We start from the raw sequence: 114594 nt of genomic DNA, 5'->3' as shown, positions 1-114594 counted from the left end.
GGCGCTGCGGTTCTACCTCCCGCCCCAGCCGTGCTTCCACGACGCGCTCAGCAAACTCCGCGCGGAGCACCTCGTGGTCCTGGCCGGTCCGGACAGCACCGGACGTGGAGCAGGGGCGTTCGCGCTGCTGCGGGAGGTGAGGGGCGAGCGCACCGGGCTGCGGAGCCTTTCCCCCGCCAACTCGCTTGCCGAACTTGCCACATCGAGCGCCCTCAAGGCCGGACAGGCCTATGTGATCCTCGACTACGTCGGTGAGATGAACGTCGACGCCGTGCAGGCCTTCGAGATCCGCCGGCTGGGCGAGGAGCTGCGCCGCAAGGGCTCGTATCTGGTGCTCACGGCGCCCGAGGCCACCCGGCGGCGACTGGCACTGCAGGACCACTGTGTGCCGTGGCAGGCGCCGGACCCACTGGAGCTGTTCGACCACGCCAGACAACTGCAACCGCCGGCGGACATCCCCCCGGACGTCCTGGCCGAGCTGCTGGAGCGGGTGGCCGACCTGCGCCGCCCGGCAGACGTCGTCGCCGCGGTCACCGGACTCGCCGACGGCCCCGATGCCGCGCTGAAGACGCTGCGTGACAGCGACAAGGCGCTGGTCCGGAACTGGTTCCGGGAGGAACCGTCCGCCGGCGACCTGCTGCCGCTGGCAGCGCTCGCCTTCCTGGAAGGCATACCCGAGCGCAACTTCGAGATGGCGTCCGTCCTCCTCGGCATCCACGTGCGGGACTGGGAGCAGACCGGGGAGATACCTGCCGCCGAGCCGGACGCCACGGCGACGACGGCGCTGCGCGGAGTGACCTTCGAGCAGACCCGCGCCCGGTGGAAGGAGCGGGCCACCGGGCTCGTGCGCACCGAGCGGCGGCCCGGCCCGGGACAGGACCCCAGCCGCAGCGAACGGCGCCTCGTCTTCGCCTCCCCGCGGATCCGCGCCCTGGTCATCGGCGAACTGCACGACCTGTACGGATACGAACTCTGGTACCCGCTGCGGCAGTGGCTGAGCCAGCTGTCGAGGAGCGTGGACCTGGATATCCGCACCGAGGTGGCCCGTGGAGTGGCGCTGTACGCCCGGCACGCGCTCGCCGAGGTGGACGAGAACCTCCTCCAGGTGTGGGCCGACGGTCTCGCCGCCCAGCGGGTGACCACCGCTCTCACCCTCCAGTTCATGTGCGACGACGAGCATCTGGCTCCCCAGGCCCTGAACCTGTCGCTGAGCTGGGCGGACAACCGGGGCCCTGCCCGTGCCGTCACGACAGCCATGGCGCTGACCGGAACCCTCGGCTCCCTCTACCGCCTCGAAGCTCTCAACTGGCTCTGGTTCCTGACGAACCGCGGTGAGCGCATGGCGTCCGCCGCCCGCCGCTCGCTGGTCCTGCTGCTGCAGACCGCCGAGCAGGAGCCCGAGCGCGCCCTGTTCACCCTTCGGTATGTGCGCACCCGGATCGCCGAGACCGCTCAGCGGTCCAAAGCCCGGTCCCTTGCCCTGCGGACGACCGTCCAACTGCTGGAGGCCGAACGGCTGGAGGGCCCCGGCACGCTCGCGGCGGCACTGCTCCGGGACACCCCGGGGAGCGCACGCCATCTGGGCCTGCTGTGGGTGAGCGTGCTGCTCAGTGTCTGCCGTCGCGGGGCCGTCCGCGCCCTGTGCCAAACCCTGGCGGCGCTGCGTGACGACCCCTCGGCCGCCGAAGCCGTACGGGCCCTCGGCAAGGCGATGCGCGACGGGATGACGCCCCGCCAGTGGCAAGCGTTGGGCAACGACCTGCCCAACGCCCTGCGGCATCCCGATTACGCGATCCCGGGCACCCGCCGGCTGGCGCAGGTGCTCCTCGGGTCGCTGCGGAGCTAGCCGGCGGCCGCCGGCCGTCCCTGCTCCCTCACTTTCCTTTCCGTTCAAGGAGGTTGAAGCAAGTGAACTACCCCGTAGTCGGCGAGCACGTGCTGGGCGCCGTCCAGGGCAACTGGTGGTCGCGGCGACGACGCCGCGATGACGTCCCCTCGCTGCCGCCCGGCGCGACCTACGTCTTCAGGGTCGGCGGCAACTACCGCCAGTTCCCCGAGGGAATGGTGTTCGACCCGTCCCACGCCGATGTGCTCGACGCCTCGTCCGTCAGCCTGGTGGACACCAGGGCACGCATGGTCGAGGTCGAGCGCACCGTCCCGTCGGTGAGCGAGGCCGACCACTTCACGGTCCGAGCCTCCTTCGCCTGCCAGGTCACCGACCCCACGGTCGTCGCCCGGCAGGGCATCATCGATGTGACCGTCCCGCTGCGGGCCTATCTGGCGGGCGACAGCGAGCTGCCCCGGGTGAGCGCCGGTCATCGCGTGGAAGAGGTCAACGCGGTGCGCCGCGAGGTGAGCCACCGCATGACCGCCTACAGCGCGATCGTGACGCCGCGCGTCGCGGGCATGAGCGTCGAGTTCGTCAGCGCCGAGGTGCACGCCTCGGACGATCTGCGGAACTGGGAGCAGAAGCTGCGCGACGAACGCCGTTCGCAGGAACTCCGCCGGGGCCAGCGTGACTTCGAGACACAGGACACCCAGCGGATCGCCGAGCTGCTCTCCCAGGGCTCCGACTACGCGGACGCCTTCGGGATCGCCAGGAACCGCATCGACGTGGCCCAGGCCGCGGCACGGATCCATCGGACCACGGACGAGGAATCGGCCCGGCGCGACCGGGCCGCCGAAGAGGACCGGGCACACACCCGCGCGCGCGAGACCGCGGACGCGCAGATGCGGCGCGACATGGTGCTCACCCTGCTGCGGCAGATGGGCCAGACCGAGGACTACGTCGACTACCACCAAGTGCTCGAACAGGTACTGCGGGACAGCGGTGGACCGGCCGTCCCGGCGGTGGAGTCCGGACCGGGACGCCCCGGGCCCGACGCGCCCAGGCGCCTGAACAGTGGCACCGACCGCCCGCACGACGGCTTCGTCAAGGATGAGGACGATCTTCTTGACTGACTCCCCGACCACCGACCGGGCCCTTTCCGAACGATTCGACCTCGCCCGGCGGCTGCGTGTCCTGACCGGCGTCGACGAGAGCCTCCTCGACAGGGTCGGCTACGAACGGAACCGGTACACGGCTCTCGGCGGTGTGGTGCTCGGCACCTCCGTCATCGCGGCGTTCTCCATGTGGAACTTCGCGACCGAGGCACTGGGCAGGGCATCCTTCCTCGCCGTCATCCCGACGGTGATCTGGATGCTCTTCATCCTCAACCTGGACCGCTGGCTGGTCACCCCCCAGCCGAACACGCGGCGCCGGGTCGGTCCGCTGCTGCTGCGGCTGATGATCGCCTTGGTACTCGGTGCCGTGGTCGCCGAGCCGCTGGTGCTGCGCATCTTTGCGACGGCCGTGGAGGAGCGCATCGCGGACGAGCGGAACGGGGATCTCGACCGGCTGCGCGGGAACCTGCTGCGCTGCAACCCCGTGCCGTCCGCGACCGAGGCCGCGTCGCCCGCGGGCTGCGGCCGGTATGTGCTGTCCTTCGGCGCCACGCCCGGTGGGCAGTCCGATGAACTCTCGTCACTGCGCTCGGAGTCCGCCGTGCTCCAGAAGCGGGTGGACCGGGACAGCGACAAGCTGGAGGGCCTCCGTACGGAGGTGCGCAACGAGTGCCGGCAACTGATCCGTAACGCCTCCACGGGGTGGCTCCAGCGCACATCCGAATGCCTGCGGTTGCGCGAGAGGGAGAGGGACTACCGGGCCACTCACCGCACCGACGAGAACGAGCGACGGCTGGCCGCCATGCACGGTCGCATCGCAAAGATGGAAGGCAAACTGACCACTTCCCGCGGCACCTTCCTCCAGGCTCGTGCGGAAGGCATCGAGCGGCGCCTCGCCAAGGAGCGGGCGAAGCAGAAGGAGATCGGCGTCCTGGAGCGGATGGGGGCGCTGGACGGGCTCGCGAGCGGCAACACGGTGCTGTTCGCCGGTATATGGCTGGTGCGGGCGCTGTTCGTGCTCCTCGACGCGCTTCCGGTGCTGGTGAAGTTCCTGAGCGGGGAGAGCGCCTACGACCGGATGCTCACCAGCGAGAGCAACAGTGCCGTCAAGATCCACGGTGAGCAGGTGCGGCTCACCGAACGCCGGGCCATGGCGGACATCGAAATCGCCCAGGAAGCCATCGAGCAGGAGGTCCGGCGCAGCCGGGCCGAGTCCGAGGCCGCCCACCGCGAGCTCGTGGCGGCGGTGAACATCCGGCTGCGGAAGGCGGTGAACGGACTGGAGGAGGAGCTCCGACGCACCTCGGAAGTCTGACGACGATCCGAGCACGGACGGAGCGACGTACGGCCGCCCCGGATTGCCCGGGGCGGTCCCTGGGCCTCCAGGAGGGAGAGGACATGTCCACCCGCAGACGAGACGCAACGGACGGTCACGGCGGAGAACTCATCCGCACCCTGATATCCGAGACCCGTGAGGAGCTGCAGAAGGCGGACAGCAAGGCGGGAATGATGCTGACCGCCCTGGGAGTGGCGCTGACCGCACTGCTCGGCGCGATCAGCGCCGGCGGCATCGCACCACAGCGCTACGGTCCGGTGCCGCAGGCGCTCTTCTGGACGGGCTGTGCGGCCTGGGTACCCGCTCTCGTCATGCTCGGACTGGCTGTGGCGCCACGCGCCGGAAAGCCACAGCGGCTGCGCGCGCACTACTTCGGGGACGCGACCGTGACGGCCTCCGTCCGGCTGCTGGCAGCCGTCGTACAGCGGACCGATCCGGAGGACCGTGACCTGAACCAGTTCGTGACGCTGTCCCGGACCGTGTGGGTCAAGTACCGCTGCATACGTCACGGCATGGCCTGGGGCGCCGTATTCGTTGTGCTCACGTCGTTGGGACTGCTGACGGGGGCCTCGGCCTGACAGCCGGCGGACGCGAAGAGGGCCGGGGCCGTCGAGCGGGCCGGCCCTCTTCCGACGGAGACCACGACATCCGCGCCGTGGCCGCAAGCCGCGGAACGAGAGAGCATGGAAGGGCATGGAACCGAGGTCACCTGCGGGCACCGGGCCCGCACCCCGCGTCGCGCGGGAGGTGGAGGTCGATGTTGTGCTGGTACGGCCGTCATGGCGGCGGGTGGTCCTGGCTCGCGATGTCGGTCAGCCTGTTCCTTTTCCTGGCGCTGCTCTTCGTCATCGCGCTGCTGATCGTCCGCGCCCTGGGCCGCTCGGGCCCCGGCCACGACGCGCACCAGGGCACCCGCCGCGCACCCGGCCCCGAACAGATTCTCGCGGAGCGGTACGCACGCGGTGAGATCGACGAGGAGGAGTACCGACGACGGCTGGCCACCCTCCGCGGCGCCCCACCGGGCGGCCCCTCGCCCTGAGGGGGCGGACGGCGGGGCCGGTCAGCGAGGAGGCCTGGTCGGTGGGGAGGCCTGGCGGCGGGGTCCACTCCCATCCGGGGCATGGCCCCCGCCGCTGACGCCTGACCGCCGCCCGTCGTCCGCGAAAGACTCGACGGACAACGGTCAGGCGGGGTTACGGCCTACCTCCGGTGGTTACGGCCGACGGCCGACGGCCGTATGGACTCGCCCTGCCTTCGGCGCTCAGCCCTTCCCCAGCAGCTTGTTCATCCGCACGATCTCCGCGTTCTGGGCCTTGATGACGGCGTCCGCCAGAGTCTTCGCGGGGCCGTGAGCACCCTTCTTCTTCTCGGTGCCCGCCATCTCCACCGCGCCCTGGTGGTGCTCGACCATCATCTCCATGAAGGCCGTGTCGAAGTCCTTGCCCGACTTCTTCTTGAGCGCCTCCATCTCCTTCGTGCTCATCATTCCGGCCATGCCGGAGTGGGCGGAGTGGTCCATGCCGGGCATCTCCTCCGGCACCTGCTCACCCCAGGCCGTCAGCCACCCGGACATGGTCTTGATCTCCGGGTCCTGGGCTTGCTCGATCTTGGTGGCGAGCTCCTTCACCTGGCTCGACGAGGCTCGGGTCGCAGCCAGGCCGGCCATCTCCACGGCCTGCCGGTGGTGCGGAATCATCCCCTTCGCGAACGCCACATCGGCCGCATTGTGCGCGCCGGCCGAGGCCGAGGCGCCGGGCGAAGAAGCGGACTTCGACGGGGAGCGGTGAGCGGAGTGGCTGCCGCTGTCATTGCCGCCGCAGGCGGCCAGCAGCACCGCGGAGGCGGCGGTGGCGGCCACGAGTGCGAGGCGGCGCGTGGACGGACGGGTGGGATTCATTCGGTGAACTCCTGGAAAGCAGCGGTATCGGAACATGCCGGACGGCGGCACCGCGCCCTTGAGCGGGGCGCTGTGCCGTCGGGGTGTTCCTAGATCCGCAGGAGTTGCAGTTCGGCCAGAGAGGGCGGTGCTCGCCCGCCGTCCCTCTTCATCGGTTCGCCGACGCCTGCCCCCTCGGCGGGCTGTACGCGGCTGCCGAGGGAGGGAGTCAGGGCCGGGGGCGCGGGTGGCCCGTGGAGTGCGGCGGACGCACAGGTCGGGTCCGCGTGATGGACGTGCCCGGTGCCGCCGCAGTCACCATCCGGGCAGTGCGCATGGGCCTTGGCCACCACGGACATGCGGTGATCGTGCGCGGAAGAGGGCGCGGCAGCGACGGGACCGAGTCCGTGCATGCCCAGCAGCCCTGCCAGCAGCCCGAGCACGCACAGCACACGCCACCGCCGGGCGGCGGGCCGTGGTGGTACGTACGGGCGGCTGGGCATCACGCCTTCATGCTAGGCAGTGGGGGAAGGCCGCCAACGGGCGGCTCCCGCAAGGGGATCGGCCAAGCCCCTCAATCCCACCCGGGCAACGAAATTCGGTCAGATGCGACGAACCCGTGCAGCGATCCCATGTCCCAGCAGCAGGTATAGCCCAGCAGGCAGACCGTAATTGAGGAAAACCCGCACACCTTCGCTGTCCATGGTGAAGATGTCCTGCGACCACCAAGCGAGCGCGTCGGCCACTCCATGGACAAATTCGACGAATACGTTTCCCTGGTTCGCTTCGAGCAGGTACAGCAGGATCCACAGGCCCAGGAAGCCGGCGGCCACATCCCCGATCGTATGAATGAACAGCGCGGCCCGATTTGCGCCGACACCGGACCGGTTGCGGTCATAGGTGCCATAGCCGTCATAGGAGTTATTTGTGGGTATGGGTTCGTGGGCATTGTTCATGCCTTCTTGTTTGCCTGGGACGAGTGCGCGAAACCACACTCATGCCTGCGATTCGATAACCACTCGGCATCATTGGCGACCGCTCATTTTCTCGCGCCCAGTGCGCCGCACATCATCGGCTGCTTTCCTTCTGCGAGTGATCCGGCGTCGCGCTGGTTTCCGTACCGGACAACGGGAGTTGGCGTGGCGCCGGGCGCGATGAACTACCCCGGCGCCACGGTCAGAGGCCCTACTGCACGTCGACGTGGTCGCCCGTCGCCGCGACAGCGGGCGTGGTCGAGGTGCCGGCGAAGTTCCAGCGCCAGTAGCCGTCCACGGACGCGGTGGCCGTGGTCCTCAGGTCACCGGTGCTGGAGGTGTTCACCGTCTTGACGGTGGTGTACGTGCTGGTGCCCGCCTTGCGGAACTGGAGCTTGACCGGCTGGACGGTGTAGCCCGCGTAGACATCGGTGTCCCAGTTCGCCCGGCTGAGCTTGCCGGTGACCGTGAGGGTCTTGCCCTTGACCACCGGTCCGGGCTCGCGTTGACGGTCAGCTTGGAGAACCGCTGGATGCGGGTGCTCGTGTAGGCATCCCGCTGGACCCGGCTGTCGTCGTTGGCCCATACCTGGACGCCGACCTTCCAGGCTCCGGCGTCCGCGTTCGTGAGCCACCCGTCCGGTTCGAAGGTGAACGTCTTCGAGCAGGTGGAGGTGGTCGCGCCGGAGGCGACGCAGTCCGCGGGAGTGGTGTCCTCATTCGGCTTGATGTAGTCGGCAGGGTTGTCGGGGTCGGTGCCGCGCCACAGGTGGAAATCCGCGTCCCAGATGCCCGACGGATCGGTGGCGGTCACCAAAACCGTGATCGTCTTGTCGGCGAGGCCGACAGTGATGTCCTTGCCCCCATTGACGGTGACTCCCGTGATCTGAATGTCGCCGACGGTCTCGTCCGCATACGCGGACGGGACGATGAATCCGCCCGCCGCGGTGATCCCGGCGAGCACAGCGAAGATTGCGCGCTTGCGCATAAATCTCCCCACATATGAAGATGCGCCCGCCGGATGCATGACACGGCGGGCGAATGAGGGGCTAACTGTAAACAGCTGAACATCCCTGCACAACAGCTGGTTGATCACGCTGATTCGTTACGCATGGCCGCCGTTGTCGGACCCTGTGGCCTTTCACGACAGGCATCCGGGGTATAGCGCTCCGTACGGGACGAATAGAGACAGGCAGGGCCACGCCGGCAGGTCCGGCAGGCAGATCCAAGCGGGGCGTCGTTCCCTGCGGGGCCCGGCCGACGGAGCTTCGGTTGTCGCTGGTCAGCGGGGTATCGAGGCGCAGTGGTGACATGGGTCGGGTGACTCGCTCACGCCCTCCGGAGCCCGGGTGGATCAGAGGCGCGGTCTGCATGGTGGCGACGCCGCGTCCACGCCGACCTACTGGCTAGCAGTCTTTGCACTCCTTGAGTCCCGCGATCGCCAGCGCGCGCTCCTCAGGGTGCTCGTCGGCTCCGGGCAGGGCGAGCGCGGTCGGAACTGCTCTCGTGCCTCGGCGACGCGGCCTGCCGCGGAGTAGGTGCGGCCCAGCCGGTAACGGATGTCCATCTCCAGCCGGTCGCAGTTGGGTTCAGTGAGTGGGGACAGCGTCCGGTGCTGGGAGAGAGCCTGGTGGTGGAGGGCCGCCGCGGCGCTCAGGTTTCCCTCTCCATGCTCTGCCGTGCCCAGCCGGGTCAGGACGATCGCGTGCATGAGTACGTCCCCGACTCGCTGAGCCAGGTCCGCCGCTTGGCGGTAAAGGATCTTGGCCTCAGCGTACTGGCCGAGGTCGAGGTGGACGCCGGCGGCGTTGCCCGAGGCCATGCTGATCATGCGAGGTCTGCCGTTCTTCTCGGCGTGGGCGCGGGCGGCGGCGAAGCAGGCCAACGCCTCCTCGCATCGCCTCTGGCTGTGGTGGACGGCGCCGAGTACGCAGAGCCCCATCGCGGCGAGCCAGTGGTCGTCGAGCCGCTGAGCCAGCTCAACTGCCTCGGTGAGACGGGGAATTGCCCGCTCGGCCCGGCCCGAATTCAGGTCGGCGGCCCCCAGCCCGGCCAGGGCCCGCGCCTCTTCGCGCCGGTCCGCGCGGTGGCGGCTGAGGTGAAGCGCCTCGGTGAACCAGGCGTGCCCTTGGAGGATGCGGCCCTGATAGATGTCGGTGATGCCCATGCAGTTCCGCAGTGCGGGGGCCATCCGCCGGTCGGTGGCCTCGTCCGCGTGCGCGAGCGCGATCTCCAGGGCTGTTCGGCACTCGTGGTAACGGCCCCGGCGTACGAAGTAGTCGCTCAGGGCCTCGGCGATCCAGCACGCGTAGTCGGCCTCGCCGAGCGCTGCGGCGTGCCCGACGACGTCGACGAGCTCTCCGCTCGCCGCGTCCAGCCAGCCGCCGGCGTCCTTCCAGTCCGCGAACGGCGCTCCGGCGGGTTGCGGCCCGGTGGGGAAACCGCCTTGGCCCCAGTCGCTGGTGATCCGGCCCGCGTCCAGATAGAGGCGGAGTACGGCTGTACGGGCCGCGCCGGCTTCGGCGGGGGCGGCTTCCGCGAGCCGCCGCGCGTGCACCCGAACCAGGTCGTGCAAGCGGTAGCGGCCCGGACGAGTCTGCTGCAGCAGACTCGCGTCGACCAGGCTTTCCAGGGTCTGCTCGGCGTTGCGGGACGAGCAACCCAGCATGGCCGCTGATGTCAGCGGGTTGAACTCGACCGTCGGCGACAGGCCCAGGGTACGGAATCCGCGCTGCTGCGCCGGCGCGAGCTGGTCGTACGACAGCCGGAAGGCCGCCTCCACGCTGCGATCCCCGGCACTCAGCTCGCCGAGGCGGCGCTCGTCGCCCGCCATCCGGGCCACCAGGTACGCCAGCGTCCAGGCAGGGCGGGTCTGCAGCCGTGCCCCGGCGATGCGCAGCGCCAGCGGCAGCCCGTCGCACAGCCGGACCAGCTCACGCGTCGCCTCCGGCTCCCGGTCCGCGCGCTCCTCCCCGACGATGTGCCTGAGCAGGGAGCGCCCATCGCCTGTCTCCAGGGGCTCCAGCGTGACTCGTCGATCGGTGTCCAGTCCGGCCAGCTGCCGCCGGCCGGCCACCAGCACCATGCTGCCCGGCCCGGCGGGCACCAGCGGCCGTATCTGCTGCGCGCTCAGCACATCGTCGAGCACGAGGAGCAGCCGCAGCGAGCTGGTCGCGGCCCGCCAGGCCGCGGTGAGTTCGTCGAGGTCGTCAGGCACCTCGCTGTCGGCTGCGCCGACCGAGCGCAGCAACCGCCGCAGCACTCGCTGCGGCGGTTGCCTCTGCCGTTCCGTGCTGTGCGCGCGCAGGTCCACGAACAGGCAGCCGTCCGGGTAGTGGACGCGCAGCGCACCGGCCGCGTGGACGACGAGCGCGGTCTTGCCGACGCCGGCCGTGCCGTCCACCGCCACGATCGACACGGATTCGGGCGGCGAGGACGCGGCCAGCAGCGCCAGTTCGCGCTCCCGCCCGATGAGGCGGCCGGTGTCGCCCGGCAGTTCGTTGACCGCGCGGCGGGGCCGGGGCCGGTCCGGCGGAGCGGCAGAGCGCGCCACCGCCGGACCGAGGAGCTGCTCGTCATCCCGGCGCAGCACCGCCTGGTGCACCCGACGGAGTTCCTCGCCGGGATCGACCCCGAGCTGGTCGCGCAGCCGCTCGCGCATGTCCTCATAGGCGCTCAGCGCGGCCACTTGGCGTCCGATGCCGTACAGGGCACGCATCCTCAGCGCTGTCAGCGACTCGTCGTACGGATCGGACTCGGGCAGAGCGGACACAGCGGCGAGGTCGTCCAGGGCATCGGCGGACCGGCCGAGAAGAACCAGACACTCAAGCCTCTCCCGCTGAAGTGTGCGCTGGCGCTGCGACAGCCGCTGCCGCTCGCCCTGCGCGAACGGCCCCGGCAGCCCGGCCAGGGGCTCGCCTCGAAACAGGGTGAGCGCCTCGGTGAACCGGTCCATTGCGGTGGCCAGGTCACCGGATGCCCTCGCGCGCTGTGCCTCACCGACCCGCTCGGCCAGCTCCGCCACATCGAGCCGCACTCCGTCGCCGACGAAGCTGTACCCGCCCCGGCCACTGCGGATCACCGACCCTGTCCGTCCGGCGCCCTCCGCGTCGAGCGCCTTCCGCAGCGGGTAGACGTAGCTCGGCAGTACCCGGCGACCGGACCTCGGCGGCTGTCCACCCCACACGCCGACGAGCAGCTGCTCCTGGCTGACCAGCGGGCCCGGACGCAGCACCAGCGCGGCCAGCACCGCCTGCCGCCGAACCGGCCCCAGGTCCAGCGGCGTCCCGTCACGCCAGGCCCGCACCGGCCCGAGCACCGCGATCCGAAGCCGCTGATGCGATCCCCCGTCCATCCCGAAGCCTCCGCTCCCCCGCATCATCGAGATTTCATCGGCATTTCAGCGCCTCCCGCAAGGGTTGGCAAGTCACCACCGAGAACCGCTGGGAAGCAAGGGAACGGCGAGAGAGGGAAGGCACCGGGCGCGGGCTCGGCCGGCTCCACGGCACCCGCCACGGGGGAACTCACCATGACGTACCCGAGTGTTCCGCAGCAAGCGATCCGTTCGTGCAACTTCCCGACCAGGAGGTCAGATTGAGCGAGCACCTCTCCACCCGCAGGAGTGTTCTGAAGGCCGTCGGCGGAATCTCCGCGGCGATGGCTCTTGGCGGCGCAGGCGTCCTTGCGACGGCGTCGCCGGCCAGTGCGGCCAGTGCGGCCGACGACGGCTTCGGGCTGACCATCAAGGACCGCAACGAGGCCGACCCCCGCATGTGGTACTACCGGTTCGCGACCGACGCGGTCGAATGGGACCCCGCCGTCAACGTCCTGCTCCCTGACGACTACCACACCAGCGGCCGCACCTACCCCGTCCTCTACCTGTTCCACGGCGGCGGTACCGACCAGGACTTCATGACCTGGGACCGGCTGCCGGAGGGAGGCATCCGCGCCTGGACCGCCGGCAAGCCGATCATCGTCGTGATGCCCGACGGCGGACACGCGGGCTGGTACTCCAACCCGGTCAACTCCAATACCGGCCCCCGGAATTGGGAGACCTTCCATATCGACCAGTTGCTCCGGTGGATCGACGCGAACTTCCGGACGTACGCCGAGTACGACGGCCGCGCCGTCGGCGGGTTCTCGATGGGTGGCTTCGGCGCGCTGAAGTACGCAGCCAAGTACTACGGCCACTTCGCCTCGGTGAGCGCCCACTCCGGCCCGCCCAGCCTGCGCCGCGACCTCAGCGTGGTCGCCCATTGGGCCAACGTGTCCTCCGCGGCCCTGGACCTGGGCGGCGGCACGATCTACGGCGAGCCGTTCGACGAGGCCAGGGTCAGCGCCGACAACCCCATGGAGCACATCGAGAGCTACCGCAACAAGCGGGTCTTCATGGTCGCCGGCACCAGTCCCGTCCCGGTCGACCCGTTCGACTTGCTCAACGAGACCGAAGTGCTGGCCGGCCAGCGGGAGTTCCGAGCCCGCCTCGACCAAGCCGGTATCCCGCACGAGTGGCACGAGGAGCCCGGCGGACACTTCGTCCGCCCCGAGATGGCCATCCGCGACATCGACGGCATCATCGCCCGACTCCGTCAGGCGTAGAGCCGGCCACGCACAGACGTATGGCCACGCCCTCCGGGGCGGGCAGACGGACGAGAGCGGGGGCGCCCCCGACAGCGTCGGCAGCAGCCCACTCGGCCTCAACCGAGACGGAACACGACGAAGGCCCCGGCCGGTTTCCCGGTCGGGGCCTTCGTTCAGCCCGGTGAGGCCGGGCGGAGGATACGAGTAGCTGTGGAGTTACGTCGCGGCCGGTACTGAGCAGCCTGCGGGCGACCGCGCAGAGGGGCGGAAGCCGGTCAGCCGGCGAAGCCCGGGACCACCAGGCCGGACTCGTACGCGATCACCACCGCATGGGTCCGGTTCTGCGCGCCGAGCTTGGTCAGCACGTTTCCGACGTGGGTCTTGACCGTCTCCAGGCTCACCGTGAGGGACTCCGCGATCTCCGGATTGGAGAGCCCGGTGGCCATCAGGCGCAGCACCTCCTCCTCCCGGCCGGTCAGGGCGGAGTGCGGCAGGGCCTCGGCGGAGCCCAGCGGGCGGGCGGCGACCATGCGGCCCAGTGCGGCCGGGAAGAGGACCGCTTCGCCCGCCGCCACCACCCGGACCGCCTCAGCGATCTGACGGACCGGGAGGCGCTTGAGGACGAAGCCGCTGGCGCCCGCGCTGAGGGCGGCGGTGACGTAGCCGTCGTTCTCGAAGGTGGTGATCACCACGACCTTCGGCGGGTCGGCCGCTTCGGCCAGCAGTTGGCGGGTGGCCTCGATCCCGTTGCGACGCGGCATCCGCACGTCCATCAGGACCACGTCCGGCCGCAGGCTCTGCGCCCGTTCGACCGCCTCGACGCCGTCGGCGGCCTCGCCGACCACCGTGATGCCCGGCTGTGCGGCGAGCAGCATGCGCAGGCCGCTGCGGGTCACCTCCTCGTCGTCCGCGATCAGGAGGGTGACGGCGGGGCTGGTGACGGGGGGAAGGGGCATGCCTTCGCCCGCGTCGGATCCACTCACGCCGACACCCGTACCGGCAGCCGGAGGGCCATACCTTCGCCCGCGTCGGATCCACTCACGCCGGCAGCCGGACGGCCAGCCGCCAGTGCTGCGTCCCGTCCGGGCCGGCCTGGAACTCACCGTGCAGCAGCCGGACACGCTCGGCCAGTCCGGGCAGACCGTGGCCGGAGGTCGGGAAGGCCCCCGGGCCCGGGCCCGTCCGTACCCCGGTCCGGTTGACCACCGTGAGATCCAGTCCGCCCGGCCCGGCCGCCACCCGGGCCACGATCGGGCCGCCCGCCCCGTGGCGCAGCGCGTTCGTCAGCCCTTCCTGGAGGATCCGGTACGCCGCCCGGGAGAGCGTCCCCTGCACCTGCGCCAGGTCGCCCGACAGCTCCGGTTCCACCACCGCGCCCGCGTGCCGCAGGCGGTCCAGCAGCTCGGGGAGGTCGGCCAGGGTCCGGGTCGGCGCCGTCCCCGACTGGTCCTCGCGCAGCACTCCGAGCACGTAGTCCAGGTCCTCCAGCGCGGCCCGCGTCGACTCCTCGATGCTGCGCATGGCGGCCCGCGCCGTCGCCGGGTCGGCGGAGAGCGCCTCGCCCGCCACCGCCGCCTGGATGGTGGCCGCCGTCAGCGTGTGCCCGATCGAGTCGTGCAACTCGTGGGCAATCCGGTTGCGTTCGGCCAGCAGCTGTTCCCGCTCGGCGGCCAGCGCGAGCCGTTCGGCCGCCGACGGCCCCAGCAGCCGTGGCGCCGCCCACCGCAGGGCCTTCGTCACCAGTACGCAGATGGCTACCGCCAGCAGGATGCATACGGCCGCCACCACCCAGCTCCACCCGCCCGACACCCGGACCGACGTACCGAACAGACTCGCCCGCGCCTCGGCGCCGAGCCAGTTCCCCGGCAGGGAGAGGCCCATGATGAACAGCACCCCGCTCGCCAGCGCCCCCGTCCAACCGACGGCCACGTGCAGCACCAGCCAGAGCGGGGTCCGCCAGCGGTCGAGGCCGAGTGAACCGGAGGGCCGGAGACCGGCCACCGGATTCGGCAGCGGCACCCGCAGCAGCCGGCGGGCCGACACGACCAGCGCCCGTCGTACGGGGCGCGCCAGGCCGACCACGCCGACCAGTACCGCCCAGACCAGCAGGACCAGGACGATCTGCACGCTCTCGGAAGCGGATCGCCACGACAGCGCCGGCAACAGGGCGAAAGGCAGCAGCGGAAGGCTCGCCAGCGCGCCGCAATAGGCGAACAGCACACCCGCATACGTGGAGCCGCGCAGCAGCGGCCGAATTCCCCTGATCATGGGCGCCAGTATCGTCGGGCAGCCCCCCGGCAGCCTCCCCCGATCGGGGGAGCGATTTCTCCCGCCTTCCCGCGATGCGGTCAGCGGGCCCTGGAAACCAGGATCGTGCCTCGACCAAACGATTCCCCAGGAGTTGACTTATGCGTGCTCAGACCCGGCAGGGCCTTCGTTCCTCGACCCGGCAGCAGGGCGGCAGACGGCGACGAGCCGTGTCGGCCGCGGTCGCGGTGGCCATCGGCTTCATGACGCCGGGCGCCCTCGCCCCGCCCGCCGCCTCCGCCTCGGATTCTGCCGCCTCCGCTGCTGCCGCCGCCAGGCCGGACGCCGTCCAGCAGGCCCTGAACACGCTGGTGCGCGACGACGGGGTGCCCGCCGCGCTGGCGAGCGTCCAGGACCGGAACGGCCGCATCCGTACCTACACCGCAGGAGTGGGCGACCTGACCACCGGCTCGAAGGTGCCCAGGGACGGCCAGGTACGGATCGGCAGCAACACCAAGGCGTTCACGGCGGTCGTGGTCCTGCAACTGGTCGGCGAAGGGAAGATCGGCCTCGACGCCACCGTCGACACCTACCTGCCCGGCCTCGTCCGCGGAAAGGGGATCGACGGGCGCCGCATCACCGTCCGCCAGCTCCTCCAGCACACCAGCGGACTCCCCGAGTACGGCATCCACGTCGACGACGACGAGATCAGGAACCGGTACTTCGAGCCCCGCGAGCTGCTCGACATCGCCCTCCGGTACAAGGCCGACGCGGCTCCGGGGACGACGTGGGGGTACAGCAACACCAACTACGTCCTGGCCGGCCTGATCGTCCAGAAGGTCACCGGCCGCCCCCTCGCCGAGGAGATGGACCGGCGCATCATCAAGCGCATCGGGCTGCGCCACACCTACTTCCCCACCCCCGGCGAGATGACCATCCGAGAGCCGCACCCCCACGGTTACCACCGCAACCCGGCGAACACACCGCTGCGCGACTTCACGGAGATGGACCCCTCCGCAGGCTGGGCCGCAGGCCAGTTGATCTCCACCAACTCCGACCTCAACCGCTTCTTCACCGCGCTCCTCGCCGGCCGCCTCCTCCCGGCGGCCCAGCTCGCCGAGATGCGCACGACCGTCCCCGCCGGGACCTCCGGCCTCCGCTACGGGCTGGGGCTCACGAGCAGGCCGCTGTCGTGCGGCGGCGTCTACTGGGGCCACGGCGGCGACATCGCGGGGTACGAGACCCGGGGCGGTGTCACCGACGACGGCCGCGCCGCCAACGTCGCGGTCACCAACATTCCGACGGACGAGGCAGCCACGCAGCACGTGAAGGACGCCGTGGACAGGGCCCTGTGCGGCTGAATCACGCACCCGGCAACCCGGCAAACCCGAACAACGGTCCAACGATGCCTCAGGAGTTGACTCATGCGTGGACAGACACGGCAAGGGCTTCGCTCGCCGGGCCGGCAGCAGGGCACGCGGCGACGGGCCCTGCCCGCCGCGGTCGCGGTGGCCATTGGCGTCGTGACACTGGGCGCCCTCGCCCCGCCCGCCGCCTCCGCCGCCAGGCCGGACGTCGTCCAGCAGAGCCTGAACGCGCTGGTGCGCGACGACGGGGTGCCCGCCGCGCTGGCGAGCGTCAAGGACCGTGACGGCCGCATCCGCACCTACACCGCAGGAGTGGGCGACCTGACCACCGGCTCGAAGGTGCCCAGGGACGGCCAGGTACGGATCGGCAGCAACACCAAGACCTTCGTCGCGGTCGTCGTCCTCCAACTCGTCGCGGAGCGGCGGGTGCACCTGGACGCCTCCGTCGACACCTACCTGCCCGGCCTCGTCCGCGGGGAAGGGATCGACGGACGGCACATCACCGTCCGCCAGCTCCTCCAGCAGACCAGCGGACTCCCCAACTACAGCGACCACCTCGGGGACGACGTCCGGTACTACACCCCCCGCGAACTGCTCGCCACAGCCCTCCAGCACCCGGCCGACTTCGCCCCCGGGACGAGTTGGAAGTACAGCAACACCAACTACGTGCTCGCCGGCCTGATCGTCCAGAAGGTCACTGGCCGCCCCCTCGCCGAGGAGATCGACCGGCACGTCGTCCAACGCGCCGGGCTGCGCCACACCTACTTCCCCGCCCCCGGTGACGCGAGCATTCGGGAGCCCCACCCCCACGGCTACTACCGGGAATCGGCGGACGTGCCGCTGCGCGACATCACGGAGACCGACCCCTCCTGGGGCTGGGCGGCAGGCCAGATGGTCTCCACCGGCTCCGACCTCAACCGCTTCTTCAGCGCACTCCTGGCCGGCCGCTTCCTGCCCTCGGCCCAGCTCGCCCAGATGCGCTCCACCGTCCCCGCCGAAGCGACCTTCGGCCCCGGCGCCCGCTACGGACTTGGACTCGTCAGCAGGCCGCTGCCGTGCGGCGGCCTCTCCTGGGGCCACGGCGGCAGCTTCCCGGGGTACGAGACCCGGGGCGGCGCCACCGACGACGGCCGCGCCACCAACGTCGCGGTCACCCTGCAGCTCACAGACGAGGCGGCCCGGAGGAATCTCGAACGCGCCGTGGACACCGCCCTGTGCCGCTGAACCTCGCCGAGGGCGTTCCGTGAAGCAAAACGACCGATGGGCCCGACATGGGGTCGGGCCCATCGGTCTCATGTGTGCGCACAGCCGCCACATCGTCACCGCCCACGACGTCGGCCCGGCCGATCTGGGGAACCCCGGAAACAGCTCTTGTGGACAAAAACCAGGACAACGAGGTCTTAGGAGAACGTCGAAGGGCCCCACCGCAAGCGGTGGGGCCCTTCGACGTATTGCCCGGTGAGAGCAATGGCGGAGGATACGAGATTCGAACTCGTGAGGGGTTGCCCCCAACACGCTTTCCAAGCGTGCGCCCTAGGCCACTAGGCGAATCCTCCGCCGCAAACAATACAAGACGTTGGGGAGTGCTCGCGACCATGATCGCGGGGAGGGGTCCGGAGGGGAGCGATGTGAGCCGGGGGCGAGGGTCCGGGTCGTTTCTTGGGCGGGGGATCCGCTACTGTGGTGCGCAGCCCCTCACGTGGCGCTATCTGACTGAACTCCCCCAGGGCCGGAAGGCAGCAAGGGTAGGTCGGCTCTGGCGGGTGCGTGGGGGGCGCTTGCGTTTACGGGGCCCGTCGGTTGTCAGTGCGGGCCGATATCGTCGTATGCGTGTCGTCCCTTGCGCTGTACCGCCGCTACCGGCCCGAGACCTTCGCCGAGGTCATCGGGCAAGAGCACGTGACCGATCCGCTGCAGCAGGCTCTGCGGAACAACCGGGTCAACCACGCCTATTTGTTCAGTGGCCCACGCGGCTGCGGCAAGACGACGAGTGCGCGGATCCTGGCGCGCTGCCTCAACTGTGAGGAAGGTCCCACTCCCACACCCTGCGGAAAGTGCCAGTCGTGTGTGGACCTGGCCAGGAACGGCCGGGGCTCGATCGATGTGATCGAGATCGACGCGGCGTCGCACGGTGGCGTGGACGACGCCCGTGAGCTGCGGGAGAAGGCGTTCTTCGGGCCGGCCAGCAGCCGCTACAAGATCTACATCATCGATGAGGCGCACATGGTGACCTCCGCGGGCTTCAACGCCCTGCTGAAGGTCGTCGAGGAGCCGCCGGAGCATCTGAAGTTCATCTTCGCGACGACCGAGCCCGAGAAGGTCATCGGGACGATCCGGTCGCGCACCCATCACTACCCGTTCCGGCTGGTGCCGCCGGGGACGCTGCGGGAGTACCTGGGCGAGGTGTGCGGGCGGGAGGAGATCCCGGTCGAGGACGGGGTGCTGCCGCTGGTGGTGCGGGCCGGAGCCGGTTCGGTGCGTGACTCGATGTCCGTGATGGACCAGCTGCTCGCCGGTGCCGGTGCGGACGGTGTGACCTATGCCATGGCGACGGCGCTGCTCGGGTACACCGACGGGTCGCTGCTGGATTCGATCGTGGAGGCGTTCGCCGCGGGGGACGGCGCGGCGGCCTTCGAGGTCGTGGACCGGGTCATCGAGGGCGGCAACGACCCGCGGCGCTTCGTCGCGGATCTGCTGGAGCGGCTGCGGGACCTGGTGATCCTGGCGGCCGTGCCGGACGCGGGGGAGAAGGGGCTGATCGACGCCCCCGCCGATGTGGTGGAGCGGATGACGGCGCAGGCGTCCGTCTTTGGGGCGGCCGAGTTGAGCCGGGCCGCCGACCTGGTCAATACGGGCCTGACGGAGATGCGCGGGGCGACCTCGCCGCGGCTGCAGCTGGAGCTGATCTGTGCCCGGGTGCTGCTGCCCGCGGCGTACGACGACGAGCGGTCGGTGCAGGCGCGGCTCGACCGTCTGGAGCGTGGCGCGGGCGCGGCGCTGCTGGGCGGGGCCGGTGGTGCGGGCGCCGGGGGAGACCTCGGGCCGGGAGCGCCGCCCGTGGTGGCGTCCGGTGGCGGGCCCGCGGCCGGCTATGTGCCGGGGCCGGAGGCGCATCCGGCGATGCCGGCCGGACCGTCCGGGCCGGCCGCCGCGCGTGCCGCGGTGCGGGGCGCGGTGGGCGGCGGCCCGTCCGGTGGCGCGGGCACTCCGGCCCCTGCCCCGGCGGCGCCGGCGGCCGGTGCGGGCGCGTCCGGGGGCCCCGCGGCCGGGCCCGGTGGTGAGCAGCAGCGGGGTGACGGCGGTGGCGCGGCGGCGCCCCAGGGCGCTCCGGCGGACGCTCCGCAGGGCGTCCAGGGCGGTGGCCGTGAGGCGGCCGCCCCGCGGCCCGGGGCCTGGCCCGGAAGCGCGGGAAAGGGCACCGGCGGCGGAGGCCCTGCGGGCGGCAACGGCAACGGCGGTGGCGCCGGGCGGCAGCCCGGGGGCTGGCCCACGGCCGTGGCGCCGGGGCAGGGCGGCCAGGCACCGCAGGGCGGAGCGCCCGCCGCGCCGCCCGCCGCACCACCCGTCGCGTCCGGGCCTCCGGCCGGTGCGCCCGCGCCCGTGTCCCCGCAGACGCCGCCCGCCGGTGCGGCCCCGGGGGCCGCGCAGGGTGCCGCCCAGGTGCGGCAGATGTGGCCGGACATCCTGGAAGCGGTGAAGGACCGCCGCCGCTTCACCTGGATCCTGCTGAGCCAGAACGCCCAGGTCTCCGGCTTCGACGGCACCACCCTCCAGATCGGCTTCCCCAATGCCGGGGCCCGCGACAGCTTCGCCAACGGCGGCAGCGAGGACGTCCTCAAGGACGTACTGGCCGAGCGGTTCCAGGTGCAGTGGCGGGTCGAGGCGATCGTCGACCCGTCGGGCGGCGCCAATCCGCCGTCCGGTGGTGCCCCCCGCAGCGGCGGAGGGGGCGGCGGCTTCGGCGGCGGTGCGCCCGCCGCACCGCAGCAGGGCGCCCCGCAGCCCCCGCCCCAGCAGAGCGGCCCGGCGGCACCCCCGTCGTCCGGCGGCCAGTACGGGCAGGACGGCGGCGGCGGCGCCGGCGGAAGCCAGGGTGCGCGGAGGGCGCGGGAGGCCGTGTCCTCCCCGTCGTCCACGGGCGGCGGGCAGACCGCACCCGCGGCGGAGCCCTCGTACAGCTCGCCGGAGCCCCCGCCGATGTCGATCGAGTACGACATGCCGGCCGAGGACGACCCCGATCTCGTCGACTCCGCGCTCAGCGGACACGACCTGATCGTGCGCGAACTCGGTGCGACGGTGGTGGAAGAGTTCAACAACGAGTAGGCGCCGCACGGCACCGCGTAGGCGGGCCGGGCGGGGCGAAAACGGGTAACCGGGCGTACGCCGGGCGTACACCCGTGCTCCTCCCTACGGCGTAGGGCGCGGGGCCCGTGAAACACGTAGGCTCGGGCTACCGCACCAATCGTTGTCGTATGGCAGGAGTCACGTCGTGATCCCCGGTGGTCAGCCCAATATGCAGCAGCTGCTTCAGCAGGCTCAGAAGATGCAGCAGGACCTCGCGGCAGCCCAGCAGGAACTGGCGGAGACACCCGTCGAGGGTTCCGCGGGCGGCGGTCTGGTCAAGGCGACGGTGACCGGCTCCGGAGAGCTCCAGGGCCTGGTCATCGACCCCAAGGCGGTCGACACCGACTCCGCGGAGGAGACGGCCGAGACGCTCGCCGACCTCGTGCTGGCGGCGGTCCGGGACGCCAACGCCAGCGCCCAGCAGCTGCAGCAGCAGAAGCTCGGTCCGCTCGCCCAGGGTCTGGGCGGTGGCGGAATCCCAGGTCTCCCCTTCTGAGGAGTAGCCAACTAGCGTACGCAGCACGGCAGAAGAGAAAGAAGACGTTCCGTGTATGAAGGCGTGGTCCAGGACCTGATCGACGAGTTGGGCAGGCTGCCCGGCGTCGGTCCCAAGAGCGCGCAGCGGATCGCCTTCCACATTCTTCAGGCCGAGCCGACCGATGTCCGCCGGCTCGCGAACGCGCTGATGGAGGTCAAGGCGAAGGTCCGGTTCTGCGGCACCTGCGGCAATGTGGCGCAGGAGGAGCAGTGCCGGGTCTGTCTGGACCCGAGGCGCGATCCGGCGGTCATCTGCGTCGTGGAGGAGCCCAAGGACGTCGTGGCGATCGAGCGGACCCGCGAGTTCCGCGGTCGCTACCACGTCCTCGGTGGGGCGATCAGCCCGATCGAGGGCGTGGGCCCCGACGACCTGCGGATCAGGGAACTGCTGGCCAGGCTCGCGGACGGCACCGTCACCGAGCTGATTCTGGCCACCGACCCGAATCTGGAGGGCGAGGCCACGGCCACGTATCTGGCCCGCATGATCAAACCCATGGGCCTGAGAGTGACGCGACTGGCGAGCGGACTGCCGGTCGGCGGCGATCTGGAGTACGCGGACGAGGTCACGCTGGGGCGGGCCTTCGAAGGGAGGAGACTTCTCGATGTCTGATGCCACGCTGCACAACGCGACACAGGACCCGGACGACTTCGCCGTATCGATCTCCGATTCGATCGAGAGCTTCATCGTCGCGGTGACGGAAGTCGCCAAGGGCGACGAGCCGGACAGCGCGGTGCCCTTCCTGCTGCTGGAGGTCTCCCAGCTGCTGCTCACCGGCGGCCGTCTGGGCGCGCACGAGGACTTCGTCCCCGACGAGCGCTACGAGCCGGACATCGGCCCGGAGCCGGACGTCGACGAGCTGCGCGAGCGCTTCGCGACCCTGCTCGACCCGGTGGACGTCTACTCCGAGGTCTTCGACCCGTATGTGCCGCGCAGCGAGCCGGTCGCCAGCCGGATCTCCGACGACCTGGCCGACATCATCACCGATCTGCGGCACGGCCTGGCGCACTACCACGCGGGCCGGATCAGCGAAGCCCTGTGGTGGTGGCAGTTCTCCTACCTCTCCAACTGGGGTCCGACCGCCTCCGCCGCCCTGCGCGCGCTGCAGTCGCTGGTCGCCCACGTACGCCTCGACCAGCCGCTGGTCGAGCTGGACGGCCTGGACACCGACAGCGACGTCACCGCCGGCGACGAGGAGCTGCTCGCCGAGGAGGCCGGGAAGGTCATGGCGGCCGAGATCGCCGGGCCGCTGGGGCTGCGCGAGGTGTGAGTCCGGGCGCTCTCGCCGCGCCCGGACCCTGTGACCTGGGTTACGTTTCCGTGTGTACCGGCCTGGAGCGGGCATGTGCTCGCCGAGCAGGCGCAACGGTGCGCCTTGTGGATCCGCCGCGGGACGTGGAACTCACGAGTCAGGTGATCACGGTGAGGTAGCCGTGATCAATGAGTGAGTCCCATGTCTCACGATGTGGTATTAGCAGGGCGGACTCCGCTTGCTCGTTAGACTGAGCCGACCGCAGTACCCCCATTTCCGGGGGTCCGGGAGGAAACTCCCGAAGAGACAGTTGCGAGGAGCGCACGTGGGCCTTGTCGTGCAGAAGTACGGCGGCTCATCCGTTGCGGATGCCGAGGGCATCAAGCGCGTTGCCAAGCGAGTCGTCGAAGCCAAGAAGAACGGCAACCAGGTTGTCGTAGTGGTTTCGGCGATGGGCGACACGACGGACGAGCTGATCGATCTCGCGCAGGAAGTGTCCCCGATTCCGTCGGGGCGCGAGTTCGACATGCTGCTGACCGCCGGAGAGCGGATCTCCATGGCCCTGCTGGCGATGGCGATCAAAAACCTCGGCCACGAGGCGCAGTCCTTCACGGGCAGCCAGGCCGGTGTGATCACCGATTCCGTGCACAACAAGGCACGGATCATCGACGTCACGCCGGGCCGGATCAAGACCTCCGTCGACGAGGGCAATATCGCCATCGTCGCGGGCTTCCAGGGTGTGTCCCAGGACAAGAAGGACATCACGACGCTGGGGCGTGGTGGGTCGGACACGACCGCCGTCGCGCTGGCGGCCGCCCTGGACGCCGACGTCTGTGAGATCTACACCGATGTGGACGGTGTCTTCACCGCCGACCCGCGGGTCGTGAAGAAGGCCCGGAAGATCGACTGGATCTCCTTCGAGGACATGCTGGAGCTGGCCAGCTCCGGCTCCAAGGTGCTGCTGCACCGTTGCGTCGAGTACGCACGCCGTTACAACATCCCGATCCATGTCCGCTCGTCCTTCTCGGGACTGAAGGGCACGTGGGTCAGCAACGAACCGCAAGGGGACCAGCCGATGGAGCAGGCAATCATCTCGGGCGTCGCACATGACACCTCCGAGGCGAAGGTCACGGTCGTCGGAGTCCCGGACAAGCCGGGCGAGGCCGCGCGCATCTTCCGTGCGATCGCGGACTCCGAGGTCAACATCGACATGGTCGTGCAGAACGTGTCGGCCGCGTCGACCGGTCTGACCGACATCTCCTTCACGCTGCCCAAGGCCGAGGGCCGCAAGGCCGTCGCGGCCCTGGAGAAGACCCGTGCCGCGGTCGGTTTCGACTCGCTGCGCTACGACGACCAGATCGCCAAGATCTCGCTGGTCGGTGCGGGGATGAAGACCAACCCGGGCGTCACCGCGACGTTCTTCGAGGCGCTGTCGAACGCGGGCGTGAACATCGAGCTCATCTCGACCTCCGAGATCCGCATCTCGGTCGTCACCCGTGCCGATGACGTCAACGAGGCCGTGTGCGCCGTGCACACCGCCTTCGGTCTCGACACCGACAGTGACGAGGCCGTGGTCTATGGCGGCACCGGTCGATGATTCCGGCCGAGGCGGGCCGTCCGTCCCTCGCTGACACGCTGAGGGCGGACGCCCGCACGGCCGCCAAGCCGCAGCTCGCCGTCGTCGGTGCCACCGGCGCCGTCGGCTCGGTCCTGCTCGGCATCCTGTCCGAGCGGGCCGACATCTGGGGCGAGATCCGGCTGATCGCCTCTCCCCGCTCGGCCGGCCGCAAGCTGACCGTGCGGGGCGCGGAGGTCGAGGTCGTCGCGCTGAGCGAGGAGGCCTTCGACGGTATCGACGTCGCGATGTTCGACGTCCCCGACGAGGTCTCCGCGCAGTGGGTGCCGGTCGCGGTCTCCAAGGGCGCGGTCGTCATCGACAACGCGGGCACGTTCCGGCTGGACCGGGACGTGCCCCTCGTCGTGCCCGAGGTCAATGCGCACGCCGCTCGGGTACGCCCGCGCGGCATCATCGCCAACCCGAACTGCACGACGCTCTCGATGATCGTCGCGCTGGGCGCGCTGCATGCCGAGTACGGGCTGAGCGAGCTGATCGTCTCCTCGTACCAAGCCGTTTCCGGGGTGGGCAAAGCAGGCGCCGACACCTTGCGGGCGCAGCTGTCCGCGGTGTCCGGTACGGAGCTGGGGACCACGCCCGGTGATGTCCGGCGGGCCGTCGGGGACACCCTGGGGCCGTTTCCGGCGCCGATCGCCCTCAATGTCGTGCCCTGGGCCGGCTCGCTCCAGGAGGACGGCTGGTCCTCCGAGGAGCTCAAGATCCGTGACGAGTCCCGCAAGATCCTGGGGCTGCCGGAGCTGCCGGTCACCGCGACCTGTGTACGGGTTCCGGTGATCACGACCCACTCGCTGACCGTGCACGCCCGGTTCGAGAACGAGGTCACGGTCGGCGGCGCGCACGAGATCCTGGCCGCGGCCCCCGGTGTCGTCCTCAGCGACGACCCGGCCGAGGGCGAGTACCCCACCCCGGCCGATGTCGTCGGGACGGATCCGACCTGGGTCGGACGGGTGCGGCGTTCGCTGGACGATCCGCGGGCGCTGGAGCTGTTCGTGTGCGGGGACAACCTGCGCAAGGGGGCGGCTCTGAACACGGCGCAGATCGGTGAGCTGGTGGCGGCCGAGCTGCAGGGGTAGGTCCGGTCCGGGACCGGTCTCCCCGTGCCTTACTGTCGTGCTGTTCCGGTGCTCTGCCGTTCCCTGTTTTTCCGGCGTCCCCGCGTCCTGGTGCCGCGACGGCCGGGGACGGTATACGACTTGGCGGGATCGGCCGTCGTGCACCGGCCGACTGGGAGATACTTTGTGGAGCGTGTGAAGATTCTGTGAGCGAATTGCCGGTCCAAACCTCTTGATCTGGGCTGACGATCTGTTCGACCATTCGCTCCCCGCCGCACTGCAACCGGCAGTTGGGCGGGGAGCGTCTTTGTCGCCGCCCTCAGGGGTGGCTCCGGGGGTGCCGGGCGGGCCACATGGCGAGCCCTTGGGTATGGGGTCTTCGCGTCGGGGCAATTAGGGCATTCAGGAAGAGCTGGTACGCATGAGGGCATTTGATGCATCGTCAAAAGCGGTGCCTTGCGCGTACAACCCTTATAGGGGGAAGCGTGTCCAACAGGCGTGGCAGAGGTACTCGGATTCACCATCGCCCCAGCGGGCGCAGCCGGCGCGGCAGTGCGCCCACCGCGGCCCCGTGTGTCCGGGGGCATGCCAGTGATCGCTCCCTGGCCCACCACGCGCCCCGCGCAGATTCCACCTCAGCGTGGGGACACTGACGACGCGATGGCAGCGGGCACCACAGTCGACCACCTCACCGAGACCTATCGCGCGCACTACCGCTCGCTGCTCGGTCTCGCCGCGCTGCTCCTCGACGACACCGCCTCCTGTGAGGACGTCGTCCAGGAGGCCTTCATCCGCGTGCACTCCGCGCGCGGACGGGTGCGCGACCCCGAGAAGACCCTCGCCTATCTCCGGCAGACCGTCGTCAACCTCTCGCGCTCCGCGCTGCGTCGCCGCATCCTCGGGCTCAAGCTGCTCTCCAAGCCGATGCCCGACATGGCGAGCGCCGAGGAGGGCGCGTACGACCTGCTGGAGCGGGACCAGCTGATCAAGGCGATGCGGGGGCTGCAGCGCCGGCAGCGCGAAGTGCTGGTGCTGCGCTACTTCGCGGACATGACCGAGGCACAGGTGGCCCAGACCCTGGGCATATCGCTCGGTTCCGTGAAGGCCTACGGCTCGCGGGGCATCGCGGCGCTCCGCGTCGCGATGGAGGCTCCGGCATGAGTGGCACGACGTCTGGCCGGCACCACCCGTACGACGCGTACGGCTCGCTCAGCCCGAGCCGCCCCAGCACCCCGGACTTCCCGAGTCCTCCGAACTACCCGAGTCCTCCGAACTTCCCGAGTCCCCCGGACTTTCCGAGCACGTCGATCCACCCCATGAACCACAGCGGCACCCGCACCAATCCGCCCGGCCCGCTCGACCCGGCGCGTTTGGGCACCCCGTACGGCCGGATCCACGAGGCGCCCGGCGCCCGTGGGGCTCCCGGCGCGGGGGAGCGGCGCGACCTGGGCCGGCTGACCGGTGCGCGCGAAAAGCCCGCCGATGTGGCGCGTGGGCTGTATGCGGCGCGCGAGGCGCAAGGACGTTCCGACGGCGAGCCGGGTGGCGGCCGTCGGCCCGACGCCGGCTGCGGGCAGGGCGTGGAAACCGGCCAAGTATCCGGCCACGGCGATGACATCGGTGTCACGGACGGTGCGCCGGATGGCACGGAGGGTGCGGCGGACGCCGGTGACGAGGCCGACAGCCACGCGTACGGCAACGACGGGCCCACCGGCTCCGGAGGCGGCACCGGCAACGGCGGCGGCGACGGACCCGGCCGAAGCCACCCCACCGGCGGCGACTTCGGCGGCGAGGACGATCTGAGGCGGCTGCTGCACGCCCGCGTCGACGACCTCGAACCCTCGCCGGACGCGCTGGAGCACCTGCGGCGCGCGGTGCCCGCCCGTCGCCAGCGCCGCCGGCATGCCGTCGTGGGCGCGGCGGCCGCACTGCTGCTCGGCGGTACGTCCATCCCCGCCATGGTCCATGTGGCCAACCTCGCCGGCAGTTCCGAGGAGCGGCCCGCCAACGCGGCGAGCAGCCCGCACCCCCAGGGCGGCGCCGAGGGGGCCCACGGCGAAGGCACCGAGCAGGCCGGTCCGCGGCCGGCCGGCAAGGACGGCGAGAAGCGGGGCGAGGACAAGCCCGCGGGCAAGGGCAAGGCCGCGGAGAAGGGCGGCGCGGGCCACGGTGCGGGCGCCGGCTCCCCCGCCCCGGACGAGACCATGGACGTCACCTCGCCGGTCTGCGGGCGGGAACAGCTCGGCCAGGGCACCAGCACCGTCGGTGCGGCGGACTCCGCGGGTCGCGTCTACGGCGCGTTCCGGGTGGTCAACACCTCCGCTGCCGCCTGCTCCGTCGAGGGCGGCGGCACCGTCGGCCTGGTCGCCCAGGGCTCCACGAACCCCGACCGCATCCACGTCGTCGACCACACGTCAGGCGACGAGGCAACCGGACTGCCCGACCCGGCCACCACCCCTGACCAGCTGGTTCTCAAGCCGGGGGAGGCGTACGAAGTCAAGTTCGCCTGGATTCCGGAGTCCGGCGGCGGCGCCACGGGGTGCGTCAATCCCGGCCCGACACCGACGCCCGACGCCTCCAGCGACCCCGGGCAGTCACCGGACGCCGGGGCCACGACCGCCGGCGACAGCGGCGGCCAGGCGGGCGGCAACGAGGGCCCCGGCGACGGCGGTACCGCGTCCGGGAGCATCGTGCTCAGCCACACGCCGGAGGCCGGCGAGCCCGCCGCGGCCGATGCCAAGGTCACGGACGCTTGCGCCGGAACGGTCTACCGCACCGAGGCGCTGGCGGCCCGGTAGCAGCCGACGGCCCAGGTCCCGGCCATCGGGACCGGAGCGTGGAGGGGCCGGTGCGGCCCCGCCGTCCGGGCCCCGTACCGTTGAGGGCGTGTACCGGTTCCTGCTGACCCCGCGGTGGTGGGGGATCAACGTCTTCGCCGTACTGGCGATTCCCTTCTGCATCTTCATGGGCAGCTGGCAGCTGAGCCGCTTCGAGGACCGAGTCGACACCCACCAGCAGCAGGAGGACCGCTCCGCCCGGGCCAAGACCGCGGCCGCCCGCCCCCTGGAGCGGCTGCTGCCCGTCGACAAGGTGACCTCCGGCCGCCAGGCCGCCGCCCGCGGGCGCTACGACGCCGGGCACCAACTGCTCGTACCGGCCCGGCCGTTGAAGGACAAGCACGGCGAGCGGCAGGGCTTCTACGTCCTCAATCTGCTCCGCACGGACGGCGGCAAGGCCCTGCCAGTCGTACGGGGCTGGCTGCCCGGCGACGCCGGTACGAAGGCCGACACGGCGAAGGTGCCCGCGCCGCCCAAGGGCGAGGTGACCGTCACCGGAGCGCTGCAGGCCTCCGAGAACCAGGGCACCGACGGCGTACAGGCCGGCGGCGGGCTGGCACCGGGACAGCTCGGCATGATCAGCGCGGCGTCGCTGGTCAACATCGTGCCGTACGAGGTCTACGACGCCTGGATCACGCTCACCGACACCCAGGCACCGCTGCGCGCCGTTCCCCCGGCCGCCGTCGAGGGCAACGGCCTGGACCTGAAGGCCTTCCAGAACCTCGGCTACACCGGCGAGTGGTTCGTCTTCGCCGGCTTCGTCGTCTTCATGTGGTTCCGCCTCTTCCGCCGCGACACCGAGGCCGCCAAGGACGCGGCGCTGGGGATTGTTGTGGGGGCGGAGGGCGAGGGCCTGGGGCCCGGCCGGGGTCAGGGCCAGGAGCAGGGGAGTGGCGTGGCTGTGGGTCCGGGGGAGGACGGCCTCGGCCGGGACGAGGACAGCGGCGACGGGCAGGGGGAGGCGGCGCGGGCCGGGAAGGTCTGAAGCTGCTGCGGGTTGGGGCTGGCCTGGTCGGGGCTTGTTCTGGTTTGGGGTCCGCTTCGGTTCGGGGGCGGCTTCGGTTTGGGGGCGGTTTCGGTTTGGGGCCGGTTTCGGTTTGGGGCCGGTTTCGGTTCGGGTCTGGCTCCGGTTTGGGGCCGGTTTCCGTTCGGTAGTCGCTCCGGTTTGGCGCTCCCTTCGGTTCGGTACCCGCTGCGGCCGCGGGGCCCGCTCCGTTCCGCGACCCGCACGGGCTCTGCTTCTGCAACGACGTTGCACCTGGTCAGAGGGCGTATCACGGTGGTAGCTGCAATCGGATCGGCGTGCCACGGTAGGCCATATGGCAGACAATGGCACTCACCCGCACGGCCATGATCACGTGCACGGCCATGGTCATCCGCATATCCCTGATCACGTACAGCGTGATCCCCGCGCGCAGGGGCACCAGCCCGAGCAAGCCCCTCGCGATCATCACACGCGGAAGCCCGCCCACGACCACGCAAATGGCCGCGAGCACGGCCACCGGCATGACCACGCGCATGATCCTCACCGCTTCGGCCGCTGGGCGCGGATGCGGCACCAGCTCGCCCATCTGGTGACCCCGCACAGCCATGCGGCCATGGACAAGGTCGACGCCGCGCTGGAGACCTCCCGCGAGGGCCTGCGCACGCTCTGGATCTCGCTCGGCATCCTGGGCCTGACCAGCCTGATCCAGCTGGTGATCGTCGGGCTGTCGGGGTCGGTGGCACTGCTCGGCGACACGATCCACAACGCTGCCGACGCCCTGACCGCCGTACCGCTGGGCATCGCCTTCCTGCTCGGCCGACGGGCCGCGAACCGCCGTTACACCTACGGCTACGGTCGCGCCGAGGACCTCGCAGGCATCGCCATCGTGCTGACGATCGCCGCCTCGTCGGTATGGGCCGCCTACGAGTCCGTGGACCGGTTGCTGCACCCCCGCGATGTCAAGCATCTGTGGGCCGTGGCCGCGGCCGCCGTGATCGGGTTCCTCGGCAACGAATGGGTCGCCCGCTACCGCATCCGCACCGGCCGCAAGATCGGCTCGGCCGCGCTCGTCGCCGACGGCCTGCACGCCCGTACCGACGGCTTCACCTCCCTCGCCGTCCTCCTCGGCGCGGGCGGCGCGGCGCTCGGCTGGCGGCAGGCCGACCCCCTCATCGGCCTGCTGATCACCGCCGCCATCCTCATGGTGCTGCGCGACGCCGCCCGGGAGGTCTACCGGCGGCTGATGGACTCCGTCGATCCCGCACTCATCGACGCCGCCGAGACCGCACTACGCGCCGTGGACGGCGTCCACGGCGTCGGGCAGGTCCGTATGCGCTGGATCGGCCACACCCTGCGGGCCGAGGCGGACATCGTCGTCGACTCCCGCCTGACCGTGGTCCGGGCCCATGCCCTCGCCGTCGCCGCCGAACACGCCCTGATCCACGCGGTCCCCCGCCTCACCGCCGCGACCGTCCACACGGACCACACCCCCGACGACACCCCCGAGGGCCGGAACCCACATGCGGCCCTGGCCCACCACATCGCAGCTTGACCACCCCCGGGGGCCCCTCCCCCCCCGCCCCTCCCCTCCCCCTCGCCGAATCCCTAGCTCCTCTCGATCACATACCGCTGGGCGAAGTCGAGTTCCAGGCGGACCTGCTTGATGCGCTCCTCCACCACGAGGGAGCCGTGCCCGGCGTCGTAGCGGTAGACCTCGTGCGGATGGGCGCGGCCCTCCAGGCGCTGGACATAGTTCTCCACCTGCTGGATCGGGCAGCGTGGGTCGTTGACGCCGGCCGAGATGTAGACCGGGGCCCTCACCGCGTCCACATACGTCAGCGGTGACGACGCCTCGAAGCGCTCCGGGACCTCCTCAGGGGTGCCGCCCAGCAGGGTCCGGTCCAACGCCTTGAGGGCTTCCATCTCGTCGTTGTACGCCGTGATGTAGTCCGCGACCGGAACCGCCGCCAGGCCCACGGCCCAGGCGTCCGGCTGGGTACCGAGCCCCAGCAGCGTCAGATAGCCGCCCCAAGAGCCGCCCGCCAGCACCAGCCGCTCCGGATCGGCCAGCCCGGACGAGACCGCCCACTCGCGCACCGCGGCGATGTCCTCCAGCTCGATCAGCCCGACGCGATGCTTGAGCGCATCCGTCCAGGCGCGGCCGTAGCCGGTCGAGCCGCGGTAGTTGACGCGTACGACCGCGAAGCCGTGGTCCACCCAGGCCGCGGGCGACGAGGCGAACGCGTCGCTGTCGTGCCAGGTCGGACCGCCGTGTATGTCGAACACCGTCGGAAAGGGGCCTTCGCCCGCCGGCTGCTGCACCAGCGCATGGATGCGGCCACCGGGGCCCTCCACCCAGATGTCTTGCACCGGCACCGACCCGGGCGCCTTCATGCCGGGCGGGTCCAGCACGACCTCGCCGCTCGTCGACCGCACCTCCGGGGGCTGGGCCGCCGACGACCACAGGAACTCCACCGTGCCGTCGGGCCGCGCCGTGGCGCCCGAGACCGAGCCGGCCGGGGTCTCGACCCGGGTCAGCTGACCACCGGCCGCGGCGGCCGCAGCACCGGCACCGGCCGGGGCGCCGTTGCCGTCCGGCGTGCCCAGCTCATAGCGCCACAGCTCGCTCCGTGCCTGGTACTCGTGCGCCACCAGCAGCGCCGACCCGTCGGGATACCAGTCGGCACCCACATCTCCGGGAAGGTTGATGTCCAGGGCCGTCTCCACCCCGGTCAGCGGGTCCCAGATCATCGGCTCCCAGCGGCCCCGCCGCTGATGCCCGACCAGCAGCCGGGAATCCCCGTCCACCGGTGCGAAGCCCATCACCGACAGGCCCAGCTCCTCGGTCCCGCCCTTGGTGTCGTCCAGCTCCGCGACCGTGGAGCCGTCGGGCCGTACGACGCGGATCGCGGAGTGCATCGCATCGCCGTGCTCGGTGTGCTCAAGGACGATCAGCGAGCCGTCGTGCGAGAGATCGCCGACGCCCGCGGACTCGCGGTGCCGGTAGATCTCGACCGGCGGCTCCCCCGGCCGGACGACATGGACCGTCGAGCCCTCCTCGTCCGTCGAGCACCCGACGACCGATGTCCCGTCCCGGCCGATCGCCAGCCCTCCCGGATACGAGGGGGTGAGACCAGGGGTCGCCGGCTCATCCGGGCCACCCTCGAACGGCTGCCGCATCCAGACGCCGAACTCATCGCCGTCGGTGTCCGAGAACCACCAGATCCACCGGCCGTCCGGCGACAGCACCCCGTCCGTCGTGCCGTTCGGCCGGTCCGTGGCCTGCCGCTGCTCGCCGGTGGCCCGGTCCCAGGCATAGAGCTCGAAGGTGCCGGTCGCATTCGAGACGAACAGGGAACGGTCCGGGGCGTCCTCGGCCCAGTCCGGCAGCCCGATCCGCGGCGCGCGGAAGCGCTTCTCCCAGTCCGGCATCGCGGCGTCCATGCCACCGGGGGCCGCCGAGCCTGTCGCGCCCGTCGCCGACCTTTCCGCTCCCGCTATCGGGCCGGCCGCGCCCGTCCTCGTTCCGGCCGCGTGCCGGGTGTCGGTCGTCGAAGGGTGCGGAGTGGTGGTGTCGGGGCCTGGGGCTGGGGTCGTCTCGTCAGTCATGGGCCCATTCTGCGCCCGGTGCAAAAAATCCGTTGGCGAGGGCCACAAGGCTGTGGATAACTTCGCCGAATGCGAAAAATTACGGGCCCCGAGGACTGGCGGGAGGCCAATCGTGCGAGGTGGGACGAACGTGTCCCCATCCACATCGCGAGTGATTATTACGACCAGGACCGATTTCGCCGGGCCCGGGACGTGCTCCGTGACTTCGAGATCGCCGAGGTCGGCGACGTCACCGGCCGGTCCCTCCTCCACCTCCAGTGCCACTTCGGCCAGGACACCCTCTGCTGGGCCCACCGCGGTGCGGCCCGCGTCGTCGGCCTGGACTTCTCCGAACCGGCCATCGAAACCGCCCGCGGACTCGCCGCCGAGCTCGGCTACGGCCCCGACCGCGCGTCGTTCGTCGCCGCCGACGTCTATGACGCCGCCGAAGCCGTCCCCGACGCCGCGTACGACATCGTCTACACCGGCATCGGCGCCCTGAACTGGCTCCCGGACGTGGCACGCTGGGCCGAGACCGCCGCCTCCCTCGTCGCCCCCGGCGGCTTCCTCTACCTCGCCGAATTCCATCCGCTCTGCGATGTCTTGGACGACGAGACCGGATCGCGTATCGTCCACGACTACTTCAGCCGTGACGCATGGGTGGACGAACTCCCCGGCTCCTACACGGACTTCGGCGCACCGACGGTCAACAACCGAAGCGTCGAATGGCAGCATCCGCTCGGCGACGTCGTCTCCGCCCTGGCCGCCACCGGTCTGCGCATCGACTTCCTGCACGAACACGACATGACGATGTTCCAGCGGTTCACCGCGCTGCGCCGCGACGACGACGGTTACCACCGCTTCCCCGGCGACCGCCCCCGCATCCCTCTCATGTATTCGCTGAGGGCCGGCCGCCCGCGCTGATGACGGCCGGGCGCCGGGCGCCGGCCACCCGCCCACGCTCCGGTCGTACGCCCCGACGCCGCCCTGACGCCGCCCCGACCCCCGGACCCGACCCCGCCCCGGACGGGCCAGGGACCGCCGCCGACCGCCCACCCCCGGGCGGCTAATCTTCGGACCGGCCCGGCCCGATGGCGCCCCGGCCGGGCCTCGGCTCACCGGCACCGCCCCGGCTCACCGGCAGCGCCCCGGCCCACCGGCCCTGCCGGTCCGCGCGTCGAGTGACGTGACAACGGTCGCGTGGTGCGTGCGGCACCGCGCGGTACACAACAACGGGGGTTCACCGTGCGCATGCCCATACGTATTGCAGGCGCTGTCAGCGTCAGCGCGCTCGTGCTGCTGACCGTGGGGTGCGCCGGTCCGGGCGCCGGCAAGGCGAAGCCGGGGGCGTCGGAAGCCGTCACGCCCGCCAAGCCGCTGCCGGTGAAGGCCACACCCCGCCCGGCCACCTGGACCGACTCCGACAACAAGGAGCACCGCCTGCGGATCACGCCCACCAGGCTGGCCCGGGGTTCGGACTCCGACCTGGCGCACATCCAACTCGACGACGATCTCAAGGGGATGGTGCCGTACTACCTCACCTTCTCCTACACCAACACCGGCAAGAAGACGCTGAGCCAAGTGGACCCGGCGCGGAACTTCTCCGTCAGCGGGGCGGACGGCCAGGCCGCCGAGCAGGTCTCCCTGTTCCGGAGCAATCCGATGGCCACCGGCTCGGGCCTGCCGCCCGAGTGCCGCGAGAGCGGCGCGGCCGAACTGGCGGCCGGTGCCACGGCGGCGACCTGCCGGATCTTCATGCTGCCGAAGGACCAGCGGCCGGCGACCGTCTCGTACAAGGACGACGGCGGTGACACCCTCATCTGGCAGGTCGGTGGCGGCAGGGGCGGTGCGTCCGACGGAGTGCTGCCCGCGGGCAAGCCCGCCGACGGCACCACCGAGGACAGCCGCAGCCGTTCCGTCCCGCTGCTCGTCACACCGAAGGGCGTGCGCGCCGGCTCCCGCGCCGACCTGAGCCGCTTCGACCTGGATGCGGACGAGAAGAAGCTGGTCCCGTACTACGTGACGATGCAGTACCGGAACAGCGGCAAGTACGACCTGCTGCCCAGCATGAGCGACGGGGTGACGCTGCGGACCACGGGTGGTCAGACGGTGCAGAAGCTGACGCTGATCGACATCGGCGGCCCCGGGGTCGGCCAGTGCCCCGACGCCGTCCCGCACAAGATGGTCAAGCCGGGCGGCACGGTCACCGAGTGCTCCATCCACCTGCTGCCGAAGGGCGATGCCCCGGCCGCCGTCGTCTTCACCGGCGAGGGGGAGGGCGCGGAGCAGGTCACCTGGCGGGCGTCGGTGGACGACGGCAAGTAGCGGGGGCAGACGGGCGGCAAGTAGTGGGGGCAGACGGGAGCAGACGGGGGCCCCGTGCGGAGAACCGTTCCACACGGGGCCCTTGTCCGCGGCGGCGCCTGCACGGGCCCTCGTCGGCGTGGGCGCCTGCACGGGCCCTTTGTCCCTGTCGGCGCCTGCACGGCGGAGCGGCGGTGTGCCGTCCGTACGGGGCGGCGGCCGTGCGCTGTCCGTACGGGGCGTTACCCCAACCGCAGCGGCAGGGAGTCGAGCCGCCAGCTGCCGGGCAGGGGTGTCCGCTCCAGTTCTTCCGGTGCGACGGCCAGCGACACCTTCGGGTAGTGCGCGAAGAGCTTCGCGAACGCGACTTCGCCCTCCTGTTTGGCGAGGGTGGCGCCCAGGCAGTAGTGCATCCCGTGGCCGAAGCCCACATGGTTCTCGGCGTGGCCGGCGGGATGACGGGTCAGGTCGAGACGTTCGGGGTCGGTGTAGTGGCGGGGGTCGAAGTTGGCCGATACCAGGATCAGTTGTACGGCGTCGCCCTTGCGGATCCGCGTCCCGGCGATGTCGACATCCTCGGAAGCAAACCGCAGCTGGGTCAGGTGGACCGGTCCGCACCAGCGCAGCAGCTCGTGGACGGCACGGGGAAACAGAGCCGGGTCGTCCTTGAGCAGCCGCAGCTGGTCGGGGTGGGTGAGCAGCGCCGCCGTGCCGTTGCCTATGAGGTGAGCGGTGGTCTCGTGGCCGGCGAGCACCACCGTGAGGATCATGGTGACCATCTCGACGTCGCTCAGCCGGCCGCCGTCGTCGTCATGGGCACGGATCAGCTCGCTGAGCAGATCGTCGGTGAGCGCGCCGCGCCGCTCGCGGATCAGCTCATGGATGTGCTCGATCATCGCCGGGAACGAGGTGCTGAGCCGGTCCGGCTGCAGCGAGACGAGGTCGGCACCCCACTTCCGCCACTGCGGACGATCCGCTTCGGCTATGCCGACCAGCTCGCAGATGACGGTGATCGGCAGGGGGTAGGCGAAGTGCTTGATGAGGTCGACCACGCCGTCCTCGGCGTGCTCGGGGAGCCGGGCCAGCAGCTCGTCGGTGATCTGCTCGACCCGCGGCCGCAGGTCGGTGATCTTACGTGCCGTGAAGGCGCGCGACACCAGACGGCGCAGCCGGGTGTGGTCGGGAGCGTCGTTGTTCAGAATCGAACCGAGCAGATACGGCCGGAAATGCTCGGGCAGCCCCATCATCTCCAGCAGCCTGGCCGTGGGGCTGTCGTCGAACGAGCGCCCCAGGGAGGGGGCGGTCGGATCGTTCAGGAACCGCTGGTCGCGCAGGACTTGGCGGACCTCCTCGAAACGCGTCACGAGCCAGACGGGTGAGTCGTCCATGAACCGGCCCCGTACGACCGGCCCTTGTTCACGCAGTGCGCCATAACCACCGAACGGATCGGCGATCAGCGCCGGGTCCATCACATTCGGCTCGCCCGGGTGTTTCCCGACATGCGCGGCGAACGGGGAGCTGGATAGTGCCGACATCTTTTGATCTCCTCCGGGTTGGGAGTCGGCCCGCGGTCCGGGTGGGACCCGGCCGGGCCAGGGCTTGGACGTGGCTCTTTTCTTTCGCGGAACGCGCAGGAGCAGTCGTGGCCGGATGTCCGTCAGGCGGAGTCAGTTGGGTGGAGTCGGAGGGGAGGGATTCCGCTCCGTGGAGCCGGCGTCATGAAGCCGTTTCCAGGGAGCCCCTTGCGCGGCTCCGAAGCGGTACGCATGCACCGCACGGATCCGCCGCCCAGCAATCCACTGCGCAGCTTCAGTCGCGTATCTGCCGGCGCGTCTCCTGGGCGCAGAATTCGGTGAATTGCTCGTAGACGGCGATGATTTCGGGAGCGGCCGCGGCCGCGGCGACACGGAGACGGGCGGAAGCGGCGTCCGGTCCGGAACCTGAGTCCGGCCGGGTGCCGGAGCCCAGGTCAGGGCCGGTGTCCGAGCCGGCTCCGACCGGCACCTCCAACGCGCTGCGGAGGGTGTGGGCGAGGATTTCGGCGCGTACTTCCAGGCTGTCCGGCGCGCGGTCGGCGAGCAGTGCCTCGGACAGGAAGAAGCCGGTGGCCGTCGCCAGCAAGCTGTATTGCTGGTGTTGTACGTCGGTGTCGTGGCGGACCAGACCGTGCGCACGGAGCACTTCCAGATGGCGACGCAGAGTCCGGTCGCCCTGGACCATCAGCTCCGCGAACTCCTTCTTCGCGGTCTCGGTCAGCCGGCCGAGGATATCGGCGTCATCGGTGTAGAGCGCGCGCAATACCGGTTCGGCATGGAATTCGAGGAAGTGCCGGCGCATCATCCGGCTGGGCAGCAGCTCCAGCGGGTCTTCCCGCAGACGCGTCAACTGCCGCTGGTGCATTCGGAATTGAGCCCTCAGCACGACGGCGAGGAGCAGTGAGTCCTTGGTCTTCCAGTGCAGATAAACCGTGCCCTTGCCGACCTTGGCGCGGCGGGCGATCTCATCGATCGTCACTCGCCCGTAACCCCAGGCGAGCAGCAACTCACCTGCCGCGTCCAGGATGCGGTCAGCGCGTTGCTCTCGTTCCACGCCTTGCCCCCCTCGACTCCATGACCAGATTTCGAATCCGGTCACACAGTCAAAGTTAGGTCGGACGGAGTCAGGGGATAAGGGTGTTTTCAGTCACCGGCCGGGACGGCGATCAAGGCGCCCAGGCGAGGCCAGGTGTTAGAACACTCTCAGGCCGAGCCGGCTGAACGCCGCGTTGCGGAGGCCGCAATACTGGGCAAAGTTCACCAGTGTTAACCGTCTGACCTGGGCAAACGCTCCCGGGGTGCAGGGGGCGGACCGCCGGTCCGAAGCCTTGTCACCCAGACAAGGGATCTTGGGAGCAGGCCGCTACCCGAGATCGGTGATGAGTACACTCGCCGACCATGTGTGAGGCCAGCCGGAACGCAAAACGGCAGAAAATACGTGTTTCCCAGTCATGTGCCGATCCTTCCGTCCGGCACGAAAAGGTGCTGCGGAACTCGGTCGCCGCTGCCGGAGGCGCCCCCTGCCGGGCGTCCGCCGCGGCTGCCGACGGCGTCCCGACGCTCCTCACGCGCGCCGCGGCGGCCTCGGTGGCAGCCGCCGGCGCAGCCCTCCGCAGACACCCCGCCCAGACCGTGACCGAGGTCACCCCGGGCGTCACGTGAGGCGCCGCTCGAACCGTGCCCGGCACGCGCAGTCCCGTGACCCGCGCGGTCACTGGCTGCTGCTGATCCTCATCCTGCCCCTCGCCTTCAGCGCCCTGCTCTTCGAGGGCTGGACCACGCACGAGGTCGACGCCGCGAAGACCCGGCGCGACTGCACCACACCGGTGCCGAGCGCGGTGGACAAGGGCGGCCCGGTGGTGCGCCTCAACGGTGACAAGGTGAAATCCGCCGGGATGCCCGCCCGTAACGTGGCGCTCACCTATGACGGGGGCCCCGACCCCGTATGGACGCCACGTCTGCTCGATCTGCTGCGCAAGCATCATGCGAAGGCCACCTTCTTCCTGCGCGGCGCCCAGGCAGCCCAGCACCCGGACCTGGTGCGGCGGATCCAGGCCGAGGGTCATGACATCGGCTCGAACACCTACACCGGCGCGGTCATGGGCTCGGCATCGGACTTCCGGGCGGGGCTGGAGCTGGAGCTGACACAGAAGGTGCTGGCCGGCACGGCGGGCATTCAGACCAACCTGCTGAGGCTGCCGCAGACCACCGCGGTGGACACGATGTGCGGCGGCGAGTGGAAGGCGGCCCAGCGGGCCGGCGCGGACGGCTACACGCTGGTGGCCGCCGACCGGTGGTTCCGTAAGCCGTCGCAGGGCGTGATCCGGCAGTTCAGCCAGAACGATGTCGCCTACAGCGACACCAAAAAGCTGCTCAAAAACCCCAGAATCGACAAATTCACCACGGTGACCTGGGGGGCCGGGCTGCCCGCGGCCGATGCGCCGGCGCCCGTCCATGAGCGCTGGCTGGGCAAGGCGCTGGTGTGGACCAAGGCCCTCGGGCATGCGTTCGTGAGCGGGATGGCCTGGGTGCTGGGCATCGCCGGCGGTCTGGGAGTGCTCCGGCTGGCCTCGCTCGTCTTCTTCGCCCGCGCCCATGTCCGGCGGCTGGTGCGGTTCCGTCCGGGCTCCCCCCGGCTGCGCGAGGTCGTCGACCCGGTGACGGTCCTGGTCCCCGCCTACAACGAAGCCGCGGGCATCGAGTCCACCGTCCGTTCGCTGCTCGCCTCCACACACCCGTATCTGCAGATCATCGTGATCGACGACGGATCGACGGACGACACGGCGGACATCGCGACCTGGATCAACGACCCCCGCGTGGAGGTGATCCGCCAGCCCAATTCGGGCAAGGCGGCCGCCCTCAACACCGGTCTGGCCCATGCGCGGTACGACATCGTGGTCATGGTCGACGCCGACACCGTCTTCGAGCCGGACGCCATCTACCAACTCGTCCAGCCGCTCGCGCACCCGGCCGTGGGCGCGGTCAGCGGAAACACCAAGGTCGGCAACCGGCGCCGCCTGCTGGGCAGATGGCAGCACCTGGAGTACGTCTTCGGCTTCAACCTCGACCGGCGGATGTTCGAGGTGCTGGAGTGCATGCCGACGGTCCCCGGCGCCATCGGCGCCTTCCGCCGGGACGCGCTGATGGGCGTCGGCGGGGTCAGCGAAGAGACCCTCGCCGAGGACACCGACCTCACCATGGCCCTGTGGCGGGCGGGCTGGCGGGTGGTCTACGAGGAGTCCGCGATCGCCTGGACCGAAGTGCCCACCTCGCTGAGCCAGCTGTGGCGACAGCGGTACCGCTGGTGCTACGGGACGCTCCAGGCCATGTGGAAGCACCGCCGTGCCGTGGTCGAGATGGGCCCGGCCGGCCGCTTCGGACGCCGCGGACTGAGCTACCTCATGCTCTTCCAGGTCGCCCTGCCGCTGCTTGCACCGATCGTCGACGTCTTCGCCCTCTACGGGGCGCTCTTCCAGGGTCCGGTGCTCGCGGCCGGAGTATGGGTCGGCTTCCTCGCCCTCCAGCTGGCCTGCGCCGGATACGCCCTGCGGCTCGACGGCGAGCCGGTGCGAACGCTGTGGGCGATGCCGTTCCAGCTCTTCGTCTACCGGCAGCTGATGTACCTGGTGGTCATCCAGTCCGTGGTGGCCTTCCTGCTCGGCACCAGGCTGAAGTGGCAGCGTATGCACCGCTCCGGCACCGCCGCGCAGCACATCGGCCAGCCGGTCGCGTACGAGAGTTTGCCGTCGAGATGACCGTCGTCGGTACGCCCTCAGGGGGCCCGCCCGGTTCAGAACCGGACGGACCCCCTCAGGGGCGCGGCCGGGCGCTCCCCACCCGCCGCCAGACCGCGCATTCCCCGCATTCACCCCATTCGCTTGTGCAGATCTGCGCACCATTTGGTGAAGAGCGCATGAGCATGCAGACTGCCGCGCATGACTGATTGGCTGGAGGGGCCGCTCGACGGGAACTGGCGCGGCGGCGAAGCGCAGGCGGAGCACATCAGCGGGCAGATATGGCGCCCGGCCGACCATCCGCCTCAGGTACACCAGGCACGGCCACCGCACTTCGACGCGCCTGGCGCCGCCCCACAGGCGCCGGTGCCGGTACCCCCACCCCGTTTAAACGGTCACACCGGCAACGGGCGCCCCGCGGTCCGCACCGGCCCTACCGGCCCCGGCGGCGGCAACCCCGGCCGCGGCAGGCGCGCCGCGGGCCCTCCCAGCCGGCGCCGCCGGATCACGCGGGCGCTGATCGTCCTGGCCACCGTGCTGGGCCTCGGCTCCGCGGGCACCTACGTCTGGGCCGACACCGAGCTCAACCGCGAGGTCGACCTGGGCAAGATCGCGGACCGCCCGTCGTCCGGCGGGGGAACCAACTATCTGATCGTGGGCTCCGACAGCCGGGTGGGCCTCTCCGACCGCGCCAGGAAGAATCTGCACACCGGCGGCTCGGCCGACGCCGGGCGCCGCACCGACTCGATGATCCTGCTGCACACAGGTGAACACGGAACGACGATGGTGAGCCTGCCGCGTGACTCATGGGTGACCATCCCGGCACACATCCGCCCCGAGACCGGCAAGCACTACCGCGCGACGAAGAACAAACTCAACGCGGCGTTCTCGTTCGGCGGCCCCGACCTGCTCGTCCGGACCATCGAGCACAACACCGGCGTGCACATCGACCACTACACGGAGATCGGCTTCGCCGGCTTCGTCGGCATCGTGAACGCGGTCGGCGGTGTGCCGATGTGCCTGGACCGGGACATCAAGGACGAGAAGTCGGGCGCGGACCTGAAGAAGGGCTGCCACACCCTCGACGGCCGTACGGCACTCGCCTTCGTCCGCCAGCGCCACCAGGAGGCCAAGGGCGACCTGGGCCGCGGCGAGAACCAGCAGAAGTTCCTGGCCGCGCTCGCAAAGAAGGCCGCCACCCCCGGCGTCCTGCTCGACCCGTCCACCGTCTACCCGACCATGAGCGCGGGTCTCGGCACCCTCATCGTGGACAAGGACACCGGCCTGCCGAACCTCACCGCGCTCTTCAAGGCGATGAAGGCCGTCACGGCAGGCGACGGCAAGCGCCTCACCGTCCCCGTATCGAACCTCGCCCTCCAAACCCCCAAGGGCAGCGCCGTGAAGTGGAACCCGCGCCTCGCAAACCAACTCTTCACCGAACTGAACAACGACCGTCCGGTGACGGTGGGGGCGAAGAAGTGAGCGCATCCGGCAGGGGGCGGCCGGATGGGGGCGGGCGAGGGAACCCGGCGGCCACACGGGCCAGAAGCCCTCTGTCACCCATGCCCTCGGCCCCGCGGGCGCCACGTTCGCTTCATGCGCTTTGGTCCTCATGCAGCGCCAGCAGACCCTTGGAGAGGGCGACGGCGACGGCGGAGGCGCGGTCGTTCACCTCAAGTTTGTGGAACATGCGGCGCATGTGAGTTTTGACGGTCGCCTCCGAGACATGCAGGGACGCGGCGATCCTGGAGTTGGACTGGCCGCGGGCGACAAGTTCGAGGACCTCACGCTCGCGCTGCGAAAGCGCGGGTGGCGTCGTAGGAGACACGACCTCGGAGACGAGGTGGGGCAGGGTGCGTGGCGAGACGGGGACCGCACCGTGCACCACCTGGCCGACACCGGTCACGATCTCGTCCGTCGAGCAATCCCTGAGCAGGAAGCCGCGGGCACCCGCCTTGAGGGCGGTGACGACCTGCCCCGGGTCCTCGGCGAGGGCGATGACGGCTGCCTTGCCGCCCTGCCGCCGGAGGGCATCGACCAGGTCGGGGATGTGCGAACCGCCGCAGCCGGGCGTCAGTTCGGCGATCACGGCGTCGGGCTCGGCGCGCAGGATGTCCGTCAGGCCCTCCGCCACAGTGGGCGCGGTGGCGACCACCGTCATGTCGGGGCGGATGTCGACGACCGAGGCCAGGCCGGCGACGGTGATGGGGTGCGAGGCGATGATGGCCACCCTGATCCCCGCGGCCTGCGGAACGTTCATCGCTCGCCCCCGCCGTTCCGGCGAAGCACGAGATGGGCAACGGTGTTCATCTGCGCGCCGGAGCCGGGACGGGCGCCGGCGGAGGCGAGCAGGCCGCCGATACGCGGAGCCCGCGCCCATATCCGCCGGGCTTGCGGGGTGCCGGGGCCGTGCCCGCCGAGCCCGCCCTGGTACACCTCGGACCGGACGTCAAGCATCTGGCGTTCGACCTCGGACGCCAGAGCGCGGAGTTCCGGCAGGGACATGGACGCGGCGAGCTGGTCGCGCAGATAGGCCTGTTCGGAGGCGTCTTGAGCACCGAGTGCAGCGGGGACCGTCCGGCAGTCCCAGTCCTCGGGGCGCAGGAGATCGACGACGTAGCAATGGCCTCCCGGTGTCAGCATCCCGGCCAGGGTGTGTACGACGGTGAAGGGATCGCGCATCAGTGCCAGGCTCAGGTGGACCAGGATCAGGTCGAAACGGCCGAAGCGGTGGTCCGCCGGGGCCGCCAGGTCTTCGGCGGCAACAGCGTGGACATGAATTCTTCGGCCGGGACCCAGAAGGCGGCGGGCGGACCGTACCGCGGTCTCGCTGGGGTCAATGCCGACCAGCTCGGCATCGGGTAGGTGCTGACGGATCCTTGCGAGGCTCCCCCCGGTGCCGCAGCCCACATCGAGAACACGGGAGGGCGGGTGTTCTCCCAGGACCAGTCCCACCTCCACACAGAGAGCGCGGGACAGCTCCGTCTCCCGGTCGTCGTAGCACGTGCTCACGGCCGCCATCGAAGGGTGCTCGAACCATTTCCTTGCCTGGTCCCGCTTCCCTTCCCCGGCGCGTAACGTCCGATGGACTAAGTTCCGCTCGTTGATGTCGGACTCCTCGAGATCGAGACAGGGGCACGGGAACCGGAGGGCTCCTTGCCCGAGTTCTGAAGGCGGTGGTCGTCGGTCCAACAGAGGACGGGTGGGCACGGGGAAAGACGGAAGCCACTGTCCGTGCGTTGCATCGTGGTGTGTGCGACGGACGGAACGCCCGGGGCACGGAAGCCGTACGCAGACGGGTGGGACGTCCGACGACACCGCGGCCGGCCTCGTGGGCGGCGGGGGACACCTGCCGGCCCCGTGGCGCCGTCACCGGCACGAAGATCTGTCCCGTTCACGCGTACGACCGCCCTCCCCCGTTACAGCAGTCCTGTCGCAGCGCCGTAGCCGGCGCCGGGCTCACGAAGATTCGTGACCGGGCGCTTGGGCGCAGGACGCAGTCCCTGGGCCCCCACGCAAGCTCGTCGCCCCGTCTGCGCCCCCCGACACCCGAATCACCGTCAGTTCTCCTCGCTGCCAGGCGAATTGACGTCTTCTGCTCTTCACCCGTGTCCTGGACTCCATGGAGTCAGGCATGGAATCGCTCACCCGGGCCACGAGAACGGCGCGGGAACACAGGTGGCCAGGCAGAAACACACCCCGGTCATGACTTGTCCCTATGCTAGATCGGTCCCTTCGCGGTTGCGGGTCCTTCCGGCCAGAGATTCGCTCACCAGCTCGAGGCCGGCGTCCTGTGCCACCGTTCAGTCCCAGCCGCCCGGAGCGGGCAGGCGCGGGACCTCCTCCACGGGCCCGGAGGTTCCCCGCCTCCGGACGTCGCGCCGTACCGGAGCCGCGACGGCCAGGACCGCGTTGTGCGCGATATGCGCGAGGGCCGCCGCCGGCAGACCGCCGGTCGCCGCGGCGACCGTGAAGAGCATCGCGGTGACAGCCACGTACGGCAGGGAGCGCCATCCGGAGTTCGGCGGGTGGAGAAGACAGAAGGCGACCAGGCACAGCGCGATCGCTGACAGGAGCGGGATCCCCAGCGCGGTCAGCGCCACCGGCCCGGCCATGCGCCACAGAAGCTCCTCCCCCAGGGCGCACCCCGCCAGGTGTGCGCCCTCCACCGCGCGCTCACGACGGCCTGCACGGGGCCTGCCGTGACGGCGCCTCAGGGGCCGCCCGGTGCACCGCGCGGCCGCCCACGGGAGCGCGACTCCCGCCGCGACGGCCGCCACCAGGATGGCCGGTTCCCATGATGGCCAGGCCATGAGGGAGACCGGCCACGCCGCGTCCGCGGGGGACTCCGCTGCTCCCCATGGAACGGTGAAGGCCGTCGGGCCGGCACCGATGGCGAGCGCCGCGCAGAGCGCGAGCAGCATCGTTGCCCTGTCGTAGTGACGCAGCCGGTTGCGGGAGCGCAGGTGCCGAAGCAGCCACGGAACGGCGGTGTGCGCGGCGAGAGCAGCGAGGGCCAGGACGCTCCCCGCCGTGGCGGGGAGCAGGGCGGCGGTCATGCCGTCGGCGGCCCGGGACGGTCTGCGGTGCCCTCGCCGGCAGGCGGGCCGAGCAGTACGACGTAGAGCGGGGACTCATTCACCCCGTCGTAGTCCATGTCGGCCGTGAAGTCGTCGTCCAGGAAGCCGCCGATCGGGCGGGAGGCGAGCCCGTAGGCGGTCCCCAGGAGCAGCAGGTTCTGCCCCAGGTGACCGGCCTCCAGCAGGCAGAACCGCAGGGAGCGCTGGCCGTACTTGAACCGGGAGCGCCAGAAGGAGGCACCGATGACGAGCATGGCCGCCGCGTCGCCTGCCATCTCGGGCTGGAGCGTTGCCAGGTGGAGTGCCTCATGGTCGACCTCCCGCAGCCAGGTGAGGCCGTGGCGGAACGGGTCGTAGTGGTGCAGCCCGGGTCGCAGGCCCTCCACACGCTGGGCGATCACGTAGAGGTCGAGGGGGTAGAGAGCACCCCCCGAGGGGACGGGGCGGCGGGGCCACCCCTGGACCAGGCGGACCCGATACGAGCGCTCCAGCATCCCGGAGAGTACGGGCAGCGGCAGTTCGCCGGCGCCGAAGGCCTCGGAGCTGCGCCGGGCGTCGATGGCGTCGGCGAGATCTGCCTGCAGCGGCGCCGGGTCCGGCAGGGGTATGAGCGAGCGGCTGGGGTTGAGGCGGGCGGCGCGCTGCGTCAACAGCCGCAGTTCCTCCGATTTGTCGAGGGCGACGCCACCAGGGACATCCCAGCTCAGTGCTCGGAGGTGAAGCTTGGAGGCTTCGAAGTAGCACTCCATGGGGTCATCGAGCGGGGGAGGCGACTCACCGTAGACGGCGTCGATGAGGTTCGCCCCGTGCAGGTTCTCTGTTTCGGGCATGGTCGCCTCCGGCTCAGGGATAGGGGTGCGGGAAGGGGTTCAGCTCGGTGTCGGTCAACGGTCCGTCCAACAGGCCCAGTTCGACCGGTCGTGAGCGCAGGCGCGGTGGTCCGATGAACCGCGCCCGGAAGGAGGAGTCGAGCGGGACCAGCGCGGGAGCGAAGACCCGAGCCACGATGAGGCCGGCGTCATAGACGTCGGGGCTGGTGGCGTCGGCGAGATACACGTCGATGCCCTGGCGCTGGAGCCGTTCCAGGACGGCGCGAGCCAGGGCGCGCGGACGGTGGTCGGGCAGTACGGGCAGGTCCGCGACGGCCACCCGCTCCGCGCTCGCGTCCAGGAACTCCGTCTCGTGCTCCAGCCCTGGCCCGGCATAGAGGCGCACATGGTCGTCGAAGCGATGCACCTCGGCCGCGAAGTCGGTGTCCGGGGGCAGGAGGTTGCCCTCGCGCTGCTCGGCCCGCATCCACACCCGGGTCTGGAACGCCTCGATGACCGATTTGACGATCGCCCGCTGCGGAGTGCCGGCCGCAGCACCGCCGACCGCGATCGGGCTGATGTCGGTGACACGGTTGCGCACGACGGTCAGCACGGCGGGAACGTCACAGAAGCGACTCAGGTCGACCAGGGAGACATCCAGTCCGGCCGGCCGGACATGGCGGTCGAAGAACGCCTTGACCTCGGGGTCACTGTCGGGGTCGATGAGCGGCATGCTCAGCCGGTTGTGCCACACGGTGCTGAACCCGTCGCGTTCGACGAGTTCCAGCAGTCCCGAGCAGAGAGCTTCGTCCCAGGTACAGCCGGCGGCCAGCCCGTTGCTCGTGCTGTTGGAGATGCGTTCGGCCGTCTCCCGGTGCGGCCCGGACAGGAACACGAGAACGGCCGGGAGCCAGGTGGCGCTCCCGTCCCGCAGATCGGTGCCCCGTACCCAGCTGATGCGGGTGTCCTCGGTGAACCGAGTGAACGGAAACTCCGGGTCGGCGTACTGCGCGTCGGTGAACAGCCTCAGTTGCTCAGGAGAGACGGCCGGTTCGCCCCTGGCGGTCAGCTCCGACCAGGTCGCCTGGACCATGGCCTGCTCCCACCAGTAAACGGCGCTGTACCGCTCTACGGTCTCCGCGATGGCCGAAAGGGTGGCGGAGCGTTCTTCGAGGCCGCCGCCGCCGGCCGCCTGGGCGCAGGGCTCGCCCACGAGGTGCTCGGACTGGCAGGCGCGGGCGCCCACGGCGAAAGCGAAGGCGTCGTCGACGTCGTGCATCTGGCGGTACAACCGGGTTGCCACGCCCACGACTTCGGACAGCAGGGGCTTGAGCAGGCGCTCGGACTCCGCTGCGGGGGTCCACTCCGGCCCTTCTCCCTCAGGGAGCCCGTCCCGTACGCGGGAGGTGGCGAGGTGATCTGCAGTGGTCGTCAACTCCGCCGCCCTCCATCCGTGTCGTCGTGGCGGTGCAGGGGCACGCCGGCGTCGGGATGGAACCAGATCATGGGATAGCCCCGGTCACGGGCCGGTGAGCACTCGGGGCAGCGCGGCACCCGGAACAGGCGGTGGGTGTCCAGCCGGAGCCCGCTGGAGGTCATCTCCAGAGTGTGCAGCCCGCCGGGGGTGGCAAGACCGGCGTTGGTGTCGGTGAGTCCGAACCACTCCACGACCCGCTCGACGACCAGCCCTACCTGCATGGTGGTCAGCCCGGGCCACAGGGCCGCGCGCTCTCCGCCGTCGCGTACGGGACGGGCGGCCAGGATGTCGTCGATCAGGGCCCGGTCGGGGAAGGACGCCGCGCGGCGCAGCCGGTAGCACGCGAAGCATGCCGACTCGGAGGGCAGCGTCCACGGCCCCACCAGGGCACGCCGTCCGTCGAAGGGAATGACCGGAAGCCAGGTGCGTCCGCTCTTGAGCGCCTGGGTGTTCCACTCGCCCAGGACGGGGTCGCTCTCGCTCTCTCCGGCGACGATCACCACGTCGCGGACGTGGTCGGTCGTCTCCGGTACGGCGTCCGGTACGGCAGCGGTCTCGGTCCGCACACCGGCGTCGCGCAGGGATGTCACCAGGCGTTCGGCGAGCAACCCCCGGCCCAGGACGGTGGCCGTTGCCTGTTCGAGGCGGGTCTGCACCGTGCGCAGCGGGACATTGCGCAGTACTCGCAGCCACATGCCGACGGCCGCGGGCGGGACGTCATGAAGGTCGTCGGCGGCCTCGTCGCGGTGGAGCAGGCCGGCTTCGGTCATCTGTGTCAGCACGGATTCGAGTGCCAGCCTGCGGGTGTCGTCGATGTCGGAACCGACATCCAGGGTGCGCCTCCCGTCGGAGAGCACGGTCAGCAGGGCCTCGGTGAAGGCCGGTAGCCGTCCGCCGACGAGGCGGGCGACGTGGTCTCCCTGCCTGATCAGGACCGCGTCCTCGGTCACTTCGACCTTCACGCCGGGGTTGACGGCGACGGCGATGCCGTCCTGGGGACTCATGAGCGTGTTCCTTTCGTCGGGGCGGCGAGCTTGTCGGCGGTGCCGGGGCCTGGCTCCGGCGCGGGTCCGGCGACGGACGCTGCTGCGTGTGCGATGCATGCCTCAAGGAGGCGCGGCGGGCGGCCGAGAGCCCGTTGGACGAGCGGGCTCGTCGGATGCTCGGTACCGATCCACTGCTGGTGGTGGGGCACCCGCAGGGCCACGTCCAGGCTCCATCCGACGCTCACGCACAGGGCGTCGACGAGCTGGGCGGGCTCGAGCACGTGGTAGTCGGCCCGGGACCCCAGGGCCGAGGCCAGCCGATCGACGGCTGTCGCCACCGTCACGGACTCGTGGCCGGTGATCTCGTAGACCCGGCCGGCGCGTCGTGCCGGCTCGGCGGCCACCACCGCGGCGATGTCGAGGAGATCCTCGACGGCCAGCCAGGGCACTCGGCCACCGGAGAAGCAGCCGTAGACGGTGGAAAAGTCCTCGATCTGCCGAGCGACCTGGACGAGGTCCACGTCCATCGGAGCGCAGCGCAGGACGCAGTGGTCCGCGTGGGCCTGGGCCGCCGTGCTCTCGGCGCGGGCAACTTCGGCCAGGTAGGGGTTGCTGTCCGCGGCGGTGTCGGCCCCTAGGGCCGAGGTGATGATCAGCGGAAGGGACGGGGCGAGCGGATAGCGGCACGCCTCGGCGTGTGCGGTCGGGGTCAGGGACGCCACGTCCACCAGTGCACAGTTGGCTTCGGCAGGATCGCTGACCAAGACCGCCCGGGATGTGGCCTCCAAGGCCCTGCGTAACGCGGGTCGGCCACCGATGAACAACAACCGCAAAGGTGCGGGAGTTCCGGATGTTTCTGTACGCATGACAAGAGTTTTGCGCTGTTTTTGTCCGGGCGAGGACATCCGATCAACTGAATTCCCCTGTCCGTCGATCAGATGACGCCGCATTTCATCCCGTGAACCGGCAGTCGGGGCCCAAGGCCAGGCCCTGCGGCCTGCGAAGGCGCCCCGAGCCAGGGTGCGAAGAGAACGGCTATCGCCGGCGGAGAGGGCGGAGGTAAACCGATGGGTGGACGCCCATAATCATCCGGGGGTCCCCCTTGAGCCGGGCCGAGGAAACATCCGATGCTCTTTGCGCGGCAGTCCCAGCCGTACTCTCCGACAACACATCAGGGGGAATTCATGATCAAGGTTCTTGAGATGGCCGGCGATGTGGAAGAGATCGAACTCTCTTTCCACGGTGAGGAGTCGAGCTACTTCGAGCCGACCGCGGCTCGTTGCAGTTCATCCAGCACCTGTACCTGCTGCTGCACCGGCTGACGCAGCCGACGTGCGGGCCCGGACCGGCCGGTCCGGGCCCGCACCTCCTGTGGTCCGGTGCCCGGGGCGACCCCGAGCACCGGACCGTACCGTTCCGACCGCAGGTGAGGATGCGCCAGTGACCGAGACACCAGCATTGCGACCGTACTCCGCCGCCCGCACCGGGCAGCGCTCCGGGCTTCTGGACCTGGAGATCACCCGGACAGATCCGGGCTACCTGGCCCGTCTCCATCCGGACCTGCGGCAGTTCGTGATGCGCCGTTTCCTCGACGATGCCATCGACGACTTCGAGGAACTGCACGCAGTGTCCGAGCGAGGGGTGGCAGGTGACCGGCGGCCGGGCATCGCCGCGAACCTGGCCGGTGCGGTGGCACACCGGGACGAAGAACAGCTGGTGATCGCCGGGCAACAGGTCATGCAGAGCTGGGAGCGCCCCCTCATGGCCGAACTCAGCAGGCTCGCTGCCGGCTCGCACGGCCATGTTCTCGAAGTGGGCTTCGGCATGGGAATCTCGGCATCCCTGCTCCAGGAGGAAGGGGTCGCCTCGCACACCGTCATCGAGGCCAACCCCGAGGTGGCGGAGGCGGCGCGGAAGTGGGCGGGCGAAAGGAGTGCAACGACGCGTGTCGTCCAGGGCCGCTGGCAGGACGTCATCGACTCACTCGGCACCTTCGACGGAATCCTGTTCGACACCTACCCCGCGGATGAGCACGAATACGACCAGTATGTCGTCCGTGACGCCGCCTACATCGAACACTTCCTGCCCGCCGCTGCCGGACATCTGCGGCCGGGTGGCACCCTGAGCTACTACACGATGGAGATCGACTCGCTCAGCCGCCGCCACCAGCGTGCGCTACTGCGCCACTTCAGCAGCTTCCGGGTCGGTGTGGTCTCCGGCCTGGAGCCGCCCGTCGACTGCACGTACTGGTGGGCCGACTCCATGGCCACGGTAGCCGCCATCCGGTAGCTGCGGCGGGGTGCACGAGCCCGCGTCGCCCACGGATCCGCGTTGCCCACGGCCCGGCTCGTCAGCCCGGCAAGCTGATCAGCCCCGCCGACAGCGCCGCCATGACGGCTTCCGTGCGGTCCGATACGCCGAGTTTTCGGAAGGCGCTGAGCAGGTGGGTCTTGACGGTGGCTTCGCCGATGCCCAGTTGTTCGGCGATGCGGGCGTTGGTCCGCCCCTGGGCGACGAGGGCGAGGATCTCGATTTCGCGCGGGGTCGGGGAGGAGGTGGCCGTACCGCTGCGCCGCCGTGCCATCTGCAGGGTGACCGCGGGGGTGATCACGGAGCGTCCCACGGCGGCGGAGCGTACCCCTGCCACGAGTTCGGGTGTGGAGGTCGACTTCAGCAGATAGCCGATGGCGCCCGCCTCGATGGCACCGACGATCGATGCGTCGTTGTCATAGGTCGTCAGCACCAGGACGCGGCAGTCCGGCACCAGCGAGCTGATCTTTCTGGTGGCGGCGATGCCCCCACCGCCGGGCATGCGCAGATCCATCAGCACGACATCGGGACGCAACGCTGTCGTCGCGCTGACCACGGACGTACCGTCCTGGGCCTCGCCCACGATCTCGATGTCGGACTCCAGGGACAGCAGCGCCACGATGCCCTGGCGTACCACGGTGTGGTCGTCCGCCACGATCACGCGGATCGGTCGGGGACGCTCACCGTCACCGTTGTTCCCTTCCCCGGTCCGCTCCACAGCAGTACCTCTCCCCCTGTCCCGGCGATCCGTTCCCGCATGCCCACGATTCCCAGTCCTGTTCCGGGACTTGCCGACTGGTCGAACCCGACCCCGTCATCGGCCACGGTCAGTACCACTCGGTCCGGGCGGTACTCCAGTGTGAGCTCGACCGATGTCGCCCGCGCGTGCTTGTGCACATTGGCGACGGACTCCTGCGCTGCCCGCAGGAGTGTGACCTCCCGTGTGACCGGGACCGCGCGTGGTCTGCCGCGTATCCGGAGCCGGGCCTCGCACCCCCAGGTTCCGTCCAGGAGACGTTCGAGGGCCTTGGGCAGCGTCGACTCCAGGCCTTCCGAGACCCCCTCCATGACCAGGGCCCTGGCCTGGCGATGGTTGTCCTCGGCCGTGCGGCGGGCCAGCCGGATGTGTGCCACGGCCTTCTCGGGGTCGGTGGCGAGTTCGGCCTCGACGGCCTCCAACAGCATCCGGATACTGCCGAAGCCCTGGGTGAGGGTGTCGTGGATCTCCCGGGCAAGCCGCTGCCGCTCGGTCAGCACCCCGTTTCTGTGGCCCGCCTCCACGAGTTCGGACTGTGTTTCCTCCAGCCGGGTCAGCAGGCCCTTGCGGTCGTGCGATTCCGCCACGATACGGGCGATCCACCAGCCAAGGGCATGGCTGTATCCCGCGGCCGTGGCGGCGAGAACCAGCCGTGAGCCGACCGGGAGGCCGGGTGCGGACAGCAGGATGGCCAGGCCGCCGGAGAGCGCGAAAAGCGCCGACCCCACATGGGCGACCGCGGTCCGTGCCGTCGAATACAGCAGCAGCGAGACCGGCGCCGTGCCCAGCCAGACCACCGGCGCCGTGGCGAGCGCCGCACACCACAGAACGATGAGCAGCACGGCGGCGCGCTCCGTTCCCTGCCCACCACCGTCCCGGTGACGCCTCACCAGGCGTCGCGCCAGCAGCGCATGCCATAAGAGCGCCGCGCAGAGCACACCTGCCGCAGCCCAGGTCCGGAGCACACCGCTCGGTGGAAAGGCGGCCAGGGCCCCGGCGGAGAGGGAAGCCGTACACACCCACAGCACGGACCACACGGCGGGGCGGAACTGCCAGACATCGGAAGCGGCCGTGGAGGGCGGGCTGTTGGACTCCGGCACGGCGCGGCTGCCCTCCTCGGATCGCTGGGCGTAGAGCCCCATTATCCGCGCGGAAGGTACGGACACCCCTCCACCGATAGGTGGAGGCGTGCTCAGCCGAACGGTGGTGTCCGCGTCTTCGTGCCGGCGCCAGGCTGAACTGCATGAGACAGGAACGGGCTTCCCGGGAGGCGGTGCTCAGTGCGGAAGGCATCGGCCTGTCCCGTGCGGGCGTTACGGTGCTGGCCGATGCCGGCCTGACGGTGGCCGAGGGCGAGGTGGTGGCGCTGCTGGGCCCGAACGGGGCCGGCAAGACCTCCCTCGTCGAGTGCCTTGAGGGATTCCAACGGCCGCAGAGCGGGCGCATCGAGGTGCTGGGTCGCGATCCGTGGCGGGCCCCCGGTCACTGGCGTGCCCGCATCGGAGCCGTGCTGCAGGACTGCCGGATCGAGAGCGAACTGACCGTGGGTGAGTTCACCGCCATGTCCCGGGGGTACTACCCCGATCCCCTGCCGGTACAGGACGTGCTGGCGGCGGTGGGCCTGGAGGGCCTGCACCGCCGCAGGGTCGCCAAGTTGTCGGGTGGCGAGCGCCGCCGGCTGGACATCGCCATGGCCCTGATCGGCCGGCCCGAACTCGTCTTCCTGGACGAGCCGACGACCGGGCTGGACGCCCAGGCCCGCCGGGACCTGTGGGAGATGCTGCGCTCATTACGCACCGATGGCGTCGCGATGCTGCTCACCACCCACCTGCTCGAAGAGGTGGAGGCCCTGGCCGACCGGGTGGTGATCCTGGTGCAGGGGCGCGTGAGACGGGAGGGGACCGTCGCCGGACTGCGCGAGCGGAGCGGGCTGCCCGCCCGGGTCGGGTTCCTCGCGCCGGAACTCACCGGCGGTGCACGGCCACCCGCGCTGAACGAGGCGGAGTACGACGCTCCGACGGGGCGGTGGACCATCACCACGCACGATCCCGCGGAGACTGTGCAGCGGCTCTCCGCGGCGGCGTCCCGCGAAGGCTTCGGCCTGCTGGACCTCGCAGTGCGGACGCCCACCTTCGAGGACGTCTACCTCGACCTGCTGCGCGGCCTGGAGGTGGCGCCCCGATGAGCCGGCACGTCCCCGCCCGTAACCGGAAGGAGCAGAGCGCCGACGCCGTGCCCGGTGCGGTGCGCACCTTCGGACGCCAGCTCCGCTACGACCTTCTGGCACAGGCGCGCAATCCTGCGGCGGCCTTCTTCTCGCTCGGCCTTCCGCTGATCTTCCTGATCACCTTCACCCTGATCGGGGCGAGGGGAGACGACACGGCGGTCTACTACGCCCCGGCCACCATGGCGATCGCAGTCGTCAGCGGCACCCTCTCCAACATCGCGATCACGCTGGTCTACCTGCGGGAGTACGGCCTGCTCAAACGCCTTCAGCTGCTGCCGGTGCACCGTTCGGCACTGCTCGGCAGCCGGGTCGGCGCCTCGGGACTGCTCTCGTTGGGAGGCGTGCTCCTGCTCGCCGCGTACGCCGCCGCGGTGCACGCAGTGGTGCCCGAGCAGCCGATGACCGTGGTGGCGGCCGTGCTGATGCTCGCCATGGCGGGCAGCGCTCTTGGACTCGCGCTCACCGTCCTGATCCCTGGGGAGAACGCGGCCGGCCCGATCGCCAACGCCCTGGCACTGCCGCTGCTGATGGTCTCCGGCGGCTTCTTCCCGCTGGACGCTTCCCCCGAGTGGGTCCGGCAGCTGGCCGCCTTCCTGCCCTTCGGCTCCGGAATCGACGCGGCGGTCGCCGGCTACGAGGGTGCGGCGACCGTATCCGATCTCGGTGAGACGGCCCTGGCCACCGGCGTCTGGACGGCCGCGGCGCTCACTCTGGTCGCCACCCGCTTTCGCTGGGTGCCGCGGCGCCGCCGATGACCCCGTGGGAGGGCATGGAGGGCCCGTGGCCCGATCACCATCCCCAGGAACGAAAGAGGAGTTCGATCCCCGTGCAGAACATGAAGGACACGAAGAACAGGAAGAAGCAGCCCTCGTCAGCCAAGGATGCCGCGGTCGGGGCAGCGGTCGCCCTCGTCATGAGCCTCCTGGGAGGCTGGGCGGCCTACGGATTCTCGGGCAGCTATTCCGTCGCCGCGGCCGCGACAGGGATGGGCCTGGCCATAGGCCTGGTGATCTACCTGATCGTCGCCCGCTCCGGCCGCTGATGAGGAACTGCCGGAGCCCCCACCAGTCACCCGGCGTCCCAGCGCGTCACCAGTTCGTGCTTCTTGCGCTGCCGTTCCATCGCGTAAGTGGTCAGGTGCGTGGAAATCGAACCCAGCAACACCGCGGCGATTGTTGCCCATTGCTCTCCGGCATCCATGCGCCCCCCAGTCCACGCACTCCTCAAAAGGACCGGGCGATCGTATAAGTGCGGGCCCGCTGCCGGCCCGGCTACAGAAACAGCCCCCAGGCCCCGTCGAGCGACCAGGTCTGCCAGCTCATGGCGAACAGTGCGGCGACGGAGATCAGCGTCATCATCAGGTTCTGACCCTGCTCCGCCCAGTCGTGGATCATCAGCGCGAGGTAGATCAGGTTGAGCACCGCCCCGGCGGCCAGGGCTATCGGCGTCAGGAAGCCCACGATCAGTCCGAGGCCGAGGGCCAGTTCCGCGTAGGCGACGAGGTACGCCATCAGGCGGGGGTGGGGCTTCACGAAGCGGTCGAAGCTCTTGCGGACGGCGGGCCACCGGTGTTCGGCCGCGATGCCGGCTGCCCAGGTGATGCCGCCGCCGGTGAACCAGGTCCTCTTGTCCTTGTGGCGCCAGCTCTCCAGCCACCACAGCCCGAGGCCGATACGGAGGACGGCGCACCATTCGGCACCGCTGAGCCAGATCGTCTGCATGCTGTCCCCTCGACTTCGAAGCTGAACTGACGATGCGTCAGTTCAGCGGACGACGCGCGATACCGCAAGGGGTGGAGTTCCCGGCCCCGCCTTGTCGTCGCAAGGGTGAGCCCATAACCTCCGAACTGATGGGTCGTCAGATATCGGTCCGGCGGCGCGGCCATCCGGCAGGCAGTTGGGGGTACAGCGTGATCAGCAACGAGAGCGGCACGGCGGAGCTTCCCAGGGTCATCAGCGTGGATGATCACGTGATCGAGCCCGCGCACCTCTTCCAGACCTGGCTTCCGAAGAAGTACCAGGACAGGGGGCCGAAGCCCTTCACCGCGGGCATCGGCGAGCTGGAGTACGTCGGCGGGAAGTACCGGTTCACGACGGACCCCGAGGGGCAGATCACGGACTGGTGGGAGTACGAGGGGCTGATCTTCCCGTACAAGCGCATCATCGCCGCCGTGGGCTTCTCCCGCGACGAGATGACGCTGGACGGGATCACCCGGGAGCAGATGCGGCGCGGCTGCTGGGACCCCAAGGCCCGGCTGGCGGACATGGACCTCAACCACGTGGAGGCGTCGCTCTGCTTCCCGACGTTCCCGCGCTTTTGCGGACAGACCTTCGCCGAGGCCGAGGACAAGGAGGTCGGGCTCGCCTGCGTGCGGGCGTACAACGACTGGATGGTGGAGGAGTGGTGCGGGGACAGCGGGGGCCGGCTGATCCCGCTGTGCCTGATCCCGCTGTGGGACATCGACCTGGCGGTCGCCGAGATCCGGCGTAATGCCGCGCGTGGGGTGCGTGCGGTGACCTTCAGCGAGATTCCGACGTATCTGGGGCTGCCGTCCATCCACTCCGGCTACTGGGACCCGTTCTTCGCCGCGTGCGAGGAGACCGGCACGGTCGTGAACATGCACATCGGCTCGTCCTCGCAGATGCCGGCGGCGTCACCGGACGCACCGCCCGCCGTGCAGGCCTCCCTGAGCTTCAACAACGCGATGGCCTCGATGATGGACTTCCTGTTCAGCGGGGTCCTGGTGAAGTTCCCCCGGCTGAAGCTCGCCTACAGCGAGGGCCAGATGGGGTGGATCCCGTACGCCCTGGAGCGCGCCGACGACGTCTGGGAGGAGCACCGGGCGTGGGGCGGGGTGAAGGACCTGATCCCCGAGCCGCCGTCGTCGTACTACTACCGGCAGATCTTCTGCTGCTTCTTCCGCGACAAGCACGGCGTCGCCTCGATCGAGACCGTGGGCGTCGACAACGCCACCTTCGAGACCGACTACCCGCACGTCGACTCGACCTGGCCGCACACGAAACAGGTGGTGGCCGAGCACGTGGCAGGCCTCTCCGACGACGTGACGTACAAGATCCTGCGCGGCAATGCCATCCGGATGCTGGATCTCTCCTTCGACCAGGAGTGACCGGCTGCCCCACGCCCGCCGGCCCTGTCCGGCACCGTCCACGTCGTGGTCATGCGGTGCCGGACAGGTCCCGGGTCGCTCTACACCCAGCCCGCGGCCCTGGCAGCGGCGACGGCGGCCGCCTCGGCCGCCTCCGCCTCGGCGTTCAGCACCTCGTTCCGGCCCAGGCCCTCCCTCCCCGCGGCCGTGCCGGCGGCCTGCGATGCCTTGAGGGCGGCCTGGTACGCGGCATCGGAGAGCGCGTCGGCGCCACGGTCCCGGGCCGTCCGGGCGGCGAGTACGGAGGCAGCGGCGGCGTTCCGGGCCTGACGGGCATCGGCCGCGGGGTCCGGGGCCCCCTCCGCCAGCGCCACCAGCGCGTCGGCGGACAGCCGAAGGGCGTTGGCGGCCTTTGCGGCGGCCTCGGTCGGTACGGCTATGACGGCGCCCGGGTCCGTCTCGACGCCGGCCCGGCGGCACGCGGCCCTGGTGCGGTCGGCGGCGCTTCGCGCGCGTGCGGTGTGCCTCTTCCTGAGGGCTTCCTCGGTGCTCGGCACCCCCGTTTCCTGGATCAGGGTGGCGTGGGCCTGCGGGGCGCTCTCTTGCTCAACTCCGTGGGACTCGCTCATTGCCGTCTCCTTGTCCGTCACAGCGACGTGTCTGTCAGAGCGACAGCGCTGCGTCATGGATATCCCTTGTCGGCCCTGGGCACGGTGACGGTCAGGGCCGAGCGGCGGGTGTCGCGCAGAGTGGCACGCCGGGCCGCAACAGACCAGAGCGGTGCCCGGTCCCCTCGCCCGCACGGCAGACGCCGGGGGCGCGGAGGCAAGGGCCGTACGGGGGTGACCGGGCGCTACGGTTCCGGGAGAACCCGGCGGCGGAGGACGATCGGATGAGCAGCACCATAAGTGAGACGCTGGCCACTCTCGGGCGCGGATATGTGAGGGACGGCCCCGGCTCGCTGGGAAAGGCGGCACTCGCCACGCGGTACCTGAACCCATGGCTACGGGATCACCCACGCCAGAGGGTCGTCCGTACCCGGTTCGGCGCCGCCATGGCCGTGGACACACAGGATCTGATCCAGCGCTTCGTCTACCTGTTCGGCCTGTGGGAGCCGCACATGACGCACTGGCTGCAGCGCCGGCTCCGACCGGGGGACACGTATATCGACGTCGGCGCCAATGTCGGTTATTTCAGCCTGCTCGCCTCACAGCTCGTGGGGGAGGAGGGCCGGGTGGTGGCCATTGAGGCCTCGCCGACGTTTCACGCCAGGGTCCGCCGGCACGCCGAGATCAACGGTTGCAGCAACCTCCGCACCGTCAATTCCGCCGTCGCCGACGAGCCGAAGACGGTGACGCTCATCCTCGCGAGCTCAAGCAACATGGGGGCGGCCAGCATCGTTCCGTACGGCGGTCCGGCGGAGTCCACGCTCGATGTCGAGGCGTACCCGCTACCCCAGGTGCTGGACGCGGACGAAATCGCCGGGGCGCGCGTGATCAAGATTGATGTGGAGGGGGCGGAGGGCGCCGTGATCCGTGGCCTGGCTCCGGTGCTCGACAAGCTCCGGCCGGATGCGGAGATCACTGTGGAGGTGACCCCTGAGCGGATGGAAGCGCTGGGGGAGTCGCCCGGTGAGCTGCTCACGACGATGCGGGAGCACGGGTTTCACGTCTACCGACTCCCCAACAGCTATGCCCCGGGCAGCTATCCGGCGGCGCTGCGCGGCTCACCGGCCGTGCCGGTGCGATGGCGGCATCCGGTGGTCGAGGAGAGCGATCTGGTCTTCTCGCGCGTCGATGCGGAAACGCTGCCTTGAGAGGCGGTACCCGTCGGCGGCTGAGCCGCCCCCAGATCAATCCGTGGCCGGGTAGCGCCACTTGAACTGTGTGAGCTGTCGCGCCCTGGCCTCCACGACCGCCATGCGGGCATCGCGTTCGGCGGTGTCGGTGTGGGATGCCTGGCCGGTCGCCTGGCCGGGCCACTTGCGGTAGTGGAGGCCTACTTCGGAGGAGAACCAGCCGCGGCTCGTGGCATTCAGGGCGAGCAGCAGCCCGGTGTCCTCCGAGGCGGGCAGGGCCATCCACCCGCCGAGGGCGAGGAGCAGGTCGCGCCGGACGCAGAGGGTCGCCGGGTGGACCTGGGCGCGGAAACCGTTCGCCTTCCAGAAGTCGAGCACGGCTCCCCGCTCGACCGGCCCCGGCTCGGGGTCCCCGGGAAAGCCGGCGGTGGAGCCGTCGGGCAGCAGATCGAGGACGCGGGACGTCGTCCAGCTGATACCGCCGTCGCCTTCGAGCGCGGCCAGGTCCCGGGCCAGCGCACCGGGCGTCAACTGGTCGTCGGCGTCCAGGACCTTGATGTACTCGCCCTCCGCGTGCGCGAGGGCGATGGTGCGGGCGACGCCGGGGCCACCGGGCCGCCCCTGCCGGAACGTCACCCGCTCGTCATCGGGGACATGCGGAGCAACGTCGTTGCTCTTTCCGTCCTCCTGGATGACCCAGTGCCATTCCCACCCGTCGGGGAGGTCCTGTTGGCAGAGCGACTTGTAGGCCTCCGGCAGGAAGTGCGCCGAGGGCGCATGCACGGCAGTGACGATGATGAGGCGCCGGCGCACGGCACTCACCACCTTTCCAGGGGAGTGGTGAACAGCATTTCCGTGCGGTCGCCAGGAAGGATGACGTCGGAGACGTCAACTACCCGGTCGTTGATGTCGATCGAGGTCTTCCGGAGGGCGAGTACCGACGTGCCGGGCCACAGCTCCAGCTCCGCTGCCTCCTCCGGCGTCGGCGGGCGGGCGGTGACGCGCTCCTCGACGCGGTCCAGCTCGATGCCGACGGTGTAGAGCTGGCTCTGCGAACCCCCGGGCCACGGCTCGTTCGACTCGTCCAGGAGAGCGGGGTTCCTCGCGACCAGGTGGTGGACGAGGTACGAGGTCACCAGGCTGAAGGGCGCGCTCTCGGCCGCGTACCTGGTGCGGTAGGTGCGTTCGAGGAGGGCGGTGCCTTCGGGGAGACCGAAGGCTTCCGCGAGGCCCTTGTCCGCCTCGACCTTGCGGTACGAGGCATGGAAGACCAGGTCGTCGACCGTCAGGCCGGTGTCGTGCTCGGTGGCGCCGGTCTGGGCCCGCTCCGCCAGCGGCTCGCGTGCCCGGTTCTTCTCCCACTGGTGGCGGCGGTTCGTGCGCAGCGCGGAGGTGCGTTGCCGGCGGACGAAATTACCGCGCCCGTGTTGCTTCTCGATCAGGCCTTCGTCCCGGAGGGCGCGGAGCGCCTCGCGGATGGTCGGCACGCTGCGCCGGAACCGTTCGGCGAGCTTCGACTCCGCCGGCAATTTGTCCCCGGGCTTCAGCTCACCTGCACGGATGGCCTCGCGGAGCTCGTCCGCGATCCGCTCGTACGCCACTGCCATGGGCGCTCACCGTTCCGTTCCTGGCGCCCCGGCCGGCTCACCGGCCGGACAGTGCCAGCTTACGACTCCTAAAGAGATGTTGACGAGTGGAGCGCGTACACCGCGGTGGGGGCCGCTCATGAAGAGGAGTTAAGGGCTGAACGGCGTGCCATTCCTTCGGCGGGGTGGCGGTATTTGAACCCGCGACCATTTCGTCCCGAAAGGGCCCGGACGAGATGCGGGCGAGATCCGGACGAGATGGGGCCGGCCAATTCCGGCCCCGCACCGTAGCGAAAGCGCCGCGCAATATGTGCGGCGCAGGGCGCGAAAACGCCCGATCGCTGGCGACGGGGGATGCACCAGCGATCGGGCTGTGGCCAAGACTAGCAAGGCTGTCCGCGATGTGGGGGCCAACTGCCGAATTGCCATACAGAGTTGTGGTTGGAGTCACGTAAAGCGGTACGTGAGGGGTGGAAACGCAGGACCGAGGGCGCGGCACGGCCGGCCGGGAGCGTCCCGCCTGATGCTTGAGCCGAGGGCGTTCGGCCGGGCGGCTTCGTTACTTGCCGCACGGTGGCGCGTACGAGAGAAGAGGCAGATACTCGCGCCATTTCTCCGGCGTCAGAACGCCCCGCGTGGTGGAGCAAATGTGGCGAATGGCCTTGTCGGGGTCCAGGTCCCACAGCCGGACGGTACCGGCGCCGCTCGACACTCCGAGCATGTGGCTCTTGGGACTGAACGACAGGAAATTGCCTGTCTTGGCGTTGGGGCTCGTCGACTGACCGATGGGAGCGGCCTTGGACGGATGCGTGATGCGCCAGAACCGGACCGTGTTGTCGTTGCCGCCGCTCGCCAGGGTGTGGCCGTCCTCGCTGAACGTCAGCGACACGACCGCTTCGGTGTGGCCGGTGAGAGGGGAGCCCAGCCGGGTCGCCCTGCGGGGGTCGGCCGTGTCCCAGAGCCGGACGGTGTCGTCGTCGCTGCCGCTGGCCAGGGTGTGGCCGTCCGGACTGTAGGCGAGCGCGTTGACGGGTCCCAGGTGCCCCGTGAGGGGCGCACCGAGTCGGTCGGCGTGACGGGGGTCGTCCGTGCTCCAGAGCCGGACGGTGTCGTCCGCGCTGCCGCTGGCGAGGGTGCGTCCGTCGGGGCTGAAGACGAGGGAGTTGACGTAGCCCTTGTGGCCCGTGAGCGGTGTGCCGAGCCGACGCACGTGGGACGGGGCGCTGACGTCCCACAGCTGGATGGTGTGGTCCTCGTAGGCGGTTGCCAAAGTGCGCCCGTCCGGGCTTATGGCCAGCGCATCGGGCCCCACGAACCGGGTCCGCAGCTCGACGGGCTTCCCGTAGGAGACCGGACGGGTCGGGTCGGCGACGTTCCACAGCTCCACCGTCTGGCTTCCCATCAGCACCGCGAGGGTGCGGCCGTCGGGGAAGAACGCCAGCGACCGCACATCGCCCTTACCGGGCGTGAACGGTTTGCCCAGCACTGCGGGCCGGTGGGGATTGTGCACATTCCACAGCCGCACCCTCCGGTCGCGGGCGCCCGTGGCGAGCACCTGTCCGTCCGGGCGGAACGTTCCGATGCGGCCGACCATGTTCGAGGTCGGAATCGACCAGAGACGGACCTTGCTGTCGCCGCTTCCCGTGGCCAGCGTCCGGCCGTCAGGGCTGAACCCCACGGCGTACATCTCCCCACTGCTGCCCGCGAGAGGCTCGCCGACCTGCGACGGGTACGCCGGATCGCTGACGTTCCACAGGCTCGCCGTGCTGTCCGCGCTGCCGGCGGCGAGCATGTTGCCGTCGGGGCTGAAGGCCACGGACCACAGCGGACCGGTGTGGCCGGTGAGGGGCGCGCCGAGCGGTGCCGCGTGACGTGGTGAGGCCACGTTCCAGAGCCGGATGGTGTTGTCCGAGCTGCCGCTGGCGAGGGTGTGGCCGTCGGGGCTGAAGGCCACGGAGTGCACCGTGTCCGTGTGGCCGGTCAGGACCTTGTCGAGCCGCGCCGGACGACGCCGGTCGGCCACGTCCCACAGCCGGATCCTGTTGTCGTCGCCACCGGCTGCCAGGGCCCGGCCGTCGGGGCTGAACGCCACGGAGCGCACGGCGGCGGTGGGGCCGGTCAGAACACCGCGCGTCGTCGGCCGCTGCGGATCGCGGAGGTCCCACAGACGAACGGTGTGCTCTTCGTTGGCAGTGGCCAGCGTGTGCCCGTCGGGGCTGAAGGCGAGCAGGAAGACCGTGCCGTCATGGCCGGTCAGGGGCGCCCCGAGCGGGCGTGGGTGGCGGGGGTCCCGCACGTCCCACAGCCGGACCGTGCCGTCGTCCGAGGCAGTGGCGAGAGTGCGTCCGTCCGGGCTGAAGACAGCGGTGCTCACCCAGCTCGCATGGCCGGTGAGGGGCTTGCCCAGGGGTTCGGGACGCGTCGGGTCCGCCACGTCCCACAGCCGGACGGTCCGGTCATAGCTGGCGGTGGCCAGGATCCGCCCGTTCGGGCTGAACGAGGTGAGGTAGACGGCGCCGGTGTGGCCCAGGAGCGGCGTGGCCAGCGGCGTGTTCACCATCGAGATCAGGCGGTTGTTCGTGCCCTCGTCGTCGGGCCGCAAGCCGTGTGCCACCAGGTCGATTTGCGCCGACAAGGAGGGATCCGTGTACTGGGCGCGGTCGGCCTGGGCGAGCACCTGCGCGAAAACGGTGTCGTCGCGCTGCTGCCATGCGACCACCGCGGAACCGACCGCCAGCATCGCCATGACGATCAGAGCCGCCACCGCACCACGGCTGAGCAGGACGAAGCGCTTGCGCAGCCGGACCGAGGCGGCCAGGAATTCCACCGCGCTGCGGGTCAGAAAGGTGTCACCGGCAGAATCGGCCCAGTTGCGGGCCTGCTCCAGACGGGAACCCCGGTAGAGGAGTGAGGTGTCCCGGTTCGAGCCCTCCCAGGCCCTGCCGTCCTCCTCCAGCCGCTGGCGCAGCAGATTGCCGTTCCGGTCCTCGTCGATCCAGTCGCGCAGCCGCGGCCAGGCGTGCAGCAGCGCTTCATGGGTGATCTCCACCGCGTCCGCGTCGAGCGTCACCAGACGGGCGTGCACCAGCGCTTCGAGCGACTCCTTCGTCTTGGGCGGGTCCGCCGACTCGTCCGCCAGTTGGCGCCGCGTCCCCCGCCGGCGGGTGGCCTGGGTGTCTTCGCCCAGCCGGACCAGCCGGAGGAGGAGCAGTCTCGCGGCCAGGCGTGCGGTCGGGTCGAGGCCGGACCAGGCCCGCTCGGCGGTCGCCGCCACCGCGCCCTGGATCCCGCCCGCCGCGCGGTAGCCGGACAGCGTCAGCCGTCCCGCCTTCCGCCGCTGCCAGGTGGCGAGCAGGGCGTGCGAGAGCAGCGGCAGCACCCCCGCGTCGTGCGCCCCGCTGAAGCCGTCGGCGCTCACTTCCCGGACGATCAGTTCCGCCAGCCCCGGTTCGAGCTCCAGACCCACGGCCTTGGCCGGGCCGGCCACCGCTTCGCGCAGCTCCGTGGTGGTCAGCGGTCCGAGCACCATGTGCCGGTGCTGCAGTGCGTCGGCCAGTTCGGGATACCCGAGGCACTGTTCGTAGAAGTCGGCGCGTATGCCGAGGATGACGAGGACGGGGGCCGGGCCGTCCGGGCATGGGGGTCCCCCCTGTTCGAGCGATGTCGAGAACTCGGGGGAGGGGGTGCACGCGGCGTGCAGGAGCTGGATGAAGGTGCGCCGGGCCGCCTCGTCGGAGCAGAGGGTGAACGCCTCCTCGAACTGGTCCACGATCAGGACCGGGCGGGCGGCGGAGGACGTCCCGCGCCCCGCCCATGCCGTGACGGCCTCCCGCACCGCGCGCGCGAAGTGCGGCGTACCGGGCTCCTGCGCCGCCGACTCCTCCGCGCCGGAGAGGACGTGGGCGAGCTCAGGGACGCGGCGGGTCAGCTCGGCGAGCGGATCGCCGCCCGGCACGAGCTGCAGGACCTCCCGCTCCGGGCTGTCCTCGTCGCCCGGAGCGCCGTTCTGCAGTGCGGGCACCAGGCCGGCGTTCAGCAGGGAGGACTTTCCGGCCCCCGAGGCGCCCACGAGCATGACCAGGCCGCCCGTCTTCTCCGCTGCGCGGAGCTGAGCGACGAGGGCCTCCGTGCTCCGCTCCCGTCCGAAGAACCACCGGGCGTCCTCCTGACGGTACGAAGCCAGCCCCCGGTACGGGCACACACCCTGGACGGTCGCGGCCTCGTCCGGGGGACGTTCCTCCTCCTGCGCGGAGGCCGCGGATGCCGCGGCACGGTCGTCGACCGCCCGCTCCCACAGCCGCTGCCACTGGGCCAGGTCGTACAGGCCCGTGGACACCGGCGCGGGGCGCAGGCGCCGGGCCTGCGGGATCAGGATGTGCAGCACCGCTGCGAGGGCGGCGAACTGCGCGGGCACGTTCTTGGCCCGCCGCCAGTCGCTGATCCTCTGGACGGACACCCGCACGGGCCGCCCGCGTTCGTCGACCCGCTGAAGCCGGACGACCGCCTCGGCCACCTTCTTGAGAGGAGGGTTGCCGGCCTCCTTGTACAGCAGCGCGAGACGTTCCGCGAAGGCTCTGCGTGCCCCTGAGTCGGCACTCAAGGTCTCCACCCCCTACGTCCCCCGCACTTGGACATCCGGACCGGAAAACTCACCTTAGCGGGCTGACCTGTGGTTAAACCGTCGGCCCGATGCCGGAACCTCCTCGGCGGGAGCCTCAGCTGGCAGGATCACGTCGCAGCGGCGCAGCAACCGGGCGTTGCCCGGACAGGCCACCAGTTCAGTGCTCGGAGACAACTCCTGATGCATGCGGTCTCCTTCCGTCGGAGTCACGAGACGGTCGTGACGGACTCGGCGCAATGAGCGCGAGGGAACTGTGGAACCGTCCCATCCGGACTGCCGCCGCGTCGACCACGGGCCCGGCCCTTTCTGGATCCGCGCCGGTACGGGGGGCGCGGATCGACGCCGCCCGCGCCGTTCGGCACCGGTCCCCACGAGGGGAGGGACCGGTGGCGAACGGCGCGGCGTTGGTTCTGCCGTACGACCCGGGCCAGGCGTGCGGACCGTGCGGCTTGCCCGGCCGGACCGTGCGGCCTCGCCGGCCGGACCGAGGGTGAGTTGGGCCCGCGACCTGTCCCGCCGAGCGAACCCGGCCCCGTGCGGCGCCGCCGATTGTGGCCCGGATCACTTCTGGTGCGGTGCCCGGCGACCAAGGGGAAGTCCCTGAAGGGGCGTCAACAGGCGGCGGCCGGGAGGCGGGCGCGAATTCAAGATCCAATCCTCGCTGCTCCCGGGGCGGCCCGGAGTACGCGTCAGGCCCGGCTTCCGTTTCCGGAAGCCGGGCCTGACCTGCTACTTCTCAGTCGGGGTGGCGGGATTTGAACCCACGACCTCTTCGTCCCGAACGAAGCGCGCTGCCAAGCTGCGCTACACCCCGAAGCAACGAGCTCTACTTTAGCGGACCGATCCCCTGAGGCGAAATCCGGTTGTTGTGGAGCCGGGGAGCGGGCCTGACCTGGTCGATCCCGATGGTGATCAAGGGGAGCAGACAGATCGCCAGGGCGAGGGTGAGGGCGGTGGCGACGGTGGGGGGCGGGGCGCCGGCCGCGGCGGGGAAGGCGAGGGCGAACGCGAGGTGCAGGAGGGGGTAGGCCGGCCACTGCCAGGCACAGGACAGGCGGAAGCCGCGGGGGCCGGTGAGCAGCAGCCAGTCGGCGAGGGCGGCGAGCGGGGTGAGGACATAGAGGAGCAGAGGGGCGATGACTCGGGCGGCGGTGGGGGTGCCGGCTTCCGGCAGCGTGAAGGCGGTGGTGGCGGCCGGGAGGGCGTAGTGGGCGAGGGCGGGCAGGGCGAGGAAGAGGAGGAGGGCGCCGGTGATGCGGGGGCTCACGGGGCGGCGGCCGGTCCACGCGCGGTGGGCGGAGCAGGCGGAGACCAGCGCCACGGCGAGGTTGGCCTGCACGGTGAAGCGGGTGAGGAGGTGGGCCGGCGCGGCGGAGCCGAGAGCGGCGAGGAGCAGGCCGGTCAGGGCGGCCGCGGCGAGCAGGGCGCGGAAGGCGGCTGCCCGGGGGCGGCGGATCGTGGGGGCGACGGCGGCGGCCGGGGTGCGGGCGGCGGCAGCGGCAGGGTCGGTGGCGTGGCGCGTGGACTGCGAGGTCCGGGTGGGGTCGGACATTCCTCCACGTTAGGGGGATGATCAGCGGGCGGGGGAGACCCGATCCGGCAAAACCCCGGAACGGGCCCGGGGACCACACCTCTGCGCCCCGGCCTCAGCACATGAGGCCCCGGGCCCGAGCCTCCGATCCGCGGCCCGAGCCCCCACACCTCCGGGGTTTCAGCCCCCGGGCCCCTCTCAGTCCCGCGCCGTCAGCGTCAGCAGCGTCGCCTCCGGGGGGCAGGCGAAGCGGACGGGGGTGTAGCGGTTGGTGCCGCAGCCGGCGGAGACATGGAGGTAGGAGGTGCGGCCGGTCGCGGTGTGGGTGGACAGGCCCTTCACCCGGTCGGTGTCGATGTCGCAGTTGGTGACGAGGGCGCCGTAGAAGGGGATGCAGAGCTGGCCGCCGTGGGTGTGGCCGGCCAGGATCAGCGGATAGCCGTCGGCGGTGAAGGCGTCCAGCGAGCGCAGGTAGGGGGCGTGCACGACGGCCAGGGAGAGATCGGCGCCGGATTCCGGGCCGCCGGCCACCTCGGCGTAGCGGTCCCGCTTGATGTGCGGGTCGTCCAGGCCGGTCAGGGCGATCTCGATGCCCTCCAGCTTCAGCCGGCCGCGGGAATTGGACAGGCCGACCCAGCCGGCCGCGTCGAACGCGTCCCGCAGCTCTTCCCACGGGTTGTGGACGACACCCACGGCGGGAGCGTTGCCGTTGAGGCCGTGCCGGCCCTGGACCCGCTCGATCAGGTAGCGGGCAGGGTTGCGGAGCTTGGGGCCGTAGTAGTCGTTGGAGCCGAAGACGTACGCGCCGGGGATCTCCATCAGCGGGCCGAGCGCGTCCAGCGTCTCGGGGACGCCCTCGGGGTCGGAGAGGTTGTCGCCCGTGTTGATGACGAAGTCGGGGCGCAGCCCGGCGAGCGACTGCAGCCAGCGCTGCTTCTTGCGCTGCCCGCCGACCATGTGGATGTCGGAGACCTGCAGGACGCGCAACGGCCGCATACCGCGGGGCAGTACGGGCACGGTGACGCGCCGGAGGCGGAACGAGCGGACTTCGAAGCCGGCGGCGTAGGCCAGGCCGGCCGCGCCGACTGCGGTCAGGGTCAGGGGTACTCCGTATCGCGCGCGCATGCGTCCCATCGTCGCAGAGTGAGCGGGGTGGATGCGGCGGAGGAGCGGCCCGTGGGGCGGCGGGTGTGGCGGGCCGGGAGGAAAAGGCGCGGCAGGTGTCGGTGGGTGGGGGCATACTCGACGTCATGACCACGCTCAAGTCCAAGCTGCAGGACGACCTCACCGTCGCGATCAAGGCGCGCGACGAGCTGCGCTCCTCCACCCTCCGTCTCACGCTGACCGCGATCCAGAAGGAGGAGGTCGCGGGCACCGAGGCGCGTGAGCTGTCCGACGGCGAGGTCGAGAAGATCATCGCGCGCGAGGCGAAGAAGCGCCGGGAGGCCTCGGACGCCTTCGAGAAGGGCGGCCGGGCCGCGCAGGCCGAGCGGGAGCGCGCCGAGGGCGAGGTTCTCGCGGACTATCTGCCCCAGCCGCTGACCGACGACGAGCTGGAGCAGCTGGTCGCGGCGGCGGTGGCGGAGGCCAAGGGCGCCGGGGCCGAGGGCCCGCGGGCGATGGGCGCCGTCATGAAGATCGTCAATCCGCAGGTGGCGGGCCGCGCCGAGGGCGGCCGGGTGGCCGCGGTGGTCAAGAAGCTGCTGGCCGGCTGAGCGGCCGGACGGAGTCTTTGAAGGACGGCTGAGGGGCGCCCCCGTGGTGGGGGCGCCCCTCAGCCGTTGTCGTACGGGCCAACCGGCCGCCTACCAGCCGCCGTTGCCGCCGCCCAGAATGTCGGGGAAGCCCGGGATGCTCCAGCCGCCGCCCGGCTTGTTGTCGCCGCCGTGGCCGCGGCCCGGCTTGTGCTTGCCGCGGCCCTTGTCGCCTTCGTCGCCGTGGCCCCTGTCCTTGGCCGGATCGGCGATCGGGACGGTGGGCAGCTCGGGCGCGGGCCGGTCGGCGAGCGCACCGGCCATCGCGTCGCGCCAGATGGGGCCGGGGGTGTCGGCGCCGTAGACCTTGGCGTGGGGGACCCCGCCGATGCTGATGTCGTACATCTTGCGCTTGTGCATCGGGTCGCCGACCCAGACCGCGCCGGCCGCGTTCGGGGTGTAGCCGACGAACCAGGCGGCGTAGCGGCTGTCGCTGGTACCGGTCTTGCCGGCGCTGTCCCGTCCCTGGAGACCGGCTTCCTTGCCGGTGCCGTCCTCGACGACGCCCTTGAGGAGGGTGTTGATCGTGTCGGCGGTCCTCTTGGACATCGCGCTGCGGCAGCTGGTCTGCGGGACCTTGAGCGCCCGGCCCCGTGCGTCGGTGATCGACTCGATGGCGACGGGGGAGCAGTACTCACCACCGTTGGCGAAGGCGGCGTAGCCGGCGGCCATGGTCAGCGGCGACATCTCCTGCACACCGAGCGTCATCGACGGGACCTGCTGCAACGGCTTGCCGTCCGCCCGCTCGATACCCATCTTCTGGGCCATCTTCACCGCGGGGCAGATGCCGATATCGCTGATCAGCTGCACGAAGTAGGTGTTGACCGATTTCGCGGTCGCCTCCTTCATGGCGTACGGGCCGACCTCTTCCTTGTTCTCGTTCTGCGTCATGTCGGTGCCCTGCCACTCGCCGTCGCAGGTCTGGACCGGGCTCGGGTACGGCATCCGGTACGGCGAGGGGTACTCCTGCTCCGGATTCGTCCCCTGCTCCAGCGCGGCCGCCGCGATCACCGGCTTGAAGGTCGACCCGGGCTGGTAACCGGCGCCGCCGCCCATGTCGTGATCGACCGAGAGGTTGATCACGGTCTGGTTCTCGCGGAAGCCGTACGGGCGTGACTGGCCCATGCCGAGGATCTTGCCGGTGCCCGGCTCGACGATGGTGGCGGCACCGGCGACCGGGTCGTCCTCGTAGACGTGGTCGCGCAGCGACGCCTGGATCGACTTCTGGGACTGCGGATCGAGGGTGGTGCGGATGGTCATGCCGCCCTCGTTCCAGCGCTGCAGGCGGACCTTCCGGCTCTTGCCGAAGTTCTTGTCGTTGAGGAAGGCCTTGCGGATGTAGTCGCAGAAGAAGCCGGCGCCGTCGGCGGCGGTGATGCAGCCGTTCTTGGGACGGCTGACCGCCAGCTTGATCGGCTTCTTCGCGGCCGCGTCGGCCTGCGCCTGGCTGACGTCCTTCAGATCGGCCATCCGCTGCAGCACGGTGTTGCGCCGCTTGGTGGCCTCCTGCGGGGCGTTGACCGGGTCGTAGCGGGTCGGCGACTGGACGATGCCGGCCAGCAGCGCCGACTCCTCCAGGTTGAGGTCCTTGGCGTGCTTGCTGAAGTAGCGCTGGGCGGCCGCCTCGACGCCGTAGGCCTGCTGCCCGAAGAACGTGATGTTGAGGTAGTTCTGCAGGATCTTCCGCTTGCCGAGTTCCTTCTCGACCTGGATCGCGTACTTGAGTTCCTTGACCTTGCGGCCGAGGGTCTGCTGGGTGGCCTGCGCGACCTTGTCCGCGTTGTCCCCGGCCTCCTCGACGAAGACGTTCTTCACGTACTGCTGGGTCAGCGTCGAGGCGCCCTCGGAGACGCCGCCCGACCGGGCGTTCTTGTTGACCGCCCGCAGGATGCCCTTCAGGTCGATGGCGCCGTGCTCGTAGAAGCGCGCGTCCTCGATCGCGACGATCGCCTGCCGGATGTACGGCGACATGTCCTCGAGGCCGACGACCGTGCGGTCACGGGAGTAGACCTTGGCGATCTCGCCGCCCTTCGCGTCCAGAATCCTGGTCCGCTGGCTGAGCGGCGGCGTCTTGAGGTTCGCCGGGATGTCGTCGAAGCCCTCGACCGACCCCTTGGCGGTCAGGCCGAGCGCCCCGGCCGCCGGGAGCGCAAGACCGGCGAGTACCGCTCCGGCCAGGACGCTGACTCCGAGGAACTTGGCGGCCTGCTGCGTCTTGGACAGACCTCCGCCATCGCGCTTCTTAGGCATGAGGGCAGCCTACGTTCTCAATCCGCCGGACAGGGGCGCACGTGTTCGTTTAGCCTGTCCTCAGCTACCACAGCCGAACGGTTACGCATCGGTTCGTCAACCCCTACTTCCCGCGGGACGCGCCCCCACGTGCCCGCAGGTGCCGAGGAAAACCCCGTGTCAGGACGGTGAACTGTCCTGCCTTGTGCGCAAAGTGACGTATGCCGCACGGTCACTCCGTTGGGTGATCTGCCGCATACGCATAGTCCGTTCGGGCCATCCAAGATTGGGCCCGAAGGGGGTGTTGCGCCCTGCCTGCCTTCCGTAACGTCCTCAACTGGCAACGGTGAATATGCCGCTTGCCGCCGTGGGGGAGCCTCGATTCGGGAGAGGACGGCGCCAGCATGGGCTGGGTAACCGACTGGAGTACGCAGGCAGCGTGCCGCACCACCGATCCGGATGAACTGTTCGTGCAAGGGGCGGCGCAGAACCGCGCCAAGGCGGTGTGCACCGGATGTCCGGTGCGCACGGAGTGCCTGGCCGACGCCCTGGACAACCGGGTGGAGTTCGGCGTGTGGGGCGGGATGACCGAACGCGAGCGGAGGGCGCTGCTGCGTCGCCGCCCGACCGTGACGTCATGGCGCCGGCTGCTGGAGACAGCGCGTACGGAATATGAGCGCAGCACGGGCATTCTGCCGGTGGACTGTGACGACGACGCCTTCGACGAGTTGGCCGCGGTGGGGTAGCGGCGGGCAGGCCGGGAGAAGTCGGCCGAGAAGGTTCGGTTGATGGCGCGGTCTGATCGGTCAGCAGACGCAACGTGCCGTCGGTGACGGTGACTTCCACCGGAGTTGGAGGCATGGATGGGGGGCGGGCGCGCTGATCAGCGCGCCCCGTGAAGACATGGTGAGGCGCCTGGCGGGTGCGTGGTGAACCGCGCCGTGTCGCTGGGCGGATGGCTGAACCGGCCGTGCGTACGGCTCAGTCGTCGGTGTTCGTGAGGTCCTCGGTGTCCGTGGGATTCAGCGCCAGGCGGTCGCCGATGGCACGCAGCCCTGCGAGGTCATGGACATCGCCGGGCAGCGCGGCGACCTCCGTCACCGGAACCTCGGGGTGCAGCGCGGTGAAGCGGTCCCGCGTGCGCCGTTCGCGCGCGAGGACCTGCATACGTTCTGCGTGCAGTCGTAGCAGCCCGGCGGCCAGTTGCGCCGCTGAGGCCGAGGTGGGTGTCACTTGCTCCGCCGCGGCAGCGGGGGAGAGGCCGCCGGCGGTACGTGATCCAGCCTTCCCGCCGTCGAGATCCACAATGCCGGTGGTTTCAAGATTATTTTCTGTGCGGTCGGGGGCGGGACCGGCCGCGGCGTCCGGGGCCGACTCTGCCTCCGCGTCGGTGTCCGCGGGGGCGTCCGCTTGGGTGTCCGCATGGGTGTCCTCCGCCAAGCGGTCCGTGAGGGCCTCGGCGGCGGCCAGTGCGCGCTCGGCGCTCAGTTGGGCGGCGCCGCTGCCGTGCACACGGTTCAGCACCAGGCCGGCCAGCGGCATCTGCTCGGCGGCCAGCCGCTCGACGAAGTACGCCGCCTCGCGCAGGGCGTCCCGCTCCGGCGCGGCCACCACGAGAAATGCCGTACCGGGCGCCTGCAGCAGGCGGTAGGTGGCGTCCGCGCGGGTGCGGAAGCCGCCGAACATGGTGTCCATCGCGGCCACGAACGTCTGCACATCGCGCAGCAGTTGGCCGCCCATGAGCTTGCTGAGGGTGCCGGTCATCATCGACATGCCGACATTGAGGAACTTCATGCCGGCCCGGCCACCGACCTTCGCCGGCGCCATCAGCACCCGGATGAACTTGCCGTCCAGGAAGGAGCCCAGGCGCTTGGGCGCGTCCAGGAAGTCCAGTGCGGAGCGGCTCGGAGGGGTGTCGACGATGATCAGGTCCCACTCGTCGTTCGCGCGGAGCTGGCCCAGCTTCTCCATGGCCATGTACTCCTGTGTGCCCGCGAAGCCGGCCGACAGGGACTGGTAGAAGGGGTTCTCCAGGATCGCGCGGGCCCGGTCGGCGTCCGCATGGCCCTCGACGATCTCGTCGAAGGTGCGCTTCATGTCCAGCATCATCGCGTGCAGTTCGCCGCCCGCGCTCTCGTCGACGTCCTTGACCTGACGCGGGACGTTGTCGAGCTCGGAGATGCCCATGGACTGCGCCAGCCGCCGGGCCGGGTCGATGGTGAGCACGACGACCTTGCGGCCGCGCTCGGCGGCACGCACACCCAGCGCCGCGGCGGTCGTGGTCTTGCCGACGCCGCCCGAACCGCAGCACACCACGATGCGGGTGTGTGGGTCGTCGATCAGCGCATCGACCTCGAGCCGCGGGGCCGAGGCGTCCAGCGTCGTGGTGTCCGAGGTCATATGGGCCCCTGTTTCCGCAGGTCTCTCGCCAGGTGGTAGAGCCCGGCGAGGTCCACTCCCTCGGGGAGCAGCTCCAACTCGTAGGTGGGCAGGCCGATGGCGGTCAGCTCGGCGTACTCGGCGCGCTCCAGCTCGACCCGCTCGGCGTGTTCGCGTGCCTGCTCCAGCAGGGGGTCGATCAGCCGGTCCGCCAGCCCGCCGCGGCGGGCGCCGCCCAGACCGGCCTCGGAGAGCGCCTTGGCGACGCCCGCACGGGCGCCACGGGCGGCGATGTCGAGATCGCCGTTGTCCAGCAGCGCCGGGCGGGTCATGTTGATGACGATGCCGCCCACCGGGATGCCGGCGGCGCGCAGCTCCTCGACCCCGTCGGCGGTCTCCTGGACGGGCATCTCCTCCAGGAGCGTCACCAGATGCACCGCGGTCTCGGGCGACTTGAGGACCCGCATCACGGCCTGCGCCTGGTTGTGGATCGGGCCGATCTTCGCCAGACCGGCCACCTCGTCATTGACGTTCAGGAAGCGGGTGATGCGGCCGGTCGGCGGGGCGTCCATCACGACGGCGTCGTAGACGAACTTGCCGTTCTTGTCCTTGCGGCGCACCGCTTCGCATGCCTTGCCGGTCAGCAGGACGTCCCGCAGGCCCGGCGCGATGGTCGTGGCGAAGTCGATCGCGCCGAGCTTCTTCAGCGCCCGGCCCGCGCTGCCCAGCTTGTAGAACATCTGGAGGTAGTCCAGGAGGGCGCGTTCGGCGTCGATGGCGAGGGCGTGGACCTCGCCGCCCGCCCGTCTCCCACCACTGCCGCGCGCGGAGTCCCCGACGGATTCCGCGCGGGGCGAACCCCACGGTGAGGCCCCTTCCGATGCGGGACCCACCGCGATCTTGCGTTCCTCGTAAGGAAGCGCTTCGGTCTCGAACAACTGGGCAATGCCCTGCCGGCCCTCGACCTCGACCAGGAGGGTACGGCGCCCCTCGGTGGCCAGGGCGAGGGCGAGGGCAGCGGCGACCGTGGTCTTGCCGGTGCCGCCCTTGCCGCTGACGACATGGAGCCTGCTCACGCCAAGGAGCCTAACCAGTCCGCGTCCCGGCTACGCACGGGATACGCCTGGGAAGCCCCGGATATCTACCTCTGATCTCTCCGGGACGGGTCGGGGATGCTCCCCAGGGGCCCGGCGGCCGGTCCGTTGAACGCCGTCCGGGACGGGTGCGGGCGGGCTGTGGCGGACGGCGTCCGCGGCGGTCGTGGACAGGCATTACGCTCGGCCCATGACCAAGTGGGAATACGCGACCGTGCCGCTGCTCGTGCACGCGACGAAGCAGATTCTGGACACCTGGGGCGAGGACGGCTGGGAGCTGGTCCAGGTCGTCCCGGGCCCGAACAACCCCGAGCAGTTGGTGGCCTACCTGAAGCGGGAGAAGCAGGCGTGAGCGCGGCGGAGGAAAAGATCGCGGCGCTCGGCCTCAAGCTGCCGCAGGTCGTGCCGCCGCTGGCCACCTACCAGCCCGCGGTGCGCTCCGGCGCCTATGTGTACACCTCCGGCCAGCTGCCGATGGTGGACGGTGCGCTGCCGGCCACCGGCAAGGTCGGCGCCGACGTCAGCCCGGAGCGGGCCCAGGAACTCGCCGCGACCTGCGCGCTCAACGCGCTGGCCGCCGTGAAGTCCGTCATCGGCGACCTCGACAAGATCCAGCGGGTCGTGAAGGTCGTCGGCTTCGTGGCCTCCGCGCCGCACTTCACCGGCCAGCCGGGTGTCCTCAACGGCGCCAGCGAGCTGCTGGGCGAGATCCTCGGCGACAAGGGCGTGCACGCCCGGTCCGCGGTGGGCGTGGCGGTGCTGCCGCTCGACGCGCCGGTCGAGGTCGAGATCCAGGTCGAGATCGCCGAATAGGCACCCGCAGGGACGTCGGCACCCGTAGTGCGTGCCGTGTGCCGGAGGGCCCCTCGTCAGCAGGGGCCCTCCGGCGCGAAAGAGGGCCTCGAACATCCGCGCGCGAGCGCATAGCATCCGGCCATGTCGTCCACGACCAATGGCCAGTGGTACCCGCCGGAGTGGCCGGACCGTATCCGGGCGCTCGCGAACGGCGAGCTGACCCCTGCCGAGCCCCGGCGGGCCGCGACCGTCCTGCTGCTGCGGGACTCCGACTCCGGCGGCCCCGCCGTCCACATGCTGCGCAGACGCGCCTCCATGGCCTTCGCCGGAGGCGCGTACGCCTATCCGGGCGGGTCCGTCGATCCCCGTGACGAGCGGCCGGTGGCCTGGGCCGGGCCGTCCCGCGCCCAGTGGGCGGTCCGTATGGGCGTCGACCCGGCCACCGCGCAGACCATCGTCTGTGCGGCGGTCCGCGAGACGTTCGAGGAGGCGGGGGTGCTGCTCGCCGGTGCCTCGGCCGCCACGGTCGTCGCGGACACCACGGGTGAGGACTGGGAGGCGGACCGCGCCGCCCTGGTCGCCCATGAGCTGTCCTTCGCCGACTTCCTGGGCCGGCGCGGTCTGGTGCTGCGCTCCGACCTGCTGGGCGCCTGGGCCCGCTGGATCACCCCGGAGTTCGAACCGCGGCGCTACGACACCTGGTTCTTCGTCGCCGCGCTGCCCGAGGGCCAGCGCACCCGGAACGCTTCCACGGAGGCGGACCGTACGGTGTGGATCCGGCCGGAAACCGCCGCGGCCGGCTATGACCGCGGTGAGCTGCTGATGATGCCGCCGACCATCGCGACCCTGCGCGGGCTCCAGCGGTACGCCACCGCCGCCGACGCGCTGGCCGCCGCGGAGGCCCAGGACCTGACGCCGGTGCTGGCCCGGGCCCGCCTTGTGGGCGGCGAGATCGAGCTGAGCTGGCCGGGGCACGACGAGTTCACCAAGCACATCACACAGACGGACGCCGGTACCGGTGCCCCTGGGGGCGGCGAGCCCGACGGGTCCACGGACGGCGCCGGCCCCTCGGGAGGGACCCCCACATGACCGATGCAGCCGCCCTCCCCGGTCAGCCCCGCGGCGGAGTGATTTCGGGGCCCGCGACCGCGCGCGCCCAGTGCGTACTCGCCCCGAACCCCTCGCCGATGACGCTGGACGGCACCAACACCTGGATCGTCGCCGAGCCGGACTCCGACCTCGCCGTCGTCATCGACCCCGGGCCGCTCGACGAGACCCATCTCCGCGCCGTCATCGAGACCGCCGAGCGGGCCGGCAAGCGCATCGCACTGACCCTGCTGACCCACGGTCACCCGGACCACTCCGACGGCGCCGCCCGCTTCGCCGAGCTCACCGGCTCGTCCGTACGGGCGCTGGATCCGGCGCTGCGCCTGGGCGGCGAGGGGCTCGACGCGGGCGATGTCATCACCACCGGAGGCCTGGAACTGCGAGTGGTGCCCACCCCGGGCCACACCGCGGACTCGCTCTCCTTCCACCTCCCGGCCGACCGCGCGGTGCTCACCGGCGACACGATCCTGGGCCGCGGCACCACCGTGGTCGCGCACCCCGACGGGCGGCTGGGCGACTACCTGGACTCGCTGCGCCGGCTGCGCTCCCTCACGGTCGACGACGGGGTGGCGACGGTCCTGCCGGGCCACGGGCCGGTGCTGAACGACGCCCAGGGAGCCGTGGAGTTCTATCTGGCGCACCGGGCGCACCGGCTCGCCCAGGTGGAGACCGCGGTCGAGGCCGGCCATCGCACGCCCGCCGAGGTCGTCGCGAGCGTGTACGCCGATGTCGACCCCTCCCTGTGGCCGGCCGCCGAGCTGTCGGTGCGGGCGCAGCTGGACTATCTGGGCGAGCACGGGCTGATCGAGGACTGACGGCGGCGCGGGCCGGCCGGCGGGCCGCCCCCGGGCCGGTTCCTCGGAGCCGGTCCGCGCAGTTGCCGAGAGGCTCCGTCAGCGCGCCTACGGGCGGGGAGCCTTCGCCCCGTGGACGGCCAGATACTCGTCGGCCAGCCAGGGGGCGAGGCCGCAGAGCAGCTCGTCCAGCAGCTCCGGGTACGCGGCGGGCGTCCGGGCGGCGCGGGCCGCGGCGCGCATCTGCCCGGCGTGCGCCGGGTAATAGCGGCCGAACACCTCGGCGGACCGGGTGAGATCGCTCGTCCAGCCGCCCCAGCGCGGCATGACCAGGGTGAATCCGGTACGGACGAGCCGGCGCGCCACACCCCGCGTCAGCCGGGTGCGCTCGGCTTCCGTGGTGGCCGCCGCGGCCTTCGCGCGCAGACCGGGCAGGCTGCGGAAGAGATCGCCGTTGGTCTCGCGGGCGAGGAGCGAGGTGGGGCGGTAGCGGGGCAGCCGAGCGGCGAGATCGGGTCCGCTGAGCGGGGTGCACAGACAGGCGACGAACCACGCCAGGTCGTACCGCTCCGGCTCGCTCAGCACCCGGTCCACGCCGACCAGCAGGATTCCGACGCCGTTGATCTGGGGGAAGGCCGCATCGAGGCCGTCCTCGACGGCGCGGGCGGCGGCCCGGTCCGCCTCGGTGGGCTCCTCCCGCAGGGCGAGCAGCGCATCGAGGTCGGAGGTGCCGGGGACGGCGGTGCCGCGCGGGATGCTGCCGTAGAGATAGCTGCTGTGCAGCCGGCCGGGCCCGAAGTGGCCGCCGAGCCGGGCGCCCAGCTCCGCCACGACGGGCGCGAACTGCGCGGACACCCGGTCCAGGGATCCCTCCCGCAGGAAGCAGCCGTCCCGGTCCAGTCCGGTGCCGTGGGTCATGGCGTCACTATGGCGAGGCCGTCGGCGGTCCGGCGAGCCAATTACGGGCCCGCGGGGCCATGGGCCGCCGCCGGGCCCGCGCGGCCATGACGAAGGGCCCCGCCGGAGCGGGGCCCTTCCAGGCTGTCTGCGAGCCGGTCAGCGCGAGCGCTTGGCCAGCCGCTCGACGTCCAGCAGGATCACGGCGCGCGCCTCCAGGCGCAGCCAGCCGCGGCCCGCGAAGTCCGCCAGCGCCTTGTTGACCGTCTCGCGGGAGGCGCCGACCAACTGGGCCAGCTCTTCCTGCGTCAGGTCGTGGACGACGTGGATGCCTTCCTCGGACTGCACGCCGAAGCGGCGCGACAGGTCGAGCAGGGCGCGTGCCACGCGGCCCGGTACGTCCGAGAAGACCAGGTCGGACATCTGGTCGTTGGTCTTGCGCAGCCGGCGGGCGACCGCACGCAGCAGGGCCGTGGCCACTTCGGGGCGGGCGTTCAGCCAGGGCTGGAGGTCGCCGTGGCCCAGGCCGAGGAGCTTGACCTCGGTGAGGGCGGAAGCCGTGGCCGTACGGGGGCCGGGGTCGAAGAGCGAGAGCTCACCGATCAGCTCTCCGGGGCCGAGGACGGCGAGCATGTTCTCCCGGCCGTCGGGGGAAGTGCGGTGCAGCTTCACCTTGCCCTCGGTGACCACGTACAGGCGGTCGCCGGGGTCCCCTTCGTGGAACAGGGCGTCGCCGCGGGCGAGCGTGACCTCTCCCATAGAGGCGCGCAGCTCCGCCGCCTGCTCGTCATCGAGCGCCGCGAAGAGCGGTGCGCGCCGCAGAACGTCGTCCACGAGATCTCTCCTTGTCGACATGCTCCGGGGGACTGTGGTCCCCATCATGCCGGAATGCAAAACAGTGCGATCAATCACAAGTTTGCCGGACCGGTGCCCCGAGCCATAAGGCAGGGGGCCGATTGGGGTCAGGAATCACAGCGATCAAGCCGGATGTCAGTGGCTGGCCTTAGTCTGGCCGAGTGTCCAATACGCCGGTGAGAGCAGAGGACTGGGGGGCCGGACGAGTGAGCGCAGGGCGTGATTCCGCTGTGGGCGAACAGTCGTCCGGCCGCACACCGGATTCGGATAAAAGTAACAAATCGCTCTCCGGGGTGATGCCCCGCCGGAAGCCGCCCGTCCGGAAACCCGGCGCGTCGCGACCGTTGGCGCAGGACACGACCGTGCAGACCGCCGCGAGGAAGACTCCGGCAGGCAAGACCTCGGCAGGGAAGAAGGCCGCCCCGTGAACGCAACCCCCGAGAAGCCGGCGGCGGCCAAGAAGGCCGTCACGAAGAAGGCGGCCGCGAAGAAGGCCGTCGCCAAGAAGGCCACCGCGGCCACCGAGCAGGCCCCCGCCAAGAAGACGGCCGTCAGGAAGACCGCCCCGGCCAAGAAGGCGACGGCGACGAAGGCGACGGCGACGAAGGCCACGGCGAAGAAGACCGCAAAGACGGCCGCCGGGCAGGCCCCCGCCAAGAAGGCCGCCGCGCGCAAGCCCGAGTCCCGGGTCGCCATGGTGCGGCGGGCCCGCCGGATCAACCGCGAGCTGGCCGAGCTGTATCCGTACGCCCACCCCGAGCTGGACTTCACCAACCCCTTCGAACTGCTGGTCGCGACGGTCCTGTCCGCGCAGACCACCGACCTGAGGGTCAACCAGACCACCCCGCGTCTCTTCGCGGTCTGCCCGACGCCCGAGGACATGGCCGCGATGCCCCCGGAGAAGCTGGAGGAGCTGATCCGGCCGACCGGTTTCTTCCGGGCCAAGACGAAGTCGCTGCTCGGCCTGTCGGCGGCGCTCCGCGACCGTTTCGGCGGTGAGGTGCCGGGCCGTCTGGAGGACCTCGTCACCCTCCCTGGGGTCGGCCGCAAGACCGCCAATGTGGTGCTGGGCAACGCCTTCGGCGTCCCGGGCATCACCGTCGACACCCACTTCGGCCGTCTGGCGCGCCGCTTCGGCTGGACCACCGCGGAGGATGCCGAGAAGGTCGAGGGGGATGTCGCCGAGATCTTCCCCAAGAGCGAGTGGACGATGCTCTCGCACCGGGTCGTCTTCCACGGCCGCCGCGTCTGCCACTCCCGCAAGCCCGCCTGCGGAGCCTGCGCCATCGCCCCGCTGTGCCCCGCGTATGGCGAGGGCGAGACGGACCCGGAGAAGGCCAAGAAGCTGCTGAAGTACGAGCTGGGCGGCCAGCCGGGGCAGCGGCTGAAGCCTCCGGCCGACTATCCGGGGCAGCCCGCGCCGCCGATGGCGCCCCCGGTGGCCGCTTCCTGACGCCCGCCGCCCAGAGGTGACCGACGATCGACGCCAGGCCTGAGGGGGCGCGTATGAGGAGTGCACGGGAGCAGCAGTACGGCAAGGAGGCGGACGCCGGAGAGCCGGCGTCCGGCCGGGAGGCGGCGGTCACGGCCGAGGGCCTGCCCGAGTGGCTGGACCCGGTGGCCCAGGTGGCCGCCACCATCGAGCCGCCCCAGCTCAGCCGCTTTCTGCCGCCCGAGAGCGGTGGCCGGCAGTCCGCGGTGCTGATCCTCTTCGGCCACGGCCCCAGCGGCCCCGAGCTGCTCCTGATGGAGCGCGCCGGCACCCTGCGCTCACACGCCGGCCAGCCCTCCTTCCCCGGTGGCGCCCTCGACCCGGAGGACGGCGACCCGGAGGGTTCCGGTCCGGTACGGGCGGCGCTGCGCGAGGCCCAGGAGGAGACCGGCCTCGATCCCTCCGGTGTGCAGGTCTTCGCCGTCCTGCCGCGGCTCTACATCCCCGTCAGCGGCTTCGTGGTGACGCCCGTCCTGGGGTGGTGGCGCCGGCCGAGCCCGGTCGGCGCGGTCGACCAGGCGGAGACCGCCCGGGTGTTCACGGTTCCCGTGGCGGATCTCACGAACCCGGCCCATCGCGTGACAACGCGCCATCCCAGCGGCCACATCGGGCCTGCCTTTCTTGTCGAGAACGCCCTGGTCTGGGGGTTTACGGCCGGAGTCATCGACCGGATCCTGCACTACGCGGGATGGGAGATTCCGTGGGACCGTGACAAGGCGGTCCCGCTCGACTGGCGCTCGTGAGACGGTGTCCGGCGTGAACGTCCTGGACATCCTGTTGCTGGTCGCGGCCGTGTGGTTCGCGATCATCGGCTATCGGCAAGGCTTTGTCGTCGGCATCCTGTCCGTGATCGGCTTCCTCGGAGGCGGTCTGATCGCGGTCTATCTGCTGCCCGTGATCTGGAACGAGATCACCGGTGATGCGACCCCCAACACCTTCGCGGCCATCGCGGCGGTCGCCATCGTGATCGTGTGCGCATCCGTGGGCCAGGCGTTCACCACCCACCTGGGCAACAAACTGCGCCGCCACATCACGTGGTCACCGGCGAGAGCGCTGGACGCGACCGGCGGCGCGCTGGTCAACGTCCTGGCGATGCTGCTGGTCGCCTGGCTGATCGGCTCGGCGCTGGCCGGTACCTCCCTGCCGACGCTCGGCAAGGAGGTCCGCAACTCCAAGGTGCTGCTCGGGGTGTCCCGGGTGATGCCCCAGCAGGCCGGCACGTGGTTCGCGGACTTCTCCTCGGTCCTCGCGCAGAACGGCTTCCCGCAGGTCTTCACGCCGTTCTCCAACGAACCGATCACCAATGTGCCGGCGCCCGATCCCCAGCTGGCCACCAGCCCGGTCGCGGCGCAGGCCAAGCGCAGCATCGTCAAGGTCGTCGGCACTGCTCCCAGCTGCGGCAAGGTCCTCGAAGGCAGCGGCTTCGTCTTCGGCCGGCACCGCGTGATGACCAACGCCCATGTCGTCGGCGGGGTGCGCGAGCCGACCGTCCAGGTGGGCGGCGAGGGCCGTACGTACGACGCCAAGGTCGTGCTCTACGACTGGCGGCGCGATATCGCGGTCCTCGACGTGCCCTCGCTGGAGGCCCCGGCGCTGCAGTTCACCGGAGCGGACGCGGACAGCGGCAACGGCGCCATCGTCGCCGGCTTCCCGGAGAACGGCGGCTATGACGTCCGCGCCGCCCGTGTCCGCGGCCGTATCCAGGCGAAGGGCCCGGACATCTACCACCGCGGCACGGTCGGCCGCGATGTCTACTCCCTCTACGCCACGGTCCGGCAGGGCAACTCCGGCGGCCCGCTGCTCACCCCGCAGGGCAAGGTCTACGGTGTCGTCTTCGCGAAGTCGCTGGACGACTCGCGCACCGGCTACGCACTGACCGCCGACGAGGTCCGCGAGGACGTCACCAGGGGGCGTACGGCCCAGCAGCAGGTCGACAGCCAGGGCTGCGCGATCTAGACGCTCCGCGGGTCACTGCCGGGCCCGTCGGCGGGACGCGGGGGAAGGAATCCCGCGCCCCGTCGGCGGGCCGGGGATTCAGGTACGGGGATGGCGTAGCCGCGCGCTCATCCAGCGCGCTCTGCGGCGCAGGATGCGCGGGATCCCCATCGGGTGCGTCGGGTCGGGGGATTCACCGGACCTGAGGTCCGGGGTTCCCCTTTCCTGAGTACCCACTGCAGCGGCACTGCTGCGGCGGTTGCGTGCCACGTCACGGTAGTCGTGCGTCCAGCCCATACCCTCGACTCTGCCCGTGGCCCAAGGTCCGTAACCGCCCAGGGGACCGCCAATTGGCCTATGCGCCGGGCAAGTGGCTGTTCGTCATACGCGCGTTCGAGTGCGGTGCGGAGGGCTCCGCTGAGCGGTTCGGGACGCCCGCTCAGCGGTCCGCGGGCCTACGGGCGAACCAGTCCGCGGGCCTACGGGCGAACCCGTTCGCACGGCGGGTTCAACGGTCCGCTCCGGGGGCGCCGTTGCCCTTGGCCCGTCCCGGGCCGCGGCTTCTCACCGGTCCGGTTCCGGGTCCTTCAGCCAGTTGATCAGCTCGGTGGAGAACGCCACCGGGTCCTCCTCGTGCGGGAAGTGCCCCAGGCCGTCGAACAGCCGCCAGCGGTACGGCGCCTCGACGTACTCGCCGGAGCCGGCCGCACTGCGGGTGCGCATCACCGGGTCGAGCGAGCCGTGCAGATGGAGCGTCGGGACCCGTACGGGCATCTTCATCCGGCGGTTGAACTGGAGACCGTCGGGGCGGGCCATCGACCGCACCATCCAGCGGTACGGCTCGATCGAGCAGTGCGCCGTCGAGGGGATGCTCATCGCCCGCCGGTAGACCGCCAGCGTCTCGTCCTCCGGCGGCCGGGGCCCGGACCAGTCGCGGATCATCCGCCCCACCAGCGCCGCGTCGTCCGCCGTCAGCGCGCGCTCCGGCAGCCAGGGCCGCTGGAAGTTCCAGATGTGCGAACTCCGGGCGCTCTGCCGGACGTCGGCCAGCATCGCCGAGCGCCAGCGGCGGGGGTGCGGCATCGAGGACACGGCCAGCCGGCGCACCAGCTTGGGCCGCATCACCGCCGCCGTCCAGGCGAGATAGCCGCCCAGATCGTGCCCGACGAGCGCGGCGTCCGGCTCTCCCAGGGACCGTATGACGCCGGTGATGTCCAGGGCGAGGTTCGCCGGGTCGTAGCCGCGCGGGGTGCGGTCGCTGCCGCCGACGCCGCGCAGATCCATCGCGACCGCGCGGAAGCCCGCGTCGGCGAGCGCCGGCATCTGGTGCCGCCAGGTCCACCAGAACTGCGGAAAGCCGTGCAGCAGCAGCACCAGGGGGCCGTCGCCCATCTCCGCGATGTGGAAGCGGGCGCCGTTGGCCGCGACGTCGCGGTGCGACACCTCTCTCCCGCCGGGGACGTCGATCCGTACGACCGAAGCGGTGCTGTCAGGGGCTGTCATACCGATGAGCGTGTCACAGACTCCAGCACCGGGTGCTCCACGGCCGCCACGCGCGGGTGCGGCTTGGCCTTCTGGAGTACGGCCGCGGTCTCCTTGGCGGAGTTGATGGACTTCTCCGGCTTCTTGATCTTCTTCATCTTGGCCATCGCGATGAGGGCCAGCAGTCCGGCGAGGACCAGGAAGGCACCCCCCACGATCAGGAAGGACCAGGCGAGCCCGAGGCCGAGGTTGTGGATGCCGTACGCCGCCGCGAAGCTCAGCACCGGCAGCGCGAACAGTGCCAGCGCGCCGGCCACCATGAACGCGGCGCTGCCGATGCCGGCGCGCTTGGCGTCCTGCCGGAACTCCGCCTTGGCCAGCGCGATCTCGTCGTGCACCAGCGCGGACATTTCGGCCGTGGCCGTGGCCACCAGCTGTCCGAGGCTGCGGTCCGTGCCGTCGTGCACTGCGCTCATCGCCGTCTCCCTCATCTCTTCACCCGGATGCAAAGCCTCTCAGATCATGCCGGACCATCGTCTCCGGCATGCGTGCCGGAGGCCACTTCGGCAAGCCGCCGGTGCTCGGCGGCCTTGGCTTCGTGGATTGCCGCCATCCGCAGGTGGTACTCCGGCTTGTCGCGTTCGTAGATGTCGGGGATGCCGTCCTGGTCCTCGTCCCGCTCCTCCTCCTCGCACAGCTTCTTGTACTTGGTGTTGCGGACCTTGAGGAGGATGCCGGCGAAGACGGCCGCCAGCAGCGAGCCGATCAGCACCGATGCCTTGATCTCGTCGGTCAGCACCAGGTCCCCGGAGAAGGCGAGTTCGCCGATGAGCAGGGAGACCGTGAAGCCGATGCCGGCCAGCGCGGCGACGGCGAAGACATCCGGCCACTTGAGGTCGGGGTTGAGCTCGGCCCTGGTGAAGCGGGCGGCGCACCATGTGCCGCCGAAGATGCCGAGGGCCTTGCCCACCACCAGGCCGAGCACGACCCCGAGCGTCTCCGGCCGGGTGAAGACCTCATGGACCGCGCCGCCGGATATGGACACACCCGCGGAGAAGAGGGCGAACAGCGGCACGGCGAGGCCGGCCGAGAGCGGGCGGACCAGATGCTCGATGTGTTCACCCGGGGACTGTGTCTCGCCGTCGCGCCGGGTGCAGCGCAGCATCAGGCCCATGGCGACGCCGGCGATGGTGGCGTGCACCCCGCTGTTCTCCATCAGACCCCAGATGACCAGGGCGAGCGGGACGTAGACGTACCAGCCGCGGACGCCCTTGCGGAGCAGCAGATAGAAGATCACCAGGCCGGCTACGGCGAGGCCGAGCGCCAGAAAGTTGATCTCCGAGGTGAAGAAGATCGCGATGATCAGGATCGCGAAGAGATCGTCGACGACGGCGAGGGTGAGCAGGAAGGCACGCAGTGCGGAGGGCAGGGACGTACCGATGACCGCGAGGACGGCGAGTGCGAAGGCGATATCGGTGGCGGTGGGGACCGCCCAGCCCTGCAGCGAGCCGCCACCGATGATGTTGACGGTGAAGTAGACGAGCGCCGGCATCGCCATCCCGCAGAGCGCGGCGATCACGGGGAGCGCGGCGGCTTTGGGGTCCCGGAGCTCACCGGCGACCAGTTCGCGCTTGAGCTCGATACCGGCGACGAAGAAGAAGACCGCGAGCAGCCCGTTGGCGGCCCAGTGCTGGATGGACAGGTCCAGGCCCAGCGTGGCCGGTCCGAGATGGAAGCCGCGGACCGCCTCGTAGCTTCCGCCGAGGGTGTTGGCCCAGATCAGAGCGGCTACGGCGGCGACGAGGAGGAGGATGCCGCCGACGGTTTCGGCGCGGAGCGCCTCCGCGATGAAGTTCCGCTCGGGCAGGGACATCCGCCCGAGGAACGGGGCGCGACGGTTTCCGGGGCCGCTCATGCGCCGGCCTCACTGCGCTCGGCGGGGCGGTATGCGCGCAGCACACGCCTCTTGATCGTTTGCTTGCTGGCCCCGCTCACTGGGTGACCTCCGGCTTTCGGCAGCTGTGTACGGCTGTTGCAGTTGCCGACCAGACTTCCCGGCGCACCCAGAGTTTTAGCGTGTCATTGACGCGTGTCCCACTGTACCGGGCGGGCGCAAACGGCTATCCGGTGACCTCACTTTACGGTCGATCCGGGCGCCCGGCCGCTGGAGGGACGGGCCACGGCCGGGGCGCTCCCGCCGCGCGCGGCCGACGGGCAGGCGGGCCGCCGGGCCACGACAGGCAGGCGGGCCGCCGGGCCGCGACGGGCCACGGCAAGCCGGGCCTGCGACAAGCCGGGGCCATGACAAGGGAGGCCGCGACAAGGGAGGCCGCGACAAGGGAGGCCGCGACAAGGGAGGCCGCGACAAGGGAGGCCGCGACAAAGGGGGCACCCGGCCGCGCCGGCCGGATGCCCCCTGCGCCTTCCGTCCCGCTCAGTCCTCGCTGGCCGCGCTCGGCAGCTTCGCCTGGATCAGGTCCATGACCGAGGAATCGGTGAGGGTGGTGACATCGCCGAGGTCGCGGTTCTCGGCGACGTCGCGCAGCAGCCGCCGCATGATCTTGCCGGAGCGGGTCTTGGGCAGCTCCGCCACCGGCATGATCCGCTTGGGCTTGGCGATCGGGCCGAGCTGCTGGGCGACATGGGCGCGCAGCTCCTCGACCAGGCCCTCGTCCTCCGCCGCACCGCCGCGCAGGATGACAAAGGCGCAGATGGCCTGGGTGGTCTGCGGGTCGGCGGCGCCGACGACCGCGGCCTCGGCCACCTTCGGATGCGAGACCAGCGCCGACTCGACCTCGGTGGTGGAGATGTTGTGGCCGGACACCAGCATCACGTCGTCCACCCGGCCCAGCAGCCAGATGTCGCCGTCGTCGTCCTTCTTGGCACCGTCGCCGGCGAAGTACTTGCCCTCGAAGCGCGACCAGTACGTGTCGAGATAGCGCTGGTCGTCGCCCCAGATCGTGCGGAGCATGGCCGGCCAGGGCTCGGTCAGGACGAGGTAGCCGCCGGCACCGTCGGGGACCTCGCGCGCACCGTCGTCCACGACGGTCGCGGCGATACCGGGCAGTGCCACCTGGGCCGAGCCGGGCTTGGTCGCCGTGACGCCCGGCAGCGGGCTGAGCATCATCCCGCCGGTCTCGGTCTGCCACCAGGTGTCGACGATGGGTGTCTTGTCGGCCCCGATGTGCTTGCGGTACCACATCCATGCCTCGGGGTTGATCGGCTCGCCCACCGACCCGAGGACGCGCAGCGACGACAGATCGAACTTCGCCGGGATGTCGTCGCCCCACTTCATGCAGGCGCGGATCGCGGTCGGCGCGGTGTAGAGGATCGTCACGCCGTACTTCTGCACGATCTCCCACCAGCGGCCCTGGTGCGGGGAGTCGGGCGTGCCCTCGTAGAGCACCTCGGTCGCGCCGTTGGAGAGCGGGCCGTAGGTGATGTACGAGTGGCCGGTCACCCAGCCGACGTCGGCGGTGCACCAGAAGACGTCGGTCTCCGGCTTCAGGTCGAAGACCGCGTGGTGGGTGTACGACACCTGGGTGAGGTAGCCGCCGGTGGTGTGCAGGATGCCCTTGGGCTTACCCGTCGTGCCGGAGGTGTAGAGGATGAACAGCGGGTGCTCGGCGTCGAAGGCCTCGGGCGTGTGCTGGTCGCTCTGCCGCTCGACGATCTCGTGCCACCAGACGTCCCGGCCCTCGTGCCAGTCGATGTCCTCCTGGCCGGTACGGCGCACGACGAGGACGCTGCGGACGTTCTCCGTGCCGGGCTTGGTCAGGGCGGCGTCGACGGCGGGCTTGAGGGCGGAGGGCTTGCCGCGGCGGTAGCCGCCGTCGGCGGTGATCACCACGCGGGCGTCCGCGTCATTGATACGGGTCGCCAGGGCGTCCGCGGAGAAGCCGCCGAAGACGACGGAGTGCGGGGCACCCAGGCGCGCACAGGCCAGCATGGCGATGACCGCTTCCGGGATCATCGGCAGGTAGATGGCGACCCGGTCGCCGCTGCGCACACCCAGCTCGGTCAGCGCATGGGCGGCCTTGGAGACCTCGCGCTGGAGCTCGGCGTAGGTGATCGCGCGGGAGTCGCCGGGTTCGCCCTCGAAGTGGATGGCGACCCGGTCTCCCAGGCCGTTCTCCACATGCCGGTCCACGCAGTTGTAGGCGACATTGAGCTTGCCGTCGGCGAACCACTTCGCGAAGGGTGCGTTGGACCAGTCGAGGGTCTGGGTGGGCGTGGTCTCCCAGGACAGGCGTTCGGCCTGCTCGGCCCAGAAGCCCAGCCGGTCTGCCGCGGCCTGCTCGTACGCGGCAGCCGTGACGTTGGCGTTCGCGGCCAGATCGGCGGGCGGCGCGAACCGCCGCTCCTCCTTGAGCAGGTTGGCCAGGCTTTCGTTGCTCACAACTTCTCCCAATCCCAGGGCGTCCGATGTGTCCCCAGGTCATAGCTCATCAGCCCACGCCGGGCCCTGACAAGGGCTGTGGACAAAAATTGGTGTAGACCTATCAGTTCGTGGTCCGCGCCAGGGCTGTTGAGGAGAAGCCGCGCAGGTCAGACCGTCGCCGGCGCCGGTTCGCCGCGTACCGCGCAGAACCGCCCGGCGGCCTCGTCGAGCACATATGCCTGGGCCTCGCCGACATGGAAGTACATGCCGTGCAGGGCGAGCGTGCCCTCGGCCACCCGGCGGGCCACACACGGGTGCGCCCGGAGGTGGTCGAGCTGCTGCATGACGTTGACGAGTGCCAGCCGCTCCTGGTCGTCGCCCACCGGCCGCCCGCTGAGAGCGACTTCACCCCGGCCCAGCCGTCCGATGCGCTGCATACGGGCCAGACTCGGCCGGCCGTGCCGCAGCCAGCGGGCGAGCGGGGTCGGCTCGGCGTCTTCCGGTGCGGCGGCGCCCAGCAGCGCCGCCATGGCGCCGCACCCCGAATGCCCGCACACCGTGATCGAGCTGACCCGCAGTACTTCCACCGCGTACTCGATCGCTGCCCCTACGGAGTCGCAGGAGGCGTCCGAGCCGGGCGGCGGCATCAGGTTGCCGACATTGCGCACGGTGAACAGATCGCCCGGCCCACTGGACGTGATCATGCTGGTGACCAGCCGGGAGTCGGCGCAGGTCAGAAACAGCTGGGTGGGCCGCTGGCCCTCGCGCGCCAGCCGGGACAGCTCCTCGCGCACCAGCGGAGCCGTGTGGCGCTGGAATGCGGAGACCCCGCCCAGCAGTTGGCTGCCGCTGCTCTCCGAAACCGCCGCCCGCTCCGGGGCGGGACGGGTGCAGTGATGGTTGCGCCAGGGCGTCCACGGCCGGCAGGAGTGCGCACCGGCCTGCGCGGCGTTCGTCCGGCCCGAGCGGCCGCTGAGGGTCACCCGGCCGCCGTGCGCCCGGTGGGCGGCCGACCAGGACTGCAGCGCCTCGTAGGCGGCATGATCCATGAACGAGCCGCACACCTCGACGACGACATCGGTGTGCGCCGGCACCTGCGCCAGCGCCCGGGTCAGCCGCGGCACCGCCAGGAACGTCAACTGCCCGCTGACCCGCACCAGGTGGCCGTCGGCCTCCTCCGTGACCGTGATGCGGGTGTGCGTCAGCCGGCGCAGCGCCAGGAAGACCGCGACCGCGATGCCCGTCACCACACCCTGGAGCACCCCGAAGAGGACGACGCCGCCCAAGGTGGCGGCATACACCGGGAATTCGCGGTGCCGCTGCACATGCCGGATGTGCGCGAAGCTCACCATCCGTACGCCGACGATCATCACCAGTGCGGCGAGCGCGGCCAGCGGGGTCATCTCCAGCGCCGTGGCCAGCAGGCCCGCGCACAGCAGCACCCATACGCCGTGCAGCACGGTGGCGCGCCGGGTGACCGCACCCGCCCGCACATTGGCCGAGCCGCGCATCGCGCCCCCGGAGACCGGCAGCCCGCCCAGCAGCCCGGAGACGGTATTGGCCACCCCCTGGCCGGCCAGCTCGCGGTTGAGCTGCGCACGCCCCGTGGGAGCGTCCGGCCGCTCGGCCGCCAGCCGGTCCACGGCCAGCGCCGACAGCAGCGACTCCATGCTCGCGACGAGGGTGACGGTCAGCACCGCGGCGGCAAGAGCCGGAAGGGACCCGTCCGGAAGTACCGGCAACTCGGGCATCCGCCAGGACGGCAGCTCCACCCTGGCCACCTCCGTCCCCGCGCTGACGGCCGTCGCGGCGAGCACGGCGGCCAGCGGGGCGGGCAGCACCCGCGCCCACCGCCCGACGCGGCCCGGCAGCCGTCCCCAGCCGAGGAGCACGGCGACGGTGACGGCGCCGATCAGCAGCGCGACGGCGTGCGGGTGCGCCAACTGGCCGGGCAGCGCGGCGGCGTTGTCGAGCGCCGAGCTGTCCGGGCTGCCGCCGAGCACCACATGGAACTGGCCGAGGGCGATGGTGGCCCCGATGCCGGCCAGCATGCCGTGCACGATCGCCGGACTGATGGCCAGCGCCGCACGGGCCACGCGCAGTGCGCCCAGGGCGATTTGCACGAGCCCGGCCAGCACCGTGATGGCGCAGGTGGCGCGCCAGCCGTAGCGCTGCACCAGATCGGCGGTGACCACCAGGAGGCCGGTTGCCGCGCCGGTCACCTGGAGCGGGGCGCCGCCGAGCAGGCCGGCGACGATCCCGCCGACGACCGCGGAGACCAGACCGGCCTGGAGCGGGGCGCCGGTGGCCAGGGCGAGGCCCAGGGACAGCGGAACGGCGAGCAGGAAGACGACGGCCGAGGCGGAGAGGTCGCGGCGGACGGCCCGGCCCCTCTCCGGACGGGTGCCGGGCCCCGAGGGCATATGGGGGCCGGGAGCGATTTCGGTGCGGTGTGGTGTGCGCGGCGGCTGCGGCGGCGACTTCTCGGTCTGCGACATTCCCGTCTCCTCCGGGGCGACGCGATCGCGCGGGGCGCGATCGTGGGGCGGCGGTGTACTGCGGCGGGACGTGAGCCGACCGGCGGTCGTCGCCGTTGGGTGACGGTCCGGTGACTCTCAAGCTTCGGTAAATGAACCGTAATGAGAGGTAAAGGTAAGGAGAAGCTTTTGCAGGCATTCGCCGCAATCCTTCCCCCTATCTGGTGAACAGGGTGACTTTCGTCTTGTGGTTTTCCGCTCTTTTCTTCGTGCGGGAAGGTGTGCGCGGTGATTTCGACGCACCACTCGGAAGGCGCTCACCGGTGCCGTGAATGAGGGGCCGGCTGTTCAGCCGCGACGTAGAACGGGCTGCGGTCCGGCTTATGGGCGGGCGTTGCCGGCGGGTCGGGCACCTAAGCGCGAATGGGCGGGCGCCGAAGGGCGGCGGGGCGGGCGCCGAAGGGCGGCTGGGCGGCGTACCTGCCCTGTGCCTCTCCGGGCCCGCCCGCGCCGTCCCACAGGTCAGGCGGGCTGTGGCGTGGCTGCTCCCTCGGAGAGCACGAAGGAAGGGTCGACCTGAGCGGCGAGGTCGACCCCGGTCTTCGCATTGCCCCAGCTCTCCGCGTTCTTCAGGTGGAAGTGGACCATCTGCCGGGTGTAGCGCTCCCAGTCGCGGCGCCCGTAGGCGGCGTCGGCTGTGTGGTGCAGCATCTCCAGGGCGTGCCGGTTGGCCTCCTCCAGGTGGTCGAAGCGGGCCGGGCGGCCCTTCTCCATGGCGCGCACCCAGTCGGAGTGGCCGACGGTCACCAGCAGATCGTCGCCGGCCTCGTCACGGAGGAACGCCAGATCCTCCGGGCCCTGCACCTTGTTGCCCACGACCTTCAAGGGGACGCCGAAGTCCCGTGCGTACTCCTTGTACTGGCGGTAGACAGCGACGCCCTTACGGGTCGGCTCGGCCACCAGGAAGGTCATGTCGAAGCGGGTGAACATCCCGGAGGCGAAGGAGTCGGAACCGGCCGTCATGTCGACGACGACATACTCCTCACGGCCGTCCACGAGGTGGTTCAGGCACAGCTCCACGGCGCCGACCTTGGAGTGGTAACAGGCCACACCGAGATCGGCCTCGGTGAACGGCCCGGTCGCCATCAGCCGCACGGCGGCGCCGTCGAGGTCCACCGTGCGGACGCAGGCGTTGTAGACGGGGTTTTCCTCGCCGACCCGCAGCAGTCGCGAGCCCTCGCCAGGAGGGGTGGTCTTGATCATTGATTCGGAGGACGGGATCCGGGGATTGCTGCCGCGCAAGTAGTCCTTGATCAGCGGCAGATGGGCACCCATTGCGGGAAGCGCGGCGGCCTCCGCCTCGTCGAGGCCGAGGGCGGCGCCCAGATGCTGGTTGATGTCGGCATCCACGGCGATCACGGGGACCCGGGAAGCGGCGAGATGCCGGATGAACAGGGAGGACAGGGTGGTTTTGCCACTGCCGCCCTTGCCTACGAAAGCGATCTTCATGTTCACCAAGGGTAATCTTGATCTCGCTCCGAGTGAGAGGGCCGGGTGAGGAAGACCACTCCTTCGAGGGGTCCGGCCTGGTGGTGCGTAGGGTCGTACCCATGGCTGGAATCTCCCGGGGGACGCCCCCCGAACCCCCGCAAGCGAGCGCCGACCCGCTCGTGACCCTGGCCTCGCTCCCGGGAGTCGCCGACTCCGTGGACTCCGTACGCAAGGGCGTCGACCGGGTCTACGGGCACCGGGTCATGCGACGCCGCAGCAATGAGGTGACGTCCGAGGCGGCGCTGCGCGGAGCGCGCGGTTCCGCGGCCCTCTCGGGAGCCGACTGGGCGCTCGAAGAGGTCCGGCGCCGCACCGACTTCGGCGTCGAGGGCGAACCGCGGACGGTCGGCGCGGCCCTGCGGCTGACCGCCGAGGCCGGGCAGCTGCTCAGTGTGTGGCGGCAGTCGCCGCTGCGGGTGCTGGCACGGCTCCACCTGGTGGCCGCGTCAGGCGCCGGGCGAAGTGCCGACGAGCCCGGCCGTGCGGCAGACGAGACGGTGGGACGGCCCCGGCTGGGCGCCGAGCCGGTCGACGAACCGCTCATCGAGCTGCCGCTGCCGAATGCCGACGAGGTCGCCGGGCGGCTGGACGGGCTGGCGCGGCTGCTCCTCGCGGGCAGCGAGGCGCCGGCGCTGGTGACCGCGGCGGTGGTGCACGGCGAGCTGCTCGCCCTGCGGCCGTTCGCCACCTGCAACGGGCTGGTCGCGCGGGCCGCGGAGCGGATCGTGCTGGTCGGCAGCGGGCTGGACCCGAAGTCCATCTGCCCCGCCGAGGTCGGGCACGCCGAACTGGGGCGCGCGGCGTATGTCGCGGCCCTGGAGGGCTATGTCTCGGGGATCCCGGAGGGCGTCGCGGCGTGGATCGCGCACTGCGGACGCGCGGTGGAGCTCGGCGTACGGGAGAGCACCGCTGTCTGTGAGGCGCTGCAGCGCGGCGCGGCATAAGGGGCGACCGGGCGAAACCCTTTGGGCGGCGCTCGAAGAATTCCGGAAGGATTGCTTCATTCGGCCCTGAACAAGAGATGCGGCGGTACCAATCTGTGGTACCGCCGCTGGCATGTCCGCCGGGTTACCAAGCGTGCTCGAATATTTGCCCATCAGGTCGGAATCTTCGTCCGGTTACCTGGTGCGGCTGGCCCGCAATCGACGGGTCGACGTCGCGTGGGTGCCCGGCATTCATGCATCGGTCCGTGGGCCACTTCCTGCGTTAAAGGTGTTCCTCTCGGATGTCCTTGGTCTCGCGGGCCGTTAAGTCCTTTGTACTACTCGGGCGGGGGAAGCGGAACCCCGTGCCCCAGATCTTTACGTTTGGCTTCAAACGCGGGCATTACGGGCGGTGCGGCCGCTCCGGCCAATAAGGAGGCGCGGCTTTGTGATTTTCCGCCGGCTCGCGTACCAGACCAGCGTCGCGGTGGCCATGGCCGCGCCCACCGCGGCCATGGCGGCGAGCACCGGCCGCGAGGGCATCGACAGCGCCGGCAGCCGCTGCTTGAGCGGGACCGGCCGATTGAAGGAGAGAACCGGCCAACCCCGCGCGACCGCCTCACGGCGCAGCGCCCGGTCCGGGTTGACGGCAAAGGGGTGGCCGACCGTCGCGAGCATCGGGACATCGGTGGCCGAATCGCTGTAGGCGTAGCAGCGCTCGAGGTCGTAGCCCTCGGACGCGGCAAGCTCCTGGACGGCCTCCGCCTTGGTCGGGCCGTAGGCGTAGTACTCCACCTCTCCGGTGAAGCGGCCGTCCTCGCCGACGACCATGCGGGTGGCCACCACCCGGTCCGCGCCCAGGAGTTCACCGATCGGTTCGACGACCTCGGCGCCCGAGGTGGAGACGATCACGACGTCCCGCCCCGCGGCATGGTGCTCCTCGATGAGTGAGGCCGCCTCGTCATAAATGATGGGGTCGATCAGATCGTGCAGCGTCTCGGCAACGATCTCCCGCACCTGGGCCACGTCCCAGCCGCGGCACAGTGAGGAGAGATATTCCCGCATCCGCTCCATCTGATCGTGGTCGGCGCCGCCCGCCAGGAACACGAACTGGGCGTACGCAGTGCGCAGTACGGCCCGCCGATTGATCAGGCCGCCTTGGTAGAACGACTTGCTGAAGGTCAGCGTGCTCGACTTAGCAATGACGGTCTTGTCCAAGTCGAAGAACGCGGCAGTACGGGGAGTCGAGTGAGGCACGGAGTGGTTTTCCACGGGGCGAGCATAGGCGCCCACCATTCGGCGTAAGGTGTGGCGCGTGGGTTTGCCTGAGAAGGCTCTCGGGTACACCATGGAAGTCACGGATCGTTCGCGACCGTGCTAACCCGGTCCGGCTCCTCCCCCCCCGAGTCGGCCGTGGGGACGACCCCCGCTCTCCCCCCCGGCGGGGGTCGTCGCATGTCCGGACGCATTTTCCGGCACCGGACGCCGATCCACACTTCTCGTTGCCCGCGCGGCGCCCGCTGTCCCGACGCTTCCATGTCATTACGCACCGTAGTTGCCGCGCTGCTCTGAGGAAGGCTCCCTTGAGCCCCAGAAGTAGCCGCCCTCGCTGGAATAGGTGACAGGGATATTCACAGCCGCGGAGTTGTCCACAATTTCGGGTCAAGATCCACAAGATTTTCCCGATCGCTGCAGCGTAAAAGTCCGCGAGTTCGCGGAGGTGCGAGTTGCGTAGCGACAGGGGGACGGAACGTGGCCGGAATGACGCCATCGGAACGGCTGGTCCACACGGGCGAGGAGCGGGGCGGGCCGCTGATCATCACCGAGGACGAAAGGCTCCTCGACGATCTTTTGCGGCTGTGTGCGGCGGCCGGGGCGCTGCCCGAAGTGGCGCACGGCCTGCCCGCCCGTAGAGGGGACTGGGAAGCGCCGCCCCTGGTGATCATCGGAGCCGACTGCGCGCCCCGGTTGCGCGGCGCCGGACGCCGGGCGGGCGTCATCCTCACGGGGCGGGATGCGGACGATCCGGCCTTCCTGCGGCTGGCCGTCGCCCTGGGGGCCGAGCGGGTGCTGGCTCTCCCCGACGGCGAGCGCTGGCTGGCGGACCGGATCGCCGATGCGGTCGAGGGCGTCGGACCGCCGGCCCTGACGGTCGGCGTGATCGGCGGCTGCGGGGGCGCCGGAGCGAGCACCCTGGCCGGCGCGCTGGCCGTCACCGCAGCCCGCACGGGACGGCGCACGCTGCTCGTCGACGGAGACCCGCTGGGCGGCGGGCTGGACGTCCTGCTGGGCGGCGAGAAGGAAAAGGGCCTGCGCTGGCCCGCCTTCGCCGAATCACGGGGCCGGGTGGCCTGCGGCGCCCTGGCCGAGTCACTGCCGCGGCTGCACTCGCTCCGGATCCTCAGCTGGGACCGGGGCTCCGATGTCACCATCCCGCCCGCGGCCATGCGCGCGGTCATGGCCGCGGCGCGCCGCCGCGGCGGAGTCGTGGTGGTGGACCTGCCGCGCAGGGTCGACGCCGCGGTGGCGGAGGCCCTGGCCCAGGTGGACATGGGTCTGCTGCTCGTCCCTACGGAGCTGCGGGCGGTCGCGGCGGCACAACGGGCGGCCGCCGGGGTACGGAAGGTGCTCGGCGATCTGCGAGTGGTGGCGCGCGGGGCTCCCGGCCGCCACGGACACGGCCTGCCGCCCGACGAGATCGCCCGCCTCATGGAGTTGCCCTTGGCCGGTGAAGTGCCGTGGGAGGCGGACCTGTTGGCCGATCTGTCGCGAGGGGTGCCACCGGGGGCGCAGGTGCGCGGACCGCTGGCGAGATTCTGCACGGCGTTCTGGGAGCGGCTGACGGAGAGCGGGGGAGACGGCGGCGGGCCGCCGGCCGCCGCGGCGCCGGGGCCGGGCGGTGGCCCCGCGAGGGGCACGGGTCCCGGGGCCGGTGCGAAGGGGCCTGCGCCCCTCCCAGTGACGTCCTGTGCGGCCTGCTGGGGCGGGGGCCGGGCATGAGCCAGGGACAGGACTTGCTTCAGGTGGTGCGCCGGCGGCTCGCCGAGACCGGGGCGGAGCCGACACCGGCCCGGGTGGCCGTGGCACTGCGCGAGCAGGGGCGGCTGTTGGGGGACGCCGAAGTGCTGGGCGTGGTGGCCGCGTTGCGGTCCGAGATGGTGGGCAGCGGGCCGCTGGAGCCACTGCTGGCCGCGCCGGACGTCACGGATGTCCTGGTCACCGCGCCGGACGAGGTGTGGGTGGACCGCGGTGGCGGGCTGGAGCGCACGGACGTCCGCTTCCGGGACGCGGCGGAGGTGCGCAGACTTGCGCAGCGGCTGGCGGCGGTGGCCGGCCGGCGGCTGGACGATGCCCGGCCGTGGGTGGACGCCCGCCTTCCGGACGGGACCCGGCTGCATGCCGTGCTGCCCCCGGTGGCCGTCGCCGGGACCTGTCTGTCCCTACGGGTGCTGCGGCCGCGCGCCTTCGGCCTCGCGGAGCTGGTGGCAGCCGGCACGGTCCCGCCGGGCGGCGACCGGCTGCTCCGGGCGCTGCTGGCGGCCCGGCTGTCGTTCCTGATCAGCGGCGGTACGGGCTCCGGCAAGACGACTCTGCTCAGCACCCTGCTCGGCCTGGTCGGCCCGGCCGAGCGGATCGTCCTGGCCGAGGACTCGGCGGAGCTGCGGCCGGATCATCCTCATGTGGTGCGGCTGGAGACCCGGCCCGCCAATCAGGAGGGCGTCGGCCGAGTGACGCTGCGGGACCTCGTACGCCAGGCGCTGCGGATGCGCCCGGACCGGCTGGTGGTCGGCGAGGTGCGCGGTGCCGAGGTCACGGATTTGCTGGCGGCCCTGAATACGGGCCATGAGGGGGGCTGTGGCACGGTCCATGCCAACGCCGCATGCGATGTCCCCGCGCGGCTGGAGGCCCTGGGTTCGACCGCGGGCCTGGATCGGGCCGCGCTGCACAGTCAGCTGGCGGCCGCGCTCTCGGTCGTCCTGCACCTCGTACGCGACCGGTCCGGGCGGCGGCGGATCGCCGAGCTCCATGTCCTGGAGCGGGACCGCGACGGCTTCGTGGTGACCGTGCCGGCTGCCGTCTGGGGCCCGGCCGGCTTCCAAGAGGAGCGCGGCTGGGGGCGGTTGCGGCAGCTGTGTGAGCGGGGCGGGGGTGCGTCCCGATGAGTGTGGCCGCGGTGGCGCTGGTGATCGCGCTGCTCTGCGCGGGCGCCGCCCTCCGGTCGGGCGGTGGCCGGCCGGAGGACGTACGGCGGCGGGCCCGGGCGCTGTTCGGGGGCCGCGGAGAAGCGGACCCGGCAGAGGGATGGCGGGCCTGGCTGCGGGGCGAGGGGGTGCGGAAGTGGTGCGCGGGGCGGCTGGTCGAGGGCGAAGCGGGGCGCCGTTGGAGCGTCGGCCGCCGGTGGGACGCCGGGCGGGAGGTCTGGTGTCTGCCGGCGGGGCTGGTGCTGGGGGTCCTGGGCGGATCGGTGTTCCCGGTGATCGCTTCCGTGGTTGCCGTCTTCCTCGTCCGCCGGTGGCTGGTCACTCGTGGCGCGGGGCGGGCGCGCGACCGGCGGGCTGCCGCGGTGATCGGGCTGTGCGCGGCGGTGGCCGGGGAACTGCGGGCCGGGCGGCAGCCCGCCCAGGCCCTGCTCGCCGTGGGGGCGCCGGGCCTCGGAGCGGAGGGCTCGGCGGTGCTGGCTGCCGCGCGGTACGGAGGAGATGTGCCCCAGGCGCTGCGGGTGGCGGCGCGGCAGCCGGGGGCCGCGGGACTGACCGGCATGGCCGCGTGCTGGCAGGTGGCCGTGGAGGGCGGCGCGGGGCTGGCTTCAGGGCTGGAGCGGATCGCGGCCGGGCTCAGGGCGCAGCGCGATCAACGCGACGAGCTGCGCGCCCAGTTGGCGGGCCCCCGGGCCACCGCGCTGATGCTCGCACTGCTGCCCGCGGCCGGGCTCCTGATGGGCAGCGCCCTGGGTGCCGACCCACTGCGGGTGCTGCTGCACACCCCGGCCGGGTGGGGCTGCCTGGTGGTCGGCGGGCTTCTTGAGTGGGGCGGGGTGGTCTGGACGGCCCGGATCGTCGCGGCCGCGGAAGACGCGTAGGGAGGGGATCGGTATGAGCGCGGAAGTTGTCCACAGGGTGGGGATGGCGCTCGTCGCCATGACGGCGGTGCTGTGTGCCGTGGCGCTGGTGCGGGAGGCACAGCATGGACGCGCCGTCCGGAGACGGGTCTCGGCGGTGTGGGGCGCCGGACAGGACCGACGGGGGAGGGACGGGGCCGGGACCGGATCGTTCGCCCGTGCCCGGTGGCGCCGGCGCACAGCGACGGTGAGGGACGGCGAGTCACGGGACGGCCGACTGTGGGAATGGGCCGGGCCCCTGGGGGCGGCCGGCCTCGTGGTCATCCTCGTCGGTGGCATGGCGGGGGTCCTGGCGGGACTCGCTGTGGGCTATGGGGCGCATCGTTATCTGGCCCGCCAACGGGGCGCGGAGGCGGTCCGTTCGGCGGCCGCGGAGGTACGGGCGGAGCTGGCCCCGGCCGGCGATCTGCTGGCAGCCTGCCTCGCGGCCGGGGCCGGACCGCGGGGATCGGCCGAGGCGGTGGGCCGGTCGCTCGACGGACCGGTCGCCGAGCGGCTGCGCCAGGTGGCGGCGGAACTGCGCCTAGGCGGTGAACCGGCCGTCGTATGGCCACGGTTGGCCGCTCTCCCTGGCGCCGAAGGACTCGCGCGCTCCATGGAGCGCGCCGGGATATCCGGGGTACCGGCCGTCGAGTCGGTGTCCCGGATCGCCGCCGAACTCCGGGCGGAGCAGGCCCGGGCGGCGACCGCGCAGGCCCGACGGGCCGGGGTGCTGGTCACCCTGCCGCTGTCGGCGTGCTTTCTGCCGGCATTCCTGACGCTCGGGGTGGCACCCGTGCTGATCGGCCTGGCGAGCGGCCTGCTGGGGCGTAACTGACCGGCGGGCGCGGCGCGTTCACGGGCCGTTCCGGAGACGGCGGCGAGGGTTGCGGACCGGGCCGGGCCGATGAAAGGACCGGTTCACCGGCCCGGCCGGCCAGGCGGGGCCGGAGGCCACAGGCCATTCAACCGGCAGGTCAGCAGCCCTCCACCAAAGCCATTCACCAAGGTCATTCACCAAGTCATTCATCAGAAGTCATGGATCAGCGGCCCTTCTCAGGGCCGTTCAAAGGGGGTTCACATGTTTCGGTGCGGAAGGTTGCGACGGTGGTGGGCGGGGCTGCGCGCGCTCGGGGCCGACGACCGGGGGATGACCACGGCGGAGTACGCCGTCGGGACGCTCGCGGCGTGTGCCTTGGCCGCGGTGCTCTACAAGGTCGTGACGAGCGGACCGGTGCAGGCGCTGCTGCGGTCGACGCTCGAGCGGGCGATCAATGTCCAGTTCTGACGGCGGTGCCCCGGGCCTGCGGGCCCGTGGCACCCCGCGGACGCGCGACGCCGGATTCGTGACGGCGGAGACGGCCGTGGTCATACCCGTCCTGGTGGCGGTGGTCGCGGCGCTCGTCTGGGGGCTGATGGCGGTCTGCGCCCGTATCGAGTGTGTGGATGCGGCGCGGGCCGGGGCGCGTGCCGCGGCGCGGTCGGAGCCGCGGGCGGCGGTGATCTCGGCGGCCCGTGGCGCGGCTCCACGGGACGCGCGGATCGCGCTGGCACGGGAGGGAGATCTGGTGCGCGTACGGGTCGCGGCCGAGCTGCCCGGTGTGGGGCGGCTGACGGTGCAGGTCACGGGGGAGGCGGTGGCTCTTGCGGAGGAGACGGTGCGGCGATGAGGGCTCGGCGACGGTCTGGACGGTCTTCGCCGCGGCGGCGCTCTGCGCGGTCTTCGTGGCCCTGATCGGTGTGGGCCAGGCCGTCACGGCGCGGCACCGGGCGGGTGGCGCCGCGGACCTGGCGGCGCTGGCCGCCGCGGATCACGCCCTGCGGGGCCCGGCCGTGGCCTGCGCGGCGGCCCGCCGGGTGGCGGCCGCGCAGCACACCCGTTTGGTGCGCTGCGCGGTGACCGGGCAGGTCGCGGATGTCTCGGCCGAGGCGGGCGGCAGCCCGTTCACCTCCCGGGTACGGGCGCGGGCCGGGCCGCCGGGGCGCGGTGACCCGGCGCGGGCACGGGCCGGGCCGGCCCCGGCCGTCGCGGTCCGCGCCCGGCCCGCGGCGGCACCCCCGCTACGTCCCCTGCGGCGCGCCGCGCAACAGCTCGCCCAGCAACCGGATGGCTCCCCGCTTGTGGAGCGGGTCGTTGCCGTTGCCGCACTTGGGCGACTGGATGCAGGAAGGGCAGCCGGCCTCGCATTCGCAGGAGGCGATGGCGCTGCGGGTGGCGGTGAGCCAGTCGGCGGCCGTGTGGAAGGCGCGCTCGGCGAATCCGGCGCCGCCCGGGTGGCCGTCGTAGACGAAGACGGTCGGCAGGAGGGTGTCCGGGTGGAGGGGAACGGAGACGCCGCCGATGTCCCAGCGGTCGCAGGTGGCGAAGAGCGGCAGCATGCCGATGGAGGCGTGTTCCGCGGCGTGCAGAGCGCCGCCCAGCTGCTCGGGATTGACGCGGGCGGCGTCGAGTTGGTCCTCGGTGACCGTCCACCACACCGCGCGGGTGCGCAGCGTACGGGGCGGCAGGTCGAGCTTGGTCTCGCCCAGCACCTCGCCGGTGATCAGCTTGCGGCGCAGGAAGGAGACGACCTGGTTGGTGACCTCGACGGACCCGAAGCACAGCCGGGCATCGCCCCAGGGGATCTCGGTGTCGGTGTCGAGGATGGAGATCGCGGTGGTGTCGCGGGCGGTCGTGGAATAGGGCGGGCTGGCCTCCTCGACGAGCGCCACATCGTCGGCGAGGTCGAGCTGCTGCACGACGTAGGTACGGCCCTGGTGGAGGTGGACCGCGCCGTCGTGGACGGCGGTGTGCGCGGCGGCGGCATCCACGGTGCCCAGCAGCCGCCCGGTACCGGCCTCCACGATCTGCACCGGCGAACCGCCCTGCCCGCGGATGTCGGTGAGGTCGGCGGCGCGCTCGCGGCGCGTCCAGTGCCAGGCCTTGGCGCGCCGGCGCAGCAGGCTCGCGGCCTCCAGCTGCGGCATCAGACCGCCGGCCGCGGGCCCGAAGAGCGGGAAGTCCGATGCGGTGAGCGGGAGTTCGGCGGCGGCCGCGCACAGGTGCGGGGCGAGCACGTAGGGGTTGTCGGGGTCGAGGACGGTGGACTCGACGGGCTGGTCGAAGAGCGCCTCGGGGTGGTGCACGAGATAGGTGTCCAGCGGGTCGTCGCGGGCCACGAGCACGGCGAGCGCGCCCTGCCCGGAGCGGCCCGCCCGCCCCGCCTGCTGCCACAGGGACGCCCGGGTCCCCGGATAACCGGCGATGACCACGGCATCCAGCCCGGAGACGTCCACGCCCAGTTCGAGCGCGGTGGTGGCGGCCAGGCCGAGCAGCTCACCGCTGTGCAGGGCGCGTTCCAGGGCGCGGCGCTCCTCGGGCAGATAGCCGCCCCGGTAGGCGGCGACCCGTCCGGGCAGCGAGCGGTCCACCTCCGCGAGCCGCTCCTGCGCGATCAGGGCGATCAGTTCGGCGCCCCGCCGGGAGCGGACGAAGGCGACGGTGCGCACGCCCTGGACGGCGAGGTCGGTGAGCAGATCCGCGGTCTCCGCGGTGGCGGTCCGGCGGACGGGGGCGCCCTGCTCACCGTGGAGTTCGGTCAGCGGCGGCTCCCACAGCGCGAAGACCAACTCGCCGCGCGGCGAGGTGTCCTCCGTGATTTCCACCACGGGCAGGCCGGTGAGCCGGGTCGCGGCCTGTCCCGGCTCCGCGGCCGTGGCGGAGGCGAGCAGAAAGACCGGCTCGGAGCCGTAACGGGCGCAGATACGGCGCAGCCTGCGGACGACCTGCGCGACATGGGAGCCGAAGACGCCGCGGTAGCTGTGGCATTCATCGATGACGACATAGCGCAGCGCCCGCAGGAAGGAGGACCAGCGAGGGTGCGACGGCAGGATCCCGCGGTGCAGCATGTCGGGGTTGGTCAGGACGTAATTGCCGTACTGGCGGACCCACTCGCGCTCCTCGACGGGGGTGTCGCCGTCGTAGACCGCGGGCCGGACGGCCGGGCCCAGCGGGGCGGCCAGCTCACGTACGGCGCGCCGCTGATCGGCCGCCAGCGCCTTCGTGGGGGCCAGATACAGGGCCGTGGCCCCTCTCCCGTTCGGGGCCTCGGAGCCGTCCAGGAGCGTGGAGAGGACCGGCGCGAGATAGGCCAGGGACTTCCCCGAGGCGGTGCCGGTGGCCACGACGACCGATTCGCCGCGCAGTGCGTGTTCGGACGTCCGTGCCTGGTGGGCCCAGGGACGATCGATTCCGGCCGAGCGGATGGCATCGATCACTTCCGGCCGGATCTGTTCCGGCCAGTCGGCATGGCTGCCGATGCGCGGGGGCAAGTGCTCCGTATGAGTGATGCGCGCAGCGCGGGTCGCGCCCCTGGCGAGACGTTCGAGAATCATGCCTGGGGACGGGCGCGCGCCCGCATCCGGCGGGACTGGATTGGAGGCCATCGGCACCGAGTGTGTCACCGGAGTGACGGACAATGCTTAAAGGGCGTCGTGCACGCCTACTGGTAAGTGATTGAATGCCATCGCGGCTGCCAGATCCGCCCCTACCTTCGGTGGGGAGGCCCCAGGGGGGCGACCGCTCGATAGCAAGGTGCTGGAGGATCCGTGGACCTGTCCCTGTCGACCCGGACCGTTGGCGACCGTACGGTCGTCGAGGTCGGTGGCGAGATTGATGTATACACCGCGCCCAAGCTGCGGGAGCAGCTGGTCGAGCTTGTGAACGACGGAAGCTACCACCTCGTGGTGGACATGGAACGTGTCGACTTCCTGGACTCCACTGGGCTCGGCGTGCTGGTCGGCGGGCTCAAGCGGGTGCGTGCCCATGAGGGCTCGCTGCGCCTGGTCTGCAACCAGGAGCGCATTCTCAAGATCTTCCGTATCACCGGACTGACCAAGGTGTTTCCGATTCACACCTCGGTCGAGGAAGCCGTCTCGGCGACTGACTGACGGTTTTGCCGGTCCCCCGCGCCACCAGGCGCGGGGGGAGGAAGAAGTGGGGGGTACCGGACGGAGGTCCGGCCCCCTGCGTCGCACGCCCGCATAACGAGGGGGATGGCATGGCCACCGTCGAACTTCGCTTCAGCGCCCTTCCCGAGCATGTCCGCACCGCGCGTCTGGTCGCGGCTGCTGTGGCACGGCGCGCGGGGGTGGACGAGGCCGTGCTGGACGAGGTGCGGCTCGCCGTCGGTGAGGCGTGCAGCCGGGCCGTGGGCCTGCACGAGAGCCATGAGATCGCGGCTCCGGTGCGGGTGCTCCTGATCGAGGACGAGAAGAAGTTCTCGATCGAGGTGGGCGACGGGGTGACCGGCGACTCCGGTACGGCGCGCGGCGCCGACGAGGCCGAGGGCGTCGCGGAGAGCGATGCCGAGGGCGAGGACGAGATGGGTCTCGCCGTGATCAGCGGGCTGGTCGACGATGTCGAGGTGACCGCCGGCAAGGACGGCGGGCTGATCCGCATGACCTGGCCCACCACGACGGCTGCGGTCCTGCCGTAGCGCTCCGGCGATGCGTCAGCGGGATGCCTCCCGATCCGCGCTGTCCGTAGGTGACGCGGCACGAACCGTCACGTCCCCAGATTCTCCACGCACCGGCGCCTCAGATTCTCCACGCACCGAGGCCTCCAGGACGCTGACGGTGGCTGTGGCGGGCTCGGTCACGGCAGTGGCGCCGCCCGGCCGTGAGATCGCCGGAGAGACGTCCATACGGCCTTCTGCCGCGCCTCTGGCCCTGTGATGGCCCCGGGCGCCCCCTGACGGCTCTTGAAGGCTCTGACCCCGTGCACACCGACGTGTGTCGGCCCTGCGTCCTGTGCACCCCGTGAGCCCCGTGAGCCCCGTGTGACTGTGCGACCCGACGGTGCCCCGGACCGTCACCGGGCACGGACCGGGGGAGCCCCACCGGCTCGCCCCGGGCTCCGCTCCTGTCTCATGCTCCTGTCTCATGCGTTGCGATCCGGACTCGATCTGACGGCTCTTCATCGGGTGGCGGGGAGCGGTCCGCGCGCTCCGGGTCACCCGTTCGGCCGTAGTCGGGCGGAACAATTCTCTCCGGTGTCCCGCACACCTCAATCGGCCCAGGCTCCGGGGCGGCGTCCTTGAGCAGCGGCGATCAGTGGGCGATCCATGGGCGATCAGTACGACAGAGAGATCATCGGGCAGTGGTCAGCGAATTCGCTGCTTTCCTTCGTCCGGGCGAATTGCGTACCGCGTCGGCCTTTTGATCTTCGCCGCTACCGGCGAATTCCCTTTGACGCGTACTGTTTTGATCAACCGCGGCTCCCTACAATCCGTCCACATCTTGCTCAGGACGCCTGAGCGTGCTTCCGCGCGCCCATGTGCCAAACGTCAAGGAGGACGAATGGCGGGGCCTTACACCCCTCAGTTGCTTGACACCCCCACTTTTCTGGCCGGGCCGTCACTTACGGCGGGCAACCGCGTCATCGTGCTGGTGATCGCCGCGGTCGCCCTGGCGGCGCTGGCAGTCGCGGCGGTGCTGGTCCGCCAAGTGCTCGCGGCCGGTGAGGGAACCGACAGTATGAAGAAGATCGCGGCGGCCGTGCAGGAAGGCGCAAATGCCTATCTGGCACGGCAGTTGCGGACTCTCGGCGTATTCGCCGTCGTGGTGTTCTTCCTGCTCATGCTGCTGCCCGCAGACGATTGGACGCAGCGCGCCGGACGCAGCGCCTTCTTCTTGATCGGCGCCGGATTCTCGGCGGCCACCGGCTATATCGGCATGTGGCTCGCCGTGCGCAGCAATGTGCGCGTTGCGGCGGCCGCCCGGGAAGCCACTCCGCAAGAGGGCGATACCCGGGAAAGGGATCTTACGGCCGTCTCTCACAAGGCCATGAAGATCGCATTCCGCACCGGTGGCGTCGTCGGAATGTTCACCGTGGGGCTGGGCCTGCTCGGTGCCTCCTGCGTGGTGCTCGTGTACGCGGTCGACGCGCCCAAGGTGCTGGAGGGCTTCGGCCTCGGCGCCGCGCTGATCGCGATGTTCATGAGGGTCGGCGGCGGCATCTTCACCAAGGCCGCGGATGTCGGCGCCGACCTCGTCGGGAAGGTCGAGCAGGGCATCCCCGAGGACGACCCGCGCAACGCCGCGACCATCGCGGACAACGTGGGCGACAACGTCGGTGACTGTGCCGGTATGGCCGCCGACCTCTTCGAGTCGTACGCGGTGACCCTGGTTGCCGCGCTCATCCTGGGCATGGCGGCCTTCGGCGACGCCGGGCTCGCCTTCCCGCTGCTGGTCCCGGCCATCGGCGTGCTCACCGCGATGATCGGCATCTTCGTGGTCGCGCCCCGGCGCAGTGACCGCAGCGGCATGACGGCCATCAACCGCGGCTTCTTCATCTCCGCGGGCATCTCGCTGGTCCTGGTGGCCGCCGCCGTGTTCGCCTACCTGCCGTCCAGCTACCAGGGCCTGCAGGGCGTCACCGACGTCGAGATCCTGAGCACCAGCGGCGACCCGCGGATGCTGGCGCTGGTGGCGGTCGCCATCGGCATCGTGCTGGCCGCGCTGATCCAGCAGCTGACCGGCTACTTCACCGAGACCAACCGGCGACCCGTGCGGGACATCGGGAAGACCTCGCTGACCGGCCCGGCCACGGTCGTGCTCGCCGGTATCTCGATCGGCCTGGAGTCGGCCGTCTACTCGGCGGTGCTGATCGGCCTGGCCGTCTACGGAGCGTTCCTGCTGGGCGGTGCCTCCATCATGCTGGCGCTGTTCGCGGTGGCGCTGGCCGGCACCGGTCTGCTGACCACCGTCGGTGTGATCGTGGCGATGGACACCTTCGGCCCGGTCTCCGACAACGCGCAGGGCATCGCCGAGATGTCCGGCGATGTCACCGGTGACGGCGCGAAGGTGCTGACGGACCTGGACGCGGTCGGCAACACGACCAAGGCCATCACCAAGGGCATCGCCATCGCGACGGCCGTACTGGCCGCGGCCGCGCTCTTCGGCTCGTACCGGGACGCGATCGCCACCGCCGTACGGGAGGTCGGCAACGCCGCCTCCGGGATGGGCCTCAGCCTGGACATCTCGCAGCCCAACAACCTGGTCGGGCTGATCCTCGGCGCGTCGGTCGTCTTCCTGTTCTCCGGGCTGGCGATCAACGCGGTGTCGCGGTCCGCGGGAGCGGTGGTCTTCGAGGTGCGCCGGCAGTTCCGGGAGCACCCCGGGATCATGGACTACAGCGAGAAGCCCGAGTACGGGCGGGTCGTGGACATCTGCACCAAGGACGCGCTGCGTGAGCTGGCCACTCCCGGGCTGCTGGCCGTGCTCACCCCGATCGCGGTCGGCTTCTCGCTCGGCGTCGGCGCGCTCGGCTCGTTCCTTGCGGGTGCGATCGGCACCGGCACGCTGATGGCGGTCTTCCTCGCCAACTCCGGTGGCGCGTGGGACAACGCGAAGAAGCTGGTCGAGGACGGGCATCACGGCGGCAAGGGCAGCGAGGCGCATGCCGCGACGGTCATCGGTGACACCGTCGGTGACCCGTTCAAGGACACCGCCGGCCCGGCGATCAACCCGCTGCTGAAGGTCATGAACCTGGTGGCGCTGCTGATCGCGCCCGCTGTGGTCCAGTTCTCCTACGGCCAGGACAAGAGCACGGGCGTCCGGCTCGTGGTCGCGGGGCTGGCGATCGCCGTCATCATCGGTGCGGTCTACGTCTCCAAGCGGCGCGGAATCGCCGTGGGTGACGAAGACAACTCCGAAGATCCGGAAAGTATCGCCAAGTCAGCCAAGACGGCGGTGGCGTCCTAGCCGCAAAGGACCACCAACAGGGCTCGCGGACCGCTCAACTGGGCGGGTGGACGGCGTATTTTGCAGGCGCCGGCCACCCGCCTTCCGCGTGCCCGGGTGGCCCTGCGGTCCTTGGTGCAAATGGCTGCAATGAGGGCAGGGCGGGATGCCCGACCGGTGGCCCAGGCCGTTTGGACGTGTATGTTCCGGGGCCGAGAGCCATGGAAGGGACCAATCCGGTGAACAAGAAGCTTGTGGCTGCACTGTCCGGCGGTGCCGCACTGGTGCTCGCGCTGACCGGCTGCAGCGACGACAGCAACAAGAAGCTCAATGACTGGGCGAAGAGTTTCTGCGACCCTGCGCAGGCTCAGTTCAAGAAGATCCAGGACGCCAACGCCGCCATGCAGGTGGCTGACAACGGCAGCACGGACTCCAAGAAGGTCCAGCAGACCGACTCGGCAGCCTTCCAGAAGATTTCCAGCGCCTACGCCTCGCTGGCCAAGTCCCTGGAGAAGGCCGGGCCTCCGCCGACCGACCAGGGCAAGCAGGCCCAGCAGAACGCCGTCAAGGAGCTCAACTCGCTCTCCAAGGGCTATGCGGACCTCCAGAAGCAGGTCGACGGCCTCGACACCAAGGACAAGCTCAAGTTCGCGGACGGTCTGCGCGACCTCTCCAGCGGCATCAACAAGCTCAACAAGCAGAGCGAGGCCGCCTTCAAGAACCTCGAGGCCGGTGACGTCGGCACGGCGATGGCCGCCCAGAAGGGCTGCCAGAACCCCGCCGCGTCCGGCGCCCCGGCGCCCACGCAGACCAAGAAGTCGTAGCGGCCACGGGAGCCGGCCCAGCCGGTGAGCCGCGGCATCCGCGAACCGGCAGCGGCTCCGACGGCCCGGCGACGCGCCCGGGAAGGGCGTGGCGCCGGGCCGTCGCCGTTTGTCAGTGGCAGGGCCGACAATGGTGGGCGTGAGTACGCACCTCCCCACCGCAGATGCCCAGGACCCCGAGAGCAACGCCCGCACGGCCCGGTTGCGCGAGGCGCTGCTGGCCGCCGCCTTCACCGCCGATGGGCTGCTGGAGCTGCTCGGCGCGCCCGCCTATGCCGCGCTGGCGCGCAGCGAGACCGTCCCCGCTCTGCGGGCGACGCGCGGCGACAGCCCGCTGGAGACCCTGGTGCGGCTGTTCCTGCTGCAGCGCCCGGTGGAGCTGCGGCAGGCGCAGGCCGCGCTGCCGGTCGCGGACTGCCTCACCGACGGCTGGCTGGTGAAGGACGGTGACGAACTGCGCGCCAGTGTGGACGTGCGCCCGTACGGCGGCCCCGAGGGGCAGGACTGGTGGATCGTCTCCGACCTGGGCTGCGCGGTCGGCGGGGCCGGCGGCATCCGGGGCGTCGGGGAGGCGGACCGGGCACAGCTGGTGCTCGGCGTCGGCGGTGCGTCCACGACCCTGGCCGGGATCACCGTGCGCCGGCCGGTCGCCAAGGCGCTCGACCTCGGTACGGGCTCCGGCATCCAGGCGCTGCATGCCGCCCAGCAGGCCACCCGCGTCACGGCCACCGACCTCAACCCCCGGGCGCTGCGGGTCGCCGCGCTGACGCTGGCGCTCTCCGGGGCGGAGGCGGCGGACCTGCGGGAGGGCTCGCTGTTCGAGCCGGTCGGTGACGAGACGTACGACCTGATCGTGTCCAACCCGCCGTTCGTGATCTCGCCGGGTGCCCGCCTCACCTACCGGGACGGCGGCATGGGCGGCGACGACCTGTGCCGGACGCTCGTGCAGCAGTCCGCCGCGCATCTCAACGACGGCGGTTACTGCCAGCTGCTGGCCAATTGGCAGCATGTGGCGGGCGAGGAGTGGCACGACCGGCTGCGGTCCTGGGTGCCGCGCGGCTGTGACGCCTGGATCGTGCAGCGCGAGGTGCAGGACATCACCCAGTACGCCGAACTGTGGCTGCGCGACGCGGGCGATCACCGGGCGGGCGACGAGGCGTACACCGCGCGCTACGACGCCTGGCTCGACGAGTTCGAGGTACGCAAGACCAAGGCCATCGGCTTCGGGTGGATCACGCTGCGCAAGTCCGGTTCGGACGCGCCCTCCATCACGGTCGAGGAGTGGCCGCACCCGGTCGAGCAGCCGCTGGGGGAGTCGGTCGTACGGCACTTCGACCGCCAGGACTATCTGCGGGCCACGGACGACGCGGCGCTGCTGGCCGGCCGTTTCCGGCTCGCCGACGAGGTGGTCCAGGAGCAGGTCGGGCTGCCCGGCGCGGAGGACCCGGAGCATGTGGTGCTGCGTCAGCACCGCGGTATGCGGCGGGCCACGAAGGTGGACACGGTCGGTGCCGGCTTCGCCGGGGTGTGCGACGGCTCACTGCCCGCCGGGCGGATTCTGGATGCCATCGCCCAACTCGTCGGCGAGGACCCGGTCCTGCTGCGGGACCGCACCCCGGCCTCGATCCGGATGCTGGTCGAGCAGGGGTTCCTGGAGCCGGTGGCCGCGGACGGCTGAGGAGGATCCGGAGCGGCGGACGACATGCGGACGCCGTTCATCCGGCGTTCGCCGGGATGCCGTCCCGGGGTGCCAGGCTGCCCGCATGGAGAGTGGACCCGAGGCATTCGCCGGTGTGGCGTTCGCGCTGTTCGGCGCCGGACTTCTGGTGTGGACGGGCGTGTGTGCGCGGACCGGTGCCCCGGTCGCCGACGGCGTCAGCCGTCCGGTCGCCACCGTGACGGCGCTGCTGTCCGGGGTGGTGTTCCTGGCCACGGGCTGCTGGCTGCTGGCGGCGTTGTAGCCGCAGGCGTCGCCCTGTTGTTCCGTCGCCCTTCGGTTCGTCACCATCGTTGGCGGGGCGCCGTCCTCAACTGCCGTCGGAAGGCGCTACGTTCACTTCCGGCCAGTTCTGTCATAAATGGCCGGTGTGTGCCGGTACGCGGGAACTTTCCGGTGCGTCAGGGCATGTTCCTCAGTGAAGGTCACCAACAGGCCGGTCGCCCAACGGGCCGGCCCCCGCAGTGAGGAAGCCCTATGAACCGTGCACTTCGCTACGCCACCGTCGGCGCCATCGCCGTCTCCCTGCTGGCCGGCGGCTCGGCCGCTGCCTTCGCCGCGCCGCAGGACCTGCACTCGTCCACGCCGGCCGTGGCCACCGCACCGGCCGCCGCCAGCCTGACGGCCAAGGCGAGCGCGACCACGGTCAAGGCCTGGGAGCAGTTCCGGATCACCGGCGTCGCCAAGGGCATCAAGGCCGGCACCAAGCTCACCGTCCAGCAGAAGCAGGGCACGAAGTGGGTCTCGCTGCCCGCGCAGACGCCGGTCAACAGCAGCGGTGCGTACTCGGTCCGGGTCAAGCTCGGCATCAAGGGCGTCAACCAGCTCCGCATGGCGACCGGCAGCACCGTCTCGCCGGTGGTCACGGTCACCGTGCGCTGAGCTGCTGACGCACTGACGCACTGACGCACTGACGCCGGACGGTCCGGACCGCGGCCGGACCGTCGGACGTACTCAGCCGACGAGATTGCGGGCGAGCATCCACACCGCGGCGATGCCGAGCACCACGGCATTGCCACGGCCCGACAGCCGCGGGCGGTACACCCGCCCGCGGAGGCCGGCGACCAGCCAGCGCCCGACGGCGTACGCCACGGCCGGCCCGCCCAGGGTGAGCAGCACGGCGTTGTCGTGGAAGGCCGTCACGACCTCGCCGTGCATCAGGTCGTACGCCATCCGGGTCCCGCCGCACAGCGGGCACAGCAGCCCGGTGGCCCATTTGAAGGGGCAGGGGATCAGCAGCTGGCCCGGCTGGTGCGGATCGGTGTGCCAGAGGTAGACGGCGGCCGCCGCACCGACGCCGAGCGTGACCGACGCCCGGCGGAGGGTGCGGGTCCGCACCGATGCCCCGGTGGGTCCCGCGGGCTCGGCGGGACCCCAGGGCTCCCCGGCGCTCACACGCTCAGCGACCGGGCGTAGTTGACCTGGTTGAGCACCCACATCACCTGCTCGCGTGACTGCACCGGGATCATCGTGGAGTGGTGCCGGCCGCCGCTGTTCACCGTGACCTGCACGAACCCGGTCGTCACCCGCTCCTTCATCAGGAGGAAGAGCAGACCGAGCAGACAGAAGAGGAAGAAGACGATGGCGAGCACGACCGCGTGCGTCGGCATCTTCTCCTCCGTCCGCGACATGTCGGTCGCCGTCCACACCGCGCCCTTGAGCGGCATCGGCCCGGCCGGCGTCATGATCGTGTCGCCGCTCACCGCGATATCGCCGAGCGACAGCGACATCCCGCCGGGCTGGGCCCCGGGCTGGAAACCGCCGGGCGCCGGCTGCGGCGGCGCGCCCGGCGGGAAAGCGGGCGGGGGCGCCGGCTGCGCGGCGTCCTGCGGATAGCCGTAGCCGGGCTGCGGCTGCGGCGGCGAGCCGGCCTGCGGATAGCCGTATCCGGGCTCCCCGGGGCGGCCGCCCTGCGGATAGCCGTAACCGGAGTCGGCGGGCTGACCGCTCTCCGGCGTGGCGTAAGGGTTCTGGCCGGGCCCGCCGGGCGGCTGTTCCGGAGGCGGTCCGGGGTACTGGTTCGCCATGGGTGGTGTTCCCCCCGAGAGTGCGTGCTGACGGCAGTACTCGGCTCGAACGGCGAGCCGTGCCGTGTCCATCCTGCCAGCCCGGTCACGTGCTGTATCAAGGCAATGACGGCATCCGGCGCCGCCTTGTGACAGTCGTCGGCCGGCGGACGCTGCGGTGCGCGGCCCCGGGCGAGCGAGGAACCGCCGGGGATCGTCACTGTGTGAGATCACCGAAGGTGCCGCGGCCGCGGCCCGCGGGGAACGGCAGGAGTGGACACCGGGGAGCAGCACGGCCCCGTCATGATCCATAACGTCGCCTCCGGGGCCCGTGGCGGGCGCCTGATGCGGTCCGGGCGGCATGAAGGCATGTAGTCGGGTTACCGTTCGAGTGGCGTTGCGGGGTTTTTCCGTTTGACACGGGGCCGGGAGGTACCGTCACACTCCGCAGCGTCAAGCGTCACCGCAGTGCGTCCCGGCGTCCGGCCGGGAAGCAATCCCAGCGTCGACCGGAGAGAAGAGCGAAGTTGTCCCCGACCAGCGAGACCACAGACGGCGGCGGCCGCCGACTCGTCATCGTCGAGTCGCCTGCCAAGGCGAAGACGATCAAGGGCTACCTCGGCCCTGGCTACGTGGTCGAGGCCAGCGTCGGACACATCCGCGATCTGCCCAACGGCGCCGCAGAGGTCCCGGCGAAGTACAAGGGCGAGCCCTGGGCCCGCCTCGGCGTGAACGTCGACGCCGACTTCCAGCCGATCTACGTCGTCAACAGTGACAAGAAGGACCAGGTCAAGAAGCTCAAGGAGCTGCTGGCCGAGTCCGACGAGCTCTACCTCGCCACAGATGAGGACCGCGAGGGCGAGGCCATCGCCTGGCACCTCCAGGAGATCCTCAAGCCCAAGGTCCCCGTCCACCGGATGGTCTTCCACGAGATCACCAAGGACGCGATCCGCGAGGCCGTCGCCAATCCGCGCGATCTGAACCAGAAGCTGGTCGACGCCCAGGAGACCCGCCGTATCCTCGACCGCCTCTACGGCTACGAGGTCTCGCCGGTCCTGTGGAAGAAGGTCATGCCCCGGCTGTCGGCCGGCCGGGTGCAGTCCGTCGCGACCCGTCTCGTCGTCGAGCGGGAGCGCGAGCGCATCGCCTTCCGCTCCGCCGAGTACTGGGATCTGACCGGCACGTTCGCCACCGGCCGGGCCGGGGACGCCAGCGACCCCTCGACGCTGACCGCACGGCTGAACACCGTCGACGGCCGCCGTATCGCCCAGGGCCGCGACTTCGGCCCCAACGGGCAGCTCAAGAACGACGTGCTCCATCTGGACGAGGCGAACGCCCGCGCGCTCGCCGCCGCCCTGGAGAACACCGACTTCGCGGTGCGCTCGGTCGAGTCCAAGCCCTACCGCCGCTCGCCGTACGCCCCGTTCCGTACGACCACCCTCCAGCAGGAGGCCAGCCGCAAGCTCGGCTTCGGCGCCAAGGCCACCATGCAGGTGGCGCAGAAGCTGTACGAGAACGGCTACATCACCTATATGCGTACGGACTCCACCACGCTCTCGGACACCGCGGTCGCCGCGGCCCGGGCGCAGGTGACGCATCTGTACGGCGCGAACTATCTGCCGGACAAGCCGCGCACCTACGCCGGCAAGGTCAAGAACGCCCAGGAGGCGCACGAGGCGATCCGCCCCTCCGGCGACCGCTTCCGCACCCCGGCCGAGACCGGTCTGACCGGCGACCAGTTCAAGCTCTACGAGCTGATCTGGAAGCGGACCGTCGCCTCCCAGATGAAGGACGCGACCGGTAACTCCGTCACCGTCAAGATCGGTGGCCGGGCCGCCGACGGCCGGGACGCCGAGTTCAGCGCGTCCGGCAAGACCATCACCTTCCACGGCTTCCTCAAGGCCTATGTGGAGGGCGCCGACGACCCCAACGCCGAGCTCGACGACCGCGAGCGCCGGCTACCGCAGGTCGCCGAGGGCGATGCGCTGGCCGCGCAGGAGATCACCGCCGACGGGCACGCCACCAAGCCGCCCGCCCGCTACACCGAGGCCACGCTGGTCAAGGAGCTGGAAGAGCGCGAGATCGGCCGACCGTCGACCTATGCGTCGATCATCGGCACGATCCTCGACCGCGGTTATGTCTTCAAGAAGGGCACCGCGCTCGTCCCGTCCTTCCTGTCCTTCGCGGTGGTCAACCTCCTGGAGAAGCACTTCGGCCGGCTGGTCGACTACAGCTTCACCGCCAAGATGGAGGACGACCTCGACCGCATCGCCCGCGGTGAGGCGCAGTCCGTGCCGTGGCTGCGGCGCTTCTACTTCGGTCAGGGCCACGGCGAGGGCGGTGCCGCGGACGCCGGCAACGGCGACGGCGACCACCTCGGCGGGCTCAAGGAACTGGTCGAGGACCTGGGCGCGATCGACGCCCGGGAGATCTCGTCCTTCCCGGTCAGCGAGGACATCAAGCTGCGGGTCGGCCGCTACGGCCCGTATGTGGAGCGCGGGGAGAAGGACGCCGAGGGCCACCAGCGCGCCGACGTCCCCGACGACCTGGCGCCCGACGAGCTGACCGTGGAGTACGCGGAGGAGCTGCTCGCCAAGCCGAGCGGCGACTTCGAGCTGGGCATGGACCCGGTCAGCGGCCACCAGATCGTCGCCAAGGACGGCCGCTACGGCCCGTACGTCACCGAGATCCTGCCCGAGGGCACCCCGAAGACCGGCAAGAACGCGGTCAAGCCGCGCACCGCCTCGCTCTTCAAGTCGATGTCCCTGGACACGGTGACGCTGGAGGACGCGCTCAAGCTGATGTCGCTGCCGCGCGTCGTCGGCAAGGACCCCGAGGGCGTGGAGATCACCGCGCAGAACGGCCGCTACGGCCCGTACCTCAAGAAGGGCACCGACTCGCGCTCCCTGGAGAGCGAGGAGCAGCTCTTCTCGATCACCGTCGACGAGGCGCTGGCGATCTACGCCCAGCCCAAGCAGCGCGGACGGGCCGCCGCCAAGCCGCCGCTGAAGGAGCTGGGCACGGACCCGGTCAGCGGCAAGCCGGTGGTGGTCAAGGACGGCCGGTTCGGTGCGTATGTCACCGACGGCGAGACCAATGCGACGCTGCGGCGGGACGACGACGTCGAGACGGTCACCGCCGAGCGGGGCTACGAGCTGCTCGCGGAGAAGCGCGCCAAGGGGCCGGCGAAGAAGACCGCGAAGAAGGCGGCCAAGAAGGCGCCGGCCAAGAAGACGGCCGCGAAGAAGACGGCCGCCAAGAAGACCGCGGCGAAGAAGACGACCACGGCGAAGAAGACGACCGCCAAGAAGGCCACCGCGAAGACGGCGGCGGCCAAGAAGACGGCGGCGTCGGCCGAGGACTGAGGCGGCACCGGCCGGTTCCGGCCGGCAAAGCCGCAGGACAAGGGCGGGCAAGACGGACACGTTCCGTCGGGCCCGCCCCTTTGTTCGGGCAGGCGCTCGACGCTCCGCGCCGTATCGATAGGCTGGCGAGATGACGCGTGCCGAGCAGCCAACGGTCGTGACCCCCACTTCAGGCGCCCTAGCGGCGGATTCCCGCGAGCGCGCCGTGCGAGCCCTGCTCCGCTTCCCCCCACTGAAGCGACTGTGGAGCGCCCAATTTGTCGGGGGCATCGGCGATGCCCTGTCCATGCTTGTCCTCGTACTGCTCGCCCTGCAGGCGGCGCTGTACGTCCCCCTGGGCGGCGAAGCCGTCTTCGGCGGCGGTTATCGGGGAGCCGCCCTCGCGGTCACCGCGGTCTTCGCGGCCCGGATGCTGGCGATGCTGCTCTTCGGAGCCGTCCTGCTGGGCCCGCTGTCCGCGCTCACCGCGCCCGCCGGGCCGCTGGACCGGCGCTGGACGATGATCGGCGCGGATGTGCTGCGGCTCGCGCTGCTGGTCATCGCGCCCCTCTGGATCGACTGGACGCCGGACGACGCACTGGCCTGGCTGCTGGTCACGGTCTTCGTCACCGGTGTTGCCGAACGCTTCTGGACCGTCGCACGGGAGAGCGCCGCCCCCGGGCTGCTGCCCACCCCGCCCCCCGAGGGCGCCGCGGTCCGCCCCCTGCCCGACAACATGGACGCCCTGCGCCGCCTCTCGCTGCGCACCGCCTTCGTCTCGCTGCCGATCGCGGCCGCCGCCCTGGTGGTCGTCACCCTCATCA

Annotated in this window: 96 protein-coding genes, 2 tRNA genes, 1 other RNA gene and 2 pseudogenes (2 of these 101 only partly in view); 56 read left to right on the top strand and 45 right to left on the bottom strand. The window is 70.9% G+C overall.

Going from position 1 to position 114594, the window contains the following annotated elements; translation table 11 throughout:
• The 5 genes from SLV14N_RS18680 to SLV14N_RS18660 all read left to right on the top strand — a co-directional run.
• Nucleotides 1–1846 carry the 3' portion of a hypothetical protein gene (locus SLV14N_RS18680; protein ID WP_263270242.1) on the top strand. Its footprint begins 317 nt before the window's first position, so the window shows 1846 of its 2163 coding nt (coding positions 318–2163); its start codon lies off the left edge, out of view; the stop codon is at nucleotides 1844–1846.
• 62 nt (nucleotides 1847–1908) lie between these two features.
• Nucleotides 1909–2961, top strand: a complete 1053-nt coding sequence (locus SLV14N_RS18675) for a hypothetical protein (protein ID WP_208682086.1) — start codon at nucleotides 1909–1911, stop codon at nucleotides 2959–2961.
• Nucleotides 2954–4258 (top strand): DUF4407 domain-containing protein, encoded by a 1305-nt coding sequence (locus SLV14N_RS18670; RefSeq protein WP_208682085.1) that lies wholly within the window; start codon nucleotides 2954–2956, stop codon nucleotides 4256–4258. Before SLV14N_RS18675 ends, SLV14N_RS18670 begins: the two co-directional genes overlap by 8 nt.
• A gap of 83 nt (nucleotides 4259–4341) precedes the next feature.
• A complete protein-coding gene (locus SLV14N_RS18665) occupies nucleotides 4342–4857 on the top strand; it encodes a Pycsar system effector family protein (protein WP_208682083.1) in 516 nt (171 codons plus the stop codon).
• A 179-nt stretch (nucleotides 4858–5036) separates the two neighbouring features.
• Entirely contained in the window at nucleotides 5037–5318 is a 282-nt protein-coding gene (locus SLV14N_RS18660; protein ID WP_208682081.1) for an SHOCT domain-containing protein, read from the top strand.
• Nucleotides 5319–5540: 222 nt separating this feature from the next.
• Here SLV14N_RS18660 and SLV14N_RS18655 read toward each other — a convergent pair whose 3' ends face one another.
• From SLV14N_RS18655 to SLV14N_RS18635, 5 genes and pseudogenes are all read right to left on the bottom strand, one after another.
• Nucleotides 5541–6176 (bottom strand): DUF305 domain-containing protein, encoded by a 636-nt coding sequence (locus SLV14N_RS18655; RefSeq protein WP_263270241.1) that lies wholly within the window; start codon nucleotides 6174–6176, stop codon nucleotides 5541–5543.
• Between the two features lie 89 nt (nucleotides 6177–6265).
• On the bottom strand, nucleotides 6266–6658 hold the full coding sequence (locus tag SLV14N_RS18650; protein WP_208687966.1) for a DUF6153 family protein: 393 nt from the start codon (nucleotides 6656–6658) through the stop codon (nucleotides 6266–6268).
• Between the two features lie 99 nt (nucleotides 6659–6757).
• Nucleotides 6758–7111 carry a hypothetical protein gene (locus SLV14N_RS18645; protein WP_259670405.1) on the bottom strand — a complete coding sequence of 118 codons (354 nt, stop codon included), beginning with the start codon at nucleotides 7109–7111 and terminating at the stop codon, nucleotides 6758–6760.
• Between the two features lie 229 nt (nucleotides 7112–7340).
• A pseudogene (locus tag SLV14N_RS18640) lies at nucleotides 7341–8116 on the bottom strand (calcium-binding protein).
• Between the two features lie 411 nt (nucleotides 8117–8527).
• Nucleotides 8528–11482, bottom strand: coding sequence for an AfsR/SARP family transcriptional regulator (locus SLV14N_RS18635; RefSeq protein WP_263270240.1), 2955 nt, complete (start codon nucleotides 11480–11482; stop codon nucleotides 8528–8530).
• A 239-nt stretch (nucleotides 11483–11721) separates the two neighbouring features.
• Here SLV14N_RS18635 and SLV14N_RS18630 point away from each other — a divergent pair, with 239 nt between their 5' ends.
• Nucleotides 11722–12726, top strand: coding sequence for an alpha/beta hydrolase family protein (locus tag SLV14N_RS18630; protein WP_259670403.1), 1005 nt, complete (start codon nucleotides 11722–11724; stop codon nucleotides 12724–12726).
• A gap of 257 nt (nucleotides 12727–12983) precedes the next feature.
• Here the strand turns inward: SLV14N_RS18630 and SLV14N_RS18625 are convergent, their stop codons facing one another.
• Both SLV14N_RS18625 and SLV14N_RS18620 read right to left on the bottom strand, forming a co-directional pair.
• Entirely contained in the window at nucleotides 12984–13664 is a 681-nt protein-coding gene (locus SLV14N_RS18625) for a response regulator transcription factor (protein ID WP_263270239.1), read from the bottom strand.
• Nucleotides 13665–13746: 82 nt separating this feature from the next.
• Nucleotides 13747–14976, bottom strand: a complete 1230-nt coding sequence (locus tag SLV14N_RS18620; RefSeq protein ID WP_263270238.1) for a sensor histidine kinase — start codon at nucleotides 14974–14976, stop codon at nucleotides 13747–13749.
• Nucleotides 14977–15116: 140 nt separating this feature from the next.
• Here SLV14N_RS18620 and SLV14N_RS18615 point away from each other — a divergent pair, with 140 nt between their 5' ends.
• Both SLV14N_RS18615 and SLV14N_RS18610 read left to right on the top strand, forming a co-directional pair.
• Nucleotides 15117–16316 carry a serine hydrolase gene (locus SLV14N_RS18615; RefSeq protein ID WP_263270237.1) on the top strand — a complete coding sequence of 400 codons (1200 nt, stop codon included), beginning with the start codon at nucleotides 15117–15119 and terminating at the stop codon, nucleotides 16314–16316.
• Between the two features lie 63 nt (nucleotides 16317–16379).
• Nucleotides 16380–17546, top strand: a complete 1167-nt coding sequence (locus SLV14N_RS18610) for a serine hydrolase (RefSeq protein WP_263270236.1) — start codon at nucleotides 16380–16382, stop codon at nucleotides 17544–17546.
• A 244-nt stretch (nucleotides 17547–17790) separates the two neighbouring features.
• On the opposite strand, the gene SLV14N_RS18605 is transcribed toward SLV14N_RS18610, so the two are convergent.
• Nucleotides 17791–17878, bottom strand: a tRNA-Ser gene (locus SLV14N_RS18605).
• A gap of 130 nt (nucleotides 17879–18008) precedes the next feature.
• Between SLV14N_RS18605 and ffs the strand changes: the two genes are divergently transcribed.
• The 11 genes from ffs to SLV14N_RS18550 all read left to right on the top strand — a co-directional run bounded on the left by ffs (nucleotide 18009) and on the right by SLV14N_RS18550 (nucleotide 30515).
• Nucleotides 18009–18107, top strand: an RNA gene (gene ffs, locus SLV14N_RS18600) — signal recognition particle sRNA small type.
• A gap of 45 nt (nucleotides 18108–18152) precedes the next feature.
• Entirely contained in the window at nucleotides 18153–20645 is a 2493-nt protein-coding gene (locus SLV14N_RS18595; RefSeq protein WP_263270235.1) for a DNA polymerase III subunit gamma and tau, read from the top strand.
• Nucleotides 20646–20811: 166 nt separating this feature from the next.
• Nucleotides 20812–21162 (top strand): YbaB/EbfC family nucleoid-associated protein, encoded by a 351-nt coding sequence (locus SLV14N_RS18590; RefSeq protein WP_078518632.1) that lies wholly within the window; start codon nucleotides 20812–20814, stop codon nucleotides 21160–21162.
• Nucleotides 21163–21213: 51 nt separating this feature from the next.
• Nucleotides 21214–21813 (top strand): recombination mediator RecR, encoded by a 600-nt coding sequence (recR, locus tag SLV14N_RS18585; protein ID WP_018089931.1) that lies wholly within the window; start codon nucleotides 21214–21216, stop codon nucleotides 21811–21813.
• A complete protein-coding gene (locus SLV14N_RS18580) occupies nucleotides 21806–22471 on the top strand; it encodes a DUF5063 domain-containing protein (protein ID WP_208682068.1) in 666 nt (221 codons plus the stop codon). The genes recR and SLV14N_RS18580 overlap by 8 nt, the downstream gene beginning before the upstream one ends.
• Nucleotides 22472–22778: 307 nt before the next feature.
• A complete protein-coding gene (locus SLV14N_RS18575; RefSeq protein WP_042150611.1) occupies nucleotides 22779–24050 on the top strand; it encodes an aspartate kinase in 1272 nt (423 codons plus the stop codon).
• Entirely contained in the window at nucleotides 24047–25162 is a 1116-nt protein-coding gene (locus SLV14N_RS18570) for an aspartate-semialdehyde dehydrogenase (protein WP_263270234.1), read from the top strand. Before SLV14N_RS18575 ends, SLV14N_RS18570 begins: the two co-directional genes overlap by 4 nt.
• Nucleotides 25163–25639: 477 nt before the next feature.
• Complete coding sequence (locus SLV14N_RS18565) at nucleotides 25640–26302, top strand: SigE family RNA polymerase sigma factor (RefSeq protein ID WP_174857682.1); 663 nt, start codon at nucleotides 25640–25642, stop codon at nucleotides 26300–26302.
• A gap of 155 nt (nucleotides 26303–26457) precedes the next feature.
• Complete coding sequence (locus SLV14N_RS18560) at nucleotides 26458–27939, top strand: hypothetical protein (protein ID WP_263270233.1); 1482 nt, start codon at nucleotides 26458–26460, stop codon at nucleotides 27937–27939.
• An 88-nt stretch (nucleotides 27940–28027) separates the two neighbouring features.
• The gene (locus SLV14N_RS18555; protein WP_263270232.1) at nucleotides 28028–28963 is read left to right on the top strand and encodes an SURF1 family protein; all 936 of its coding nucleotides are present in this window, start codon (nucleotides 28028–28030) and stop codon (nucleotides 28961–28963) included.
• A gap of 334 nt (nucleotides 28964–29297) precedes the next feature.
• Complete coding sequence (locus SLV14N_RS18550) at nucleotides 29298–30515, top strand: cation diffusion facilitator family transporter (protein WP_263270231.1); 1218 nt, start codon at nucleotides 29298–29300, stop codon at nucleotides 30513–30515.
• Between the two features lie 53 nt (nucleotides 30516–30568).
• Here SLV14N_RS18550 and SLV14N_RS18545 read toward each other — a convergent pair whose 3' ends face one another.
• Nucleotides 30569–32395, bottom strand: a complete 1827-nt coding sequence (locus tag SLV14N_RS18545) for a prolyl oligopeptidase family serine peptidase (protein WP_263273209.1) — start codon at nucleotides 32393–32395, stop codon at nucleotides 30569–30571.
• Nucleotides 32396–32641: 246 nt separating this feature from the next.
• On the opposite strand from SLV14N_RS18545, the gene SLV14N_RS18540 reads away from it, so the two are divergent.
• Entirely contained in the window at nucleotides 32642–33475 is an 834-nt protein-coding gene (locus SLV14N_RS18540; RefSeq protein ID WP_263270230.1) for a class I SAM-dependent methyltransferase, read from the top strand.
• Nucleotides 33476–33802: 327 nt separating this feature from the next.
• Nucleotides 33803–34876 (top strand): hypothetical protein, encoded by a 1074-nt coding sequence (locus SLV14N_RS18535; protein ID WP_259670399.1) that lies wholly within the window; start codon nucleotides 33803–33805, stop codon nucleotides 34874–34876.
• Nucleotides 34877–35097: 221 nt separating this feature from the next.
• On the opposite strand, the gene SLV14N_RS18530 is transcribed toward SLV14N_RS18535, so the two are convergent.
• Nucleotides 35098–36390, bottom strand: a complete 1293-nt coding sequence (locus SLV14N_RS18530) for a cytochrome P450 (RefSeq protein ID WP_208682058.1) — start codon at nucleotides 36388–36390, stop codon at nucleotides 35098–35100.
• Nucleotides 36391–36664: 274 nt separating this feature from the next.
• On the bottom strand, nucleotides 36665–37444 hold the full coding sequence (locus SLV14N_RS18525) for a TetR/AcrR family transcriptional regulator (protein WP_208682056.1): 780 nt from the start codon (nucleotides 37442–37444) through the stop codon (nucleotides 36665–36667).
• Nucleotides 37445–38048: 604 nt separating this feature from the next.
• On the opposite strand from SLV14N_RS18525, the gene SLV14N_RS18520 reads away from it, so the two are divergent.
• Nucleotides 38049–40145: a bifunctional polysaccharide deacetylase/glycosyltransferase family 2 protein gene (locus tag SLV14N_RS18520; RefSeq protein WP_263270229.1), complete on the top strand. Its 2097-nt coding sequence runs from the start codon at nucleotides 38049–38051 to the stop codon at nucleotides 40143–40145.
• A 180-nt stretch (nucleotides 40146–40325) separates the two neighbouring features.
• A complete protein-coding gene (locus SLV14N_RS18515) occupies nucleotides 40326–41606 on the top strand; it encodes an LCP family protein (protein WP_208682052.1) in 1281 nt (426 codons plus the stop codon).
• Nucleotides 41607–41718: 112 nt separating this feature from the next.
• On the opposite strand, the gene SLV14N_RS18510 is transcribed toward SLV14N_RS18515, so the two are convergent.
• From SLV14N_RS18510 to SLV14N_RS18480, 7 genes are all read right to left on the bottom strand, one after another.
• Nucleotides 41719–42384 carry a response regulator transcription factor gene (locus SLV14N_RS18510; RefSeq protein WP_208682050.1) on the bottom strand — a complete coding sequence of 222 codons (666 nt, stop codon included), beginning with the start codon at nucleotides 42382–42384 and terminating at the stop codon, nucleotides 41719–41721.
• Nucleotides 42381–43136 (bottom strand): trans-aconitate 2-methyltransferase, encoded by a 756-nt coding sequence (locus tag SLV14N_RS18505; RefSeq protein ID WP_263270228.1) that lies wholly within the window; start codon nucleotides 43134–43136, stop codon nucleotides 42381–42383. The genes SLV14N_RS18510 and SLV14N_RS18505 overlap by 4 nt, the downstream gene beginning before the upstream one ends.
• Before the next feature lie 791 nt (nucleotides 43137–43927).
• A complete protein-coding gene (locus SLV14N_RS18500) occupies nucleotides 43928–44683 on the bottom strand; it encodes a CPBP family intramembrane glutamic endopeptidase (RefSeq protein ID WP_263270227.1) in 756 nt (251 codons plus the stop codon).
• A complete protein-coding gene (locus tag SLV14N_RS18495) occupies nucleotides 44680–45534 on the bottom strand; it encodes a SagB/ThcOx family dehydrogenase (protein ID WP_263270226.1) in 855 nt (284 codons plus the stop codon). Before SLV14N_RS18495 ends, SLV14N_RS18500 begins: the two co-directional genes overlap by 4 nt.
• A 13-nt stretch (nucleotides 45535–45547) precedes the next feature.
• Nucleotides 45548–46948, bottom strand: coding sequence for a YcaO-like family protein (locus tag SLV14N_RS18490; protein ID WP_263270225.1), 1401 nt, complete (start codon nucleotides 46946–46948; stop codon nucleotides 45548–45550).
• The gene (locus SLV14N_RS18485; protein WP_208682041.1) at nucleotides 46945–47994 is read right to left on the bottom strand and encodes a TOMM precursor leader peptide-binding protein; all 1050 of its coding nucleotides are present in this window, start codon (nucleotides 47992–47994) and stop codon (nucleotides 46945–46947) included. Before SLV14N_RS18485 ends, SLV14N_RS18490 begins: the two co-directional genes overlap by 4 nt.
• A complete protein-coding gene (locus SLV14N_RS18480; protein ID WP_208682039.1) occupies nucleotides 47991–48698 on the bottom strand; it encodes a hypothetical protein in 708 nt (235 codons plus the stop codon). Before SLV14N_RS18480 ends, SLV14N_RS18485 begins: the two co-directional genes overlap by 4 nt.
• 462 nt (nucleotides 48699–49160) lie before the next feature.
• Here SLV14N_RS18480 and SLV14N_RS18475 point away from each other — a divergent pair, with 462 nt between their 5' ends.
• Together SLV14N_RS18475 and SLV14N_RS18470 are read left to right on the top strand one after the other, a co-directional pair.
• A complete protein-coding gene (locus SLV14N_RS18475) occupies nucleotides 49161–49298 on the top strand; it encodes a hypothetical protein (protein ID WP_167540533.1) in 138 nt (45 codons plus the stop codon).
• Between the two features lie 118 nt (nucleotides 49299–49416).
• Nucleotides 49417–50265: a bifunctional 2-polyprenyl-6-hydroxyphenol methylase/3-demethylubiquinol 3-O-methyltransferase UbiG gene (locus tag SLV14N_RS18470; protein WP_263270224.1), complete on the top strand. Its 849-nt coding sequence runs from the start codon at nucleotides 49417–49419 to the stop codon at nucleotides 50263–50265.
• A gap of 61 nt (nucleotides 50266–50326) precedes the next feature.
• On the opposite strand, the gene SLV14N_RS18465 is transcribed toward SLV14N_RS18470, so the two are convergent.
• Together SLV14N_RS18465 and SLV14N_RS18460 are read right to left on the bottom strand one after the other, a co-directional pair.
• On the bottom strand, nucleotides 50327–50941 hold the full coding sequence (locus SLV14N_RS18465) for a response regulator transcription factor (protein ID WP_259670398.1): 615 nt from the start codon (nucleotides 50939–50941) through the stop codon (nucleotides 50327–50329).
• Between the two features lie 2 nt (nucleotides 50942–50943).
• Entirely contained in the window at nucleotides 50944–52209 is a 1266-nt protein-coding gene (locus SLV14N_RS18460; RefSeq protein WP_263270223.1) for a sensor histidine kinase, read from the bottom strand.
• A 77-nt stretch (nucleotides 52210–52286) separates the two neighbouring features.
• Between SLV14N_RS18460 and SLV14N_RS18455 the strand changes: the two genes are divergently transcribed.
• The 3 genes from SLV14N_RS18455 (at nucleotide 52287) to SLV14N_RS18445 (ending at nucleotide 54312) form a co-directional block, all read left to right on the top strand.
• Nucleotides 52287–53228, top strand: coding sequence for an ABC transporter ATP-binding protein (locus SLV14N_RS18455; RefSeq protein ID WP_208682033.1), 942 nt, complete (start codon nucleotides 52287–52289; stop codon nucleotides 53226–53228).
• Nucleotides 53225–54025, top strand: a complete 801-nt coding sequence (locus SLV14N_RS18450; protein WP_263270222.1) for an ABC transporter permease — start codon at nucleotides 53225–53227, stop codon at nucleotides 54023–54025. The genes SLV14N_RS18455 and SLV14N_RS18450 overlap by 4 nt, the downstream gene beginning before the upstream one ends.
• 71 nt (nucleotides 54026–54096) lie before the next feature.
• Nucleotides 54097–54312 carry a hypothetical protein gene (locus SLV14N_RS18445; RefSeq protein ID WP_208682029.1) on the top strand — a complete coding sequence of 72 codons (216 nt, stop codon included), beginning with the start codon at nucleotides 54097–54099 and terminating at the stop codon, nucleotides 54310–54312.
• Between the two features lie 26 nt (nucleotides 54313–54338).
• On the opposite strand, the gene SLV14N_RS18440 is transcribed toward SLV14N_RS18445, so the two are convergent.
• Complete coding sequence (locus tag SLV14N_RS18440) at nucleotides 54339–54470, bottom strand: hypothetical protein (RefSeq protein ID WP_259670397.1); 132 nt, start codon at nucleotides 54468–54470, stop codon at nucleotides 54339–54341.
• 71 nt (nucleotides 54471–54541) lie between these two features.
• A complete protein-coding gene (locus SLV14N_RS18435; protein WP_263270221.1) occupies nucleotides 54542–54991 on the bottom strand; it encodes a DoxX family protein in 450 nt (149 codons plus the stop codon).
• A gap of 188 nt (nucleotides 54992–55179) precedes the next feature.
• Here SLV14N_RS18435 and SLV14N_RS18430 point away from each other — a divergent pair, with 188 nt between their 5' ends.
• Nucleotides 55180–56397: an amidohydrolase family protein gene (locus SLV14N_RS18430; RefSeq protein WP_263273208.1), complete on the top strand. Its 1218-nt coding sequence runs from the start codon at nucleotides 55180–55182 to the stop codon at nucleotides 56395–56397.
• 80 nt (nucleotides 56398–56477) lie between these two features.
• Here SLV14N_RS18430 and SLV14N_RS18425 read toward each other — a convergent pair whose 3' ends face one another.
• Entirely contained in the window at nucleotides 56478–57005 is a 528-nt protein-coding gene (locus SLV14N_RS18425) for a hypothetical protein (RefSeq protein WP_263270220.1), read from the bottom strand.
• Nucleotides 57006–57268: 263 nt separating this feature from the next.
• Between SLV14N_RS18425 and SLV14N_RS18420 the strand changes: the two genes are divergently transcribed.
• The gene (locus SLV14N_RS18420; protein ID WP_208682023.1) at nucleotides 57269–58192 is read left to right on the top strand and encodes an FkbM family methyltransferase; all 924 of its coding nucleotides are present in this window, start codon (nucleotides 57269–57271) and stop codon (nucleotides 58190–58192) included.
• A 36-nt stretch (nucleotides 58193–58228) separates the two neighbouring features.
• Here the strand turns inward: SLV14N_RS18420 and SLV14N_RS18415 are convergent, their stop codons facing one another.
• The 6 genes from SLV14N_RS18415 to SLV14N_RS18390 all read right to left on the bottom strand — a co-directional run bounded on the left by SLV14N_RS18415 (nucleotide 58229) and on the right by SLV14N_RS18390 (nucleotide 67037).
• The gene (locus SLV14N_RS18415) at nucleotides 58229–58987 is read right to left on the bottom strand and encodes a glycosyltransferase (RefSeq protein ID WP_263270219.1); all 759 of its coding nucleotides are present in this window, start codon (nucleotides 58985–58987) and stop codon (nucleotides 58229–58231) included.
• 5 nt (nucleotides 58988–58992) lie between these two features.
• Nucleotides 58993–59781, bottom strand: a complete 789-nt coding sequence (locus tag SLV14N_RS18410) for a GntR family transcriptional regulator (RefSeq protein WP_263270218.1) — start codon at nucleotides 59779–59781, stop codon at nucleotides 58993–58995.
• 538 nt (nucleotides 59782–60319) lie between these two features.
• Nucleotides 60320–64369, bottom strand: coding sequence for an AAA family ATPase (locus SLV14N_RS18405; protein ID WP_263270217.1), 4050 nt, complete (start codon nucleotides 64367–64369; stop codon nucleotides 60320–60322).
• A gap of 752 nt (nucleotides 64370–65121) precedes the next feature.
• Nucleotides 65122–65195 (bottom strand) — tRNA-Pro (locus SLV14N_RS18400).
• Between the two features lie 12 nt (nucleotides 65196–65207).
• Nucleotides 65208–65933: an integral membrane regulator gene (locus SLV14N_RS18395; RefSeq protein WP_263270216.1), complete on the bottom strand. Its 726-nt coding sequence runs from the start codon at nucleotides 65931–65933 to the stop codon at nucleotides 65208–65210.
• Nucleotides 65934–66110: 177 nt separating this feature from the next.
• A complete protein-coding gene (locus SLV14N_RS18390; RefSeq protein WP_263270215.1) occupies nucleotides 66111–67037 on the bottom strand; it encodes a metallophosphoesterase in 927 nt (308 codons plus the stop codon).
• A 125-nt stretch (nucleotides 67038–67162) separates the two neighbouring features.
• On the opposite strand from SLV14N_RS18390, the gene SLV14N_RS18385 reads away from it, so the two are divergent.
• Nucleotides 67163–67627, top strand: a complete 465-nt coding sequence (locus SLV14N_RS18385) for a GatB/YqeY domain-containing protein (RefSeq protein ID WP_208682014.1) — start codon at nucleotides 67163–67165, stop codon at nucleotides 67625–67627.
• A gap of 90 nt (nucleotides 67628–67717) precedes the next feature.
• On the opposite strand, the gene SLV14N_RS18380 is transcribed toward SLV14N_RS18385, so the two are convergent.
• A complete protein-coding gene (locus SLV14N_RS18380) occupies nucleotides 67718–69916 on the bottom strand; it encodes a transglycosylase domain-containing protein (RefSeq protein WP_208682012.1) in 2199 nt (732 codons plus the stop codon).
• A 383-nt stretch (nucleotides 69917–70299) separates the two neighbouring features.
• Between SLV14N_RS18380 and SLV14N_RS18375 the strand changes: the two genes are divergently transcribed.
• Nucleotides 70300–70641, top strand: a complete 342-nt coding sequence (locus SLV14N_RS18375) for a WhiB family transcriptional regulator (RefSeq protein WP_018089958.1) — start codon at nucleotides 70300–70302, stop codon at nucleotides 70639–70641.
• 235 nt (nucleotides 70642–70876) lie between these two features.
• On the opposite strand, the gene SLV14N_RS18370 is transcribed toward SLV14N_RS18375, so the two are convergent.
• Entirely contained in the window at nucleotides 70877–72295 is a 1419-nt protein-coding gene (locus SLV14N_RS18370; RefSeq protein ID WP_263270214.1) for an ArsA family ATPase, read from the bottom strand.
• Complete coding sequence (locus SLV14N_RS18365) at nucleotides 72292–73350, bottom strand: ArsA-related P-loop ATPase (protein WP_208682007.1); 1059 nt, start codon at nucleotides 73348–73350, stop codon at nucleotides 72292–72294. Before SLV14N_RS18365 ends, SLV14N_RS18370 begins: the two co-directional genes overlap by 4 nt.
• Before the next feature lie 208 nt (nucleotides 73351–73558).
• On the opposite strand from SLV14N_RS18365, the gene SLV14N_RS18360 reads away from it, so the two are divergent.
• From SLV14N_RS18360 to SLV14N_RS18345, 4 genes are all read left to right on the top strand, one after another.
• Nucleotides 73559–73720 carry a DUF4177 domain-containing protein gene (locus SLV14N_RS18360; protein ID WP_003975360.1) on the top strand — a complete coding sequence of 54 codons (162 nt, stop codon included), beginning with the start codon at nucleotides 73559–73561 and terminating at the stop codon, nucleotides 73718–73720.
• Nucleotides 73717–74181 carry a RidA family protein gene (locus tag SLV14N_RS18355; protein WP_208682005.1) on the top strand — a complete coding sequence of 155 codons (465 nt, stop codon included), beginning with the start codon at nucleotides 73717–73719 and terminating at the stop codon, nucleotides 74179–74181. The genes SLV14N_RS18360 and SLV14N_RS18355 overlap by 4 nt, the downstream gene beginning before the upstream one ends.
• A 123-nt stretch (nucleotides 74182–74304) precedes the next feature.
• Complete coding sequence (locus tag SLV14N_RS18350) at nucleotides 74305–75252, top strand: NUDIX domain-containing protein (RefSeq protein ID WP_208682003.1); 948 nt, start codon at nucleotides 74305–74307, stop codon at nucleotides 75250–75252.
• The gene (locus SLV14N_RS18345; RefSeq protein ID WP_208682001.1) at nucleotides 75249–76085 is read left to right on the top strand and encodes an MBL fold metallo-hydrolase; all 837 of its coding nucleotides are present in this window, start codon (nucleotides 75249–75251) and stop codon (nucleotides 76083–76085) included. Before SLV14N_RS18350 ends, SLV14N_RS18345 begins: the two co-directional genes overlap by 4 nt.
• An 87-nt stretch (nucleotides 76086–76172) precedes the next feature.
• On the opposite strand, the gene SLV14N_RS18340 is transcribed toward SLV14N_RS18345, so the two are convergent.
• Both SLV14N_RS18340 and SLV14N_RS18335 read right to left on the bottom strand, forming a co-directional pair.
• The gene (locus tag SLV14N_RS18340; protein ID WP_263270213.1) at nucleotides 76173–76982 is read right to left on the bottom strand and encodes a nucleotidyltransferase; all 810 of its coding nucleotides are present in this window, start codon (nucleotides 76980–76982) and stop codon (nucleotides 76173–76175) included.
• A gap of 138 nt (nucleotides 76983–77120) precedes the next feature.
• A complete protein-coding gene (locus SLV14N_RS18335) occupies nucleotides 77121–77795 on the bottom strand; it encodes a Crp/Fnr family transcriptional regulator (protein ID WP_006604164.1) in 675 nt (224 codons plus the stop codon).
• Between the two features lie 445 nt (nucleotides 77796–78240).
• Between SLV14N_RS18335 and nth the strand changes: the two genes are divergently transcribed.
• The 3 genes from nth to SLV14N_RS18320 are packed head-to-tail and all read left to right on the top strand — an operon-like array spanning nucleotide 78241 to nucleotide 81264.
• Nucleotides 78241–79269 (top strand): endonuclease III, encoded by a 1029-nt coding sequence (gene nth, locus SLV14N_RS18330; RefSeq protein WP_263270212.1) that lies wholly within the window; start codon nucleotides 78241–78243, stop codon nucleotides 79267–79269.
• Between the two features lie 53 nt (nucleotides 79270–79322).
• A complete protein-coding gene (locus SLV14N_RS18325; RefSeq protein ID WP_208681990.1) occupies nucleotides 79323–80051 on the top strand; it encodes a CoA pyrophosphatase in 729 nt (242 codons plus the stop codon).
• Nucleotides 80052–80064: 13 nt separating this feature from the next.
• Nucleotides 80065–81264, top strand: a complete 1200-nt coding sequence (locus tag SLV14N_RS18320; RefSeq protein ID WP_263270211.1) for a MarP family serine protease — start codon at nucleotides 80065–80067, stop codon at nucleotides 81262–81264.
• 78 nt (nucleotides 81265–81342) lie between these two features.
• Here the strand turns inward: SLV14N_RS18320 and SLV14N_RS18315 are convergent, their stop codons facing one another.
• The 7 genes from SLV14N_RS18315 to SLV14N_RS18285 all read right to left on the bottom strand — a co-directional run bounded on the left by SLV14N_RS18315 (nucleotide 81343) and on the right by SLV14N_RS18285 (nucleotide 91092).
• Nucleotides 81343–81540, bottom strand: coding sequence for a hypothetical protein (locus SLV14N_RS18315; protein WP_078518634.1), 198 nt, complete (start codon nucleotides 81538–81540; stop codon nucleotides 81343–81345).
• A gap of 267 nt (nucleotides 81541–81807) precedes the next feature.
• The gene (locus SLV14N_RS18310; RefSeq protein ID WP_208681987.1) at nucleotides 81808–82746 is read right to left on the bottom strand and encodes an alpha/beta fold hydrolase; all 939 of its coding nucleotides are present in this window, start codon (nucleotides 82744–82746) and stop codon (nucleotides 81808–81810) included.
• Nucleotides 82743–83201 carry a phage holin family protein gene (locus tag SLV14N_RS18305; RefSeq protein WP_263270210.1) on the bottom strand — a complete coding sequence of 153 codons (459 nt, stop codon included), beginning with the start codon at nucleotides 83199–83201 and terminating at the stop codon, nucleotides 82743–82745. Before SLV14N_RS18305 ends, SLV14N_RS18310 begins: the two co-directional genes overlap by 4 nt.
• A gap of 44 nt (nucleotides 83202–83245) precedes the next feature.
• Nucleotides 83246–84640, bottom strand: a complete 1395-nt coding sequence (gene nhaA, locus SLV14N_RS18300; RefSeq protein ID WP_263270209.1) for a Na+/H+ antiporter NhaA — start codon at nucleotides 84638–84640, stop codon at nucleotides 83246–83248.
• A gap of 519 nt (nucleotides 84641–85159) precedes the next feature.
• Nucleotides 85160–87124 (bottom strand): acetate--CoA ligase, encoded by a 1965-nt coding sequence (acs, locus tag SLV14N_RS18295; RefSeq protein WP_263270208.1) that lies wholly within the window; start codon nucleotides 87122–87124, stop codon nucleotides 85160–85162.
• A 149-nt stretch (nucleotides 87125–87273) separates the two neighbouring features.
• Nucleotides 87274–89604: a bifunctional SulP family inorganic anion transporter/carbonic anhydrase gene (locus SLV14N_RS18290; protein WP_263270207.1), complete on the bottom strand. Its 2331-nt coding sequence runs from the start codon at nucleotides 89602–89604 to the stop codon at nucleotides 87274–87276.
• Nucleotides 89605–90105: 501 nt separating this feature from the next.
• A complete protein-coding gene (locus SLV14N_RS18285; protein WP_263270206.1) occupies nucleotides 90106–91092 on the bottom strand; it encodes an ATP-binding protein in 987 nt (328 codons plus the stop codon).
• A 101-nt stretch (nucleotides 91093–91193) separates the two neighbouring features.
• Here SLV14N_RS18285 and SLV14N_RS18280 point away from each other — a divergent pair, with 101 nt between their 5' ends.
• Nucleotides 91194–92078, top strand: coding sequence for an oxidoreductase (locus SLV14N_RS18280; protein WP_263270205.1), 885 nt, complete (start codon nucleotides 91194–91196; stop codon nucleotides 92076–92078).
• 369 nt (nucleotides 92079–92447) lie between these two features.
• Here SLV14N_RS18280 and SLV14N_RS18275 read toward each other — a convergent pair whose 3' ends face one another.
• Nucleotides 92448–93353: an HAD family phosphatase gene (locus SLV14N_RS18275; protein ID WP_263270204.1), complete on the bottom strand. Its 906-nt coding sequence runs from the start codon at nucleotides 93351–93353 to the stop codon at nucleotides 92448–92450.
• 465 nt (nucleotides 93354–93818) lie between these two features.
• Between SLV14N_RS18275 and ssd the strand changes: the two genes are divergently transcribed.
• The 7 genes and pseudogenes from ssd to SLV14N_RS18240 all read left to right on the top strand — a co-directional run.
• A complete protein-coding gene (ssd, locus tag SLV14N_RS18270; protein ID WP_263270203.1) occupies nucleotides 93819–95057 on the top strand; it encodes a septum site-determining protein Ssd in 1239 nt (412 codons plus the stop codon).
• Nucleotides 95054–96220: a TadA family conjugal transfer-associated ATPase gene (locus tag SLV14N_RS18265; protein ID WP_263270202.1), complete on the top strand. Its 1167-nt coding sequence runs from the start codon at nucleotides 95054–95056 to the stop codon at nucleotides 96218–96220. Before ssd ends, SLV14N_RS18265 begins: the two co-directional genes overlap by 4 nt.
• Nucleotides 96217–97137 carry a type II secretion system F family protein gene (locus SLV14N_RS18260; RefSeq protein ID WP_208681970.1) on the top strand — a complete coding sequence of 307 codons (921 nt, stop codon included), beginning with the start codon at nucleotides 96217–96219 and terminating at the stop codon, nucleotides 97135–97137. The genes SLV14N_RS18265 and SLV14N_RS18260 overlap by 4 nt, the downstream gene beginning before the upstream one ends.
• Nucleotides 97138–97150: 13 nt before the next feature.
• On the top strand, nucleotides 97151–97993 hold the full coding sequence (locus SLV14N_RS18255) for a type II secretion system F family protein (protein WP_263270201.1): 843 nt from the start codon (nucleotides 97151–97153) through the stop codon (nucleotides 97991–97993).
• A gap of 243 nt (nucleotides 97994–98236) precedes the next feature.
• Nucleotides 98237–98443 (top strand): DUF4244 domain-containing protein, encoded by a 207-nt coding sequence (locus SLV14N_RS18250; RefSeq protein ID WP_208681968.1) that lies wholly within the window; start codon nucleotides 98237–98239, stop codon nucleotides 98441–98443.
• Complete coding sequence (locus SLV14N_RS18245; protein ID WP_263270200.1) at nucleotides 98430–98825, top strand: TadE family type IV pilus minor pilin; 396 nt, start codon at nucleotides 98430–98432, stop codon at nucleotides 98823–98825. Before SLV14N_RS18250 ends, SLV14N_RS18245 begins: the two co-directional genes overlap by 14 nt.
• Nucleotides 98800–99072: pseudogene (locus tag SLV14N_RS18240) on the top strand (Rv3654c family TadE-like protein); the annotation flags it as partial. The gene SLV14N_RS18245 and the pseudogene SLV14N_RS18240, both read left to right, overlap by 26 nt.
• A gap of 144 nt (nucleotides 99073–99216) precedes the next feature.
• On the opposite strand, the gene SLV14N_RS18235 reads toward SLV14N_RS18240, so the two are convergent.
• Nucleotides 99217–101580 carry a DEAD/DEAH box helicase gene (locus SLV14N_RS18235; protein ID WP_263270199.1) on the bottom strand — a complete coding sequence of 788 codons (2364 nt, stop codon included), beginning with the start codon at nucleotides 101578–101580 and terminating at the stop codon, nucleotides 99217–99219.
• Nucleotides 101581–101742: 162 nt separating this feature from the next.
• Between SLV14N_RS18235 and bldG the strand changes: the two genes are divergently transcribed.
• The 7 genes from bldG to SLV14N_RS18200 all read left to right on the top strand — a co-directional run bounded on the left by bldG (nucleotide 101743) and on the right by SLV14N_RS18200 (nucleotide 109302).
• Nucleotides 101743–102084, top strand: a complete 342-nt coding sequence (gene bldG / locus SLV14N_RS18230; RefSeq protein ID WP_018089983.1) for an anti-sigma factor antagonist BldG — start codon at nucleotides 101743–101745, stop codon at nucleotides 102082–102084.
• A gap of 110 nt (nucleotides 102085–102194) precedes the next feature.
• Complete coding sequence (locus tag SLV14N_RS18225) at nucleotides 102195–102632, top strand: ATP-binding protein (RefSeq protein WP_208681964.1); 438 nt, start codon at nucleotides 102195–102197, stop codon at nucleotides 102630–102632.
• A gap of 862 nt (nucleotides 102633–103494) precedes the next feature.
• Entirely contained in the window at nucleotides 103495–105900 is a 2406-nt protein-coding gene (locus SLV14N_RS18220) for a sodium-translocating pyrophosphatase (RefSeq protein ID WP_208681962.1), read from the top strand.
• A 218-nt stretch (nucleotides 105901–106118) separates the two neighbouring features.
• Nucleotides 106119–106703: a small secreted protein gene (locus tag SLV14N_RS18215; RefSeq protein WP_208681960.1), complete on the top strand. Its 585-nt coding sequence runs from the start codon at nucleotides 106119–106121 to the stop codon at nucleotides 106701–106703.
• A gap of 139 nt (nucleotides 106704–106842) precedes the next feature.
• Nucleotides 106843–108381 carry a methyltransferase gene (locus SLV14N_RS18210; RefSeq protein ID WP_263270198.1) on the top strand — a complete coding sequence of 513 codons (1539 nt, stop codon included), beginning with the start codon at nucleotides 106843–106845 and terminating at the stop codon, nucleotides 108379–108381.
• A gap of 85 nt (nucleotides 108382–108466) precedes the next feature.
• Nucleotides 108467–108664, top strand: a complete 198-nt coding sequence (locus SLV14N_RS18205) for a hypothetical protein (RefSeq protein WP_208681956.1) — start codon at nucleotides 108467–108469, stop codon at nucleotides 108662–108664.
• Nucleotides 108665–108897: 233 nt separating this feature from the next.
• Complete coding sequence (locus SLV14N_RS18200; RefSeq protein WP_263270197.1) at nucleotides 108898–109302, top strand: hypothetical protein; 405 nt, start codon at nucleotides 108898–108900, stop codon at nucleotides 109300–109302.
• 72 nt (nucleotides 109303–109374) lie between these two features.
• On the opposite strand, the gene SLV14N_RS18195 is transcribed toward SLV14N_RS18200, so the two are convergent.
• Both SLV14N_RS18195 and SLV14N_RS18190 read right to left on the bottom strand, forming a co-directional pair.
• Nucleotides 109375–109758 carry a DUF2752 domain-containing protein gene (locus SLV14N_RS18195; protein ID WP_272577815.1) on the bottom strand — a complete coding sequence of 128 codons (384 nt, stop codon included), beginning with the start codon at nucleotides 109756–109758 and terminating at the stop codon, nucleotides 109375–109377.
• A gap of 53 nt (nucleotides 109759–109811) precedes the next feature.
• Entirely contained in the window at nucleotides 109812–110447 is a 636-nt protein-coding gene (locus SLV14N_RS18190) for a hypothetical protein (protein WP_208681950.1), read from the bottom strand.
• 506 nt (nucleotides 110448–110953) lie between these two features.
• On the opposite strand from SLV14N_RS18190, the gene topA reads away from it, so the two are divergent.
• Together topA and tmk are read left to right on the top strand one after the other, a co-directional pair.
• Nucleotides 110954–113791 carry a type I DNA topoisomerase gene (gene topA, locus SLV14N_RS18185; RefSeq protein WP_208681948.1) on the top strand — a complete coding sequence of 946 codons (2838 nt, stop codon included), beginning with the start codon at nucleotides 110954–110956 and terminating at the stop codon, nucleotides 113789–113791.
• A 130-nt stretch (nucleotides 113792–113921) separates the two neighbouring features.
• Nucleotides 113922–114594: the 5' end (the start) of a dTMP kinase gene (gene tmk / locus SLV14N_RS18180; RefSeq protein WP_263270195.1), read on the top strand. It continues 2645 nt past the right edge of the window; 673 of the gene's 3318 nt are visible here — the first part of the coding sequence; its start codon is at nucleotides 113922–113924; its stop codon lies off the right edge, out of view.

The organism is Streptomyces sp. Je 1-4 4N24, assembly GCF_026239515.1.
Classification (GTDB): domain Bacteria; phylum Actinomycetota; class Actinomycetes; order Streptomycetales; family Streptomycetaceae; genus Streptomyces; species Streptomyces nigrescens.
The sequence above is the reverse complement of the archived record's forward strand: the minus strand, read 5'-3'. Positions and strand labels throughout refer to the sequence as shown.

Bases quoted from the DNA above. Each gene is read 5' to 3' on its own strand.
- SLV14N_RS18275 (WP_263270204.1), bottom strand. From the start codon at position 93,353: ATGGTGGGCGCCTATGCTCGCCCCGTGGAAAACCACTCCGTGCCTCAC.
- SLV14N_RS18375 (WP_018089958.1), top strand. From the start codon at position 70,300: ATGGGCTGGGTAACCGACTGGAGTACGCAGGCAGCGTGCCGCACCACC.
- SLV14N_RS18345 (WP_208682001.1), top strand. From the start codon at position 75,249: ATGACCGATGCAGCCGCCCTCCCCGGTCAGCCCCGCGGCGGAGTGATT.
- SLV14N_RS18395 (WP_263270216.1), bottom strand. From the start codon at position 65,933: ATGTCCGACCCCACCCGGACCTCGCAGTCCACGCGCCACGCCACCGAC.
- SLV14N_RS18455 (WP_208682033.1), top strand. From the start codon at position 52,287: ATGAGACAGGAACGGGCTTCCCGGGAGGCGGTGCTCAGTGCGGAAGGC.
- SLV14N_RS18315 (WP_078518634.1), bottom strand. From the start codon at position 81,540: ATGGGCTGGACGCACGACTACCGTGACGTGGCACGCAACCGCCGCAGC.
- SLV14N_RS18545 (WP_263273209.1), bottom strand. From the start codon at position 32,395: ATGCCGGACTGGGAGAAGCGCTTCCGCGCGCCGCGGATCGGGCTGCCG.
- SLV14N_RS18205 (WP_208681956.1), top strand. From the start codon at position 108,467: ATGGAGAGTGGACCCGAGGCATTCGCCGGTGTGGCGTTCGCGCTGTTC.
- SLV14N_RS18655 (WP_263270241.1), bottom strand. From the start codon at position 6,176: ATGAATCCCACCCGTCCGTCCACGCGCCGCCTCGCACTCGTGGCCGCC.
- SLV14N_RS18370 (WP_263270214.1), bottom strand. From the start codon at position 72,295: ATGACCTCGGACACCACGACGCTGGACGCCTCGGCCCCGCGGCTCGAG.
- SLV14N_RS18550 (WP_263270231.1), top strand. From the start codon at position 29,298: ATGGCAGACAATGGCACTCACCCGCACGGCCATGATCACGTGCACGGC.
- SLV14N_RS18390 (WP_263270215.1), bottom strand. From the start codon at position 67,037: ATGCGCGCGCGATACGGAGTACCCCTGACCCTGACCGCAGTCGGCGCG.
- SLV14N_RS18495 (WP_263270226.1), bottom strand. From the start codon at position 45,534: ATGCCCGAAACAGAGAACCTGCACGGGGCGAACCTCATCGACGCCGTC.
- SLV14N_RS18380 (WP_208682012.1), bottom strand. From the start codon at position 69,916: ATGCCTAAGAAGCGCGATGGCGGAGGTCTGTCCAAGACGCAGCAGGCC.
- SLV14N_RS18560 (WP_263270233.1), top strand. From the start codon at position 26,458: ATGAACCACAGCGGCACCCGCACCAATCCGCCCGGCCCGCTCGACCCG.
- SLV14N_RS18580 (WP_208682068.1), top strand. From the start codon at position 21,806: ATGTCTGATGCCACGCTGCACAACGCGACACAGGACCCGGACGACTTC.
- SLV14N_RS18310 (WP_208681987.1), bottom strand. From the start codon at position 82,746: ATGACAGCCCCTGACAGCACCGCTTCGGTCGTACGGATCGACGTCCCC.
- SLV14N_RS18200 (WP_263270197.1), top strand. From the start codon at position 108,898: ATGAACCGTGCACTTCGCTACGCCACCGTCGGCGCCATCGCCGTCTCC.
- SLV14N_RS18220 (WP_208681962.1), top strand. From the start codon at position 103,495: ATGGCGGGGCCTTACACCCCTCAGTTGCTTGACACCCCCACTTTTCTG.
- SLV14N_RS18625 (WP_263270239.1), bottom strand. From the start codon at position 13,664: ATGCCCCTTCCCCCCGTCACCAGCCCCGCCGTCACCCTCCTGATCGCG.
- SLV14N_RS18245 (WP_263270200.1), top strand. From the start codon at position 98,430: ATGTCCAGTTCTGACGGCGGTGCCCCGGGCCTGCGGGCCCGTGGCACC.
- SLV14N_RS18440 (WP_259670397.1), bottom strand. From the start codon at position 54,470: ATGGATGCCGGAGAGCAATGGGCAACAATCGCCGCGGTGTTGCTGGGT.
- ssd (WP_263270203.1), top strand. From the start codon at position 93,819: ATGACGCCATCGGAACGGCTGGTCCACACGGGCGAGGAGCGGGGCGGG.
- SLV14N_RS18425 (WP_263270220.1), bottom strand. From the start codon at position 57,005: ATGAGCGAGTCCCACGGAGTTGAGCAAGAGAGCGCCCCGCAGGCCCAC.
- SLV14N_RS18435 (WP_263270221.1), bottom strand. From the start codon at position 54,991: ATGCAGACGATCTGGCTCAGCGGTGCCGAATGGTGCGCCGTCCTCCGT.
- SLV14N_RS18530 (WP_208682058.1), bottom strand. From the start codon at position 36,390: ATGTCGGCACTATCCAGCTCCCCGTTCGCCGCGCATGTCGGGAAACAC.
- SLV14N_RS18515 (WP_208682052.1), top strand. From the start codon at position 40,326: ATGACTGATTGGCTGGAGGGGCCGCTCGACGGGAACTGGCGCGGCGGC.
- SLV14N_RS18410 (WP_263270218.1), bottom strand. From the start codon at position 59,781: ATGGCAGTGGCGTACGAGCGGATCGCGGACGAGCTCCGCGAGGCCATC.
- SLV14N_RS18510 (WP_208682050.1), bottom strand. From the start codon at position 42,384: ATGAACGTTCCGCAGGCCGCGGGGATCAGGGTGGCCATCATCGCCTCG.
- SLV14N_RS18450 (WP_263270222.1), top strand. From the start codon at position 53,225: ATGAGCCGGCACGTCCCCGCCCGTAACCGGAAGGAGCAGAGCGCCGAC.
- nhaA (WP_263270209.1), bottom strand. From the start codon at position 84,640: ATGAGCGGCCCCGGAAACCGTCGCGCCCCGTTCCTCGGGCGGATGTCC.
- SLV14N_RS18305 (WP_263270210.1), bottom strand. From the start codon at position 83,201: ATGAGCGCAGTGCACGACGGCACGGACCGCAGCCTCGGACAGCTGGTG.
- SLV14N_RS18255 (WP_263270201.1), top strand. From the start codon at position 97,151: ATGAGCGCGGAAGTTGTCCACAGGGTGGGGATGGCGCTCGTCGCCATG.
- SLV14N_RS18485 (WP_208682041.1), bottom strand. From the start codon at position 47,994: ATGAGTCCCCAGGACGGCATCGCCGTCGCCGTCAACCCCGGCGTGAAG.
- SLV14N_RS18645 (WP_259670405.1), bottom strand. From the start codon at position 7,111: ATGAACAATGCCCACGAACCCATACCCACAAATAACTCCTATGACGGC.
- SLV14N_RS18350 (WP_208682003.1), top strand. From the start codon at position 74,305: ATGTCGTCCACGACCAATGGCCAGTGGTACCCGCCGGAGTGGCCGGAC.
- SLV14N_RS18280 (WP_263270205.1), top strand. From the start codon at position 91,194: ATGGCTGGAATCTCCCGGGGGACGCCCCCCGAACCCCCGCAAGCGAGC.
- SLV14N_RS18420 (WP_208682023.1), top strand. From the start codon at position 57,269: ATGAGCAGCACCATAAGTGAGACGCTGGCCACTCTCGGGCGCGGATAT.
- SLV14N_RS18500 (WP_263270227.1), bottom strand. From the start codon at position 44,683: ATGACCGCCGCCCTGCTCCCCGCCACGGCGGGGAGCGTCCTGGCCCTC.
- SLV14N_RS18360 (WP_003975360.1), top strand. From the start codon at position 73,559: ATGACCAAGTGGGAATACGCGACCGTGCCGCTGCTCGTGCACGCGACG.
- SLV14N_RS18535 (WP_259670399.1), top strand. From the start codon at position 33,803: ATGCCCATACGTATTGCAGGCGCTGTCAGCGTCAGCGCGCTCGTGCTG.
- SLV14N_RS18260 (WP_208681970.1), top strand. From the start codon at position 96,217: ATGAGTGTGGCCGCGGTGGCGCTGGTGATCGCGCTGCTCTGCGCGGGC.
- SLV14N_RS18190 (WP_208681950.1), bottom strand. From the start codon at position 110,447: ATGGCGAACCAGTACCCCGGACCGCCTCCGGAACAGCCGCCCGGCGGG.
- SLV14N_RS18615 (WP_263270237.1), top strand. From the start codon at position 15,117: ATGCGTGCTCAGACCCGGCAGGGCCTTCGTTCCTCGACCCGGCAGCAG.
- SLV14N_RS18235 (WP_263270199.1), bottom strand. From the start codon at position 101,580: ATGGCCTCCAATCCAGTCCCGCCGGATGCGGGCGCGCGCCCGTCCCCA.
- SLV14N_RS18250 (WP_208681968.1), top strand. From the start codon at position 98,237: ATGTTTCGGTGCGGAAGGTTGCGACGGTGGTGGGCGGGGCTGCGCGCG.
- SLV14N_RS18665 (WP_208682083.1), top strand. From the start codon at position 4,342: ATGTCCACCCGCAGACGAGACGCAACGGACGGTCACGGCGGAGAACTC.
- SLV14N_RS18660 (WP_208682081.1), top strand. From the start codon at position 5,037: ATGTTGTGCTGGTACGGCCGTCATGGCGGCGGGTGGTCCTGGCTCGCG.
- SLV14N_RS18290 (WP_263270207.1), bottom strand. From the start codon at position 89,604: ATGTCGCAGACCGAGAAGTCGCCGCCGCAGCCGCCGCGCACACCACAC.
- SLV14N_RS18325 (WP_208681990.1), top strand. From the start codon at position 79,323: ATGAGGAGTGCACGGGAGCAGCAGTACGGCAAGGAGGCGGACGCCGGA.
- SLV14N_RS18570 (WP_263270234.1), top strand. From the start codon at position 24,047: ATGATTCCGGCCGAGGCGGGCCGTCCGTCCCTCGCTGACACGCTGAGG.
- SLV14N_RS18650 (WP_208687966.1), bottom strand. From the start codon at position 6,658: ATGCCCAGCCGCCCGTACGTACCACCACGGCCCGCCGCCCGGCGGTGG.
- SLV14N_RS18610 (WP_263270236.1), top strand. From the start codon at position 16,380: ATGCGTGGACAGACACGGCAAGGGCTTCGCTCGCCGGGCCGGCAGCAG.
- SLV14N_RS18385 (WP_208682014.1), top strand. From the start codon at position 67,163: ATGACCACGCTCAAGTCCAAGCTGCAGGACGACCTCACCGTCGCGATC.
- SLV14N_RS18285 (WP_263270206.1), bottom strand. From the start codon at position 91,092: ATGAAGATCGCTTTCGTAGGCAAGGGCGGCAGTGGCAAAACCACCCTG.
- SLV14N_RS18540 (WP_263270230.1), top strand. From the start codon at position 32,642: ATGCGAAAAATTACGGGCCCCGAGGACTGGCGGGAGGCCAATCGTGCG.
- SLV14N_RS18225 (WP_208681964.1), top strand. From the start codon at position 102,195: ATGGCCACCGTCGAACTTCGCTTCAGCGCCCTTCCCGAGCATGTCCGC.
- SLV14N_RS18475 (WP_167540533.1), top strand. From the start codon at position 49,161: ATGATCAAGGTTCTTGAGATGGCCGGCGATGTGGAAGAGATCGAACTC.
- SLV14N_RS18340 (WP_263270213.1), bottom strand. From the start codon at position 76,982: ATGACCCACGGCACCGGACTGGACCGGGACGGCTGCTTCCTGCGGGAG.
- SLV14N_RS18265 (WP_263270202.1), top strand. From the start codon at position 95,054: ATGAGCCAGGGACAGGACTTGCTTCAGGTGGTGCGCCGGCGGCTCGCC.
- SLV14N_RS18635 (WP_263270240.1), bottom strand. From the start codon at position 11,482: ATGGACGGGGGATCGCATCAGCGGCTTCGGATCGCGGTGCTCGGGCCG.
- SLV14N_RS18620 (WP_263270238.1), bottom strand. From the start codon at position 14,976: ATGATCAGGGGAATTCGGCCGCTGCTGCGCGGCTCCACGTATGCGGGT.